This is a genomic window from Cognataquiflexum aquatile, assembly GCF_003316845.1.
GTDB lineage: Bacteria > Bacteroidota > Bacteroidia > Cytophagales > Cyclobacteriaceae > Cognataquiflexum > Cognataquiflexum aquatile.
On the sequence record NZ_QMIK01000007.1, the window covers coordinates 172,854 to 256,097 of the forward strand.

The following is an 83,244-nucleotide window of genomic DNA, read 5'->3' on the forward strand; positions in this document are numbered from 1 at the left end:
TTTATGGAAGCCTATCTGATCTTTGATATTGGGAAAACCAACAAAAAAGCGATCCTCTACAACCCGGACTTTGTAATTCTCGAAGAGTCGAGCATGCACGTGGCAGAGATCCAAGACGATGATGGTTTTCCCTGCGATGACTTGATGAAGGTCAGCAATTGGGTTTTGGAGGTGACAGAAAATTTCCTTAAGAATCCAAAATACCAGGTCATAGGAATCAACTTTTCGGCTTATGGCGCCAGTTTGGTACATGTCGATAAAGAAGGAAAGGTCTGTACGCCTTTCTACAATTACCTGAAACCTGTACCTGAATCCATTTGGGAAAAGTTCTTGGCGGAAGAAGAAAATCTCCTCCAAAAAACCGCAAGTCCGGCTTTGAGGATGCTCAACAGCGGATTCCAGCTTTATTGGCTGAAGCATGAAAAACCGGAACTTTTCAAAAATATCCGTTCCAGCTTCCACCTTCCCCAGTACTTTTCTTTTCTATTGACCGGAGAAAAATGGAATGACTATACCGGAGTAGGTTGTCACACCTGTTTTTGGGATTTTGAGAAAAAGGATTTTGCCCATTGGGTGAAAAAATCCCGGATTGAAAAAATCCTGCCCCCATTTCCTACCGAAACCGGAGTTGACAAAAATCTCTTTGGCCAAAATGTGAAAATAGGTTTTGGGATGCATGACAGTTCTGCTGCTTTGCTTCCTTACATCCGTTTGATGGACCGGCCTTTTATCCTGATTTCAACAGGAACCTGGAGCATTTCCCTGAATCCATTTGATCAGCAAACATTGAGTTCCGAGGAATTGGAAAGCGACTGTCTGAGTTTCTTGCAGCCTGATGGAAGGAAAGTAAAAGGATCGCGGATTTTCCTTGGAAAGGAATACGAAATGCAAATCAACAGGATTGCCTCCCATTTTGGGGATCCTGTCGAAAGCCTTCAAAAACTGGAGTTCTCCCAAAAACGGATCATTTCCCTTTTCGCAGCAAACAAAAAAGACGTGTTCAGTCCTATCAGCTTCCAAGGTTCCGGACCAAAAATCAAATGGGAAGGACGTGAAAATCCTTTGGATGAATTTACAAATGCCGAAGAAGCCTGCCTGCAACTGATGCTCGATCTGGCCAAATGGCAGCAATGCAGCACGGATTTGGTGTTAGGCAAAAGCGAAGTCACGGATATCATCCTCACGGGAGGATTTACCAAGAACAAAACCTTTTTGGCTTTCCTTCAACTCCTTTATCCAAACAAAAAAATATACCTCAGTAACCAGCCAAGGGCATCTGCATTGGGGGCTTTACTCGCATTGGACCTAAGCAAATTGAAACAGGACATTCTACGGATCAAGGAATTTGAAACCGGCTTTTAGCTCCATTCTTCCTACCTTTGACATAATTTCCAAGATAGTACAGGACACATTAACAGCTCCAAACAATCAATTTTAACCTATCAAAATTGAAACAAAAATGGGAAACAACAGCAAGAAATTTGAGCACGTCAGCTACCTCTGGGATGATGCCAAAGCAGACCAACTGAAGCATGATGAAGTGGCCATGCTCATCTACAGGTCCAATATTTTGGGCGCTGACCTGAGAATCACCAACTATGGCGGCGGAAATACAAGTTGCAAAACCATTGAAAAAGACCCGCTGACCGGCAATGACGTCCCTGTGATGTGGGTGAAAGGTTCCGGCGGAGATATCGGAACTTTGACCAAAGGCGGCTTGGCTGGCCTGTACCTTGACAGACTGCATTCCCTGAAAAAAATATACCGTGGCCTGGAATTCGAAGATGAAATGGTGGAGCTTTTCAACCACTGCATCTACGACCTGAATTCCAAAGCGCCTTCAATTGATACGCCTCTGCATTCCTTTTTGCCCTACACCCATATTGACCATTTGCATCCGGATGCACTGATCGCTATCGCGGCCGCAAAGGATGGTGAGAAAATCATTCAGGACTTATTTGGCGGAAGCATTGCTTGGGTTCCCTGGCAAAGACCGGGGTTTGACCTCGGCCTGAAACTCGAAGAAGCCATTACAAAAAACCCAAACCTCCGGGGAATTGTCCTCGGTCAGCATGGACTTTTTACCTGGGGTGAAACAAGCTACGAATCCTATATCAACAGCCTTGAAGTGATAGAAACCTGCAGCCAATACCTCCACGCAAATTATGGAAAGGGCAGGCCTGTTTTTGGTGGCACCAAGACTACAACTTCCTTGGACGAAACCCAAAGACGGGATCAGGCTGCGAAACTTGCTCCTACACTCCGTGGTCTCTGTTCTTCGGAAGGCTTGATGGTCGGACATTTTACCGATGCCCCTGCTGTGATGGAATTCATCAACAGCGAAGATGTCGAACCACTTGCGGCGATGGGTACAAGTTGCCCGGATCATTTTCTCCGTACCAAAATCTGCCCTTTGGTTTTGAATTTGGCACCGGAGGAAGACCTGACTGACAAAAGCCTGGTTGAAAAACTGAACAGCCAATTTGAAGGATATCGGGCCAATTATGCCAAATACTACCAAGACCACAAGCATCCAAACAGTCCTGCCATTCGGGATGCCAATCCTGTAGTCATCATATGGCCGGGAATCGGGATGTTTACTTTTGCTAAAAACAAGCATACAGCACGGGTTGCAGCGGAGTTTTATATCAATGCCATCAACGTCATGAAAGGCGCCGAGGCGATATCGACTTATGTGTCGCTGCCTTTGCAGGAAGCTTTCAATATTGAGTATTGGTTGCTCGAGGAAGCCAAACTCCAAAGGATGCCTGCCGAAAAACCACTGTCAAGAAAAGTGGCTTTGGTCACCGGAAGTGCAGGAGGTATCGGAAAAGCCATCGCCGAAAAATATGCAAAAGAAGGTGCCTGTGTCGTTTTGACTGACATTGACAGCACCAAACTCGCTGCTTCTGTGGCTGAGTTTGAGAAAAAATTTACCAAAGACAATGTCATCGGGGTGTACCTTGATGTGACCAAACCTGAAACTTTGAAAGCATGTATCCGGGAAATCTGCCTCAACTATGGCGGTTTGGATATTGTGGTCAACAATGCCGGCATCAGCATCAGCCGTTCATTGGAAGAGCATTCCCTGGAAGAGTGGGACAGGTTGTATGACATCTTGGTCAAAGGCCAATTCATCGTCTCCCAAATGGCCTTTGATGTGCTGAAAAAACAAAACAAAGGCGGAGATATCATCAACATTGTCAGCAAAAACGGGTTGGTAGCGGGTCCAAAAAACGCCGGTTATGGTTCTGCCAAAGCCGCCCAACTCCACCTCACCAGATTGATGGCAGCCGAATTGGGTGATTACAAAATCCGCGTCAACTCCATCAATCCCGATGCCGTGATCGAAAATTCGTCGATTTGGCAGAGCGGATGGGCAGAAGACAGGTCCAAAGCTTACGGGGTTCCTTTAGAGGATTTACCAAAATTCTACGCAAGCAGGACACTTTTGAAGGAAGAAGTGAGGACAGAGGATATTGCCATGGCGGCCTTTGTCTTTGTGAGTGGCATGCTCAACAAAACCACAGGAAATATGCTGAATGTGGATGGCGGATTCGCAGCTTCTTTCCCACGATAAAAGGGGTATAGTGAAGTGCTGCTTTGCGAGTAATGATTATTTTCTTTTTCAAATGGGACGGAAGACAGAAGACGGAAGACAGAAAAACCGGACAAGAAAATGTTAAAGCAAGATTTAAGCATTGTATCTGGCACAAAATTATTAATCTCGAAAACTTCAGGAATAGACGGCGGAATCCTTTCAGCGCACAAGGCCTGTGCCGGCCTCCCGTAAGTACGGGATCGTCCTCCCCGCCTCGAACAAATGAATTTCAGTTTAAGGTAGGGATTCGGTATTTACGGTACTTCCGTCTTCGGTCTTCCGTCTTCCGTCCCGTCTGAATTAGGATAATGAGCCATTTGCAAAGAGGCTGAAATGAATTCACATTTACTCCAAAATAACCCAAAAACGACGATGTTCGACAAAATGGACAAAATCAACAACGGGTCCAAAACCCCGAAGTACCAGCAGGTAGTCAACCTGATCTTGGAAGATATCGAAAGCGGCAGGCTGAAGATCGGAGAGCGGATCTCTTCGATCAACGAGATGAGCTTTGATTTCTTGCTTTCGAGGGATACTGTAGAAAAAGCATACAACGAACTCAAAGACCGTGGCATCATCACTTCGGTCAAAGGGAAAGGCTTTTATGTGAGTTCGACCAATACTTCCAACAAACTCAAAGTCCTGCTCCTATTCAACAAGCTCAGTTCCTATAAGAAAATCATCTACTATTCGGTCTTGGAAACCCTTGGGGATAAAGCCACCGTGGACATCCATGTCCATCATTACAACAAGTCGATGGTGCAGGAACTGCTCGAAAGGAATATGGGAAAATACCATTACTATGTGCTTGCTCCACATTTTTATGATGAAGATTCCCACCTGATGGACTCTTATGACATTGCACGGCAGTTTCCCGAAAACAAACTGCTGATTATGGACCGGGCTGTCAAAGGCCACGAAAATGAATTTCCCGGTGTGTATCAGGATTTTGAAAAGGATATTTTCCACGCCTTGGAAGATGGGATCGAGCACCTGAAAAAATACCAAAAACTCAAACTCGTCTATCCGCGGGGACTAATGTATCCACCTGAAATTGTGGATGGGTTTAAGAAATTCTGCTTCTACTACAATTTTGACAATGTAATCTTGGACGGTATCGACGCCGAACCACTGTACGAAGGCGATGTCTATATCACATTGGCGGAGACGGACCTGGTGAATGTCGTCAAGAAATGCCGGGAACAAGGTTTGGAATTGGGAAAAGCAGTGGGGTTGATTTCTTATAATGACACGCCGCTAAAAGAGATTTTGGCGGATGGCATCACGACGATCTCCACGGATTTTGAGCATATGGGAAAAAGGATTGCAGAACTGATTTTGGGAAAAACCACCGAAAAAGTCTCCAAAAATCCATTTAAGATGACAGTGAGGAAGACGTTGTGAAGTTGAAATCAGATTTTTAAAACATCTGAACTTAAAAAGTCAGATGCTTTAACAAATAATTATTTGATTCAACCACCTTATAAATCCCATACCGGATAAAGTCCTCTTCCACATCAGGATTGATCAATTGGATCAAAAGTCTGTTGCCAGGTAAAGCCATGGTTACTTTTCCATTTGTTGGAAGTGGAATATCAGCGCTTATTTGCTTTGTCCCATCAAACAAAATGAGTCTGTGGTACGCAGGATCTTGAAAATGATGATAAGTAGGATCGTCCGCTTTCTTACTTTCATAAGTACCATATTCTATTCCCCGGATATAATCGAGAACAATCATTCCACCATCAAGCAGGAATAATTTGCTGTTTTTAGGACTTAAACTGGTTCTTCCATAACCTTGGAAATCACTCTCTGTAATCAGACTCTTGTTGAGCATATTGAACTCACCATGGTTAATCTTTATTCTTGACTCCAACTTCCGGGAAGTCAAATCATAAATAGTGATTTCATTGTCCAAATTCGTTGTCAAAAAAAGCTTCTTTTTCTTTGGGTCAATTTTGTAAATAATTGAATGAAGATTATTTATTGTCGATTTATCGAATTTCTTATTCATGGACCTATGGCGGGGGACATTTTGTACAACTCCTCTTTCTCTACCTCATAAATTTCAATCAAATCAGAACTGTTTTCCCTATCAGGCCTGGTAGAATTTGTACCTGAGGGAGTGGTGATAAATGACAAACTTGATTGGGATTGATTTTGGTAGAAATAGGGAAAAAATTCCATTCTCCCATAAATATGCATTTTTGTACCCGACAGATAGCGGATCTTGTTTTTGACATTTAACTTTTGGTCATATAGAAAAAGCTGATAAGGAGTCTGAAGCCAAATGTCACCTTCTTCTGTAAAAGCCATGGCATTAAATGCAGCCGAGGATTGATTAGGTCCTTCTCCTACCAAAACTTTATTGATGATAAAATCTCCTTGTTCGTCTATCAGGACTATCCTCGTCCCTTTAGAATCGGAAATGTACCCCAGGTAAAGCTTGCTTTCAGGATGATAATCCACGATTACAACCGGTAGCAAGGAGTTGATTTTAAACTCTTCCACTTTCTCTAATTGGTATTGGGAAAATGAATCTGTTGGCAAAAAGAGCATTGATAAAGAAAAAACAAATGCCAGCGATAGTTTTTGGGTTATTGTTGCCATGGTCTTGGGAAAATAAATGGTTGAAAAGTGTTTGGATAAGTTGTATAACGATCTAAAATAAGTTTAGGTTATTTTTTCTGAGAAAGATTTCGGACAGACATTTCAACTATTTTTGGGGTTGCCATCGAAATTTTAGGCCTAATATTTAGATTGTAATCGAAAAATTAGGCGTATTTTTTCGATTAGGGGAAAAGGAAATCCCACTTTCAAACCATTCTTATATCTAAAAACCCTACACTACAGGATATTTTATTAATCAGACTTTTTGAGATTGAGAATTCAAAATTTAAACTCAGTTTCCATGTTTGTTTTTGGTGATATTGGTGGATACTTGTGGTTATTTTTGGATATTGGTGAGGTTCAAATTTCCCTCATGGCTAAATCTCCAATTTGCTTGAGTATATCAGGTTAGTATCCATCAATATCTATCCCGATAGCTATCGGGATCAATAAATATCTTTCCTAAGTATCGAATTGAAAAAATGCCCGAGAATAAAAAACATATAGGCCTCTTCATCCCCTGCTACGTTGATCAGTTTTATCCCAATGTGGCGATTGCGACTTTGGAATTGCTGGAGAAATTGGGTTGCAAGGTGACATACCCTATGGGTCAGACCTGTTGCGGGCAGCCCATGGCCAATGCGGGGTATGAACGGGATACAATTGCCACGACCAAGCATTTTATCAGGATTTTCAAAGACTTTGATTACGTCGTGGCCCCATCAGGTAGCTGTATCCTGCACGTCAAAGAACATGCGCCTGCCATCTCAGGAATGGAAAAAGAACAATCCGAACTTCATGACAAGACTTTTGAACTGACGGAGTTTTTGACTGATATATTGAAAATTGGGAACATCAAAGGAAGCTTTCCCCACAGAGTCGGCTTCCATGCCTCCTGTCATGGGCAACGGGGTTTGAGGCTTTCGTCCTCAAGTGAATTACACCAAACTCCTTTCAACAAAGCGAAGCAATTGATGTCCAATCTGGAAGGATTGGAATGGGTGGAATTGGAAAGGAAAGATGAATGCTGTGGTTTTGGAGGCACATTTGCGGTAAGCGAAGAAGCCCTTTCCATCCAAATGGGCAAAGACAGGTTGGCCGACCACCAAGCACAACATGTTGAAATCCTGACCGGAGGCGACATGTCCTGTATCATGCATTTGCAGGGAATCGCCAAACGAAACGGAAATCCGATCCAGTTTAAGCATATCGCCGAAATCCTAAACGAAGCCTTCTCATGAGCCATCCCATACAGGCAGCGGAATTTTTGCAGGATCAGGCCAAGTCCAAATGGCATGATGAAACCCTGTGGTTTGTCCGGGACAAGCGGGATAAAATCAGCAAATCCGTCCCCGAATGGGAAAACCTCCGGGACCTTGCCTCCCTGATCAAAGACAATGTATTGGCCAATTTGGGCAGTTATCTGGAGGAATTTGAAAAAAATGCAAAAGCCAACAACATCCATGTCCATTGGGCAAAAGATGCAGAAGAACATAACCGGATTGTCCTTGGAATCCTGCAGGAAAAACGCTGCAAAGCCATCGTCAAAAGCAAATCCATCCTGACAGAAGAATGCCACCTGAATCCCTATCTGGAAAAAAACGGCATCGAAGTCGTGGATACGGACCTTGGTGAGCGCATCGTACAGTTCCTTAATCAGGCCCCAAGTCATATAGTATTGCCGGCAATCCATTTGAAGAAAAGGGATATTTCTGAGATTTTTCACGAAAAACTCCATACCGAAAAAGGAAACGAAGATCCGGATTACCTCACCCACGCGGCAAGAATAAATTTGAGAGAAAAATTCCTTTCTTCAAAAGTGGCGATTACAGGGGTGAACTTTGGGGTAGCCGAGACAGGAGAGTTTGTTGTCTGCACCAATGAAGGCAATGCCGACATGGGTGTCCACCTTGCCGATGTGCACATCGCCTGTATGGGAATAGAAAAAATCATCCCGAAGCGGGCACATTTGGGGGTATTTCTCCGTCTGCTCGCAAGATCGGCGACAGGACAAAGCGTCACCAATTACACTTCCCATTTCAGAAGTCCATCTCCGGGAAAAGAAATCCATATCGTTTTGGTCGACAATGGCCGGACTGCCCAATTGGCAAGGCCAAAATTCAAAAATTCACTCAAATGCATCCGCTGTGGGGCCTGTATGAATACGTGCCCGATTTATCGAAGGAGTGGGGGTTTCAGCTATGAAAGCACTGTTCCCGGCCCGATTGGGTCTATCCTTTCCCCCGGTATCGATTTACAAAAACACAGTTCACTGCCTTTTGCCTCCACCCTTTGCGGCAGCTGCACCGACATCTGTCCGGTGAAGATCAACATCCACGAGCAACTCTATGAGTGGCGTCAAGAAATCACCAAAGCACAGCCTGACAGGGCTAAAAGCCTGGCGATGAAGATTGCCAATGGGGTTTTTGCGGTTCCTTTTGCCTATAATCTCAGCGGGAATTTGATGCGTGGCGCTTTGAAAATCCTGCCCGACAGCATTACCTATTCAGGTCTGAATACTTGGGGAAAGCAACGGGACTTGCCTGAGTTGCCAAAAGAATCATTCAAAGACTGGTATAAAAAGAACCGAAAATGAGCAGCAGGGATCTGATATTGTCCAAAATCAAGGCTGGTCCTTTGGAAGCAAAGAACCTTCCCACTATCCCTGAATTCGAATTTGAGGGAGATTTGAAAGCGAGGTTTATAGCTTCCATCCAAGCCAACAAAGGCGAAGTCATCTCAAAAGAGGAGTTTTTAAAATTGTTGGCTTCAGGGGTTTTCGAAAAAGTCTATTCCCATATTGAAGATTTTTCTTCCTTCACCAATATCAAAATCACTGAAGATGCCCATCAACTCAATGACCTGAATCTTGCCATTATACGGGGACAATTTGGGGTGGCAGAAAACGGTGCTATATGGTTGGAAGATCAGGATATGGGTTTGCGAGCGCTTCCTTTCATCACAGAGCATTTGGTGATTGTGTTGGATTCTGCCCATTTGGTGGCCAACATGCATCAGGCTTATGACAGGATCGGCTTGCAGGAATCAGGATTTGGACTGTTTATCGCCGGACCTTCAAAGACTGCCGACATCGAGCAATCACTCGTCATCGGCGCACATGGAGCAAAGAGTCTGAGGGTGGTAGTAATATAGAAACGAGAAATGAGACTAGTGCCATAAATGTACCGGAGATAAAACTTAAAAATAGAATTAACGTAAAGGAAAAAGCAGTTATAGATTTTTAGCGCTTTAATTCTACATTTCATTCATGTCTTAATTACAGAAAAGATGAAAAAGTTATCCTTCCTAATTTTATCGATTTTCTTTGCATCATTTTCTTGCCAAGAAAAAGCCGAAGAACCCACATTTGAGGTTTGCGGTGTAAAAGACCCTGTTAAAGAATTGGCCTGGCTGGCTGAAAGAATAGCATCTTCTGGACAATCTGAATTGAATAAATATTTTTACATTACGGTAGCCGAATACAATGAAGAAACTATTTTTCTAATGAAAAACTGTTGTCCCTTTTGCAATTCAGTTGTGACAGCATATAATTGCGAAGGTTCTTTTTTGGGTGTAGTAGGTCCGGAATCTGAAATTGATGGCAGTCAATTATCAAATGAAAGAGTTATCTGGAAGCCTGTTAATTCTTCTTGCTCGATTTGATTTTATACTTTTATTTCAGAATCACTATAAAGCAAAGAGTCTGAGGGTGGTATTGGTTTGAGATTGGAGTCTTAATTTTTTTGATTTAAGAATTGAAAACTGTTTTTCGATGATTAGCAAACAGAATACCTAATACCAAAACAAAGACATCATACCATAGACTGGTTATTAAATATCCATTAAAAAAAATGTTTCCAAATAATTTTACCAAAAAAAATAACAATTAGCATCATAAAAAATAATTTACCGTTCATGTAATTATAAAGCCTATCATAATTATATATATATATATAGTATTGTTATTTTTAGTTAATTCAATCATGTTTAACTTTAATTTCACAACTATGAAAAAAAATCAGTTTAAAAGAATTCTTTTTTTATCTCTTGTAATTGGGCTTACTTTTGGATTGCCATTTATTTCAAATGCAGCAGATTGCCTTAAAGCTAATTCCATTGGTTGCTTTGACCGAACTGGCATGTTTCATCCAAAGGATATCAAGGGTTTGCCTCCTTGCTGTCCAGTAGCCTAACACAATGCCACATACTTTGCATCAGAATATTCTGGTGCAAAGTTTTTTGTTTTAATTAAAAAAATAGCAATATGTTAAATAAACAAACCTTTATCCTGTTTTTCTTAATTTTGTTTTCTTGTTCTAGCAAAGAAGAAAAAACTCCAGTATTTGACTTGATTGGAGAAAAGAAAATTTATCCTGAATTAATCAACCCTGATAAAGTAAGATTAAAATTAAATCATTTGATTGTATTGGAGAGTCCTTCGATGGAAAACTCTACTCCACCTATTCATTTGATTGACCTCAATGAACAAAAATTTTTATATTCTATAGGAAAAATCGGATTTGGTCCCGGTGAAATTTCTGATGCATCTTCAGTTGAATTTGATAAATCTGACTCTATATTTTTTGTTTATAGTTCTATAGATAAAAAAATAAGTCGATTTTCTTTCAAAAAAATAGAATTGGCTTCAGACCAAATGAAACAAAAAAACGATTTCTTTAAGGCATATTCAGTTTTGAGATTTACCGACTCCACATTTGTTGGTATACTTGTAGATTCTCCTTCTAGAATGGTAGAATTCAATATAAATGGAGATTCTATAGCCTCTTATGGCGTACTTGAAAATTTCTCTGAACGAAAAGATTTGGATAATTATAACTTAGCTCAAATCAATATGGGTTGGTTCGGAACCAATATCACTAAATCACATTTTGCAATTGCAAGTTTATTTTCAAATAAAATTGAAATTTTTTCCCGAAAAACCGGAAACTTTGAGTCAATTTATTTGGACCCTAAAGAACATACAAAATTTGATTTGGTAGCTGAACCCACAGGTCAATCAGTTTACTGGGATCTTACAAGTCCATATTTCTTTAGAGACATTGTTTTAACTGAAAATACAATTTTTGCCCTTTTTGGAGGATTTAGTGAAACTCAAATTCAATCCAACTCTGAGATTGCTAAAACTGTATACATTTTTTCATTGGAAGGAAAATTAAAAGCTAAATTAAACTTAAGCAACTCCATAAAAAGTCTTGCAGTAACAGAGGACATGACCAAACTCTATGGAATAACTACCGATTCTGAACCAGGTATTATGGAGTTTAAAATTCCAAAATTCTGAATTTCTTAAATGCCCTGAATTGATTTTCCTAAATAGTGAATTTTAATTTATTTAAAGAAATATCTCTAAGTCTTTGGTCTTTTGTGGGAAGATTTAGGTTTTAATTTTCAAACCTTCTTTTCTTGCTTTTCAAATCCTTCTTTAGAACCTATAGTGCAAAGAGACTAGAAAGGGTATTGGTTTGAGATTGGAGTTTTTTTTTTAAATTAGAGTTATTATAAATGCAGGAACATGAGAGAGATCACTTTAAAAATCCCGGAAGAAAAGTTTGAGTTCTATATGGAGCTTTTTGAACAATTGGGTTTGGAAGCTGAGATGGAATATGACATTCCAGAGGAACACAAAGAGATCGTAAGGGAGCGGATTAGGAATTCCAAGCCGGAAAACTTAATCCCTTGGAAGAAAGCAAAAAAAATGCTTGATCACATCGCTGATTCCGATGGGATTTGAAGTTGTAATTGAACCTGCTGCTCTGCAGGACATTCAAGAAGCTGTCAATTATTACGATTTACAAGCACCAGGCTTAGGATATAAATTTGAGGAAGAACTGGATCATTGTTTTGAAGTTCTTGAAAACACCCAATTTTTTCAGATCCGATATGATGAGACCCGATGTTTACCCCTCAAAAGATTCCCTTACATGATTCATTACTCGGTCGATGAAAAGAACCAAACGGTTATCGTCAGGGCAGTTTTCAATACTTCCCGAAACCCAAAAATATGGAAATCTCGAGAATGAAAACAGAACAACGCTCATTTGCCTTCAAGATGTCTATCCGTCCCGGCATGGAAGAAGAATACAAGCGGAGACATGATGAAATATGGCCCGAACTGAAAAAACTACTCGAGGATTCGGGAATTTCTGAATATTTCATTTTTTTGGACAGAGAAACATCCACCCTATTTGCCTTTCAAAAAATAACCGGTAAGGGCAATTCCCAAGAACTCGGTAACCATCATTTGGTACAAAAATGGTGGAAATACATGGCCGATATTTCTGTTTCCAATCCTGACAATTCCCCGATTAGTGTTCCTTTGGAGGAAGTGTTCAGATTGTGATTTCTTTTCATTGAGAATCTCTCAGTTTGATATATCCCTCCAAAGCGCTCACATAATGGTCAAATGCTACTCTCCCGTTTTCGGTTATTTTGCATGTGGTCAGTGGAAAATTATCCCTGTAGGATTTACTTATCTCAATATAGCCTGCATCCTTGAGTTTGGTAAGCTGAACACTCAGGTTGCCGGCAGTTGAATTGGTTTTTTCTTTAATAAAATTAAACTCCGCCTCTTCCACAGCCATCAGCAATGACACAATCGCCAACCTCAATTGACTATGGAGAAGGGGATCCAAATCTTTGAACATAAATTATTTTTTTAAACTCCCCATCAAATGGGCAGGCAATATATAACTCACAACAATAGCGACCATTAAGAGCAACAACTGATATTGAAAAGGTTGAAAAAAAGCCATTACCCCACAGATCATGCTTGCCAAGGCTCCCCAAACGAGGTATTTATATTGCAAAGTAACTCCAGTGGTATAACCGGCTAATCCATACAACAACATAAAAAATGGATACGTGGAATCCCATCCGATTCTAAAAGAACCGATCAACAAGGCAATAATGGCGAAAAACATTCCTGTCCAAATCCCTGCCATTACCCTGCCTGTAAATGTTGGTCCGGTGGATGCTGTCTTTCTTTTGTTTATAAAAACAAAATGCGCACCGGAAACCAACGGCATTGCCAGCCAAACCAAAGAAGGATTTTGAAATCCAATCACAAATTCCAATAAATAATGAATCAGTGCGCATCCAAGTACCGAATACCCCCAAAGGAGATATATAAACCTGTCCGAATAGATTTTGTATTTGGTGGATTCGATCATCGTCCGGATCAACTGAATACTTTCAGCCTCATCCCACTTTTCGGTATTTTCCATTTTCGATATATTATTTTTTATCTAAAAGCATGTTGAAACTCGGATACCACGTTTTCCCATTGGGAGAAAATTCCCCTTTCTCTGACCATTGACCTTTTTCATTTAAAGTAACAAAATACCGAACTTTTCCCTGCGGAACATCAAAACCCCATTCCCAATTTTTGTCATCGTGCACGGTTACATAGGCTTTGGTCTTTTGTCCTGAAGCCAGCCAACTCAGCATTTCATATTCCTGTTTGGCTTCATCAAAAGTAATGATCGCAAAGGCATTGAATTCAAGTTTGTCTTCATTATATCCCTTTCCTTCGACAGAAAGTATTTTCCCTCCCAATTTCAACTCTACATTTTCATGTTGATTCAATTGCATGGTCTGACCCGGTCCGGTGGTTACACTAGCTTTTCCCTCCCATTTTCCTTCTATGAAGGAAAGTTTCTTTATGGCCTCTTGAGAGGAAATCTGTCCATATACTGACATTGAAGCCATAACCATTATGGTAATAAAAACTCCTATTTTCATAGCGTAAGTGTTTATTTGAATTTCAAATATAAAGTAATTTATATTATAAACCAAAATTGATTCAAATTTCTGCAAAAAACTTTTCCAAGCCCTCCATTTTAATTCCTAAATTGTAAACAAAACCCACCATACCATGAAAAATTTCCCAAAATACTTCTTCATTTTCTGGTCGATTGTATTCCTGCTTTTTGCCTATTGGCAAGTCAACGACCCCGATCCTCAAATATGGGTATCCGTCTATATACTTGCAGCTATATTTAGCGGACTTGCCATAATGGGAAAACATCCATTAATTCCTTTGGGAATAATTATTGTAGCCTGCATCGTCGGAGCGGTTTATTTCTATCCGACTTCGGTATCCGAGTGGGTCAATTATGAACTGGAAAACAAGGACCTGACCATGAAAACCCTGAAATCCGAAGAAGCTAGAGAAACATTTGGCTTGCTTATCATTGCAGCAATCCTTTCCGTATCAGCCTATTTTGGCTGGAAAAACAAAATCTAAAATTACAGTCCAATTAAATTATAATTCCTTATGAAAAAGTTTTCAATTATTATTTTGGTCCTTTGCGGCCTGATTCCCAATCTGATCCATGCTCAGGATACCCGGTATTTTGAAATGAGGACTTACACTGCCCATGAAGGGAAAAGACCTGATCTGATCAAAAGATTTCAAGATCATACCCTAAAGTTGTTTGAAAAGAACGGAATTGAAAACATTGCCTATTTCATTCCGACGGACGAAACCAACAATACCCTAACCTTCATTCTTGCCTATCCCAACAAAGAATCAAGGGATGTATTGTGGAATAAATTTGCCAACAGTCCCGAGTGGCAAGCCGCTGCCAAGGCCTCAGAAGCAAATGGTCCTTTGGTAGCGAAAGTTGAACAGGTATTTATGGAAAATGCTCCTGACCTGACACCGGAAATTATCCGCGATGATTACGAAGGAGAAAGGGTTTTTGAATTGAGGACGTATACCATGATGCCGGGAAAAGTGGATGCAATCCATGCGAGATTTAGGGATTATACCCGTGAACTGTTCCAAAAACACGGCATGATCAATGTCATGTATTGGTACACTGTCGAAAAAGATCCTGCTGTACAGACCAAATTGGTTTATCTTTTGGCTCATAAAAATGAAAAAGCAGGCAAAGCATCTTTTGAGAAATTCGGAAAAGATCCTTCTTGGATTGTAGTCCGTGATGCTTCAGAGCAAAACGGAAAAATAGTCGAAAAGATAACCTCGGTATACCTTAAGCCTCTTCCTTTCTCTCCTTTGAAGTAAAAAAGTTGTATTCGGTAAATTAATTTTACGCAAAGCACCTCTCTATACAACCTTAATCCCGATTCAAAAAGATATTGATGGATACTTGTTAATTTTTATAGCTATTGCTTTTGAGGGTATTGGATTAGTTCGAAAGAGCAGCATCATTTGCAACCCGAAAATAAATAAAAATGCCCCAAGAAAATCGATTGATCTTCTTGGGGCATTTCTTTTGGCTATAAATCAAGTGTACTTTTTAATTCTCTTTTGGTTTGACCCTTACTTTGCTTTGAATTCGGCTGAAACCAAGATCGCCATAGGTTCTCCTGCCACTGCCGGTCTGGTTACAAAATAAACATCATGCTTTTTGCCATCCGTGATTGGTTCAATGGCGATGTTTGCCATTCCTCCTGCACGTCCTCCCGGACCACCTGGATAAGTCATCAACTTGGTTTCGCCGATTTTCTTACCTGAAGGTGAATCCAATCTGACTTCAATGACAAAACCTTCTTTACTAGGTTCCTGACCACCTCCCAATACTTGGATAGAGGCTACATCAGTCAGGTCAATCCCCTGTAAGGCAAAAGATGCTTCCTTGTCAGGGATCATCATCAATATCATTCCGCCAAAATTCATGGTAGAGAAATCAACCAGATTTGTAGCCTGATCCATTCCCATTTTTGGATTTCGGAGGGTCACTGCACTGTTTCCTGTCAAAGGTTTGACACCTTCTGCACCCTTATCTGTAAAGCTTCCCGAAAGGACAAACACACCGTTATCACTCAGGGTTTTTCCTACTGTAGGGTCAACGGAACCTGTAGCCGGTAAAGATGGCGTTTCAACAGCATCTCTGCGGCCAAGGGAAAGAATATAGGCAACCACTTTTTTGGCGTCATCATTCTTTAATGTTGGATTTGCAGGCATCACTGTTTCACCCCAAACTCCGCCTCCGCCTTTTTGAATTTTGTTGACAAGGTAAGCCGTGGCAGCTTCAGGGTTTCTTCTGTATTTTCTTGCCACATCAACATAAGCAGGGCCAATTGAAGCTTCATCTTCTTTGTGACAAGTCTTGCAAGTCAGGGAGCTGATGATACTTTTTCCAGTCATGGCATCCGTCATGATCAGGTGACCTTTGGCCGCCTCTGCCTGGTCCAATCCTGAGATATAATCTGCTGATAAATATAATGTGGAAAGATCCTTGCCTGCTTCTGCATCATCAGGATCGGATACCGTTACGGTATACGCCACTTTTTTGCCAGGGAAATAGAAAGTCTGGTTACCATTTATTTCAATGTTAACTATCGGAGCGATATTTCCTGCATAAACAGATGCAATGGTACTTTTTGCACTCAACTTGGCAGGATCACTTACAGTTGCCTGCACATCATAATCCCCAACAGCATTGAAAGTATGTGTCAGTTTTGGCTCGGAAGTAGTTACTGTCTCACCGTTTCCAAGATCCCATACAAAACTCATAGGGTCATTTTCAGGGTCAGTGGCCTCTACTGTAAATGTTGCAGTAAAAGGAATTGAACCGGATTTTTTATCGACTGAAATGGACTGGACAACAGGAGTTCTGTTTCCGGCATTGAAATCGATTCTCGAAAGTCCTGAATCCGCATTTTTGGTAAACCAACCATTTCCATATTCCAACACATAGAATTTGCCATCAGGACCGACTTCCAAATCGATCAGGGCATTGAATTTGGTTTTGGACATAAAGGGCTCCATTTTGTCAAAGTCGCCGTTTGGCAACATAGTCACCACCTTGATCCAACCCCTCACCCAATCGTACATAAAGAACTTCCCGTCGTAGTAGGAAGGATATCTTGTCTCGGCAGGATACATGTCTGAGTAATAGACAGGACCTGCCATGGCATTTCTACCGCCTGTGCCCACCTGTGGAAACTCAGGAGAAACTCCATAAGGATACCAAATGAAAGCAGGCGACATCGGCGCTACCACTTTCACCCCGGTATTGTTTTTGGAGTTATTGGCCGGCTTCTCTGGATCAAAAGGCGCTCCGGGAGTTCCGGTAGCATAGTCGAATTCAAGGTAAGGGTAATTGTTGCCCACAAAATACGGCCAACCAAAATTGCCTGCTTTTCTTGCCTGATTGACTTCGTCATAGCCTCTTGGTCCTCTTGTGGCCAAGCTGTCATTTGCAGCATCAGGGCCTACTTCTCCCCAATAGAGGAATCCTGTTTTTTGATCGACGGAAATTCTATAAGGGTTTCTGTTTCCCTGAACATAGATTTCAGGTCTTGTGCCTTCTGTTCCTTTTGGATATAAATTGCCTTCCGGAATCTCGTAGCTGCCATCTTCATTTACCTTGATCCTCAAAATCTTTCCTCTCAAGTCATTGGCATTTCCCGAGCTTCTCCTAGCATCATATTGCTCAAAACCATCTCTGTTGTCCAAAGGTGCAAAGCCTCTGTTGACAAATTTGCTGTCTTTTTGGTCAAAAGGCGTGGAGTTGTCACCTGTCGAAAGGTAAAGCAAGCCATCCTTGTCAAAAGCAATGGAACCACCGGTATGGCAGCATATATTTCTTTGGGAATACAATTCCAAAATGATTTTTTCAGAAGCCAAATCCAGCTTGTCATTTTCAAATTTGAACCTAGAAAGTCTGTTGACTTCCTTGTCGGTAGGGCTGTAAAACATGAAAATGTAATTGTTTGTAGCAAAATTGGGATCCTTCTGAATGCCCATCAAACCTTCCTCGGCATTTACTCCCGGAGTGCTTGTTTTCCAATACACATCCAGCTTGGCAATCTCTCGTACTGTGGAATCACCGTTTTTGTACAGCATGACCTCACCTCTTCTTTGTGCTATCAAGATGTCAAGATTGGGCAAAATGGTCATTTCGGTAGGTTCGGTAAATTCACCGACTACAAGGTTGATCTTTTCAAACCTGTTTTCCTCAGGCACCCTTTGTGTCTTTGCTTTGGAATAATCCAACTCTTTGTTTTCTCCGATAGCATATTTGATTCCTTCAAGAACATGTTTTAGGAAAAGTTCTTCAGTATAAGATTCTTTGGTGTGGCCCCCTGCGGTGTAGAATGCCCTTCCACCATCAAATTCATGGTACCAAGCCATCGGATGGAATCCCATCGGTTTGGTCTGCAAGTAGCTAGACTCATCGATGTCCATCAAAACATTGACGTCAGGATTCATTTTTTTGAAATGATACCATTCGTCCCTTCTGTTCCAAATCTCCGGTAAAAAACGGGTGGTAGAATGATTCCTATCCGTAACATTCAATTTACCATCCTGAACATTTGGATGTGGGTCACCTATGCCGGGATGATAAGAAAAATTAGCGCCGGCAAGTCTACTATACCATCCCCACTCATATTCTGTATCCGCTGCTGCGTGGATTCCTACATATCCTCCACCTGCTTGGATATATCTCTCGAAATCTGCCTCCTGATAATGGTTGAGCACGTCACCCGTTGTACTTAACCAAATGACAGCTGAATATTGTTTCAGGTTCTCCTCTGTAAACATTTCCGCATTGGTCGTGGTGTCCACGTCAAATTCGTTTTCTGCACCAAGCTTTTGGATAGCAGCTACCCCATCCACGATGGATTCATGATAAAATCCGGCTGTTTTACTAAATACAAGGACTTTTGGTTTTCCGCTTCTTTTATTGCAGGACGAAAAAACCACCAAGACCATCACTAGAAGAAATAAACTTCTTTTCAAGGAATTAAGGGTTAACATAGGTTATTGTTTTTTGGAAATATTTGGAAATATAAGGAGATTCTCAATGAGCTTGCAAATGAATCATTTAAGTGGGCATTTGGCCGTAAGATTGGTTGAATTCATTGAACCAAAAGCAAATATTAATTAATTAAATTGAGGTGCAAAAATTTCATTATGTATTTTTTACATTTTGAAATACATTTGGATATAAATACGCTGACAATGAAACAAATAACCAAAAAAACCATCCCCATGTTTGCGATAGCAGCCATGTTGATGTCCTGCGAAAAAAATGTGGTGGAAGAAACCCAATTAGATGGAAATATCACCATCCTCACCCAATCAAAAGGTGCAAAACTCGGTTATTCAAAATCTTCGGGTGTCAATATTCTTGATGAAAAAGGGTTGAAATTCAAGGACCTTAACAAGAACGGAGAACTTGACAAATACGAAGACTGGAGGCTTTCCTTTGAGGATAGGGCAACTGACTTGGCCACCAAATTGTCAGTCGAACAGATTGCAGGACTGATGCTTTACAGTTCTCACCAAGCCATCCCTGCTGCACCAGTGGGATTTGGTGCAGGTACATACGAAGGAAAAGCACTTTCTGAGAGCGGCATGCCTTCTTCCTCGCTTTCAGACCAGCAAAAGAAGTTTTTGACTGAAGACAATCTCAGGCATGTACTGATCACAAGGGTAGAAAGCCCTGAAGTAGCTGCCCAATGGAACAACAATGCCCAAGCTTATGTCGAAGGTTTGGGTTTCGGAATTCCGACCAATAACAGTTCAGACCCAAGACACAGCCCAATCGCGAGTACGGAATACAATGCCGGCGCAGGAGGCAATATTTCCATGTGGCCTGAGGCCCTTGGATTGGCAGCGACTTTTGATCCGGCTTTGGTGCAAAGGTTTGGAGAAGTTGCTTCCATAGAATACCGGGCTTTGGGATTGACGACAGCACTTTCTCCGCAGATAGACCTCGGTACCGAACCAAGGTGGAACAGATTGAAAGGGACTTTCGGAGAGGATTCAAGACTATCCGCGGACATGGCACGGGGATATGTAGACGGATTTCAGTCTTCTGCACCTGAATATGAAATCTCCGGAGGTTGGGGCTTTCAAAGTGTCAATGCCATGGTCAAACACTGGCCAAGCGGCGGACCTGAAGAAGGAGGAAGAGATGGACATTTTGCTTACGGAAAGTTTGCGGTGTATCCCGGAAACAACTTCGAAGAACATTTGGTACCCTTCACAGAAGGCGCATTTAAACTGAGCGGAAAAACCAAATCCGCTTCAGCAGTCATGCCCTATTATACCATTTCTTATGGGCAGGACAGTAAAAACGGAGAAAATGTAGCCAATGCCTACAGCGATTACCTCATTACTGATTTGTTGAGAGGAAAATATGGGTATGAAGGCGTCGTCTGTACCGATTGGGGAGTGACAGGCAATGAAAGAGACAATGTGGAAGTCTTCGCAGGAAAACCATGGGGAATGGAAACTGCCAGCATTGCCGAAAGACATTACTGGGTAATCATGGCGGGTGCCGATCAGTTTGGCGGCAACAATGACATCAAACCTGTCTTGGAAGCCTACCAGTTAGGCGTTAAAGAACATGGTGAAGAATGGATGAGGGCAAGATTTGAAAAGTCAGCGGTGAGGTTGTTGAGGAATATTTTCCAGACAGGCTTATTTGAAAACCCTTACCTCGAAATCGCCCATACCAAGGAAACTGTCGGTAATCCGGCATTTATGGAAGAAGGATTTCAGGCGCAAGTCAAGTCCGTGGTCATGTTGAAAAATAAAGAAAACGTCCTTCCTATCGCCAAAAACAGCAAAGTCTATATCCCTAAAAAATTTATTCCTTCCACTACCAATTGGTGGGGAATCAAATCGGAAGAAAAATGGGTAGATGCAGTGAACCTTGAAATCGCCAAAAAATACTTTCAGGTTACCGAAAATCCCGAAGAAGCAGATTTTTCCTTGGTCTTTGTCAGCAATCCCGAATCAGGAACAGGATATGACCCTGCTGACAGAATAAACGGAGGCAATGGTTATGTCCCCATCAGTCTTCAATACGGCACTTACACGGCTGCTACTGCCCGAGAACAAAGCATTGCGGCAGGAGATCCAGTACTTGCGCCTCAGGTCACCAACAGGTCATATAAAAACAAAACCATCACAGCCTCCAATCTGAAAGACCTTCAAAACGTCATGGATACCAAAAAAGCCATGAACGGAAAACCTGTAATAACCATCATTTCGGCCTCTAACCCGATGGTTTTTTCAGAATTTGAAAAAGAGGTTCAGGGAATCGTGTTGCACTTCAATGTTCAGGATCAGGCAATTTTGGATATTTTATCCGGTGCTGCAGAACCAAGCGGATTATTGCCGGTACAGATGCCTGCCAATATGGAGACCGTCGAGAGCCAATTTGAAGATGTGGCGCATGATATGGATTGCCATGTGGATGAGGCAGGCAATACATACAATTTTGCTTTTGGATTAAACTGGAAAGGGGTAATCAAAGACTCCCGTACGGAAAAGTATCAGAAAAAATAAATCTCCAAACCACAGAAATCAAGAACCACAATCAAAAGTCTCATAGTCTTCCTTGAAAACTGACTTTAATCTACCCTCTCCGTCACGGTAGGTTATGGTCCCTGTTCTTGTATTCTGCCTGATGTCCTGACTCATTTCGATGGTTGTTCCATCTTTTAGAAGTACGGTACAGGTTCCTGAGATTTCTTCGATATCGGATATACAACTTCCCAATCCCAGGATAAGGATGGATGCAAAAAAGATTTTTTTCATGGGTGAAGATTTAACAATAAAGGCCAAAATTACAATTTTGTATCAAAACGCAAGGAGGATTAGATTATTCTTTCTCGAATGATTTTTGTGGGTAAAGGTCTGAAAGAAAAAAGGCCGACAATTGTCGGCCTTTTTTCGTAATCTTTTCACTTACTTTCTATTAGCTTTTATCAAGGCATCAAAGCTGCCACACCCGGCAATACTTTGCCTTCCATGTGTTCTAGCAAAGCACCTCCTCCCGTAGACACGTAAGAAACTTTATCTCCAAAACCGAATTTGTTGACAGCTGCGGCCGAATCACCGCCACCGATAAGGGAAAATGCCCCTGCTTCGGTAGCATCAGCGATAGCTTGTGCAACAGATACTGTTCCATGAAGGAAGCTGCTCATTTCAAAAACACCCATCGGGCCATTCCAAAGAATGGTTTTGGAAGATTTGATGACATCTCCGAATAATTTTCTTGTCTCTGGTCCGATATCCAATCCCATCCAATTGTCAGGAATTTCTCCTGCTTTGGCCAAACCCTGTTCGGCATCATTGGCAAAAGCCTTAGAAGTAACCGTATCCAATGGAAGAATGATTTTCACCCCTTTTTGCTCTGCCTTTTTCATCAACTCCAACACATAGTCCAACTTGTCAGGCTCGCAGAGAGAATCTCCGATTTTTCCACCTTTGGCCTTGGAAAAAGTATAGGACATTCCGCCGCCGATGATTAAGTTGTCGACTTTGTCCAATAACCTCTCGATAATCAAAATTTTGTCAGAAATCTTCGCTCCACCCATGATGGCAGTATAAGGTCTCTCTGGGTTTTCAAGGACTTTGTCAGAATTATCAAGCTCTGAAATCATCAGGTAACCGGCAGCTTTGGTATTGAAAAATTTGGCAATCACAGCCGTGGAAGCATGTGCACGGTGGGCGGTGCCAAAGGCATCATTCACATACACATCACCCAATTTTGAAAGCTTTTCTGCAAAAGCTTCATCTCCTTTTTCTTCTTCTTTGTAAAACCTGAGATTTTCAAGCAAAAGCACTTCCCCCGGTTTCAAGCCTGCAGCCAGGTTTTTGGCTTCCTCTCCGATACAATCCGGCGCAAATTTCACAGATTGCCCCAATAATTTTTGGAGATTGTTGATGACATGTTTTAGAGAATATTTCTCCACAGGACCATCTTTTGGCCTTCCAAGATGCGACATCAGGATCACTGAACCGCCGTCCTTTAATATTTTCTCGATCGTGGGAATGGCCGCACTGATCCGGGTATCGTCTGTTACATTTTGGTGCTCATCCAAAGGGACATTAAAATCTACCCTGACAAGGGCTTTTTTACCCTTAAAATCAAGATTGTCCACACTTTTGATTCTGTTGTTCATGTTTATTGTTGTTTAAAAGGTTTTGAAGATTAAAGAAAGTTAGAAGTGGGAAGTAGGAAGTTAGAAGTAAGAAGTGGGAAGTAATTTTGGTTTTTTGACCTTTCATCGAATGAAGAAAATAATTCTGACACTGAAAACTGATCTCTGCCAACTTACCACTTCTAACTGTAAAACTTACCACTGAATTCTGATCCCTGCCTACTGAATACTGTAAACTGACCACTGAAAACTGCCCACTGAAACCTGCCTACTGAACAGCCGCTCTCCGCAGTCTGTCATTGATCGCCCTACCCAATCCTTCCTCAGGCAAAAGCTCTGATAAAATTACGGAAACATCCATGGTATCCAAAGCCCGCATGGCTGCAAATAGATTTTTTGCTGCCTCATTCAAATCCTTTGTTTGGCTCAATTGGATTTGTTTGGATTGATCTAGGGATGGAAATTTTTGATAGAAAGATAAAATCGCGAATGGAATTCCTTTTTTGGAATATTCCAAAACAAGATCTTCTAATTTACCAAGAATAAATGGTTTTGTTGGGGAATAATGGCTCTTGAGCATACCCGGTGACTTTGGATTGGAGGTCGAATGCGTCATTACTTTCACTTCGCCAACCACTTCACGGATGGCATTCAGGTCCAATCCTCCCAAACGGTAGACGGTCACTTCCCCTTCCTCCAATCCCACGATGGTACTTTCCAGTCCGACTTCACAGTCTCCTCCGTCAAGGATATAGGCTATTTTGTCTCCCAATTGGTCATTGACATGGCTTGCTTTGGTAGGACTGATGTAGCCAAAGGGATTGGCACTCGGCGCTGCCAAAGGAAAATCCAATTCTGACAATAGCTCGTTGGTCAGTGGATGACTCGGCACCCTTACTGCCACGGTATCCAACCCGCTTGTAACCAAGTCAGGTACAATTTCCCTTTTTTTCAGAAGCAAAGTCAGTGGCCCCGGCCAAAATTTCGATGCCAACAGATCCAAAGGGAAAGGGATTTCTTTGACAAAATCATGGACCCGTTCCGTGGCGGAAGTATGCAAGATCAAAGGATCAAAATCCGGTCGGTTTTTGGTTGCAAAAATCATGGCCACAGCGTCAGGATTGAGGGCATTGCCGGCCAATCCATATACCGTTTCGGTTGGGATTCCGACCAAATGCCCTTGCTCGAGCAGGGTTTTTGCTTTTGATATGTCCTTACCGATTGTGGCCATTATTACTTACAAAAATCGTCTATCCAGGTTTTTGCCTCCGCATATCCTAAACTCAAGGCAAGCTTGAGATTGGCGCAACCGTCTTCTTTCTGACCGAAAGCACTCATCTGCGTCACACCCAAAAGGTAATAGGCCGCTCCGTTTTGCTTGTCAAGGTTGACGGTATTGATCAGTGAGTTGATGGCTGAGACAGGGTCATTGTTGCCCAATTGGGCTTTGGCTTTATTGAATTGTGCCAAGGCATTTTTCGGATCCGCCTGAAGCGCCACATCAAAATCGAAGATGGCATCTTCATATTGTTCCAAAGCCAATAAGGCAAGCCCTCTGTTGTAGTAAATGTCGTTTTGTTTTGGATCGAGTCCATTGGCAGTATTGTAATCCAACAGGGCTTCTTTGTAGGATTTTTTCTCCAAATAGGCATTGCCCCTGTTGAAGTACGGTTTGTAAGAAGTGGAATCCACATCAATTGAAGCAGAAAAAGAGGCTATGGCTTCATCAAATTTACTTTGTTGGAAAAGGGCAACACCTTTTGCATTCAGTGCGGTGGTATTTGTAGGATTTTTTTCGATGGTCCGGTCAAAGAACTCAATGGCTTTGTCATATTGCTCGGTTTCCATCATTTTGATTCCCTCATCAAAGAGCTCTTGCTCGGAAGGACTACAGGACCAAAACGAGATGATGGCCATCAGCCAAAGGAGATTTTTTTTCACGGTAGTTTAATTTTGGGCAAAGATAAAGAATTATGCCTCTTTGGAAGATTCTCCCAACAATTTTACAGCATAGTCTTTGGGTACCGGTACCGGCCGCATGGTCTCCATGTCCACAAACACCATGGTGGTGGAAGCTTGGGCAAAGATTTTATCCCCGCCGTCTTTTGATTTCCCCATCAATACCTGCTCCAGAACAAATGAAGTATTCCCGATTCCGGTACATTTTACATAGACCTCGGTCCTGTCTTCGGCATGGATGGGAGTCCGATAGTCAATATTAATATTGGCAACTACAGTACCTACTTTAAAAATATCCCATTCGCAGACCCTGAATAAAAATTCTGCCCGGGCATGCTCAAAATAATTGAAATAGATCCCGTTGTTGACGTGCATATAGCCATCGATATCCGAAAAACGGACCTGAATCGGGACTGAAAAAGAAAAAGAGGACAGTACATCCTCCGGTTTATATTTGTTCATGGCGTTGATTCTTTGATGGTTCACATCAAAATTTCTGATTTGGAGGTTTTTTCCAACATCCTCAAAATTGACGGATTGGGACCGACCATATCTTCGACTGCATCAAACTGTATCCAGGCAAGATCTTTACTTTCTTCCGAAATCTGCAAAGGCTCGTTCATTTCAGCCTCAAACAAAAACCGCACATCATAATGGAAATGCTCAGGAACATCGCCTCTCTGCGGAATCGTGTGCCTGTCGATGTCAAAAATCCTTGAATCCACAATCCTCAAAGAAGTCAACCCGCTTTCTTCCTGTGCTTCGGCCATGGCCACCTCGAGAAGGTTTTCATGCCCATCCGCATGGCCTCCGAGTTGGAGCCATTTGTTAAGTTTCCGGTGCAAAGTCAACAGCGTATGTGTCCTTCTCTTATTGACAATCCAAGCTGATCCGGTAAAATGTCCCTCCAGTCTTTCCCTGACAAATGCATTGTCATCAAAAGTCAGTTCGATGAAATCACCCACAAAAGAGGATTCATCTTCAAAGGGTGTTCTATAATTTTCAAGGTTTTCTCTAAGTGATTTTCGGTCCATACTAAGGGTAGGTTTGAAATAAATCGTCGATAAACTGGTCAAAGGGCTTAGCGTTTTGATACAAGTGGTCTGAATAGACCGTGACCAAAACTTTGAGGAAGCTGGGTTTATCGTTGATATTGACCTTTTCGATGCTCACATTGCCAAACATCTGGTCAATCTTTTGGGAAAAATCAGTGCTACTCAGGGGTGGCTTGAAATACTGTTTTTCAGTAGTCCTGACATTTTCCTGAATTTCCTCCATTTTTCTGTCCAGACTTACACGATGATATCCCAAATCTAACATTCGTCTGCCAAAAGCAAAGAAAAGATGGGAAAAAGTTTTTTCGTCCAACGGGGTTTCAAAAGAAACTGCAAATCCATTGGCATATGGAGAATTGAGGATATGCACCTCAGGGGAACCCGTGATTCCTGACTTTTTGAAATGGTAATTTTTATTGATGATCTTCAGCGTCGCCATCCCCTCCTCTGATTCCATCCAATGTGCAACCATGTCCTTTTCCCCTTCGGATTGGGAAAAATTCTCTTTCACGTTCATGGGAGCTGATTTTTTAGGAAATAATTTTCCCAAAATATCATCAATAAATGAGGCCATCAGTGTTTGATTTTATAGGTGCCGTTTGGTTCTGTCATGATCAATCCTTCCTCCTCGAGTTCTCTCAAAATCCTGACTGTAAAAGGATCGTTTTTCAGGCCGGGGATTTCATGGATTTGATGAAGAGAAAACAAGGTTCCTCCACTTAAAGTTTGAATAATCTTTTTCCTGACTCTTTCCGCATCGGTGTCATGGTGCTTCCGGTTTTCCAGACAGACATCGCAAATTCCGCAAAAGTCATCTCCCTCTTCCCCAAAATAAGAGGATATCTGATTTGCCCGGCAGAGGAAAACGTTCTTGATATAGCCTACCATCGATTTAGCTTTGGAAATGGCGTTTTGCCTCCTTTCTTCAATTCTTTTGGCATTCAAGGGAAGTTTTCCGGCATCAAACCTCGCTGTCAGAAAAGTGATTTGGGGTTTGTCTTTTCTGGGATGGTAAGCCAAAATCCCCACCTGATCCAGGTATTCGAGTTGTTTGATCAGGTCGGACTCTTCCATCTTGGCGTTTTTTGCCACTTTGGATTCTTGGATTTTGAGGTATTCGACAAAAAGTTCCCCGCCATAGGTCCGCATCAAGACTTTGATCAACGGGTCCAATTTGGCATTGGCGATCTGAAATTCGTATAGTTTGCTTTGGTCAACCAAAAAATGAATAGTCGAAGGTGAATAAAATCCTTCATTCAGCTCCAAAAATCCTTCCTCCTGCAGTACTTTGAGGGCATTGTATGTTGTCAGCAAATCAAGCCCATATGTCGACGTAAAGGAAGACATGTCAAAATCATAACTGACCATAAACCCGCTTCCCACCGCAATCCGGTATTGATTTGCCAGACTTTGGTATACTTTCTTCAAGAAATCAATCGGAGGATATGCCATTGCGGCACGCTCTTCCAAGACCATCATGTCCTGCTCATTGGTGAGCAAAACCCCATAAGCTTTGTGTTCGTCCCGCCCTGCACGGCCAGCTTCCTGATAGTAGTTTTCCAGGTTTTCGGGCAGGTCCATATGGATGACTGACCTGACATCCGGCTTGTCGATACCCATCCCAAAAGCATTGGTGGCGACAATGACCCGGATTTGGTTTTTCTTCCATTCATTTTGCCGCTTGTCTCTCGTCTCATTGTCTAGGCCGGCATGGTAAAAACTTGCCGAAATCCCCATCTGATTGAGCACATTGGCGATATCCTTGGTGCCTTTCCGGTTTCTGACATAGATAATGGCCGAGCCGGGGATTTTATTCAGAATCTCAATGGCTTTTTCCAGTTTGTTTTCTACTAATCTGACCGAATAGCTGAGGTTTTTGCGGGAAAAAGAACGGACAAAGACCGATGGTTTTTTGAGCTCCAACTTCTCGATGATGTCTGCCTTTACTTTCAAAGTAGCGGAAGCAGTCAGGGCAAGACATGGAACATTCGGGTGAAATTCCCGGATCAGCGCAATCTCCAAATAAGGCGGTCTGAAATCATATCCCCATTGTGAGATGCAATGCGCTTCATCAACAGCGATCAGATTGACTTTCATTTTTTTGAAGCGCTCAATAAAAATCTCGGTTTTGAGCCGCTCCGGGGAAACGTAAAGGAACTTGTAATTGCCGTAAATGCAGTTGTCCAATACGGTATCGATCTCTCTTTTTCCCATCCCTGAATAAATCGCTGCAGCCAAAACCCCCTTTTTCCGAAGGTTGTCCACCTGATCTTTCATCAATGCAATCAGCGGGCTCACCACCACGCAGATTCCGTCCATCGTCAGGGCCGGAACCTGGAAACAAATGGATTTTCCCCCACCGGTGGGCAAAAGTGCAAGTGTATCCTTTCCTTCCAAAACAGAAAGCACGATCTCCAACTGAACAGGACGGAAGTCACTGTATCCAAAAACCGTACTGAGAATATGGAAAGCCTTTTCTCTCAATTTACCATTTGATTTGCTCTTTGTTCAAAAATGCGGTGACGCCTTTTTTGCAATCATCTGTTCCTCTAGCCTTGGCATTCATAGAAGCTGCATATTCCAAAGCCTCTTCCAAAGTCCTTTCCTGCACCCTTCCAATCATTTCTTTGGTAAGCGACATGGCTTCACCCGAGTTTTGTTCAATCAGTTTTTGTGCAAAACCATAGACCTTTTCTTCCAATTCAGCGGCTTCGACCACCCTGTTGATCAGTCCCATGGATTGGGCATAGGTAGCAGAAATCAAGTCTCCTTCCAGCAGCAGCTGCTTGGCTTTGCCTTCACCGAGTTTCCGAAGGAGAAAAACCATGACAATAGCGGGAATAAATCCGATTTTGACTTCTGTATAACCAAATTTTGCTTCGGAAACAGCAAATGAAAAATCACAGATACTTGCCAAGCCACATCCTCCAGCCAAGGCATGTCCCTGAATCTGCGCAATGATGACCTTGGGAAAAGTATAAATTTTGTGAAAAAGGTCTTTAAGGCCACGGCTGTCAATCAGGTTTTCTTCGAAAGAATTAAACTGAAGAGCATGTAGTGCCGCAAGGTCTGCACCTGAACAAAAGACTTTTCCTTCGGCTTTGATAACAATTACCTTGACAGCATCATCCCTTTCAAAATCCGTCAGTGCAGCATCAAGATAAGAAATCATTTCGCCGTTTAAAGCATTTCTTTTCTCGGGTCTGTTGAGGATAATGTAACCTATCCTGTCTTTGATAAGGGAAATTATAGGCTTGTCCATAGAGGTTGGAAATTGGTAAATAGAAATAAAATCGAGTATTGAAAGATAGCCGACTCCCTTTGCTCTTCCAAGATTACGCTTAGTTTATTATAATTTTATATGAATGACCGCCTATTGGTATAGAATCTGTTTTGGGCAATGTTTCCCATTTTATTTCATTCCACCTATAAACTGTAAAATCATTGATGTCATCGGGCAAGCGAATAGAATTCTTTTGAAAAATTAGATTTTGATTTAGCCCGGCAAGGGGGATTTCTAGTCCATTTTGGGTTTCAAAGGCAACCATTGGAAATCTGGATTTGGCGGAAGATGCAATTCTATTTGGGTTAACTTTATAGCTTATGTCTTGCTCTAAAGCTTGGTCAAACCAAAAAAGGGATTCTTTAATTTGATAATCAATAGCAAATCCCTTTCCGGCAGCATAAATGATGATTTCTTTTTTCTCCATTGGAAAAAAATTAATAACAGCCCGGAAAATCCCAATTATGCCTAAAAGAACCATTAAGGAATAGACTAATATTCTTCCAGGATATAGCCAAAGCAAAATGAACATTGCCAAAATCAACCAATAAACCCAAATGAAAACTTCTGAAAAAAAAATATCTGAAATCCTCGATCCGGGCAGTTCCTGAAACCAAAAAATCAGCGAATTGACCAAAACAATTAATTTTTCGGTAATCCAGCCCAACGCCAAAGAGACATAGGGAACTTTGACCAAAACCATAAAAGGAACCCCAAAAGCCATCATCAAAAAAGCGCCCGGAATAGCTACGACATTGGCAATCGCGAAGTATGTCGGAAAGACATGAAAGTAGTAAGCCGATATCGGAAAAGTGGCTAATTGGGCTGCAAAACTCACCGCCGTAATCTGCCATATATAATCCGCTATACGGTTTTTCGGACTCCAAAGGGGGACGATCAATGGTTGGATCACCAAAATCCCTATAAGTGCCAAGTATGACAACTGAAAACCCGCAGCATAGATTAAGAAGGGGTCATACACCAACAAAATCACTGCAGACAAGGCAATGGCATTGAAAATAGAAGGGTTGCGGGATTTCATCTGTGCCAGAGCCATCAATGAAAACATCGTCGCAGCCCGCATGACTGAAGGCGACATTCCCGTCAAAAGCGCATATCCCCAAATCAATAAAATAATTATGCTGAGATAAATGATCCTTTTTTTGACTTTGAGCCGATAGGGTTTTATAAACAAAAAGAAAAATCCATACACAATCCCGACATGCAATCCAGAAACAGCCAAAATATGCATGGCCCCCGTGGTGACGTAGGCATCAGAAATCGAAGTGTCCATATCTTTCTTTTGTCCCAACAAAATCGCTTTTGCAACCTGATTCGCTTCCCTATCATGGATCAGACTGTCCATGCCATCAAGTATCACTGATCTGATACCGATAAAGAAAGTCTCAACCGGATTTTCGTTTAGTTCACCCAATTTCTCAAACTTATCTCCTATAAAATGCTGGTGGGAAATCTGTTGGTTTTGCATGAATTTCTGGTAATCAAATTCAAATGGATTGGTTGGTCCCTGGATTTTTTGGGGACTGCCCGAAATCAGTAACAAATCTCCGGAAGAAAGTCCCTGAGCTGAGCGGTGGTAAATCAAAACTTCTCCCTGTTTTTCTTCCCAAACTTTCCCGTCAAATACCTTTTTGACATTGATCCTGTTTGCTTTCGAATTAGGCTTTGGTTCGTCATTGCTGATTACTGTTCCGAGATATGCCTTGATATCTTTGTTGGAATTCAAAAGGTGATTTGGGTCATTTAGGATGTCTCTGTGGTATGTGAAAAAATACCCCGCCACGAATAATTGGGCATAAGCCAAAAACGGAAGGATGATTATGAATTTATACCTTCCATGATGGTCATTGACAAAAACTATAAAAAGGTAAATCAAACCGCAAGCCCCACCAATCCCAATTAAAGCCCAAATCCCTATTTGGTTTACAGGATAAAAAACTATCCCGAGGATAAAGAAAAGAGCATATCGCAAAAATGGAAACTCCGAAAAATGCATGGGAAAATTGTTTCTCGGAATTTAAAAACAAAAAAAGAAAAAGGAGTCATTTCTGACTCCTTTGCCCCTAATTTAAACGTTTAATATTTTTTAGAAACGGTAACCGACGTTAAAACCGGCATTTACTTCTACTGCAGAAAAACGGTTTTGCACTTCTTGTGAAAACTGTCTGTTCAAAGAACCGAAGGGACCAAAAGCAAAATTGTTGAAATTCCACCTGTAACCCGCAATTAAGCCGATTGCGCCACTGTTCATATTGGTCACTGCCGTTGCATTATCGATGATTTCTTTAAAATCTCCAAAACGATATTTCAAAAAAGGTGAAATGTACATTTTCCCATTATCATCCCCTGCAAAATAGAAGTTATAAGAAACCAAAACCGAAGTTGTTTCAAAATCTCTTCCATCTTTTTGCCCACTGTACCCGAACCTGTCATTCAAATGCAATTCAATTCCAAGGGATTGGTCATGTTTCAAAAAGGCCTCATAACCGATTTCAACTGTGCCCATCAAAATGGTGTTTAGAAAATTGAGTCTGATTTCTCCTTTTGGATCTTCCAAAGATTGGGCAAAAGAATTGGCCTGAAAAAAGGCAAAACAAATAATAACAAACATTAATTTTTTCATATCAATAGCGTCGGTTTATGGTACAATTTATTCTTTCAAATATCAAAGGTATAATTCCATTTTAAAATGTTTGATATTACACTCCTCAAACATGTCGCCAACTTTCTGAAATCCAAATTTCGCATATAGCGGCATGGCGTCCAATTGGGCATGTAAGTATAGTTTTTTGCCTTTTGAATCCGGGTGAAGTTTGATATCCTGTACCACTGCATCGACCAGAGCAAAGCCCACTCCTTTTCCGCGCATAGGTTTCAATACTGCAAAGCGCTCAAGTTTCACGCCTTTGTCAGTGAATCTCCATCTTGCAGTTCCGGCAGGTTCTCCTTTTGATTTTGCCAAAAAATGAATGGAAGTATCCTCAAACTCGTCATATTCCTCAGCAGGATCCACTTCCTGCTCGATGACAAAAACTTCTTCTCGGATGCCAAAAACTGTTTTAAGCTGCTCCTTCGTCACTACTTTTTCTACGGAGATTTGCTTCTCTTCTTTCGTCTCTTTGGGATTCATCTTTTTCGTATGCTTCAATGATCGATTTGACTAATTTATGGCGGATAACATCCTTTCCACTCAGGCTTACAACGCCGATTCCTTTGACATCTTTGAGGATATGTAATACTTCAGTGAGTCCGGATTTCTTTTTGGTGGGAAGGTCGACCTGTGTCTGGTCACCTGTAATGATAACCTTGGAATTGGGCCCCATCCGGGTCAGGAACATTTTGATCTGCTCACTTGTCGTATTCTGCGCCTCATCCAACAGGACAAAAGCATCATGCAGCGTCCTTCCTCTCATGTAGGCAAGGGGAGCGATTTCAATGACTCTTGTTTCCTGGTAATATTTGAGCTTCTCCGCCGGAACCATGTCGGCCAAAGCATCATAAATCGGTCTTAAATAGGGATCCAGTTTTTCCTGTAAGTCTCCAGGAAGGAATCCCAGATTTTCACCTGCCTCCACAGCCGGGCGGGTGATGATGATTCTTTTGACTTCTCTGTTTTTCAATGCCCTGACTGCCAGCGCAACGGCGATGTAGGTCTTACCTGTACCGGCAGGACCCAATGCAAACACAAGGTCGTTTTTAGAAGCTGACTCTACAAGTTTGCGTTGGTTGGGAGATTTGGGCTTGACGACAAGCCCCTTGTTACCGTAGAGAATGACGTCATTCTTTTCATTTTCTTCGAAAGGCTGACCTTCCAAAGCAATATATTCTTTTACATTGTCCGGGGTCACATGACCAAACCTATGAAAATGCTGCAGAAGCATATTGATCAAATCATTGATTCGGAGAATCTCCGGGGCACGTCCCTGAATACGGATTTCATTGCCTCGGGATACTATTTTGCTTTGGGGAAAAGCATCAGCAATGCGGCGGATGTTCTCGTTTTCTGAGCCTAAAAAGTCCAGTAGCGGGATGTTTTCCAGAGTGATTATTTTTTCTACCAATCTAATTTCCTTGAATTGTGAAGTCTATAGAGGGTGTAAGCATAAAATTCCTAATTTTGTTCACACCTGTACAAAAGTACAAAATTTTAACAGACTTGCTTCCATGGCATTGATAACATTCACCTCAGATTTTGGAGACGCCGACTACTATGTGCCGGCTGTAAAGGCCAAGATGTTATCCATCAACCCACAATTGAATATTGTCGACATCACGCACAAAGTCGACATATACGACATTGCACATGCTGCTTTTGTCCTGAAAGCAATCTATAGAGATTTTCCAAAAGGCACTGTTCACCTGGTGGCCATGAACAGCACAAGCGCCAGCACAGAGGGTTATATAGGGATCAAGTTGGAAGAACATATTTTCCTGGGACCAAACAACGGAGTCCTCAGCCTGCTATCCGATTATGATCCGGGGATTTGTGTTCTTTTCTCCGAAGTGCATATCAAAGAAAGTACATTCCCTGTCAAAGATATCCTTGCACCCATCGCTGCCAAAGTGGCCTCCGGTGCTGCGATCCATGATTTTGGCGGTCCGCTGATGCAGATCAAAAAAATGATCCCAAGGCAATTCAAAGCCACCAAAAAACAGATAATAGGCCACGTCATCCGTATCGATAACTATGGCAACCTGATTACCAATATTCCAAAAGAGGTTTTTGACAAACTCAATCCCGGTAAATACAACGTGGAATTTGGTAGGGAAAGAATCAACAGGCTGAACAAAACCTATGACAATGTAGACGCAGGTGATTGCTTTGCTTTCTTCAACAGCATCGAACTCCTGGAAATCGGCATCAACCATGGACATGGGGCGGATTTGTTGGGATTGAGACATGACAGTCCTGTTTTTATCAATTTTGAAGCGGAATAAGATGCTGGTCCGAGTGGTAAGGATGACCTTTAGGGAGGAAGCTGTCAAAGCTTTTTTGGAAAATTTTGAAGCCAACAAACAAAAAATCAGAAATTTTCCGGGCTGTAGCCATCTGGAACTGTGGCAAGACGAGAACAACAAAAATATTTTCATGACCTACAGTCATTGGCAAAGTGAAGAGTCCCTGAATCAATACCGTGATTCCGAGCTGTTTAAAACTGTGTGGTCGTTTACCAAAACCCTTTTTGCAGAAAAACCTGTTGCTTTCAGTTCCAAAAAAATCCAAGAACTGCCCTGAAAGGTGTTGCAGGAAAAAAAATCTTTACTCATATTTGCATCCCGTTCAGCAAGGGACGGGTAATGATTGAAATGCCCAGATGGCGGAATTGGTAGACGCGTTGGTCTCAAACACCAATGAGGTTACACTCGTGCCGGTTCGACTCCGGCTCTGGGTACAGAGAAGCTCGCAGAAATGCGGGCTTTTTTTGTTTCGTTGTTTTTTGGGAGTTGATATGTTTTCGGGAATTCAATTCAAACCTGCGATTTTATTTTGAGTAGAAAACGAATCTCTTTTTATTTTACAGTACAGGTACCATTACTGAAACGGCAAAATCTCCCACTATTTCTGCTCAAATTATTTCTATCTATTTCGCAAAGCATATTTCTATCTTATTTCCCTGATTCTCCCCCCAAACTCTTCCAATCCCTCGTCCCCGAAATCCAAGTGGGTAACAAACCTGATTTGGTCTTTGCCAAAGCGGACAGCTTTGATGCCTACAGCATCCAATTTTTGAAGGATTTCGGCCGGAGTGATGCCCTTCAATCTTGCGATGACGATATTGGTGACGACGGGAAAAACTTCCGATACCAAAGGATGTTGCTCCAGGACCTCTCCTAATTTCTTTGCCCTGTCATGGTCGTCGGTCAATCTTTTGATTTGGTGATCGAGGGCATAGATTCCCGCAGCCGCTAAAAAACCCGCCTGCCTCATTCCGCCACCAAAAGATTTTCTGACTTTTCTGGCACGCTTGATGTCTTCTTTTGATCCTAGAAGGACAGAACCCACCGGACAACCCAATCCTTTGCTCAGGCAAACAGAAATGGTATCGAACATCGCTCCCCAAGCTTTGGGACTTTCCCCGGTGACTACCAAAGCATTGAAAATCCTTGCCCCATCAAGGTGAAGCTTCAAACCATGCCGATCACAAATGGCCCGGATGGCTTTGACTTCATCTATTGTATAAATACTGCCGCCGCCTTTGTTCATGGTGTTTTCGAGAGAAACCAAGATAGTCTCGGGAGCATGGACATCATCAGGATTGATGGCATCAGCGATGTCAGAAGGACTGATTTTTCCATATTCCCCGTCCAAAAGTTTTACCGAAGCATGGGAATTGGACATGATGCCTCCTCCTTCATAGAGGTAGATATGGGAATATTTGTGGCAGATCAGCTCGGTCTGTGGCCGTGTATGGAGACGGATTGCAATCTGATTGGTCATGGTACCGGAAGGGCAAAAAAGTCCCGCTTCCATGCCAAACATGTCAGCCAACTTCTGCTCCAAGGCATTGACAGTCGGATCTTCACCAAATACATCATCGCCAACTTGTGCTGACCACATGGCTTCCAACATGCCTTGGGTAGGCTTGGTGAGGGTATCTGAACGTAAGTCTATAATCATTTTAAAAGAATTAAAGTGGAGATATGCTTCGTGAAATAAATGGGAATATGCCTGCAGCGAAATATTAAAAGAAATATGCTACGCGAAATAAGGTGGAAATACGCCTTCGGCGAAATAGTCTTACACGATCAATCCATATTTCTATTGTATTTCAATAATATTACAACTTCATCAATCCTCGTTTTTGTCTTTTTTGAACCAAAAATCCAGACTGCTTTTCCGTTTTTCAAATATATTTTCCATATCCTGTAACTCCAGTTCAAGGGCTTGATTTGAGATAAAAATCTCTAACAAAGATATGCCCAAAGAAATCAGCAATGTCAGCATACTGGCAATAAACACATAATCAGCAGCCGGTTGGATTTCCATAAATATGAGGTACATACATATCACACAGAGGAAAAAACTCAATACCCCGCATAACTGCATGTATTTGATCATGCTGAGACGGCGCTTGAGATTATGAATCTGTTCAATGATAATTTCCTGATCGGGGTTTTCCAGAAATTTTTTATGAAGTCCCCTAATCAAACTCGCAACGGCCAAAAACCTGTTGGTAAAAGCGAGCATCATCAGGGTAATCGCCGAAAAAAGAAGGGCAGGTGTGGATATTTGGAGTTCCATGGTTGGTTCAATTTAAATAAGATTTGGGATAAAAAACAAAAACCCGGAAAGACTTCCGGGCTTCGTTTATTCTTATAAAAGCAATCTGAATTAAAGGTGGATTACTTCACCGTAAGCTTGTGCAGCGGCTTCCATGATGGCTTCTGACATCGTTGGATGCGGGTGGACCGTCTTGATCAAGTCCATGCCTGTTGTCTCCAATTTGCGGATGGCGACAATTTCAGCAATCATTTCAGTCACATTGGCTCCGATCATGTGAGCGCCAAGAAGCTCTCCGTATTTGGCATCAAACACCAATTTCACAAACCCGTCCTTGGCGCCTGCAGCAGAAGCTTTGCCTGATGCGGAGAAAGGGAACTTGCCGACTTTCACTTCATAGCCTGCTTCTTTTGCTTTGGCCTCGGTATATCCTACAGAAGCAATCTCAGGAATACAATAAGTACATCCGGGGATATTGTTATAATCAAGCGGTTCAGGATGGTGGTTGGCGATTTTTTCTACGCAGATGATTCCCTCGGCTGAAGCAACGTGTGCCAAAGCAGGTCCTGTGGTCACATCACCGATGGCATAGTAACCGGGCATATTGGTTTTGTAGAATTCGTCAACTTTGATTTTTCCTCTTTCCACCAAAATCCCAACATCCTCCAATCCGATATTTTCGACATTGGACACTACTCCGACAGCGGACAGTACCACGTCGCATTCGATGACTGTTTCTGCTCCTTTTTTATCCTTGACAGTCACTTTGCATCCATTGCCTTTGGTGTCAACCGCAGTCACCTCCGTGGAGGTCATGATTTTGATGCCGTTTTTCTTATATATTTTTTCCAATGCTTTGGATACTTCCTCATCTTCATTGGGTACGATCCTGTCCAAAAACTCCACGATCGTCACCTCAGTGCCGATAGAACTGTAGACGTAAGCAAACTCGACGCCTATCGCACCTGAACCGACAACAACCATTTTAGCAGGTTTCTTTTCCAAGACCATTGCCTTGCGGTAACCGATGATTTTATCGTTGTCAATCTTCACTGCGGGAAGTTCTCTTGCACGGCCGCCTGTCGCTATGATGATATGGTCTGCGGCATAGACGGTTTTTTTACCTTCGCTGTCTGCGACTTCGATTTTTTTGCCGGGCTGTACTTTGCCCCAACCTAAAATCTGGTCTATTTTATTCTTCTTAAGCAAAAACTGAACTCCTTTGGACATTCCGGCTGCTACATCACGGCTTCTTTTTACCATGCTTGGGAAATCCACTTCAGCACCTTTAACCTTGATGCCATAATCTTCAGAATGGCTGATGTATTCGAAAACCTGCGCACTTTTGATCAGAGCTTTGGTAGGAATACAACCCCAGTTCAGACATATACCACCTAACTCGGCGGCTTCCACTATGGCAGTTTTCAGACCCAACTGAGAAGCGCGGATCGCCGCTACATACCCACCCGGACCGGAACCCAAAACAATCACATCATATTTTGTTGAAGACATATTCTTACTGGTTAATATTAAAATAAGCTTCGCAAAAATAGGGCTTTTAGGCTGAGAAAAAAATCAAACAAAGACATCATTTGCATCACGCAGAGCCGCAGAGAAAAATAAAAGGAGGTTAAATATGAGTGTAAACCACATTCAAATAGTCGACTAAGTTGGACCAAGGACGCTGAACTTTGCAAAATAATAAGCTAATTTTTGGATGTCGGGAAAAGCAAAGGCAATATGAAAGAAAATGAGATATCAAGAGAAGTTGTAGATGCTTGTTATAAAATCCACAGCCAATTGGGTCCGGGGCTTTATGAAAGCGTCTATGAGAATATTCTCTTCTATGAATTGGTCAAAAAAGGTCTGAAAGTCCAAAAAGAAATACCCATTGATGTGATATGGGATGGATTGGTTTTTGAGCAGGGTTTTAGGGCGGATTTAATCGTAGAAGAAAAAGTTTTGGTAGAGTTAAAATCTGTGGAGGAAATCTCAAAAAAGCATTATAAACAAGTTTTGACCTACTTGAAATTGACAAATCTGAAACTTGGCTTATTGATCAATTTCAATGAAAACTTGATCAAAGATGGAATCCGAAGAATAGTCAACGGATTGGAAGATCAATAATTGGAATTTGAAATTAACCAAACCTAAACTTTTGTAAAAATTCCCCTTTTTTGAAAATACCTCCTTTTTCCCCTTTTGCGTCTTCGCGTCTCTGCGTGAGTAATAATCCTATAATAAAAATTCCTTATTTTTGGGTTTTTAACAGAAACCAACCAAAGAAAATAACATGGGATTATTAAGCGGAAAAACAGCTCTGATCACCGGGGCATCCAAAGGAATCGGTAAAGCAATAGCTGTAAGAATCGCCCAAGAAGGTGCCAATGTGGCCTTCACTTACCTTTCAAGTGTAGATAAAGGACAGGCACTTGAGGCAGAATTGACAGCCTTTGGGATCAAAGCAAAAGGGTACCGTTCGGATGCCTCTGACTTCAAAGCTGCCGAGGAACTTGTCAACGGCGTGGTGGCTGAATTCGGCACTTTAGACATTTTGGTCAACAATGCCGGTATCACACGCGACAATCTCCTGATGAGAATGACCGAGGAAGCTTGGGATGAAGTCATCGGAGTTAACCTCAAATCCTGCTTTAATACCGTCAAAGCGGCAACGCGTCCAATGATGAAAGCCAAGTCAGGTTCCATCATCAATATCACCTCCGTCGTCGGCATCAAAGGCAATGCTGGTCAGGCCAATTATGCGGCCTCCAAATCCGGGATTATCGGCTTTACCAAATCTGTAGCTTTGGAATTGGGTTCAAGAAATATCAGGGCAAATGCCGTGGCACCAGGATTTATCGAAACGGAAATGACAGCGGTATTGGATGAGAAAACTGTCCAAGGCTGGAGAGACGGTATTCCGATGAAGCGGGGCGGCCAACCGGAAGAAGTTGCCAATGCCTGCGTCTTCCTAGCTTCGGATATGAGTTCGTATATCTCAGGACAAGTCATCCAAGTAGATGGTGCGATGCTTACCTGAGAAGCGAGAGGAGAGAAAGTAGAAAATTTAGAATTTAGACCCTGAGCGGAATATCCCGGTCAGGGTTTTTTGATTTTGCTGAGATCCAATCTATAAAACTCGTATTGGTCTTCATTGGGTTGTTCGGGTTTATTGATAAATAATCTCCCTCCGGTTAAAAACCAGTTTTCCAGATCCAATTCACCTTCAAAGTCAAAGAAATATTCTCCAAGGGGTTCCCAATCTCCAGAGTAAAAAGACAATACATAGTGTTTGGTTCTTTCAAATTTGGTTTCCCCTTCCCCTGATTCATGGGTTTTAGATGCTCTTACCAATAAATCATTATAGGGATCGTAAAGCAGGAAAATATGGGATGAGGCCTCTTTTGGGGCCGCAAAAACCGTAAATCCTTCACCCCAAGGAGTTTCCTTTCCGGGGATGTAGGTAAAGTTAACCTTTGTTTCTGGGATGAATTCTTCTTCAAGGCTTAAATTATTCAGCTTGTAGACAACATCAGAATATGGCCAGGAAAAATAGTAATAACCTCTTTTTGAATCTAAAGCACCGATCAGATTTGTAGCAAACGCGTCACCTTTAAAAGATTCATATCCTGATGGTATTTTAAAATCAGAATGTCTTATCTCACCGGTTTTGAGATTGATTTGGGTAAACCAGTTTTTGAATTCAACAGGAAAATCTGCTTTCCATAGCCTTGAACTGTTGTCGAAGGTTGTTTTTGAGGGATTTTGGTTTACCTGGAGCCAGTTTTCACTTGACATGAGCATAACGCTTCCATTCATGAAGTTATCAAAATCAATTATGTCCTCCTTTAAAATTGAGTCAATTCCAATCTCCTTGGTTTTATGGCCCAAAGTATCATAAAAACCCAACCTCCCAGTTCTCCCAAATAATAAAATAGTGTTCATATCACACACCAAAATCCTCCCTCCCATTCCACCTTTAATAGATTGGGGGCCTTCATAGGGGATTTTTATTTGATGTGTTTTTTTTGAAGTCAGGATATCATAAAATTTAATTACCATTCCACTATTGTCTGAAAGTCCCGAAGTCAAAATTACCACATCATCTTTGTCGGGAATGGTTTTCAAATATTGGATGTTAGGGGTTTGAATATCTTTATAGAAAATCCAATCCTCTATAGCCAATTCCTCAAGCTTCCCTGAATATATTTCATCAGAAGCCCTTTCTCCACAGGAAAACAGGGCTATGAAACCGACAAAAACTAGAATTTGGGAAAAGGGACTTTTGAACATAATCCAAAAATAACAGATTAGTCGAAAAAATTTCATTCTTTTTGCAACTTTTTAAATCAAAGAAAGTATATTGCATTGATATCATTTTAATATCATAACAATATGGAAAAAATAACTAAACCTATTTCCGGCTACTTGATGGTTTTGGTGGTCATCGCACTGATTCCGGCCACAGCATTTTCATTTATCAATGAATGGCATCTTTTGGGGGCAATCCTCGGGTTTGCCTTTATCATGATCACGGCAGGGTTTTTTACACTCCAGCCTAACATGGCGATGGTACTTGTCTTATTCGGTGCTTATAAAGGCACGGTGAAGGACACCGGTTTCTTTTGGGTAAACCCATTTATGACCAAAAAGAGAATCTCTCTCCGTGTCAAAAACTTTGAGAACAAACCGCTGAAAGTGAATGACAAAATCGGTAACCCCGTCATGGTAGGCACGATCGTCGTCTGGCAGGTGGAGAATACCTTCAAGGCCTCCTTTGAAGTAGAAGATTATGAAAATTTCGTCCACTTACAGACAGATGCTGCGGTCAGAAAAATGGCGGGACTTTATCCTTACGATGATTTTGAGCACCAACATGCAGAAATCACACTCCGGTCAGGGGTAGAGGAAGTCAACCATTCCCTTGAAGCCGAAATATCGGACAGGCTGCAATCCGCCGGGATCAAAGTCATCGAGGCAAGGATTTCTCACCTCGCTTATGCTTCCGAAATCGCCTCCGCCATGCTACAGAGACAACAGGCCACAGCCATAGTCGCTGCAAGAAGAATGATCGTGGACGGCGCAGTGGGCATGGTCGAAATGGCATTGGAAGACCTCAAAATCAAAGGCATCATCGATTTTGAAGAATCCAAAAAAGCAGCCATGGTCAGCAACCTGATGGTGGTCCTCTGCTCGGACAGAAGTGCTAGTCCGGTTCTGAATGTTGGGACTTTGAACCAATAAAAAATGGTACTCAATGAAAGCCAAAGCTTAAAGGATACCTTTATCATCTATGTAATCCTAATGCTGGAGGTTCCTACAATTATCCTGTTTGTAGTCCTTTGGTGGACAGGCAAATTCGGAGAAGACGGCTACATTCCTGTGCTTTTCTTTATAGGTTTCCTTTCTTTGACAACTCTCTTTATTCTCAATATGTCACTTAATATCAGAATTGACGAAAACGGCCTCCAATACAAGAGTTTCCCATTTGTAAACAAATGGAAATTCCTCCCAAAAGAGGCGATCGATTCTGGCAATGTCAGAAAACTGGATGGCATGTTGGAATTTGGAGGCCTTGGTACCAAACTTTCCAAAAGCACAAAGGCTTATATCTTTTCCACTGAACATGTGATTGAACTGGAATCAGGCGGAAAGAAATACGTGTTCAGTACCAGGAAACCAATTTTGGCAAAGACCGTGATTGAACAATGGAATATTCCTTCTATCAAATAAACCTTTCTTACCATGACCAACTTAATTTTCAAAGAAACCCAGAGATTCACTCAATTGTGGATTTGGATGCTATTGGTTTTTGTGGCTGGAATCGTTTTTTTTAGTGCTTTTAGTCTTGAAGAAATAAAATATTCAGATATCCTGATCCCCATGGGAATCATTGGTCTTGTCTTTACATTATTTCTTGCCCTGACTCTCAAGACAACGATAGATTCCTATTCCTTGTCTTTTAGCTATTTCCCATTTATATGGAAAAGGAAATACAACTTCAAGGAGATAGAATCCATGGAACTGAAAGAATACAACTCTCTATGGGAATATGGAGGTTGGGGTATCAGGTACAATTTTGATTCCTGGGCTTACAATACCGGAGGGAGGTTTGGTATCAAGGTGGAAACAAAGGACAAAAAATTTCTACTTGGCACACACAAACCTGAGGAGGCCAAAAAAGCCATTGCCATGTTTAAAGTTTACAAATCCAAAAACCATGGCAGCTAAAAAACCATTCGCCTTAAGAATAGATGAAAATCTCATGAAGGCTGTCGAGAAGTGGGCGGAAGATGAGTTCCGCAGCGCCAATGGACAGCTGGAATGGATCATCTATGAGGCGCTCAAGAAGTCAGGAAGGCTTCCATCACAGATAAAAAAAGACCCGGAATCTGAATAGGTTCCGGGTCTTTTTTTAATCCTCCTCCGCATCAGGATTATATAGCAGCTGCTTGTATTCAAAATCATACAATGTCAACTGTCGCATTTCATAAAAGGCTGTCCAATAATCCCTCAAAGACTGGATATAGGCTCTTCGATTTTGGTCTTTTTCCTGCTGCGCAATATTCAGGTCGGTGATGGTCACATTTCCGTTTTGATACCTTCTCAAAGAAATCTCATAGCGTTTGTCCGCTACCTGATCGGAAAGTTTGGTGATTTCGAGACGGTCATGCATCATGTCAAAGTTTTTGACTTTGGTAAAAATCTCCTGCTCAAAATTGATGATGTCCTGCTCGACGGTATATTCCACCAATTGCTTGTTGGCCTCTGCCTGCCCCATTCTCGCTTTATTTCTTCCCCAATCCAAAATAGGGATAGAGAATCCAAGGTTGAGCAATACCTGCCTGTTTGGATCGATATAGATATCACCCCACGTCAATCCCGCATTGTTAAGACCATAACTTGCATTCATCAGGACATTGAATCTTTCGCCTCTTGCTTCTGCCAAGCCGGCCTGTGCTTCCAGTTTTCTTCTGTCAAACCCCATGGCATCGGCCCTGTTGAGAAAAGCAAATTCGATGGCTTCCTCCACATCGATGGTCAGGTCGGGTACGATTTGCGGAGGAATCAAGCTTATTTCCTCGGCATCATTGAGCCCAATATAAGATTTGAGCCGAAGGCTGTTGGCCTCCAAGTCAAGGTTAGCCTGTGCCAAATCCTGTCTTGCCTGTAACACTTGCAGCTCTACCTGAAGCAATTTGTCTTCGTATGTGGTTCCGATATTATACCTTCCCTGCTCTATTTTGAGGATTTCCTGCGTATTGACAAGGTTTTTGGTGGCGATCTCCAGATTGACTTGGGAAATCAGAAAATCAAAAAACAGCTCTGTCACCGTCATACCGATCTGTTCCATTTCTTCCACGTACCCACGCTTGCTTTCTTCGTAGATCAGCGGTTCGATTTTTCTGTCCCATTTCAAAGGATTATAAGCGAAAAACGGCTGGGACAAACGCACATTGACCGGAATTCCACTCCATTGGGTCTGAGGACTTCCTGCGGGAGCGAGGAAGTTGTCAAACTTGGTCGTGGATGAATTGACCGAAATATTCCCACCTGTTGCGGCTATCTCCTGCTCGATACCCAATTCGAGATCCATAAAGTTTTGCCTTACTTCCCTGAACTCGATGGTTCCATCAGGTTGGGTGACATTGTTGAATGCCTGTGAAAATCCGGGAATCGTTCCACTCAGTCTCAGCTGAGGATTGTAATTGGATTGGTAAAAGCGGTAATTCCAATACCTGTTTTCTTTACGGGTTTGTGCCCGGAGAGATGCAGGAGATCTCGCCTTTGCCCTCGCTACCATGTCCTCGAGGGTGAAAGTTATTTTTTCTTGAGAAAAAGATTGGAAGGGTAAAACAACCAACCAAACAAATAAAATACTCCAATAATACTGTTTACTCATACCTTAAAGAAGTTATAGGGTCCTGCATTGCTGCTTTTCTTGCCGGAGCGATTCCAAAAACCAAACCGACGGTCGCTGCGACGCCAAAAGAAAGCAATATCGAAGGAAGGGTAATGATGGTCGGAAAATCCCCAAAGGTAGATACCAGATGGGCCAATAAAATACCCAATATTACCCCTATAATCCCTCCTGTGATACTGATCATGACGGCTTCAAACAGAAACTGATTGACAATATCGGATTTTTTTGCACCTAACGAAAGCCTTAATCCTATTTCTTTAATCCTCTCCATGACTGAGGCCAACATAATGTTCATTATTCCTATACCTCCCACCAAAAGTGATATCCCTGCAATTGCCCCAAGAACAATATTAAAGATGTTTTGGGTACGCTGCTGTTGCTTGAGCAAGAGCTCAGGAATCGTAATCTCAAAGTCCACCACGGTCATATGTCTCCTTTCCAACAACTTGGAAATCACCTCGGCTGTGGGATTGAGTGATTCGCTTTCTTCCACCTGCACCACTATTTTGTCTATCTGATGATAATTTGGGTCCGGGTTGGCCGTCACCTGCTCCCCAACCGAAACTGCCGCTCCTGTCACCAAATCCCTGTTTTTGAACCTGATCAGCATCGTTTGGATAGGAACATAGACATCCATGTTGAAATCACGAATACCCAACTTGGAAATACTCTGCTCGGACACCAACCTCTCTTCCATCACGCCGATGACTTCGAGCCATTGGTTTCCGCTTTTGATCATCTTTCCGATTGGGTTTTCCTTTGAAAAAAATTTGGTCTGAACCGACCTTCCAATGATACAGACAGGCGCACCGAGGAGAAGATTGGATTCCGTAAACATTTTTCCTTCCCGAAGTTTGAAATCCAAGACTTCAAAATAGGCAGGGGTGACTCCAACCAACTTGGCTGAGCGCCTGATTCCGCTTTTGACGAGGTTGGTTTCCAATACGATTTCAGGACTGATGTTTTTGATTCCTGGAATGGTCTTCATGATGGATTCGACGTCGGAAAGTTTCAGTCCGGGTGAAAACTTCCCTTTTTCCTCTTCCAAGTCTGATTCTTCTGCCAGATTTTCTTCGACTTGATTGACCACAGGAGCTATGACAATATTGTTGACACCGACCAGCCTGATTTGCTCGAGAATTTCCTGTTGGGCGCCGTTGCCGATGGCAAGCATCGCAATCACCGCCGCAACTCCAAAAATAATCCCCAAAGCCGTCAGCAGGGACCTTAATTTATTGGCAAGGACGGCTTCTAACGCAATGTGGAAATTGGCCTTTAATCTTTCATTTCGGTCGAAAAGGATATTCATAAATGTATCTTAATTATTGACAGGCCTGACTTGATATCCGGTTTTCATCGAAGAATCCGGTGCGGAAATTGGCTCCTCGACTTTAAGGTTCCTTTTCCCATTCAATTCTGCCAATAAACTGATACTTGTATTTTGGGACCATTCGGGAGTGGAAAGGAACACATCCTGCCCTTCTTCCAATCCCATTTCGACGATTACATCATTGGAATTGGCAAGGCCGAGTTTTACTTCCTGCTTTTTACCGTTTTTGAGGTAGACATAATTGATACTGTCGCTTTCGACATTGATGGCTTCCAAAGGCACATAGACCACATCACTTTTTTCCTCTATCAAGATAGAATTGCTTGTTGTCATCGCGGGCCGTAGCAGGTCGTCACTTTCATTGACCCTGACCAAAACTTCGAAAACCTTGGCATCAGAATTTGGCCTTTGTTGTCCCACATTGGCGACCTGTATGACCTTCCCTGTCAATTTTTTGTCGGGAAAAGCATCCAAACCGATTAACACAGATTGGCCGACTTTGACTTTTCTGATATCGACTTCATTGATGTAAGTGATGCTTTGCATCGTGCTGAGGTCAGGAAGTGTGGCTACTACAGGATCCCAAGAACTGATCTGAGAACCTTCTTTGACTTTTCCTCCCCTACCTTGGTAATAAATCACCATCCCGTTTTGGGGAGCGGTGACGGTGAATTTCTCCAAAGCAGCCTGCATTTGGGAAACTTCAAGCTGAGACTCTCTCAATCTGGCGGAGACCTCCACCATACGGGCTTTTTCCTGAAGGGTCTTAATCCTATACCTTTCTTTCGCTTGTTGTAGGTCTCTGATGGCTTTTTGGTAGTTGTATTCATTTTGCTTGATAATGGCCGGCGGTTCATATTGAGACTGGTCCAAAACCAGTTTTTTGGCGCCTACTTCATATTCGAGGTTGATCAGATTGTCCCTTTCCAACCTCAGCACCAAGGAGGTATCCAACTGTGTCTGCTCGAAGGTGGCCATGGTCTGCTCGAGGTCCAAGCGGCGGTCCTCCATTCTTCCAAAAAGTTCTGTCTTGTCAAGGGATGCGATAAAGTCTCCTTTTTTCACCACCGTGCCTTCATCCACCATAGTTTCGATAGTGAAGTTTCCTATCCTGTATCTCCTTGCCTCGATGGGACCAAGGATTTCTACGGAATTCAGCGCCTGCAATTCTCCCGAGGAGGTGATTTCTACTTTAAATTGACCCTTTTTTACGTCAGTCAATATTTCGAAGTTCCCCTCTTTGCCGGAGGAAAAAAAAAGCAGGTATATGACAATCAGAGCGGCAAATACCCCGATGCCTGTGTATATATACTTTCTTTGCATGGTCGCAGTTATTTTGGTCTAATCAAAGTTAGCCAAAAATGAGTCAAAATCAGCCCAATAAGCAGGTTATAAAACCATTAAAGTAATTTCTAATTATCGTGCCCGACTGGAAACTGAAAACCGAAAAATTGAAATGGATTTGATAAATTGCGCGCTCATTGGGGTTTTTACCTCCCCAAAAACCGACCAAACCCTGATATGAAGTCATTGATCAGTTTTATTATCCGATACATTCCAAGGAAATATTTACAGCTAGTTTCCCATTTTTTCCTGCGGATTATGGCGGTCTTTTATCAAGGAAATCAGGTTACCTGCAATGTATGTGACCATTCTTTTCGGAAGTTTTTGCCTTATGGAAGAAAAGGACGGGACAATGCACTTTGCCCAAACTGCCTTGCTTTGGAAAGGCATAGGCTGATGTGGCTTTTTTTGCAGCAGGAGACCAACTTCTTTACAGATAAACTCAAAGTCCTTCATATCGCTCCTGAGCTTTGCTTTATTGACCGGATGGAGGCCATGAAAAACCTGGATTACATCACCGCAGATATTGAGTCTCCTTTGGCCAAAGTCAAAATGGATGTCCATCAGATCCCTTTTGAGGCCAATACTTTTGATGTCGTATTCTGTAACCACGTCATGGAACATGTCGACGACGATATCCTGGCATGCAGCGAGATCAACCGCGTGCTCAAACCTACCGGTTGGGGAATCATCCAATCCCCTGTCTATGACATTCCCGAGACCATCGAGGACAAAACCATCACCGATGCCGCCGAGCGTGAAAGGCTCTTCGGCCAAAGGGACCACGTCCGCAAATATGGGCATGACTACGCCATGCGCCTCAGCCTATCAGAACTCGATGTCCAAGAAAACCTCTTTGTCAAAACCCTCGATCCTGCAATTGTCTTGAAACATGCCTTGCCGAAGAATGAGGTTATTTTTTATTGTAGAAAAGGGAGTAAAGGGTGAAGGGTGAGGGAGGAAGGATGAAAAAAAATGATTGGTGAGGGATTATGGCCTGGTTTTGAATAATAAAGCTAGCCTTCCCACTTAAAAAATGAATGCAGGAATTGAATCCAAAGATCCTTGATATAAAACGGTTAGCCCAAAATGATACGATTTTATACGATTAGATTCGCTTATGATACGAAAAATGTTATTTCTTGTCCATTCGGAAATACGCCAAGCACCTCAGCCAATCAGGACTCGACGTCCAAGAAAACGAATTTGAAAAATTGTCAATTGGAAATTGTTGAGGGCTAACGTCTCAGTGATATGGAACGGACGCAGCGATAGCAAGTCTGATCTCATATCACATGTTATCATCTGGCCTTCTTGCTTAAAGTTATCAAATATATACCTACGCCAACTCCAAAAACAGCAAAAGTCATAAGACCATAAAAATTTCCCTTTGTATGGAATTTACTTCGAACTTGATTTACCTTTTCTTTAGGCATAAATTCTATTCCATTTTTAACCAGACCTAAAATATCTATTTGATGGTAGTTTAAATGCTTGTCAGTAAATGTTAATTCCTCGGATTCTATAATTTTTTTGCTGTAAGTGTCTTTCCAAAGAGTAATAGATATAGGATCACCCTCATTTACGCTGCTAAGGAATTGATCTGCATTAAGTGCTTCTAATTCTGGCCTATTCAATTTGAATTTGAAATTCGGGTATTCCACTAAATAAATTTCTATTGATTTACTATTTTTTCTACCTGATTTTATTGATGGTTTGTTTTGCAACATTCCTGAAACTTGGGTTGTATTTTCTGAATCAACAATTATGTTTCCATGCTTATCTTGTTTAATGAAAATCAACGAGAATACAATCCAAAAGACTATAAATCCGATTCCAAAACGTCTTAAATGTCTATTCTCCCATCTCGCTTTCTCACTATTATTTTCTATTAATCCGTTAGTTAATTGATCCTTGAGCTTGTAATAAGTTTCCAATCTAAGATTGGAGGAGGTGATTCGAGCTTTTCCGGTTTTGAAATACAAATCCAAATCTTCCCATTGTAAGTATTTATTTTCCTTTCTAATTGCTGTGTATGAATTCAATTCGGATATCGGATACTCTTTTTTTATGGCACCAAAAAATGATTCTTGTTTTAGGTTGCTATTATCTACGGTAATTACCTCATTTTTAAGAAGGTAGTATAAAACTGATATGGTAACTGAAGCTGAAAATAGAAAAAATGACAAATCAACTAATTGAACATATCTATGATTGAACATAGGTTTTAAAAAGTAAAACCCCAATATCGAGAACCCAATAACTCCTAGGCTAAGGATAATAGTACTCGATAATTTGAATTTGGCTTTAATCTTCATTCATTATTTTGGCTTGATGATAACGATTCTCTCCACGTCACAGTGGCGTCTATCACTCTAAATTGGAATGCTTCACGCCGCTGTTACGTCTATTTTTCAATTACCTAAACATAAAACTAATACCCTAAAAATCCAACCAGTCTTCCTGACTATTTGAGTATAAAAAGTTGATTGAATTTTAGCCCCCAAAAACCTTCTTCACCCATTCAGTCACCAATCCTGCGCCATAGCTGCTCAGCTGCCCAAAAGCGGTAAAAACAGAAAGCAATCCTACCCAAGGTGATTTGTTTATGAAAGTAGAATGAACGAAGACAGCTAAAATCCATAGCCCATAAACCAAGAACCCTGCTGTCAAGAAAAACGAGAAGGCGGGAATCCAATAACCAATAACCATCAACCCAATAACCATTACCCATCCAACCAAAAAAACCGCCGGCATCAGATGCACCAACTTCACCGCATCCCGATGGTAACGGCTGACATTGATCCGGTTTTGGCCAAAGGAAAAGCTCTGCCTAAAAAAGCTCTGCCAGGTATTTTTTCTTTTGTGGTATACAAAAGCTTCCTCCACCAATTCCAGCCTGAAACCTGACTTTTTGAGCCGAATACTCAGCTCGATATCCTCTCCTCTGTTTGGGTCGACAAAACCTTTGGTCGCCTCAAATGCCTTTTTGGATAGGCCCATATTGAATCCACGGGCTTGGTACTTGGATGGATCTTTTAATTTTCCCCGGATTCCTCCTGTAGTCAAAAGGGAGGTCATGCTGTAGTTGATGGCTTTTTGGAAGTTGGAAAAACCCTCCTCCGCAGCATCCGGGCCACCATGGGCATCGAGCTTTCGGGTTTTGATGGCTTTATCCAAAACCTCAAAATATTGAGAAGGAATGATGCAATCGGAATCAAAAAGCACAAAATAATCGCCTTTTGCAAGGTTCATCCCGAAGTTCCTGGCAAAGCCTTGGGCAATATTTTCAATCCAAAAATAAAGTACTTGGAGTTCTTCTCTGAAGGATTCTGCGACAAGCTTGCAGGGATTATCAGATCCATCATCCACGATAATCACCTCAAAGTCTGTGAAGGTCTGTGTAGTCAGACTTTGAAGTAATTCCCTGATTTCATCGGGGCGGTTATACACCGGTATGATTACCGAAAAAACCATCAATCCTTGAAATTCAGTTCGGAGTCAATGTTGTAATCGGATTTTCGGCTGCTGTGGGAGGTCATCATCTCGGCAAGGAATCCTGTTAGAAACAACTGAACACCCACAATCAAAGCCACCAATGCCAAAAAGAATAAGGGTTGATCGGTGATTTCCCTGACGGCTGTTCCCCGGTAAAGTCCATAGATCTTTTGAAAAATCAGCCAACCTGTGATGAAGAAACCCGCCAAAAAGGAGACCGAACCCAAAGTACCAAAAAAATGCATGGGGCGCTTTTTGTACCTGTTGACAAAGGAAACGGAAATCAAGTCGAGGAAGCCGTTCAGGAATCTTTCCCAACCAAATTTGGTATAGCCGTATTTTCTTGGCCGGTGTTCGACGACTTTTTCACCGATTTTGGAAAAGCCTGCCCATTTTCCGATCAAGGGAATATAGCGGTGCATTTCTCCGTAGAGGTGGATATTTTTGACGACTTTCTTGTCGTAGGCCTTCAGACCGCAGTTGAAATCATGCAGTTTGATCCCCGAAATCACGCGGGTCACCCAATTAAAAAATCTTGACGGTATCGTCTTGCTGATGGGGTCATGCCTTTTCTTTTTCCACCCCGATACGATCTCAAAACCGTCTTTGACGATCATGTCGTACAGTTCCGGAATCTCATCGGGACTGTCCTGCAAGTCAGCATCCAAAGTAATGACCACTTCTCCCTCAGCCCTGCTGAAGCCCATGTCTAAAGCCGCAGATTTGCCGTAATTCCTACCGAAACTGATGCCTTTTACAAAGGGATTGAGGTTGGCGAGTTTTTGGATTTCCTTCCATGAACCATCATTGCTGCCATCATTGATAAATATGATTTCATAAGAAAAGCTGTGCCCTTCCATGACCCGGCAGATCCAGTTATGTAATTCGGCAAGGGACTCCTGTTCATTGTAAACAGGTATGACGACGGAGATTTGAGTCATTTTGGTTTTTCGAAAATCAATTTGGTAAAGGAAACCAGACCATAAAGTTGGGTATTCCTTAATATAATCCCTGAAGCCATTGGAACTAAATTCCAACGGCTTCAGAGGTATGTATCAATAGTCCAGAGACTTGTCTCTTTTCTTCAATATTGCTCCAAGGATCAAAGCTAAAATCGCATAGGCAATCAACAGAAAACCAAATGCTTTAATTTGTCCGGTAATTGTGTAGCCATTTTCAAGGCCTGATCGGATTTCGTCTAACTGCTCAGAAGTCATGGCATCTGCAGCACCAAACCTCTCCAACATGGCCATTTGGGTTTCCATCTGACTTTCTATCAACACGCCCGGAAGTGCCGGATCAACAACATTATAAAGCAACAGACTGCCAAGCATACTGATTATCCCGGAAACGACCATGGCTGCGAATGCAAAATTAAAAGCAGTTCCGAAGGTCATAAATCCACCGATAGAGGCTCTATATTGACCGCCAAAGTAGATGATCAGTCCAAAATACAATACCAAAATCCCGATGCCTACATACCACGCCACCAACAAGGTGGGATCGATAAAGTAAAGGATGTAGGTAATTACAACTGAAATGATACCCAATATCAAACCTGAATTGAGTCCTGCTTTAAATGGTGATTCTTGATTTTCCATAGAGTTAAAATTTTGTTCTCCTTAAAATTATAGAAATAATGATTGTAAAGAATAATCCGGGAAGGATTTTCCATATAAAATCATTCAAAGCAATGTCCAACGCGGTCATTGCCTTTATTTTTTCATAGGTAAAGTCAAATGATTCCTGTCCCAACTGCCCTACGATCAGGTCTTTGTTGGTGTCCATGACAGCGACTTTTGCAGCTTTGATTTCCTGGAAAAATTCCGGACTCAAAGACAAGACAAGCCAAATTCCCAAACCCGCCACGACCGCAATCATGGTATAAATCAGAAATCCTATGGTCATCCCATGGGCAAATGAAAGTTCACCGCCATTGATGTCATTTCTAAAATACCGGATTCCCAAAAACACAAAAATGGGAATCAGCACATAGCCAAACAGCATGCTGAGGTTGGTGGCATCGAAGCCGATCCACTTAAACAATAAAAATGCGAGGACACAAAATACGCCCCCTATCAATCCAAACAGGTAAGTTGATCCGAGATACCGCTTCATCTAGATTATGACAAAACGGCCTTTGTTGATGACAAATTTTACTTTCCCCTTCAAGGTGGTATTGAACCAAGGCATATTGGCAGAAAGTGATTTATTTGATTTTTGGTCAAAAACCCAGTTTTCCTCAGGGTCAAAAATGGTCAAGTTTTCCATTTTGGAAGTATCCAAGCCAAGAACTTTGGAAGGTCCTTCGGTGACTTTGGCGATCAATAGAGGCCAAGTGAGTTCGCTCGCCAACTTCGCCATTCCCGGCAGAAAAGTCTGCAGACCTGACATTCCAAATGCTGCCAAATCAAATTCCATAAACTTGGAATCAAAATCCTGCGGCTGATGGTTGGAAACAATGGCGTCAAGGGTACCGTCTTTCAGTCCTTCTATCAGGGCATCCCTGTCCTCTTTTCCTCTAAAGGGAGGCATAACTTTCAGGTTGGTATCGAAAGTGACCATGTCCTCATCCGAGAACAGCAATTGGTAAAGGGAAACATCCGCGGTGACTTTCAGACCTTCTTTTTTGGCTTGTCGGATTTTGTCCACAGATCCTTTGCTGCTGATGGTCTGCATGTGAAGCCTTCCTCCGGCATATTTGAGGATTTCAAGGTTGCGGTGTACGGCTATTTCTTCAGACAAGTTTGGAATTCCTTTCATCCCCAATCTTGTCGAAGTAATGCCTTCGTGCATCTGACCAAAAAGGGCTAGGTATGGATCATAGGTCTGGTCAAAAAGTAGCCCATCAAACTTCTGTAGGTATTGTAAAATCTTCAGTAACCGATCAGGATTGGAAATGGGATGGGTTCCGTCTCCGAACACAAAGGCTCCTTCATGGTGTAAATCAAGAATATCCGTAAAATCTTCTCCTTTGCAATCTTTGGTGGCAGCTGCCTGAATGACCAAATCTGACAACCAATGCTTTGCTTTAGATTGGACAAACTGGATCTCGTTTTTTGTTTGGATAGCCGGCTTTGTATTGGGCATCAGGACGGCTTTGGTAAAACCACTTGCGGCCAACAAATCCCCCAAGCTCTCCAAAGACTCGTGGTATTCTTCTCCTGGTTCGCCGGACATACACCTCAAATCAGTCCATCCTTTGGAAGCAAAGAAAGCCGAACAGTCGATGGATTCTTTGATTTTCATTCCGGAATCGCCTTTGTCTTCGAGGATTTCAGAACCGGTAAAAATGAAATTTTTTGGGGGATGGATCCTGTGTGAATCAATTAACCTGAGCGATTGGAGCAGTACGGCCATAAAGGTTATTATTTGTGCAAAACTGCAATAATATTCCAAAAAATGAAAGGAAAATCAGGTTGAGGATGAGGTGTCTTTTCAAAAAGGCAAGATAGTGGGCCCTCTTGGAATGGCAAAAACCCTGACTTTTCCGAATAAATCAAACAGATAAGATCGGTTATCTCTGAGTCGTCCCACTGAACGCAGTGAAGTGTCCCAAGTAAAGGAGATTCTTCACCTTCGCAGGCTGCGGTTCAGAATGACGGAGGACCAAACGTCATTCCCCTTTCTAAATATTTGCAAAATGAAGTCAATCCTTCTTATTCCCCAATAACTCCAACAACCTTTCATTATCAGAATGTGGGAAGAACTGGTCAAACTCGAGGTAATATCCGCCGGGATCAAAACCTACAAATCCTTTGTATTTTCCTTCAGGACCTACTTCAAGGCTATCCTGTCTCAAAGGAAAGGAATTGCTTTTCTTGATATAATCAAACCAACCTGACACATCCCCAAGCAAAAAAGACACATTCACGGCTTTGCTCTCAGAAAAGGTATGCATGCCACGACGTTCGTCCACGAGTCCTAAATAGCCTGTCTCAGATACTTGATATACTTTGGCCCAACCCTGATCGACGATCAACCGCAGTCCCATGATTTCCTCATAAAACTTCTCCGCTTGAAGCATATCTTTGTAATAGGTCCAAGTCACCGCTCCATAAAAACCCAATCCCGCTGCCACACCTTCCGAAACGGTCGGTAAGGCAGGGTATTTTCTCATTTGGGGAATCAGCAATTCGTTCTCTTCGTGTTGCTTGAACATTTCGAATTCCAGCAGGTAACCTTCCGGATCGATGGCCACAAAACCGTCATGGGCATTGTTTTCTTTGGGTTTGTATGTGTATTTGATGGGGACATTTTTTCCCTGCAGGTAGGCGTACCATTCAGGGAGTTGGTCAGTCAGCAAAGCAATGGCAACAGTCTTTGGTTCGGAAGCTTTATGCATCCCTTTTGATTCATCCACCAAAGTCAGGAAGGCATCATGGGAGATGCGGACTGTGGCCGCAAAACCATAATCTGACACAATTTCCATCCCCAATGTCTGATGATAAAAGTCCTTGGCAGTAGCCAAATCTTTGTAATACAGAAAAACATTGGTTCCCTGAATATCAAAATCAGGCAAAGACTTGAACTCAGTATTTTTGGCCAATAGTGTATTGATATGCTGATTGGGATATCCCAACAATCTCCCAAATCGGCGTGCTTCATCAACACTGTTTTTACCTTCAGCAATGGTTTTTTTCAAATCAAGGTAGGCTTCCAAAGCATTTGGCTTGTGAAAAACCAAGACTTCTTTTCCGTCAGCTACGGACTCAGGAAACAGCATGGTTTTGATCAGCTCAGTTTCTCTGAATACTTCCACGCCATATTTTTCAGCAATCTCCGACGCTTCCGCCCAAATGGCATCGATCTCAGCTGATTCCATCGGTTCGCTCAGGGCAATAGGCTTGACGTCCGCAGCGACCATTTCGGCCATGGCCGCCATACTGCCGAGGTGCTTCTGATGGCTGTTCACTTTTTGTTCCTGACAGGAAGAAAAAATGAAAATGATCAATAAAAATAAGGCTGAGGATTTCATATCTGAGAGTTTTGATTTGGGGTTTGGCTTGGGATAAACTTAAGCAGGCAAATATTATGATCAAAAAATCACAAAAAAATAATCACAGTCCAATATCAAGGGAATGCGATTTACTGCAAAATTTAATTAGAAATACCATTGACAAGCGCATGCATATCTACAAGACTAAAGATCCGCTCTTTGCTTGTTTCGCTAAAATCCAGAAGATCGGGCAAAGGAAGATTGCCGTTGTTACCGATAGTCGGCCATTTGGGAGGAGATGACAGCCAATTTCCTTGTTCATCTTTCATATGTCCCCTGTCAGAAATAAAGGAGTGGATAAAATCTTCAGATGCGATTGATTTGAAACCGGGAAGATCTTTGTCCTCTTGAATATGTTCAGTATGAAAAGTAGCTTCCAAGTAATTTTTTAGAGAAGACGGAAACTCTAGGGTGGAATCAAAATCATAAATCAACTGCAATTCGGGTTTGGTGGCGAGCAAAATCACATGGTAATCCCACCATACCAATTCATCACCATTGGGGGATTTTTGAAACCGGAAAGAGCAATTTCTGTTGCTGTTGGAGATGATAAGCACCTTCTTGGTGAAGCCCTCGAGTTCGGGATTTTGGCATAAATGCCAGATGTTTTCCTCACAAAAATTTTCTGAGTACTTTAATTCTTTGATTTTCATTTGCTGCCACAAAAGTAGCACACTTCTGCGGGCTTAAGTCAGTTATCCTGATTATGTTTTCATTATGCCTCTTCTCAAGTTATCTCAAATCCAGCCCGATCAGATTCTCGGAGAGTACAAGGTCTTCCTTGGTCCGCTCTTTGCAGATTTCTATCAACTGAAAAATATCCGAATCCAGGTAATCTGTCTTTTTGATCTGAATGTCGTTTTCATCTTTGAAGGAAAACCGCAACCCGCCCGAGGTACCGTGGTCAATTTTGGTCAATCCTGAGATGTTGCGGTGGGAATTGATGACTCCCCGAAATTTCAATTGGTAACCATCCAATACCAAGGTAATGGGATTGAGGTTTTTGACCAAAAGGAATAAAAAACACTCATACAGCACGATCAACCAAAAGAGGACCAAAGACCATTTTGGTATGGGAACTCCAATAAAAAACAATATTGTACCGCCGACTGCAAGAGTCAATGTCCATTTTTTGAAACTCTTTTTTTGCCTTCTCAAAAATAATTCCCCTCCAACACCCCTAGTTACCAATTTGTAATGTTCTCTTCCATAAAAAACAAACATCAAAATCAGGCAAAAAGACACAAGCCAATGATGGTGGCGGACACCAGACAGCAAAATCACGATGATGCTAAGGATCAAAAATGCTGTAACAATGATTTGTCTTTTTCTCATAACTCAAAATGTGCTGTGGTTTACAAATGAAAAAATCTTGGTCTTAAAGAAATTGTCATCCTTCAAATTAACTGAATCTAGGTAATATTTAAAATCTTATTTGAATGAAAATGCCGAAAAAGCAAAAAGAAGGAACACCTTGACATGTCCCTTCTTTCATTAATGGATTATGTTGCTTTATTTATTCCCACTCAATCGTAGCCGGCGGCTTGGAAGAAATGTCATAGACTACGCGGTTGACGCCTTTGACACGGTTGATAATTTCATTGGACATTTTCCCGAGAAACTCATAAGGCAAATGGATCCAATCTGCTGTCATGCCGTCCACAGAGCCTACAGCTCTCAGCGCCACGACCTTTTCATAGGTACGTTCATCTCCCATCACTCCTACAGATTGGATCGGGAGCAGGATCGCTCCGGCCTGCCAAACCTGATTGTACAATCCTGAATCTTTAAGTCCTTGGATAAAAATATAATCCACTTCCTGAAGGGTCTTGACTTTCTCCGCTGTAATATCACCCAAAATCCTGATGGCAAGTCCGGGTCCCGGAAAAGGATGTCTGCCTATGATGGTTTCAGGAATATCCAAAGCCCTGCCTACTTCCCGCACCTCATCTTTGAACAGAGTGTTTAATGGTTCCACTACCGAAAGCTTCATAAAGTCTGGCAAGCCACCCACATTGTGGTGGGATTTGATGGTGGCAGAGGGTCCTTTGACGGATACTGATTCGATCACATCAGGATAGATGGTACCTTGTCCAAGCCATTTGACACCCTCAATCTTGTGGGCTTCGTCATCAAAAACCTCAATAAATGCACGTCCAATTGCTTTTCTCTTGGCTTCAGGATCACTCAATCCCGCCAAGGCATCATAAAATCTTTGCTTGGCATCAACACCGATTACATTCAACCCAAGGGTTTTATAGGATTCCAGAACTTCTTCATATTCATTTTTACGGAGCAGTCCATTGTCCACAAAAACACAGTACAGGTTTTTGCCAATAGCACGATGGATCAATGTGGCAGCCACTGAGGAATCTACCCCACCGGAAAGGCCCATGACAACATTGTCGGATCCGATTTTGGCTTTCAGTTGAGCGATAGTCGTGTCAATAAAAGTATCAGAAGTCCAATCCTGCGCACATCCACAAATGTTGACCACAAAATTCCTGAGCAGATTTTTTCCCTCCAAGGAATGTGTTACCTCAGGATGGAATTGGATGCCGTAGGTTTCTTCCCCCTGAACTTTGAATGCAGCTACTTTCACAGAAGCGGTACTTGCGATGACATCAAATCCACTTGGAAGCGATTTGATGGTGTCACCGTGGGACATCCATACCTGCGAACCGTGGGTCATTTCCTTGAGAAGGCCATAATGAAGGTCAATGTCATCGAGATTGGCGCGGCCATATTCCCGTATTTCTGAAGGAAGGACTTCTCCTCCATATTTGTTTGCAAGGAGCTGGGCGCCGTAGCAAACTCCCAAAAGCGGCAGTTTACCGCGAAGTCTATCAAGGTCTAAATCAGGGGATCCGGCATCTCTGACTGAGCATGGGCTGCCGGAAAGGATTACTCCTTTGATGTCGGGGGTGATTTCAGGAATTTTATTGAAGGGGTGGATTTCGCAATATACATTGAGTTCCCTCACCCTGCGGGCGATGAGTTGTGTGTATTGGGAACCAAAGTCTAGGATGAGGATTTGTTCTGCCATGCGCAAAGGTACACAGGGGAGGGATATTGGAAAAAGGAAAGGGAAATATTTTCAGAAGATTATTTTGTAATTGAAAATTGAAAGATTGGAAAATAGTAGAGCTAATGGTTATTGGGTTATTTGGATATCCTGCTTCTCCAGAAGCAGGAAGAAGGATGATCTCATTAGGCAGATTAACCCTAATCTCCATCATTTCTAATCGAAAATGCTTTACCCGGATTTTGGATCAACATCAAATCCAACTCGGATTGGGTAAATCCCTTTTCCTTAAGCATAGGAATCAACTCATCGAACAAAGCCGTGAAGCCTTTAAAATCACCCCCATCAGGTTCGCCTGGGCTGTACCATCCCGCATCATGCGAAAGTAGCACATGGTCCAAAAGCCCATTTTCTTTACAATATACAATCCTCTCCAAATGGCCGGGAATATCCCAAGCGATGCCATCTAAGCTGATCCAAACTCCCTCTTCAGCGGCTTTCTTATAATTCTCAAAGTCTTTCTCTGCCTGTGCATGTACCCATACAAAATGGGAAAGGTCAATCTTTTCTTCTTTCAATACATCGATTTCGGCATTGGCTGTTTCCCAAGTTCCGGTATGGGATACGATAAAAAGCCCTGTTTCCCTGTGGGTAATGGCTGCTGCCCTGACCAGTTTTTTATCCATCTCTAAAAGCGGAGCACCGCTATTGACTGAGATTTTGATAAATCCCGGTTTAACGCCAGTGTCTTCTATTCCTTCCTGAAATTCTTTAACCCATCTTTTCGCTAATTGCTCAGCAGATTCGGTAAAGGCATGTGCCGGTAGGTATTTGCCTTCCACAGCACCATAGTAGCCGGTATTGGTAATAAACTGAATGCCTGTAGCTTCCGTAAGCTTTTGGAGTAAAACAGGATCTTTACCCAAATAAGATGGCGTACATTCAACCAAGGTTTTGACACCTCTTTCTTTTATTTCCTCCAAAAAAGGCAAAACCTTTTGCACCACGGAATCCTTGTCCCAACGGTGGTATCCCGTAGAATCTGCTCCGATAAAGTCCACCAAAATATGCTCATGAATCAAAGTAAGACCCATTTCGGAAGGTGAAATTTCTCCGTTGACGGTATAGATTTTACCCTCATCGGATCCCTGGGGGGAACATCCAAAAACGGAAACAAATAGGAAAAGCGGGATTAAAGCTCTCATGGATTTGAATTTTTTCCATAAGTTAAAAAAGATAGGCTAAGAATCCTCCAAATTGCTGTTTTCCCCTTCAAACAAAGTCTTCAATTCTACCGCGTGGATTTTCTCCACTTCTTCTAAATACCTTCCAAAAACCGCAGTGCTGCCATGGGTAAGGTAAACTTTCTCAGCCTCAGTGGCTTTGATCGCAGTGATCAATCCCTCCCAATCTGCATGGTCAGAAAGTACAAAGCCGATATCAGCTGCCCTCCGCCTTCGCGCCCCTCTGATATTCATCCAACCCGAGCAGATTCCTGTTTGGTAGGGAGAAAATTGCTTCATCCATGGAGAACCCATAGCCGAGGGCGGGGCAATAACCATGACTCCTTTGAACCTACTTTTGGGAATTTCGGCAGTGACTTTTGGGATGTCTGTGACTTTGACGCCGTTGGCGATCAGTGCCTGATTGGTATTCCAAATGGCCCCATGGGCAAAAACTTCACCAATTGACAAGTCAAGATGGTTGATGATTCTTTGGGCCTTTCCCAAAGAATATGCAAAAAGCACTGAATTCCTCCCATCAGCAGAATTTTGCCTCCACCAAGCATTGATATCGCTGAAGATTTCTTTTTGGGACTGCCACTTATAGATTGGCATGCCGAAGGTACATTCCGACACAAACTCATGACACCTGACCGGCTCAAAAACCTGGGAAAGACCATCATCTTCAGTCTTATAATCCCCGGAAATGACAACGGTTTTTCCTTTGTATTCCAGCCTGACTTGGGAAGAGCCTGGGATATGACCTGAAGGATGAAGAGACAGCATCACCCCATTGATGTCCAATGTTTCTCCATATTCGATGGTTTCCAAAGAAATCTCCTGACCGAGACGGAGTTTCATCACTTCACTGGAATGATGATGCGAAAGATAATGCTTCATTCCCCATCGGGCATGGTCAGAGTGGGCATGGGTGATGACTGCCTTGTCAACAGGTATCCAAGGATCAATAAAAATATCCGCTTGAGGACAATACAATCCTGATGGTGTCAATTCAAGCAGATTCATCCTTTTGTTTTTTTTAACTTAACCCCAAAAAATTTATCCTTTTGATTTCATCCCTCATCCTTATCCTAAATCTCCTCAAGTTCTTTTCCCGGCTTTGGATAACTCAATCTTGCGATTTTTTTTCCTACATGGTACTCATCCAAACCTGTAACCGTAACGGTCCCCAATACATTCAAATCCAGTGAACCGTCAGATCTCAGACCTTTTTCCTCCACCCAAACATGCTCAATAGCACCTATGAGAAGTTCTGTACCGTTGAATTGGAGTGTTTGGGTTTCTACCAACTTGCACCCTACTTTCACCGGACTTTTGGCTACAAATGGGGCAAAAAAATCTTCTAGGTATTCTTCTTTCAATCCTGTGGCTTCGAATTCTGAACCTGAATACCTTGCCGCCGATTGGTGGGCTTCCCGGTAGAAATCTTCTGTTACATGATTGAGGGTAAAATACCCTGTTTCAAGGATATTTTCGAGGGTATGCCTTTCGACTGAATGAGGTCTGAACAAAATCCCCACCAAAGGAGGGCTGGCTCCGATATGAAAAACCTGGGAAAAAGGAGAAAGATTGGTGACTCCATTCTGGCTTTTAGTACCAATGAGATTCAGGCTTTTGTACCCTGAGAGGCAATTGATAAAATCCCTTCTAAAAGACGATTCAGCCTCCAAAATGGAAGCCTTATCGAAATGCTTCATCATATCAAGATGGCTTCTTCTATTGAATTACAATATTTGATATCCAAAAGGTGGATAATATTATCCGGGTTATTTTTCATGATTTGGTCTTTGGCGATCATGACCATTTTTTCAAACCATTTTTCTTCCGGAAGGATTTTGCGGTGCTGGTCTACGCCGAGCTCAAGCATTTTATTTTTCCAGTGAAGGAAGTACCATTCCATACTAGGCTGGTGAAAAGCACGGAGAGATCTTTTATCAAAAATGAATTTTCTGAACTTTCCTTTTTCTATGATTCTGGTGATATGGATAAAGGTGGTTTTGAAATCATCAATGGGAATATAGTCTGTCAATAACTCACAGATGATCATTCCCTTTTCTTGATTGGCGTATACCTTGGCGTACTTTTCTTCAAAAATAAGCCCGAAGTTGTTGAGATCGATGGTATTGGCAGTGATATTCATGATGGTGTCAGGGATTATTTTTAGTGAAACGACCGGTTTTTCATGTTTTTACCATTTGTAACTTCTTCCTTGAAGCTACCAAGATTTTCTTCAAGACGGATGGCATATTCCAAAGTTGTCTTGATCAGTTCTTGCTGGGAATGAATCTGCTCTTTCAATCTGGAAAGCTCTCTGTTCATATCCCCCAATTTGCCTTCATACTCTTTCTTTAGCCTTTCCTTTTCCAGTCTGGCCTTTTCCAGTTCTTCCTTGAAAATCAAAAATGATTCTGGTGGAGTCCTCATAATATTTAATACTTTTTTAATCAGGGAGAATACCCAACTCTAATACAATAATCTTTTATAATTGTTTGAAATCTTTGAAATTACATTCCTTTGACCGAAGACATCCCTCCGTCAAGGTGCAAAACCTGACCGGTCATCCAAGCCGCGTCTTGGGAAAGTAAAAAAACCGCAGCACCGGCAATATCCTCGGGCTGACCATACCTGCCCAAAGGATGTCTTTTGTTTGAAGCTTCTTTCTTATCATCATTGCCCAATAGCGCCGATGCCAAAGGTGTGTCTGTCAGGGAGGGGGCCACCACATTTACCCTGATTTTATTGGTTGCCCATTCTGCTGCCAGAGATTTTGCCAAACCTTCGACTGCACCTTTGGCACTGGAAATGGAGGAATGGAATCCAAGGCCTACCTGCACTGCAACAGTACTGAAAAGGACTACAGAAGCTGATTCTGATTTTTTTAAGCCTTTCACACAAGCTTGCAATACTTTCACAGCACCCAAAACATTGACTTCATAATCTCTTTGAAAATCTTCAATAGAAAATCGGTGGAAAGGCTTCAGACTGATAGTGCCCGGACAATAGACAAGTCCATCAATCACTTCCGGAAGTCCGGCAATTGAATCAAATTTTTGGGTGACATCGAGGTGTGACTCCCCTTCTCCTGACCTGTGGTAAGGAAAAACATTCGCTCCCAAAACATTTAATTTTTCAATAATTGACCTGCCGATACCCGAGTTACCGCCTATGATGACAATGTTCTTATGGTTCATAATTCGTTTTATTATAAAATCGATTCGGAAAAAAATTGTTTTAAAACTTCAGGATATAAAAAAAACCGGGATGGATATCCCGGTTTGATTTGGTTCAGTTTCCAATTTAAATTATTTCATACTGATATATTTCATGAATTCATTTCTTGAATGTTCATCTTTCTCAAATTTTCCACTGTAAAACGAGGTCACTGTGGCGCTGTTCACATCCTGAATTCCTCTACTGGAAACACACATGTGATGAGCATCTATGATGATGGCTACGTCGTCTGTTCCGAGCATTTCTTTCAACTCATTGCCGATCTGCATCGTCAACCTTTCCTGCACCTGAGGTCTTTTGGCAAAGTACTGTACTATTCTGTTGATCTTGGAAAGTCCGATTACAGTACCGTTTGAGATATAGGCAACGTGTGCCTTTCCGATAATCGGGACGAAATGGTGCTCACAGTTGGAATGGAAGGTAATGTCCTTCTCCACCAACATTTCATTGTACTTGTATTTGTTTTCAAAAAGCTTTACAACCGGCTTGTTTTTGGGATCAAGACCACTGAAAATTTCTTTGATATACATTTTGGCCACTCTTTTTGGGGTTCCTTTAAGACTGTCATCAGTCAGGTCAAGTCCCAAAACATGCATAATTTCTCTGAAATGCTTTTCAATAAGCTCCATTTTGAGCTCATCATCCATCTCGAAAGCATCTTCTCTCAGTGGAGTATCGTGGGAAGTCCCGATATGTTCATCCCCCATTTCGTCATAAGATTGAGAAAAATTAATTCCCATCGTATTCAACAAAGTTTCTTTCTGTTTCATATAGCCGAATCGTTAAGTCGTATTTTGTGTCGATTTTTTTCCTTAAAATATTCCAAATAACCACAGCGATATTTTCCGCTGATGGGTTGAGATTTTTGAATTCATCTGTATCCAAGTTTAAATTTTTATGATCAAATTTATCCAGTACCTGTAATTTGATTAAATCACTTAATATTTTCATGTCATACACATAACCTGTTCCGGGATCGATAGGTCCCAAAAGCTTTACGATCAACTCGTAATTGTGACCGTGAAAATTGGGGTTGTTGCACTTTCCAAAAACACGCTCGTTTTCTTCTGTTGACCAATCAGGGTTGTGTAACCTGTGTGCTGCGTTGAAATGCTCTTTTCTATATACTGCTACTTTCATTATTTATCAAACAGGAGTTTATTAATTTTTGTTTAAAGAATTCAAACAAAAATTAAACAAAAATTTCAAACGATTGATTATCAGACAGGAATATCTGTAATTTTTACGAATATTTTCCCATGAATAATAAATCATGCTTTCTAACATTTATAGGGATGAAAACAGTTCCATAAATCAATTGCTGTTTTAGTTAAAATTAAGGATTAAAAAATATATCAGATAAATGGAATTTTATGGCACTTGGTTTGCGTTTATGGCGTTAGATATTTTCATTTGTAATTCCCATACTATCAAACAAATACAATGCGGAAACTCACCCTCGTTCTCATTCTATTGCTAGGCAGCTCCATTTCCACTTATTTCTTTGTCAACAGTTCACCCTCCTCTATCCTCAAAGAACTTTCTTTCGAAAATAGTTTTATTGAGCTTGTCAGTTCAAATTCTGCCAATTTGGAATTCAAAATCCCAGAACGTGAAATTTTGTCATACGGCATCAAAGGATATTTGAAGATGCAGGAAGAAGGCAAGATAACAGATGGAAAGCCACTCACGGTAATTGATTTTTCTTTGCCTTCCTCCGAAAAAAGAATGTGGATCATCGATATGAAAGATGGTCTAATCCTCCACTACGGCCATGTTTCGCACGGAAGAAATTCAGGTGACCTGATGGCAAAGCAGTTTTCAAATGTGAGTTCTTCCTACATGAGCAGTCTCGGTTTCTTCTTAACCGGAGAAACATACCAAGGCAAGCATGGATATTCTTTGAGGCTTGACGGTCTCGAAAAAGGGTTCAATGACAAAGCGAGAGAACGTGCCATTGTCATTCACGGTGCTGATTATGCTCATGAAAACTTTATCAGACAAACCGGTAGATTAGGCAGAAGCTTGGGTTGTCCGGCTCTTCCCAATGAAATCGCCGATGAGGTGATCGATATGATCAAGGAACGATCACTCTTATTTATTTACGGCAAAGACAAAGAATATTTGGACAAATCGGCTTTCTTAAATACCTGATTTTTTGATCCGATTTTCTTTGAGGGCGGTATAAATTTCTCCATCCCTATCATAAATATCATTCCTGAAATAAATGTTTCCTCTGGAATCTGACCAATACGTCAGGTAAATGATGGCGACTGGAATCTTCCTGTTGAGATTGACTGTCTGTTCTTTTGTCTGATGCATGGCAGAATTGATTTTTTCATCCGTCCATGCAGGATCATGTGACAACAAGATTTTCGCAAAATCAAATGGCCTTTGAATCCGGATACAGCCATGGCTCAATGCCCTATCCTCCCTTTCAAACAAACTTCTGGAAGGGGTATCATGGATATAGACGCTGTTTTTGTTTGGAAACATAAACTTTACAAGACCGAGTGAATTGTTTTCACCAGGCTCTTGTCGGACTGTGTATGGAAATGATTTGGCACTGACCCTATTCCAGTCAATAGAAGCAGGATCAATGGTCCCCCCTGATGAATTCAACAGCTTCATGTTGTTTCTAGATAGGTACCGGGGATCTTTTTTGATCTTGGGGACGATCTCATTTCGGGTTATGGAGGTAGGAACTGTCCAAGTCGGGCTAAAAACGATGTAAGACATCAGGGCACTGAACTGTGGTGTAGAATGGTAGCTTTTGCCTACAATCACTTTTGAAGTCAGTACTGTGTCCAATTTTTGAATAAAATCAAGTTGAAAATTTGCTGTGTTGACCAAAATCAATTCAATATCCTTGATTGTATCGGGAAGCCACCGCAATCGCTCAAGATTGACTGAAGCCGTGGCAATCATGTCATTTGGTTTTTGGTTGAGTGCCTGAATTGTTCCTTGCCCGATAACTCCGTCAGGTTCCATGCCAAATCGCTTTTGGATCATTTTAATTCCATCCATCATCAGGCTGTCATAAACCTTATCGTCTACCGGCTGATATGGCTTTAAAAAGCCCCAAAAATAAAGTCTTTCCCTGATTTCAGCCAATTGATTATGGCCATCACCCGGTTTGAGAGATTTGTCTATTTTCAGATTTTTCCAAGTAGCAATAGGCTCCTTTTCGAATCGTTTTTGTTCTTCAAATAGCTGCCTTAGCCCATCCCTCATTTTCTTATAAATGCTAAAGGCAGGGTAATAACCCTCAATACTTGATCTAAGGCTTCCGGATTGGATAGCAGCCCCAAGCTGACGGTCAATCATCAGCTCAGGTACATTCCGTCGGATACTCCATGTGGTTTTTAAGCTCTCGGGGTCCACTTTTCCTAAAAAAAGATGGGAAGATAACATAATGTAGGCATCCGTCAGCAACACCTCGACCGCAGCGAGTTCCATGGATTTCAATTGCTCACCTGATTTTTTTGCAGCCTCAAAGCGGTCAAAATAAGCATTGATGGCCTGAAAATGATAATCATCAGGATTAAGTCCATCAAACTTTGACTGCGCAATTTCATAGCGCATTTCATAGGCAATTTCAGGAAGGATATGGTTTTTGACCCAGGCCGGTTCAAAATTCCTTTCTCCATAAAACTTGTGGATCACGACCGAACTGAAAAGCTCATTTTCACCGATCTTTGGTCTTTCATCCGGACTGTTGCTTTCTAGGTATTGCCTGATAAAAGAATCAATTCCGTTTTCGACCGGGGCTTGCTGCGCAAAAAGAGAGACATGCAAAATGCATGTAAAAAAACCCAATAAAAACCTTCTCATTTGTTTTTGATTTATCGTTTAGGGAAAATTAAGCTTCTATTTGACTGAAAAATCCTGATACTTCTGACCAAGTTCCCAAGTCTCTTTCAACATGGTCAGGAAATCTTTCATCCTGTTCAAAGGGATGAGGTTTGGTCCGTCGCTGAGTGCTTTGGCCGGCTCAGGATGCGTCTCTATAAAAAAACCATCAACTCCTGCCGCAGCCGCTGCCCTCGCCAAAAACGGGGCAAATTCCCTCTGTCCGCCACTTGTGCCTCCCATTCCTCCAGGCTGCTGAACGCTATGTGTAATGTCAAAAACCACAGGAGCAAATTGCCTCATTATCGGCAGTGCCCTCATATCTACCACAAGATTATGGTAACCAAGAGTAAATCCGCGCTCTGTAAGACATACATTCTCATTGCCTGTTGACCGCACCTTGGTGACAGCATATTGCATGTCCTCAGGCGCCATAAACTGGCCTCTCTTGATTTTTACCGCTTTGCCAGTCTGACCGGCTGCAAGCAATAAATCTGTCTGTCTGCAAAGAAATGCAGGAATTTGAAGCACATCCACCACTTCTGCCACTTCTGCAGCCTGATAACTTTCATGAATGTCTGTGACCAAAGGAACGTTAAGTGCTTTTCCGACTCTCTGAAGAACTTCCAATGACTTGTCCATTCCGATACTACGGAATGAAGATGAAGATGTCCTGTTTGCCTTATCAAAGGAAGCTTTGAAAACGTAGGAAAAACCGAGTTTGTCGGCATATTCTTTTACAGAACTTCCTATCTCCATACAGATATCGAAGCTTTCGACAGCGCATGGACCTGCAAACAAAACAGGTTTGCCGGTTCCCAAGACGATGTCTTCGGTAATCCTCATTGGTTGGGTAAATTTCTCCATATTATGGTTTGAGATATTTGTCTATGATGTCGGACAACTGTCCTTTTGATTGTAAAATTAAGTCGGACACTTCCCGGAAAACGCCTTGGCCGCCATTGAGGCTGGATACAAAATCAACATGGGCACTTATATAGGGCAATGCGTCTGCGGGGCACGCCGAGAATCCAACCTTCCTAATCAGAGGCAGGTCAATCAGGTCGTCTCCGATGTAGGCCACCTCTTCGACCATAAGGTCCAATACTTCTAAGATCTCTTCCAATTTTTGCGCTTTGTCACGCACACCATGGTAATGGAAGTCAAAGTTAAGTTCCTCGCACCTGTTTTCTACCACTTTGGAATTCCTTCCGGTAATAGCACCGACGAGGATTCCACTTTTACGGAGATGCGAGACGATAAACCCATCCTTGACATTGAAGCGTTTGTATTCCACGCCGTTGTCATCATAAATGATCCCTCCATCTGTCAAAACGCCATCCACATCAGTGATGAGCAATTTTATTTTTTCTGCTTTACGGGTGATTTCTTCCGTAATTCCTGAAAGGTATTTCTGCATTTTATTTCTTTTTCTTCCACTGAATGGAGTAAAGGTCAAGTCTTCTTTGGTCAAGGTTTCTCACGCTTCCTGCTTTCCTTTGCTTGGTCAATAGATCCAGGTCAACATCTGCTACAATGGTTGTTTCGGCATTTTCAGAAGCTTGCGCAACCGTAGCATCGTGGGGAAAAGAGAAATCCGAAGGTGAATAAATCGCCGCTTGGGAATATTGAATATCCATATTTTCCACCCTTGGCAGGTTTCCGACAGATCCCGTAATCGCTACATAACATTCATTTTCGACTGCTCTTGCTTTGGCGCAGGTATTTACCCTGAGGTAGGCATTTTTTGTATCTGTCCAAAACGGGACAAACAAAATGTCCATTTCCTGTTCGGCCAAAATCCTTCCCAACTCAGGAAACTCCACATCATAACAGATCAAAATCCCTATTTTCCCGGCATCTGTATCAAATACTTTGATCCCATTTCCACCCTGTAAACCCCAGTAGGCTTGTTCGTCAGGTGTGATGTGTAGCTTATATTGCTTGTCGGTTGTGCCGTCTCTCCTGCAGAGGTAACTCACATTTCTGAGTTTCTTGCCGTCATACTCAGGCATGCTTCCCGCGATGATGTTCACATTGTAGGAAAGGGCCAAGTCCCTCATTCTGCTGATGATTTCGTCAGTATAGTCAGCTACATTACGGATCGCCTCAGAGGCGTCCATATCATTAAATTCGGCCAATAAGGGCGCATTGAAAAATTCGGGAAACAGGCAAAAATCTGACTTGTAGCCGGAGATGGTATCCACAAAGAATTCAACTTGCTGCATCAGGTCATCGACGTTGTTGAAGCGACGCATTTTCCATTGGACCAATCCTAGGCGTACAATTGATTTTTTGTTTCCTATCAGTTTTTCATCCTTCTCATAATAAATATTGATCCATTCCAAAAGCGTGGCATAGGCTCTTGAATCGGTATCTTCGGGAAGGTATTTGGTGATTACTTTTCGGACGTGAAATTCATTGGCCAACTGAAAGGAAAGTACGGGATCAAAGATTTCTTTGCTTTTGACCAAGTCAATATATTTCCTTGGTGTCATCTGATCGGCATATTTGGAGTATCCGGGGATTCTTCCTCCCGCAATGATAGATCTCAGGTTCAGGTTTTCGCAAAGCTCTTTTCTCGCATCATAAAGCCTCCTCCCCAATCGCATCCCACGGTATTCCTGATGGACAAACACGTCAGTTCCATATAGGGTATCCCCGTCATTGTCATGTGTGTCAAACTTACCAAAACCGGTAATTTGGTCGTAGGTATGGTTGTCACCGAATTTGGTATAATCCACTACAAGACTCAGGGCTGCCGCCACTACTTTGCCATTGTCTTCGATACAGATCTGACCTTCAGGAAATGCTCGGATCTGGTTTTTCAATTCTTGTCTTGACCATGCACCTCCTTGGTCCTTGTAGATGGTAACCATGATTTCACGGATATCATCATAATCAGAAAGTTTGATATTCCGGAGTTTGAGTCGGTGCTCTAATTCTTCCTTTTGCTTACTCATGGTTCAAAATTAACCAAAATAAAGCCAATCTTTAAAAAAATATGCATTCGATGCTGATTAAAATCAACAAATGAGAGTAGTTTAGTTTTCCATTCCAAAATCAATTTATTGGGGTTGAAAATATTTTTTTGAGAAACAACCTACAATATTGAAAAAAAGCATTTTTGTCAAGATAAAAAAATACTGTAAATCAGGCAGATATCTTGGTAGACTCTGCTGAAAAAACATTGAATTATTAATTCTTTTTGTATTTATTTACACCTGCGAAGTGTGTGTTTGTCCCGCACCCAGACCCCAATTAGTTCCCTTTTCAATAGTATGAAAAAAATATTCTTTACACTTTTTGTCACCCTGATATCCTTTGCTGCGCATTCACAAAGCTTCTATAGGTACAGGTTTGATGCGCCTTGGTCGGTGGCTGTGTCGGCAGGACCCACCCAATATTTTGGAGAGTTATATTCTCTTTGGAAATACAGCGAGGGTATTCAGCCGGATTGGAATGCTAATTTTGCTGTAAGGCGAACCCTTGGTACATTCATCAGGGCAAGGGCTGAATTTACCTATTACCAGATTTCCGGATCGGACATTCCTGCAGATCCAAGGAGTTACCGGAATCCAAGGAATCTAAGTTTCAGGGCTAGAAACTGGGAAGCAAGTTTGGTGGGGGAATTCCACCTTAAGCCTGTCAATGTATACAACATCACCAGAAGCTTTATCAATTTTTACACCTTTGCGGGTGTTGGTGTATCAAGCAATGATCCAACAGCGGAATTAAACGGCACTTGGGTAGATCTCCGTCCTCTTCAGTTGGAAAATAACCCCTACGACAAATACATTTTTGTTCTTCCTACGGGAATAGGCATGAAATATAAATTGAATGTCTGGACAGATCTGACAGTGGAGATGAATTACAGATGGACCTTTACGGATTATTTGGATGACATCAGTGCATATAACATCAAGGATTTTTACCAAGACCTCATTACTGATTATGGGGTGAACGGTGACGGACCGAGGCCCGACAGACTTCGCTTAGCGGTTAGGAATCCTGATTTTTATAAAGAAAATGGTGAACCCGACGTCCAAAAAATCATTGATAACGGTGGTAGAATCCGAAGAGGTTCAGGATTGGATGAGCGCTTTGATGGTTTCTTGACGTTGAATGTGGGCTTGGAGATTTACCTTGCACCTGATATATGGGACAACTGGATTTTCAGAAACAGGGTCAATGAAAAGAGCTTCAGGTTCTGGTAATGAAAAGATTTGAGATTTTTTTAAATGGTTATCCACTTCTTTGCCCATAAACCAATATTCTAATACAAACAGGACCGAAGACCGATGTATCGGCCATTCAGTCTCCTGCCAAGATGTGTATTGAATTATCATTTTATTGGCATCATGGAGTATTTCCATAATTTTTTAAGGGATAATAGTAATCTTTTTAAATCTGGACCTCGAGATTAAGTTCATCTTCAAGTTTGGGTGTTTGCTTTGAGCGATTTCATTTTGATTTATCGATCAAAGCAAATAAGGGAATGTCAGCCTATTCCCGTGATTTTTCCTATTTTTGCAAGCAATTCTCAAAAAGCAACGCAATTATTCCATAATGGCTGATTACAATTTTCAGGAAATAGAAAAAAAGTGGCAAACCTACTGGGAGCAAAACCAGATTTTCAATGCCCAAGTTGATCCGACAAAACCGAAGTTTTATTCCTTGGATATGTTCCCCTATCCTTCCGGGGCGGGCTTGCATGTCGGTCATCCACTTGGATACATCGCCTCTGATATCATTACGAGATTCAAGAGATTACAGGGATACAATGTCCTTCATCCGATGGGATATGATTCATTTGGTCTTCCTGCGGAGCAATATGCCATTCAAACCGGACAACATCCCGCCATTACCACCGAGCAAAATATCCGCCGTTATACAGAACAGCTGAAAAATATCGGTTTTGCATTTGATTGGGACAAAGAAGTCAGGACTTCTGACCCGAGCTATTACAAGTGGACGCAGTGGATTTTTATGCAGCTGTTCAACAGCTATTATGATAAGGTTGATAACAAAGCCCTGAACATTGCTTCATTGGTAGAAAAGTTTTCTGTGGAAGGAAACGCCAATGTCCATGCGGTTTGCGATGAAGATACACCCGAGTTTTCTGCTTCTGATTGGAACAATTTCAATGAAAAAGAACAACAGGAAATCCTGTTAAAATACCGCTTGACTTTTCTCGCGGAGACCTCCGTCAACTGGTGCGCAGCCTTGGGTACAGTCCTTTCCAATGACGAAGTCAAAGACGGTTTCTCCGAAAGAGGAGGCCATCCTGTCGAGCGCAAAAAAATGATGCAGTGGAGCATGCGGATTACAGCCTATGCAGACAGATTGCTTCAAGGATTGGAAACAGTAGAATGGTCCGAACCCATCAAGGAAATGCAGCGAAACTGGATTGGAAAATCCATCGGTGCAGAGATGGTTTTTCAGGTCAAAGGACAGGATAAACTGATCAAAGTATTTACTACGAGGATAGACACCATCTATGGTGTAACATATTTGGCATTGGCTCCTGAGCATGATTATGTCGGCGAACTGATCACCGAGGACCAAAGGAATACCGCCGAAGCCTACATCGAGACTGCAAAAAACCGCTCCGAAAGAGACAGGATGTCAGATGTCAAAACCATCTCCGGGGCATTTACCGGATCTTATGCCATCAATCCTTTCAACGGAGAAGAAATCCAAATCTGGGTTGCCGATTATGTTTTGGCAGGATATGGCACCGGGGCAGTCATGGCTGTGCCTTCCCATGATGAGCGGGATTACAACTTTGCAAAACACTTTGGATTAGAGATCAGGCAAGTAATTGCCGGAAGTATGGAAAACGGTTCATTTCCCGGAAAAGGTGGAACCATCATCAACTCAGGATTCATCTCCAATATGGAAATGAAGGAGGCGATGAACAAGGCCATCGAATTCCTGGAAGAAAAGAAAATCGGAAACGGCAAAATCCAATATAGGATGCGTGATGCCATCTTTACGCGTCAGCGCTATTGGGGTGAACCACTACCTGTTTATTTCAAAGATGGTCTGCCTTACCTGATGGATGAAAAAGACCTGCCTTTGGTTTTGCCTGAGGTGGATAAATATTTGCCTACTGAAGATGGCGAACCACCACTTGGCAGGGCAAAAGACTGGACATACAAAACTGCTGAGGGAGAATTTCCATTGGAAATGAGCACTATGCCAGGATGGGCGGGTTCAAGCTGGTATTTTTTCAGGTATATGGACCCGGGAAATACCGGGGAATTTGTATCCAAAGAAAAAGAACAGTATTGGGGTTCGGTGGATTTGTATATCGGTGGTGCAGAACACGCAACAGGCCACCTGTTATATTCTAGATTTTGGACCAAATTCCTATACGATATCGGTGCAGTAAGCATCGAAGAGCCATTCCAAAAGATGATCAATCAGGGAATGATTCAGGGAAGATCCAACTTTGTGTATAGGGTAAAAGGAACAAACACCTTTGTAAGCCATGGTTTCAAAGATCAATATGATACTTCTGCCATGCATGTCGATGTAAATATTGTAAACAATGACCAACTGAACATTGAGAAATTCAAAGCATGGAGGCCTGACCTGAAGGACGCTGAATTTGTATTGGAAGACGGGAAATATATCTGCGGTGCAGAGGTGGAGAAAATGTCCAAGTCCAAATACAACGTGGTCAATCCTGACGACATCATCGAAAGATATGGTGCTGACACCTTGAGATTGTATGAAATGTTCCTTGGACCTTTGGAGCAATTCAAACCCTGGAATACCAATGGCATTGACGGCGTATCCAAATTCCTGAAAAAGCTTTGGAGGTTGTACCACGATACCAACGGGGAATTCAGCGTTTCCGAAGAAAAGGCCGGCAAAGAAGAACTCAAAACCCTTCACAAAACCATCAAAAAGACACAGGAGGATCTGGAGAATTATTCCTTCAATACTTCAGTGGCGTCATTTATGATTTGTGTAAATGAACTCTCTGCCTTGAAATGCAATAAAAGAGAAATCCTTGAGCCTTTGGCAGTAATAGTTTCTCCTTATGCGCCGCATATTGCAGAGGAACTTTGGACACTGTTGGGCCATTCCGAATCGATCATATTTGCTTCTTTCCCTGAATTCAAAGAAGAATTCTTGGTGGAAAACAGCCACGAATATCCTGTTTCCATCAATGGAAAAATGCGGGCAAAGCTCATGCTTCCACTTTCTTTGACCAAAGAAGAAATCGAAGAGGCGGCTTTGAAAGACGAAACAGTGCTGAAATGGACCGAAGGCAACGCCCCTAAAAAAGTGATTGTCGTGCCGGGTAAAATTGTGAATATTGTGATTTGAGAAAATTGAAAAATTGGAAGATTGGAAAGTTTCAAAGAAATCGAAGAAAATAACCAAGATAACCACATACCGGATTTCCAATATCTAAAAACCAAATAACTCAATAACCATTAACTATTTCCCCATGAACCGGTTCTTCGTCTCATTTGCTGCCATCGCTTCCTCCGGAATATTCGCTTATTCCTATTGGAGGGAATGGATAGGTTACAAGATGCTTGGCGAAGATTTGGTACTGCAACCGGTAGAAAAAGCGGAAGTTCCTTATTTCCATGCTTCGGAGGAAATGTATCTCAAAGTCCTGTTTGTATTTGGAATGGTTTTCGGCTTGATATTCATTGCTTCCATTCTGTTGACATACAAGCAAAAATGGGGATGGGTTTTTGGATGTTTCGTCCTCAGCATGCTCAGCATATTGGCCGTCATGATCAATGGCGCCATCAAGTAAGTTAAAATTGAAATTAAATCCTTTATCATGGAAATAGTAAAAAACGCAGTGGTAGGGCTGACCTACGAACTTAAAGTCAGCAAAGAAGAAGACGAAATAGAGTCAGTTCCATTCAGTGTGGAAGTCAGAGACAATGAAGATCCTTTTTACTTCATCTTTGGGTTTAGTGGATTACCGGAAAAATTTGAAGAACTGTTGGCCGGAAAAAGCCAAGGTGAAAGTTTCAACTTTACCATCTCTGCCCAAGATGCTTACGGTGAACCTGATGATGAAATGATCATGGCATTGCCCAAAGACCAGTTTTCAGCCGCGGCAGGATTCGAGCCGGAGATGTTGGAAGAAGGAAATTTTCTTCCCCTTGTGGATGAAAACGGCTATCCCATGCAGGCAAAAGTATTGAAGGATCTTGGGTCAGAAATTTTATTGGACTTCAACCATCCTTTGGTAGGTTTTGACCTCCATTTTGATGGGGAAGTATTTGAGGTGAGGGAAGCAACTCCTGAAGAACTTGACCACGGTCATGTCCACGGAGACCACGGACATCAGCATTGAGTTATGTTAAAAATGGATCATTACCAAAGTTTAAAACTTTGGTAATGATTATTTTCTTAATCAATCTGTTGATTATTATTCAGGATAATTTAAGAAAAATCACTTATTTTAAACTCAAAACTGTTCTTCTATGAAATCGTACCAATTCACTGCACAAATTGAAAAAGACAAAGAATCCGACCTTTATATAGGGATAGTTCCAAATCTCCCGGGAGCCCATACTCAGGCAAAAACTCTCGATGAACTGCAGGTCAATCTAAAAGAAGTTATTGAATTGTGTTTGGAAGAAATGAGTACCGAGGAAATTGAAAGCCTTCCAGAATTTATAGGTGTTCAGCATTTTTCAGTTTCTGTATGAGTAAACTTCCCATAATTGATTCTTTGACCTTCGAGAAACTCCTTATTTCATTGGGATTTCAAATTGTAAGACAAAAAGGAAGTCACGTTTTCTACCGCCATCCTGATGGAAGATATACTACGATACCACATCATAAGGGAGTTGACGTTTCAAGACCACTAATTCGTAGCATCCTAAAGCAAATTAATCTTAGCCCTGAAGATTTTATAAAAATATTAAAAGACAAGAAATTATAGGCTAAAACGCAATCTCTTTTCCTTCCTCCCATTTCAAAAATACTTTTTCTCCTACTGCAAAAACCCTTTTTTTATCCTCAATTTTCCAGACTGTTCCATTAGTCAGTTTTACCATCAACTGGTTATAATGCACCAGATATTGCCTCTCTATAATTCTGGCAGGAATACCGCTTGTCTTGAATAATTGAACATCTGAAGGCCGGATATAGGTTTTTTCTTTATTGGGAAGGGGATTCAAATGACTGAAAAGCTTTGCTGCGTAGAGGTTTTTTGGTTTGGAAAAAATCTCCTCAGGGTGGCCTTTTTGGATTAGTTTTCCCTTTTGTATGATCACCAAATCATTGGTCATCTGCAAAGCATCATCCAAGTCATGGGTTACAAAAAGTACCGTGACTCCAAGATTTTGAAACATGATCTTCAGTTCCATGATCAATTCCCGCCGCTGTATGGTATCCAAACTTGAAAACGGTTCATCCAACAACAACACCTGCGGCTCCACACTCAAAGCCCTTCCAATTGCTACTTTCTGCTGCTGTCCTCCTGAAAGATGCCTTGGTAATTTGTCTCTGAACGCCTTCAAACCCAACATTTCCAACAGCATTTCCAGCCTGCTTTCCTTGTATTTTTTATCAAAAAGCAACAAAGGTCTCAAGATATTCTCCTCAACATTAGATTTGGGATAGAGGTGATAGTCCTGGTAGACCAATTGGATTTCGTCTATTCCGGGTACTAGCTGCTCTTTTGGATTTTGAACTCTGACTTCGTTAAGAAATACTTCACCTTCATTCCGGCTTTCCAGACCGGCAATGATTCTCAGCAAGGTACTTTTACCTGAACCGCTTTCTCCAACCAAGGAAATGATTTGGCCTTTTGAGATTTCTAAAGAAAAATTTTTGATTACAGGCAGCCCTTCCTGAAAGCTTTTTTGGATGGAATCGATCTTGAGGTAGCTCATGGCATTTGGATACTTTCTCTGGTTTTCTTTGGCAAGCTATTCAAAATCAAATCATAGGAATGATCCACCAATTCCAAAATCAGCTTATCCGAAACTGACCCATCAAACATTACCGTATTCCAATGCTTCTTGTTCATATGGTATCCGGGCACAATTCCACGGTATTTTTCCCGGAGTTCAGCAGCTCTTTCAGGATCACATTTGAGGTTGACACTTTCAAAAAGCTCAATGTCAATGATGGCAAAAATCTTTCCGCCTACCTTGAAGCAAAGGGTGTTTTCATCGAAAGGCGTATCCTCGGAAACTCCGGATTTGGACAGGCAATATTCCCTAAAAAAGGTAATGGTCATGGGAAGTAGGGGGGTAGTGGTTGATCGGTTATTGGTTATTTGGTTAAAGGTAAAAAGTAATGAGGAAGAAGTAAAAGGAAAAAATGGCAGATTGGTTTAAGTGCAGCGTTTAAAAATATAAACGATGATGGCGGCCAAAAACATCAGGATAGAAATCTTATTGATGCCATGCATCATCCTAAGGTTAAAATTGGATGGTTTGTTTGGATCAGGTTTCTGAAAAACCCGGATAAAATAATGGCCTACTTCTCCAACTTTAAAAAATTCCTTTAATCTGCTGTTTGACATATTTATGGTTTTTAGAAATTGGTTATTGAGTTAATGGCGTGAATCCAATCGTATTGATGCAACTATTTTTAAATAAGTCAACAGACCACAGTCGACTGTCCACTACGTGAAATTGATTTTTCAAAACATATCTCAAAATCTCAATGGATTACGGACTGAACACTGAGACTGAACACTGTTTTCTGACCACTGAATCAAACCTCCGGTTCGATCCACATTCCGTCTTTTCGGATGATTTCGATCAGTTCGTCCACAGCCCTTTCGGAAGGAACAGATTTTTTTACTACCTCTTTCCCTTTGTATAAGGTGATTTTACCTTTTCCCGAACCGACATATCCAAAGTCAGCATCTGCCATTTCACCAGGCCCGTTGACTATACATCCCATGATACCGATTTTGACTCCTTTAAGGTGGTCTGTTCTTTTGCGGATCATGGCTGTCGTTTCCTGAAGGTCGAATAAAGTTCTTCCACAGGAAGGACAGGAAATATATTCCGTCTTGGACATCCTGGTTCTTGCAGCTTGTAGCACACCAAAGCCAACAGAATTATGCAATTTGATCTGTGCCAAAATCTGCTCTCTTTCACGGCCTTCATAAGCTCCGATTCCCAACATGATACCCTCTCCCAATCCATCGACCAACAATCCTCCTACATCCGTAGCTGCATAAAGCATGGTTTTGTCTGAGTCCTGTACGGGATAATTTACCATTACAACCACCGGAGCCAAGCAATGGTTTTCCATCAGGGAAATAAAAGCCCGACGGAGAGCAGCCATTTTATGTGCATTGTCACTCTGCAAAATCACGACGACGTCTTTTCTTCCTTCCAAAAACGGAAGAGCTTCATATACTTCTAAGTCTGAAAGCATCAGAAAATTCAATCCATAATGGAAGTTTGTCGCTATCTTAAATTCAGGCAATGTAAAAGCAGGAAACTTATTGACCTGATCTTCTGAATGTAGCCAATGGTTGAAATATTGGATCTCCTTCATACCGTTAGGCAGCATGAAAGGAATCGGATGGTCACCTGAAAACACGTAATCGGCACCCTGGTCGTTCATTTTCCATTTGTCCAACTCAGGCAAATAGAAGTGGCCGATGTTCTTCATTTCCTTTTCAGTGATGTTGGCTACTGCAGAAATATCTGCAATCACCCTAGGAACATTGCTGCCGCCAAAATTAAAAACCTCAATCGTATCTCTTTTATTGTGCTCAAAAGGTGTGATGGGAAAATGATGAAGCTCCTCAATCGGTGTATGACCTTTCCTCTCGACGTATCGGTCCACCAAAGACTTTGCAACGGGTGCTTCAAACTCCGGATCTTCTGTCAATGAAACGCGCACGGTATCTCCTAATCCATCTTCCAACAAAGTTCCAATCCCTACAGCAGACTTGATTCTTCCGTCTTCCCCATCTCCCGCCTCGGTCACTCCCAAATGCAGGGGATATGGCTTAAATCCACCTTCATCCAACTTCTGCACCAATAACCTGTAAGCCTGCACCATGACTTGGGTATTGGAAGATTTCATCGAAATGACAATGTCATGGTAATTCTCATCTTCACAAATCCTCAAAAACTCCAAAGCAGATTCTACCATTCCGAGAGGAGTGTCGCCATAACGGCTCATAATCCTGTCGGAAAGCGAACCGTGGTTGGTTCCTATGCGCATGGCGGTTCCGTATTCTTTACAGATTTTGACCAAAGGAAGAAATCTTTCCCTGATGCGGTCCAATTCTTCTTGATAGCTTTCGTCAGTATATTCTATGACCTCAAATTTCTTTTTATCGGCATAGTTTCCCGGATTGATCCGCACTTTTTCCACGATTTTTGCAGCGATTTCGGCTGCATTGGGGGTAAAATGAATATCAGCGACCAAGGGCGTATTGTAACCCCTTTTCTTAAGTTCGTTTTTGATGTTTTGGAGATTTTCAGCCTCCTTTATGCTAGGTGCAGTGATTCTGATAAGTTGACACCCACTTTCGATCATACGGATGCTTTGCTCCACCGAGCCTAGGGTATCCATGGTATCGACAGTTGTCATGGACTGCACTACAATGGGATTGTCTCCCCCGATGACCACATCACCTACTTTGACAGGGATGGTTTTCCTTCTAGAATATTCCGTCAGGCTATTACAATATTTGATTTTTTCCAACACTGATTTGGGTTCCATACCGGTCATAAGTCTCCTAATTGGGGTCTGATCACTATTTCTTCAACAACAGAATAGGGCGAAAGGTTATAAGCCGCCCATACTGATTCGGCAACATCGGCTGATTTCATAAACCGCTCTTCAGGAATATCCACTCCTTCCCAACTTGCGGTATAGGTAGCGCCAGGCAAAACCGAGGTTACTTTGATGTTATAATTTTTTAATTCTTCTCTTAGGCATTTTGTAAAACCCAACAGTGCCCATTTGGAAATCGCATAGCTCCCGCCGTTGGCATAAGCGGTCAAGCCTGCTATAGAACCGATCGAAAAGATATGTCCTGATTTCCTGGCCATCATTTCTGAAGTAAATGCCTTAGTCAGGTAATAGGCAGAGAAAAGATTGGTCTGCATCATCAGTTCAAAATTACCATCCGGTTCAGAATGAATAGAACCTGGATAAAAAACACCGGTGTTATTAATGATGACATCCGGGAATGTTATCTTTTTTACAAATTCGGAAAATGCATGTACTTCTTCCTTTTTGGAAAGGTCTGCAGAAAAAATATGGATATTCTGATTGGGAAATTGGGATTCAAAATCACCCTTCAAATTCTCCAAATCTATTAAATGACGTGAACAGGTAAAAACATCAAAACCTTCTGCCCCAAACTTCTCAATGATAGCGCGGCCGATTCCTTTTGTTCCTCCCGTAACCAATATACTTTTTGACATTCTGATTTTTTTAATGAAGAAATTTTGATGGTAATTATTCTTATGGAATAAAATACAGAACCTGGTTTAACAGACAACCATTCATTAATTCCAGAATTGACCTATCGGGTTTACTTAGTATTTCAATAGTTAGTATGACAACTATCTATCGGAAACAAAGTTACATTTTTTTAAAAACTTTGCGAACTTAAACGTTTATTCCCGGGTGCTATAGGTTTTTTGTTCTTAATTTTAGCCATATGGAAACTCAGATTACAGACAGGTTGGAGTTGGCGGCACACTTTGTGAATAGCACCAATAGCCCGATTTTTTTGACAGGAAAAGCTGGAACAGGCAAAACCACATTCCTCAGAAAGCTTGCTGACCTTACCCACAAGCGTTTTGTGATCCTGGCGCCTACCGGAATTGCTGCATTACATGCCAAAGGAGTCACCATACATTCCCAGTTTTTACTTCCTTTTGGGACATTTCTCCCTACCCGTGAACCTGAGGGGAACTTCAGCAGCAATGGCAATTTCTTCACCCAATTTACTTTAGGTAGAAGACATCCTTTGAATATGGCGAGAAAAAAGGTCCTGAAAGCTGTGGATCTGATCATCATCGATGAGGTCAGTATGCTGAGGGCGGATATTCTCGATGCGATTGATTACCGGATGCGCAGTGTAAAAAGAAATTTTGAAGAGCCTTTTGGCGGGGTTCAGGTCCTGATGATCGGGGATTTGTTTCAATTGCCCCCTATTGTGAAGGACTACGAATGGCAGGTCCTCAACAAATTTTACAAAAGCATGCATTTTTTTGAATCCCAAGCGATTCGCCAATCAGGAATGGTTTATTTGGAATTGGACAAAATCTTCCGACAAAAGGACGAGAAATTCATCACGATTCTGAATCATCTCCGCGACAACGAAGCCACCGCAGCAGATATCTCTTTTTTGAACACCTTTTATAAAACAGAGGAGGAAATCAAAAACTTACGAGACACTATTATCATCACCACACACAATTATAAAGCTGAAGAACACAACCAAAAGGAATTGGCAGCACTCAAAACCAAATCCCATACTTTTGAGGCGGTGATTGATAAGGATTTCCCGGAAAGCCTTTATCCCATCCCTAAGGTTCTGGAGCTAAAAGAAGGTGCCCAGATCATGTTTATCAAAAATGATACGAGTGGTTTTTCAGAATATTTTAATGGGAAAATGGCAACTGTAAAAACCATCGACGGAGACGAAATAATGGTCCGTTTGGCAGACAGTTCGATAGAATATAAGCTTCGAAAAGAAGTTTGGGAAAACAAAAAGTACATCATCAATGAGGAAACCAAGGAGCTAGAAGAGGATGTGATCGGGACTTTTGAGCAGTATCCTATCAAACTTGCTTGGGCTGTGACTGTACATAAAAGCCAGGGGTTGACCTTTGACCGGGCCATCATTGATGTAGGACAGGCTTTTACTCCTGGCCAAGTGTATGTGGCATTGAGTAGGTTGCGCGGTTTGGATGGGCTTACCTTGCGTACCCGCATCCAATCTCATGTCATCAACAGTGACCGGGATGTGGTCAATTTCACCCAGACTACACAAGACCAGGAACCTTTGGAAAGGCTACTGAGCCTTCACCAAAGGAGGTACATGGCGAGGCTTTTGGAAAGTACGTTTGATTTTGGAGAGATCATCAATTCACTCCAAACTTTTTCAAAAGATTTTGGAGGCACTATGGAATTTGAAGATGCAGAAATGCAAAAAGCAATTCCTCTGATTTATGAGGGTTTTCTTCAAGAAGGTGAAAATACCTACAAATTTCAGCGGCAATTGTTACAGATTCTCCAATCAAACGAGGAAGAAAAGCTACTTGAACGATTGGAAAAAGGAAGCCAATATTATTCCAAATTACTTGAGTCAAGCCTCAAAAATATATTGATCCATGCAGGGGAGGTTGAAAGGTTTACCAGGAGTAAAAGTTATCTGGAAGGGATTTCAGAAGTAGAATTAATGGTTTTTAAGAAACTGACCGAGGTCAAGAAAGTGACTTTTTTAGTACCTGCCATTTTCAATGGGGAGGAAATCGGCAAAATGGACAAAGTTTCACAAGAACTCATCGACCTTCGGCTTGCACTGGCCCAGGAAGCAAGACAGGCAGCAAAGGAAAATCCCAAATTTGCAGCGAACAAAACAGGTAGGAAAAAGAAGGAAAAAGGGGAGGCGAAACTCAAAAGAGAAAAAGGGGAAACGTACGAAATTACCTATGAGCTGAGTCAAAGCGGAAAATCAATTTCAGAAATTGCTTCAGAGCGAGGATTGGCGGAATCAACTATTCGTGGACATTTAGCCAAGGGTATTGCAGAGGGAAAAGTCTCAATCCATTCGCATTTATCTCAAAAGGAGATCGAGGAAATCGGGGACCTTATCCAATCCAAAAATGGGGATATTGTACTTGTTCGCCAAGAATTTCCCGCCAAGTTCGATTATGGTACTTTAAAAATGGTTGCCAATTACTTAGCTGGCTTGGAAGAAAACACTTGACACTTTTTTCAATATCTTCTATCTCTGTTTAACCAGACTTTGTTATCCTTGTGGGTCCTAAAACCAAAAAGACCCTCAGGTATGAACTAAGGGTCTGAATAATGTGGCGGCGGCCTACTCTCCCGGGTGTAACCCCAGTACCATCGGCGCTGCAGGGCTTAACTTCTCTGTTCGGGATGGGAAGAGGTGGGACCCCTGCGCTGGGCCGCCTAAATC

The 83,244-nt window shown here is 41.9% G+C and carries 85 protein-coding genes, 1 tRNA gene and 1 rRNA gene; 33 read left to right on the forward strand and 54 right to left on the reverse strand.

Going from position 1 to position 83,244, the window contains the following annotated elements; translation table 11 throughout:
- Positions 1 to 3 precede the first annotated feature (3 nt).
- The 3 genes from DQW11_RS19090 (at position 4) to DQW11_RS19100 (ending at position 5,005) form a co-directional block, all read left to right on the forward strand.
- Entirely contained in the window at positions 4 to 1,362 is a 1,359-nt protein-coding gene (locus DQW11_RS19090; protein ID WP_113925708.1) for an FGGY-family carbohydrate kinase, read from the forward strand.
- Between the two features lie 97 nt (positions 1,363 to 1,459).
- Positions 1,460 to 3,580, forward strand: a complete 2,121-nt coding sequence (locus DQW11_RS19095; RefSeq protein WP_113925709.1) for a bifunctional rhamnulose-1-phosphate aldolase/short-chain dehydrogenase — start codon at positions 1,460 to 1,462, stop codon at positions 3,578 to 3,580.
- Positions 3,581 to 3,934: 354 nt separating this feature from the next.
- Positions 3,935 to 5,005: a GntR family transcriptional regulator gene (locus tag DQW11_RS19100; RefSeq protein WP_198669930.1), complete on the forward strand. Its 1,071-nt coding sequence runs from the start codon at positions 3,935 to 3,937 to the stop codon at positions 5,003 to 5,005.
- A gap of 31 nt (positions 5,006 to 5,036) precedes the next feature.
- Here the strand turns inward: DQW11_RS19100 and DQW11_RS19105 are convergent, their stop codons facing one another.
- Together DQW11_RS19105 and DQW11_RS19110 are read right to left on the reverse strand one after the other, a co-directional pair.
- Positions 5,037 to 5,531 (reverse strand): hypothetical protein, encoded by a 495-nt coding sequence (locus DQW11_RS19105; protein ID WP_157966153.1) that lies wholly within the window; start codon positions 5,529 to 5,531, stop codon positions 5,037 to 5,039.
- A gap of 80 nt (positions 5,532 to 5,611) precedes the next feature.
- Positions 5,612 to 6,211, reverse strand: coding sequence for a hypothetical protein (locus tag DQW11_RS19110; RefSeq protein WP_113925712.1), 600 nt, complete (start codon positions 6,209 to 6,211; stop codon positions 5,612 to 5,614).
- Positions 6,212 to 6,693: 482 nt separating this feature from the next.
- Between DQW11_RS19110 and DQW11_RS19115 the strand changes: the two genes are divergently transcribed.
- From DQW11_RS19115 to rhaM, 9 genes are all read left to right on the forward strand, one after another.
- Positions 6,694 to 7,452 carry a (Fe-S)-binding protein gene (locus DQW11_RS19115; protein WP_113925713.1) on the forward strand — a complete coding sequence of 253 codons (759 nt, stop codon included), beginning with the start codon at positions 6,694 to 6,696 and terminating at the stop codon, positions 7,450 to 7,452.
- A complete protein-coding gene (locus DQW11_RS19120; protein ID WP_113925714.1) occupies positions 7,449 to 8,807 on the forward strand; it encodes a lactate utilization protein B in 1,359 nt (452 codons plus the stop codon). Before DQW11_RS19115 ends, DQW11_RS19120 begins: the two co-directional genes overlap by 4 nt.
- Positions 8,804 to 9,364, forward strand: a complete 561-nt coding sequence (locus DQW11_RS19125; RefSeq protein ID WP_113925715.1) for a LutC/YkgG family protein — start codon at positions 8,804 to 8,806, stop codon at positions 9,362 to 9,364. Before DQW11_RS19120 ends, DQW11_RS19125 begins: the two co-directional genes overlap by 4 nt.
- Positions 9,365 to 9,499: 135 nt before the next feature.
- Positions 9,500 to 9,874: a hypothetical protein gene (locus tag DQW11_RS19130; RefSeq protein WP_113925716.1), complete on the forward strand. Its 375-nt coding sequence runs from the start codon at positions 9,500 to 9,502 to the stop codon at positions 9,872 to 9,874.
- Between the two features lie 344 nt (positions 9,875 to 10,218).
- Positions 10,219 to 10,404, forward strand: coding sequence for a hypothetical protein (locus DQW11_RS19135; protein ID WP_113925717.1), 186 nt, complete (start codon positions 10,219 to 10,221; stop codon positions 10,402 to 10,404).
- Positions 10,405 to 10,475: 71 nt separating this feature from the next.
- Positions 10,476 to 11,513, forward strand: coding sequence for a BF3164 family lipoprotein (locus tag DQW11_RS19140; protein WP_113925718.1), 1,038 nt, complete (start codon positions 10,476 to 10,478; stop codon positions 11,511 to 11,513).
- A gap of 231 nt (positions 11,514 to 11,744) precedes the next feature.
- The gene (locus DQW11_RS19145) at positions 11,745 to 11,963 is read left to right on the forward strand and encodes a hypothetical protein (protein WP_113925719.1); all 219 of its coding nucleotides are present in this window, start codon (positions 11,745 to 11,747) and stop codon (positions 11,961 to 11,963) included.
- Positions 11,932 to 12,252, forward strand: coding sequence for a type II toxin-antitoxin system RelE/ParE family toxin (locus DQW11_RS19150; protein ID WP_157966154.1), 321 nt, complete (start codon positions 11,932 to 11,934; stop codon positions 12,250 to 12,252). The genes DQW11_RS19145 and DQW11_RS19150 overlap by 32 nt, the downstream gene beginning before the upstream one ends.
- Entirely contained in the window at positions 12,234 to 12,572 is a 339-nt protein-coding gene (gene rhaM / locus DQW11_RS19155) for an L-rhamnose mutarotase (protein ID WP_232826801.1), read from the forward strand. The genes DQW11_RS19150 and rhaM overlap by 19 nt, the downstream gene beginning before the upstream one ends.
- 7 nt (positions 12,573 to 12,579) lie before the next feature.
- Here the strand turns inward: rhaM and DQW11_RS19160 are convergent, their stop codons facing one another.
- The 3 genes from DQW11_RS19160 to DQW11_RS19170 are packed head-to-tail and all read right to left on the reverse strand — an operon-like array spanning position 12,580 to position 13,972.
- Positions 12,580 to 12,876, reverse strand: a complete 297-nt coding sequence (locus DQW11_RS19160) for a winged helix-turn-helix domain-containing protein (RefSeq protein WP_113925721.1) — start codon at positions 12,874 to 12,876, stop codon at positions 12,580 to 12,582.
- Positions 12,877 to 12,879: 3 nt separating this feature from the next.
- On the reverse strand, positions 12,880 to 13,455 hold the full coding sequence (locus tag DQW11_RS19165; RefSeq protein WP_113925722.1) for a hypothetical protein: 576 nt from the start codon (positions 13,453 to 13,455) through the stop codon (positions 12,880 to 12,882).
- A 10-nt stretch (positions 13,456 to 13,465) separates the two neighbouring features.
- A complete protein-coding gene (locus tag DQW11_RS19170) occupies positions 13,466 to 13,972 on the reverse strand; it encodes a DUF1579 family protein (RefSeq protein ID WP_113925723.1) in 507 nt (168 codons plus the stop codon).
- Positions 13,973 to 14,105: 133 nt separating this feature from the next.
- On the opposite strand from DQW11_RS19170, the gene DQW11_RS19175 reads away from it, so the two are divergent.
- Complete coding sequence (locus DQW11_RS19175; protein WP_113925724.1) at positions 14,106 to 14,477, forward strand: transmembrane 220 family protein; 372 nt, start codon at positions 14,106 to 14,108, stop codon at positions 14,475 to 14,477.
- 30 nt (positions 14,478 to 14,507) lie between these two features.
- On the forward strand, positions 14,508 to 15,260 hold the full coding sequence (locus tag DQW11_RS19180; RefSeq protein ID WP_113925725.1) for an NIPSNAP family protein: 753 nt from the start codon (positions 14,508 to 14,510) through the stop codon (positions 15,258 to 15,260).
- A gap of 258 nt (positions 15,261 to 15,518) precedes the next feature.
- On the opposite strand, the gene DQW11_RS19185 is transcribed toward DQW11_RS19180, so the two are convergent.
- The gene (locus DQW11_RS19185; protein WP_317047900.1) at positions 15,519 to 18,947 is read right to left on the reverse strand and encodes a ThuA domain-containing protein; all 3,429 of its coding nucleotides are present in this window, start codon (positions 18,945 to 18,947) and stop codon (positions 15,519 to 15,521) included.
- Between the two features lie 222 nt (positions 18,948 to 19,169).
- On the opposite strand from DQW11_RS19185, the gene DQW11_RS19190 reads away from it, so the two are divergent.
- Positions 19,170 to 21,509 (forward strand): glycoside hydrolase family 3 protein, encoded by a 2,340-nt coding sequence (locus tag DQW11_RS19190; protein ID WP_113925727.1) that lies wholly within the window; start codon positions 19,170 to 19,172, stop codon positions 21,507 to 21,509.
- 18 nt (positions 21,510 to 21,527) lie between these two features.
- On the opposite strand, the gene DQW11_RS19195 is transcribed toward DQW11_RS19190, so the two are convergent.
- The 13 genes from DQW11_RS19195 to DQW11_RS19255 all read right to left on the reverse strand — a co-directional run bounded on the left by DQW11_RS19195 (position 21,528) and on the right by DQW11_RS19255 (position 33,489).
- Positions 21,528 to 21,761, reverse strand: coding sequence for a hypothetical protein (locus DQW11_RS19195; RefSeq protein ID WP_113925728.1), 234 nt, complete (start codon positions 21,759 to 21,761; stop codon positions 21,528 to 21,530).
- 170 nt (positions 21,762 to 21,931) lie between these two features.
- Complete coding sequence (locus DQW11_RS19200) at positions 21,932 to 23,131, reverse strand: phosphoglycerate kinase (protein WP_113925729.1); 1,200 nt, start codon at positions 23,129 to 23,131, stop codon at positions 21,932 to 21,934.
- A gap of 247 nt (positions 23,132 to 23,378) precedes the next feature.
- Positions 23,379 to 24,341 carry an L-threonylcarbamoyladenylate synthase gene (locus DQW11_RS19205; protein WP_113925730.1) on the reverse strand — a complete coding sequence of 321 codons (963 nt, stop codon included), beginning with the start codon at positions 24,339 to 24,341 and terminating at the stop codon, positions 23,379 to 23,381.
- Positions 24,342 to 24,343: 2 nt separating this feature from the next.
- Positions 24,344 to 25,027, reverse strand: a complete 684-nt coding sequence (locus tag DQW11_RS19210; RefSeq protein WP_113925805.1) for a tetratricopeptide repeat protein — start codon at positions 25,025 to 25,027, stop codon at positions 24,344 to 24,346.
- Between the two features lie 54 nt (positions 25,028 to 25,081).
- Positions 25,082 to 25,531: an acyl-CoA thioesterase gene (locus tag DQW11_RS19215; RefSeq protein ID WP_113925731.1), complete on the reverse strand. Its 450-nt coding sequence runs from the start codon at positions 25,529 to 25,531 to the stop codon at positions 25,082 to 25,084.
- Positions 25,532 to 25,551: 20 nt separating this feature from the next.
- Positions 25,552 to 26,103 carry an NUDIX hydrolase gene (locus DQW11_RS19220; protein WP_113925732.1) on the reverse strand — a complete coding sequence of 184 codons (552 nt, stop codon included), beginning with the start codon at positions 26,101 to 26,103 and terminating at the stop codon, positions 25,552 to 25,554.
- 1 nt (position 26,104) lies between these two features.
- A complete protein-coding gene (locus DQW11_RS19225) occupies positions 26,105 to 26,698 on the reverse strand; it encodes a hypothetical protein (protein WP_113925733.1) in 594 nt (197 codons plus the stop codon).
- Positions 26,698 to 28,608, reverse strand: coding sequence for a RecQ family ATP-dependent DNA helicase (locus DQW11_RS19230; protein ID WP_113925734.1), 1,911 nt, complete (start codon positions 28,606 to 28,608; stop codon positions 26,698 to 26,700). The genes DQW11_RS19225 and DQW11_RS19230 overlap by 1 nt, the downstream gene beginning before the upstream one ends.
- A 1-nt stretch (position 28,609) precedes the next feature.
- The gene (locus tag DQW11_RS19235; RefSeq protein WP_113925735.1) at positions 28,610 to 29,386 is read right to left on the reverse strand and encodes an enoyl-CoA hydratase/isomerase family protein; all 777 of its coding nucleotides are present in this window, start codon (positions 29,384 to 29,386) and stop codon (positions 28,610 to 28,612) included.
- A gap of 79 nt (positions 29,387 to 29,465) precedes the next feature.
- Positions 29,466 to 31,424 (reverse strand): ComEC/Rec2 family competence protein, encoded by a 1,959-nt coding sequence (locus tag DQW11_RS19240; RefSeq protein ID WP_113925736.1) that lies wholly within the window; start codon positions 31,422 to 31,424, stop codon positions 29,466 to 29,468.
- 90 nt (positions 31,425 to 31,514) lie between these two features.
- Positions 31,515 to 32,051 carry a DUF3575 domain-containing protein gene (locus tag DQW11_RS19245; protein ID WP_113925737.1) on the reverse strand — a complete coding sequence of 179 codons (537 nt, stop codon included), beginning with the start codon at positions 32,049 to 32,051 and terminating at the stop codon, positions 31,515 to 31,517.
- 42 nt (positions 32,052 to 32,093) lie between these two features.
- Positions 32,094 to 32,558, reverse strand: a complete 465-nt coding sequence (locus DQW11_RS19250; protein WP_113925738.1) for a GNAT family N-acetyltransferase — start codon at positions 32,556 to 32,558, stop codon at positions 32,094 to 32,096.
- Positions 32,488 to 33,489, reverse strand: coding sequence for a PhoH family protein (locus tag DQW11_RS19255; RefSeq protein WP_113925739.1), 1,002 nt, complete (start codon positions 33,487 to 33,489; stop codon positions 32,488 to 32,490). The genes DQW11_RS19250 and DQW11_RS19255 overlap by 71 nt, the downstream gene beginning before the upstream one ends.
- A gap of 103 nt (positions 33,490 to 33,592) precedes the next feature.
- Between DQW11_RS19255 and DQW11_RS19260 the strand changes: the two genes are divergently transcribed.
- The 3 genes from DQW11_RS19260 (at position 33,593) to DQW11_RS19270 (ending at position 34,821) form a co-directional block, all read left to right on the forward strand.
- Positions 33,593 to 34,366 carry an SAM hydrolase/SAM-dependent halogenase family protein gene (locus DQW11_RS19260; protein ID WP_113925806.1) on the forward strand — a complete coding sequence of 258 codons (774 nt, stop codon included), beginning with the start codon at positions 33,593 to 33,595 and terminating at the stop codon, positions 34,364 to 34,366.
- A gap of 1 nt (position 34,367) precedes the next feature.
- On the forward strand, positions 34,368 to 34,664 hold the full coding sequence (locus DQW11_RS19265; RefSeq protein ID WP_113925740.1) for a putative quinol monooxygenase: 297 nt from the start codon (positions 34,368 to 34,370) through the stop codon (positions 34,662 to 34,664).
- A gap of 73 nt (positions 34,665 to 34,737) precedes the next feature.
- Positions 34,738 to 34,821 (forward strand) — tRNA-Leu (locus tag DQW11_RS19270).
- A 209-nt stretch (positions 34,822 to 35,030) separates the two neighbouring features.
- Here DQW11_RS19270 and DQW11_RS19275 read toward each other — a convergent pair.
- The 3 genes from DQW11_RS19275 to lpdA all read right to left on the reverse strand — a co-directional run bounded on the left by DQW11_RS19275 (position 35,031) and on the right by lpdA (position 38,162).
- Complete coding sequence (locus DQW11_RS19275; protein ID WP_113925741.1) at positions 35,031 to 36,047, reverse strand: threonine aldolase family protein; 1,017 nt, start codon at positions 36,045 to 36,047, stop codon at positions 35,031 to 35,033.
- 171 nt (positions 36,048 to 36,218) lie between these two features.
- Positions 36,219 to 36,671: a DUF2721 domain-containing protein gene (locus tag DQW11_RS19280; RefSeq protein ID WP_113925742.1), complete on the reverse strand. Its 453-nt coding sequence runs from the start codon at positions 36,669 to 36,671 to the stop codon at positions 36,219 to 36,221.
- A gap of 90 nt (positions 36,672 to 36,761) precedes the next feature.
- Positions 36,762 to 38,162 carry a dihydrolipoyl dehydrogenase gene (gene lpdA / locus DQW11_RS19285; RefSeq protein WP_113925743.1) on the reverse strand — a complete coding sequence of 467 codons (1,401 nt, stop codon included), beginning with the start codon at positions 38,160 to 38,162 and terminating at the stop codon, positions 36,762 to 36,764.
- 228 nt (positions 38,163 to 38,390) lie between these two features.
- Between lpdA and DQW11_RS19290 the strand changes: the two genes are divergently transcribed.
- Positions 38,391 to 38,777: a GxxExxY protein gene (locus tag DQW11_RS19290; protein ID WP_113925807.1), complete on the forward strand. Its 387-nt coding sequence runs from the start codon at positions 38,391 to 38,393 to the stop codon at positions 38,775 to 38,777.
- A 166-nt stretch (positions 38,778 to 38,943) separates the two neighbouring features.
- Entirely contained in the window at positions 38,944 to 39,690 is a 747-nt protein-coding gene (fabG, locus tag DQW11_RS19295) for a 3-oxoacyl-[acyl-carrier-protein] reductase (RefSeq protein ID WP_113925744.1), read from the forward strand.
- A gap of 59 nt (positions 39,691 to 39,749) precedes the next feature.
- Here fabG and DQW11_RS19300 read toward each other — a convergent pair whose 3' ends face one another.
- Positions 39,750 to 40,943, reverse strand: coding sequence for a DUF4221 family protein (locus DQW11_RS19300; RefSeq protein WP_157966155.1), 1,194 nt, complete (start codon positions 40,941 to 40,943; stop codon positions 39,750 to 39,752).
- Positions 40,944 to 41,045: 102 nt separating this feature from the next.
- Between DQW11_RS19300 and DQW11_RS19305 the strand changes: the two genes are divergently transcribed.
- Genes DQW11_RS19305 through DQW11_RS19320 form a run of 4 tightly spaced genes read left to right on the forward strand, consistent with a single transcriptional unit; the run spans position 41,046 to position 43,050 of the window.
- The gene (locus DQW11_RS19305) at positions 41,046 to 41,894 is read left to right on the forward strand and encodes an SPFH domain-containing protein (RefSeq protein WP_113925746.1); all 849 of its coding nucleotides are present in this window, start codon (positions 41,046 to 41,048) and stop codon (positions 41,892 to 41,894) included.
- A 3-nt stretch (positions 41,895 to 41,897) separates the two neighbouring features.
- Positions 41,898 to 42,383 carry a hypothetical protein gene (locus DQW11_RS19310; RefSeq protein WP_113925747.1) on the forward strand — a complete coding sequence of 162 codons (486 nt, stop codon included), beginning with the start codon at positions 41,898 to 41,900 and terminating at the stop codon, positions 42,381 to 42,383.
- A gap of 12 nt (positions 42,384 to 42,395) precedes the next feature.
- Positions 42,396 to 42,881 carry a hypothetical protein gene (locus tag DQW11_RS19315; protein WP_113925748.1) on the forward strand — a complete coding sequence of 162 codons (486 nt, stop codon included), beginning with the start codon at positions 42,396 to 42,398 and terminating at the stop codon, positions 42,879 to 42,881.
- Entirely contained in the window at positions 42,871 to 43,050 is a 180-nt protein-coding gene (locus DQW11_RS19320; protein WP_113925749.1) for an Arc family DNA-binding protein, read from the forward strand. The genes DQW11_RS19315 and DQW11_RS19320 overlap by 11 nt, the downstream gene beginning before the upstream one ends.
- A gap of 15 nt (positions 43,051 to 43,065) precedes the next feature.
- On the opposite strand, the gene DQW11_RS19325 is transcribed toward DQW11_RS19320, so the two are convergent.
- Genes DQW11_RS19325 through DQW11_RS19335 form a run of 3 tightly spaced genes read right to left on the reverse strand, consistent with a single transcriptional unit; the run spans position 43,066 to position 47,227 of the window.
- Positions 43,066 to 44,553, reverse strand: a complete 1,488-nt coding sequence (locus DQW11_RS19325; RefSeq protein ID WP_113925750.1) for a TolC family protein — start codon at positions 44,551 to 44,553, stop codon at positions 43,066 to 43,068.
- Positions 44,546 to 45,883: an ABC transporter permease gene (locus tag DQW11_RS19330; protein WP_113925751.1), complete on the reverse strand. Its 1,338-nt coding sequence runs from the start codon at positions 45,881 to 45,883 to the stop codon at positions 44,546 to 44,548. Before DQW11_RS19330 ends, DQW11_RS19325 begins: the two co-directional genes overlap by 8 nt.
- A gap of 9 nt (positions 45,884 to 45,892) precedes the next feature.
- Positions 45,893 to 47,227 (reverse strand): efflux RND transporter periplasmic adaptor subunit, encoded by a 1,335-nt coding sequence (locus DQW11_RS19335; protein ID WP_113925752.1) that lies wholly within the window; start codon positions 47,225 to 47,227, stop codon positions 45,893 to 45,895.
- A gap of 198 nt (positions 47,228 to 47,425) precedes the next feature.
- On the opposite strand from DQW11_RS19335, the gene DQW11_RS19340 reads away from it, so the two are divergent.
- A complete protein-coding gene (locus DQW11_RS19340) occupies positions 47,426 to 48,196 on the forward strand; it encodes a class I SAM-dependent methyltransferase (RefSeq protein ID WP_113925753.1) in 771 nt (256 codons plus the stop codon).
- Between the two features lie 353 nt (positions 48,197 to 48,549).
- On the opposite strand, the gene DQW11_RS19345 is transcribed toward DQW11_RS19340, so the two are convergent.
- The 18 genes from DQW11_RS19345 to DQW11_RS19430 all read right to left on the reverse strand — a co-directional run bounded on the left by DQW11_RS19345 (position 48,550) and on the right by DQW11_RS19430 (position 64,385).
- On the reverse strand, positions 48,550 to 49,566 hold the full coding sequence (locus DQW11_RS19345) for a hypothetical protein (protein ID WP_157966156.1): 1,017 nt from the start codon (positions 49,564 to 49,566) through the stop codon (positions 48,550 to 48,552).
- 178 nt (positions 49,567 to 49,744) lie between these two features.
- Positions 49,745 to 50,725 carry a glycosyltransferase gene (locus tag DQW11_RS19350; RefSeq protein ID WP_113925755.1) on the reverse strand — a complete coding sequence of 327 codons (981 nt, stop codon included), beginning with the start codon at positions 50,723 to 50,725 and terminating at the stop codon, positions 49,745 to 49,747.
- The gene (locus DQW11_RS19355; protein ID WP_113925756.1) at positions 50,725 to 51,687 is read right to left on the reverse strand and encodes a glycosyltransferase family 2 protein; all 963 of its coding nucleotides are present in this window, start codon (positions 51,685 to 51,687) and stop codon (positions 50,725 to 50,727) included. The genes DQW11_RS19350 and DQW11_RS19355 overlap by 1 nt, the downstream gene beginning before the upstream one ends.
- Before the next feature lie 114 nt (positions 51,688 to 51,801).
- The gene (locus DQW11_RS19360) at positions 51,802 to 52,347 is read right to left on the reverse strand and encodes a DUF4199 domain-containing protein (RefSeq protein WP_113925757.1); all 546 of its coding nucleotides are present in this window, start codon (positions 52,345 to 52,347) and stop codon (positions 51,802 to 51,804) included.
- A gap of 4 nt (positions 52,348 to 52,351) precedes the next feature.
- The gene (locus DQW11_RS19365) at positions 52,352 to 52,864 is read right to left on the reverse strand and encodes a DUF4199 domain-containing protein (RefSeq protein ID WP_113925758.1); all 513 of its coding nucleotides are present in this window, start codon (positions 52,862 to 52,864) and stop codon (positions 52,352 to 52,354) included.
- Positions 52,865 to 54,106, reverse strand: a complete 1,242-nt coding sequence (locus DQW11_RS19370) for a dihydroorotase (RefSeq protein WP_113925759.1) — start codon at positions 54,104 to 54,106, stop codon at positions 52,865 to 52,867.
- Between the two features lie 289 nt (positions 54,107 to 54,395).
- A complete protein-coding gene (locus DQW11_RS19375) occupies positions 54,396 to 55,724 on the reverse strand; it encodes a VOC family protein (RefSeq protein WP_198669931.1) in 1,329 nt (442 codons plus the stop codon).
- Between the two features lie 122 nt (positions 55,725 to 55,846).
- A complete protein-coding gene (locus tag DQW11_RS19380; protein ID WP_113925760.1) occupies positions 55,847 to 56,398 on the reverse strand; it encodes a protein N-terminal glutamine amidohydrolase in 552 nt (183 codons plus the stop codon).
- Positions 56,399 to 56,477: 79 nt separating this feature from the next.
- Positions 56,478 to 57,080 (reverse strand): hypothetical protein, encoded by a 603-nt coding sequence (locus DQW11_RS19385; protein WP_113925761.1) that lies wholly within the window; start codon positions 57,078 to 57,080, stop codon positions 56,478 to 56,480.
- A 181-nt stretch (positions 57,081 to 57,261) separates the two neighbouring features.
- On the reverse strand, positions 57,262 to 58,791 hold the full coding sequence (gene guaA / locus DQW11_RS19390; protein WP_113925762.1) for a glutamine-hydrolyzing GMP synthase: 1,530 nt from the start codon (positions 58,789 to 58,791) through the stop codon (positions 57,262 to 57,264).
- A 179-nt stretch (positions 58,792 to 58,970) separates the two neighbouring features.
- The gene (locus DQW11_RS19395) at positions 58,971 to 59,975 is read right to left on the reverse strand and encodes a phosphotriesterase family protein (protein WP_113925763.1); all 1,005 of its coding nucleotides are present in this window, start codon (positions 59,973 to 59,975) and stop codon (positions 58,971 to 58,973) included.
- A 36-nt stretch (positions 59,976 to 60,011) separates the two neighbouring features.
- Positions 60,012 to 61,019, reverse strand: a complete 1,008-nt coding sequence (locus tag DQW11_RS19400) for a ligase-associated DNA damage response exonuclease (protein WP_113925764.1) — start codon at positions 61,017 to 61,019, stop codon at positions 60,012 to 60,014.
- Positions 61,020 to 61,084: 65 nt separating this feature from the next.
- Positions 61,085 to 61,714: a flavin reductase family protein gene (locus DQW11_RS19405; protein WP_113925765.1), complete on the reverse strand. Its 630-nt coding sequence runs from the start codon at positions 61,712 to 61,714 to the stop codon at positions 61,085 to 61,087.
- On the reverse strand, positions 61,711 to 62,154 hold the full coding sequence (locus DQW11_RS19410; protein ID WP_113925766.1) for a hypothetical protein: 444 nt from the start codon (positions 62,152 to 62,154) through the stop codon (positions 61,711 to 61,713). The genes DQW11_RS19405 and DQW11_RS19410 overlap by 4 nt, the downstream gene beginning before the upstream one ends.
- Before the next feature lie 20 nt (positions 62,155 to 62,174).
- Complete coding sequence (locus tag DQW11_RS19415) at positions 62,175 to 62,438, reverse strand: hypothetical protein (RefSeq protein WP_113925767.1); 264 nt, start codon at positions 62,436 to 62,438, stop codon at positions 62,175 to 62,177.
- A gap of 80 nt (positions 62,439 to 62,518) precedes the next feature.
- Entirely contained in the window at positions 62,519 to 63,205 is a 687-nt protein-coding gene (locus tag DQW11_RS19420) for an SDR family NAD(P)-dependent oxidoreductase (protein ID WP_113925768.1), read from the reverse strand.
- A 111-nt stretch (positions 63,206 to 63,316) separates the two neighbouring features.
- On the reverse strand, positions 63,317 to 64,015 hold the full coding sequence (folE, locus tag DQW11_RS19425; RefSeq protein ID WP_113925769.1) for a GTP cyclohydrolase I FolE: 699 nt from the start codon (positions 64,013 to 64,015) through the stop codon (positions 63,317 to 63,319).
- On the reverse strand, positions 63,975 to 64,385 hold the full coding sequence (locus DQW11_RS19430) for a 6-pyruvoyl trahydropterin synthase family protein (protein WP_113925770.1): 411 nt from the start codon (positions 64,383 to 64,385) through the stop codon (positions 63,975 to 63,977). The genes folE and DQW11_RS19430 overlap by 41 nt, the downstream gene beginning before the upstream one ends.
- A 303-nt stretch (positions 64,386 to 64,688) precedes the next feature.
- On the opposite strand from DQW11_RS19430, the gene DQW11_RS19435 reads away from it, so the two are divergent.
- Positions 64,689 to 65,399, forward strand: coding sequence for a murein L,D-transpeptidase catalytic domain family protein (locus DQW11_RS19435; RefSeq protein WP_113925771.1), 711 nt, complete (start codon positions 64,689 to 64,691; stop codon positions 65,397 to 65,399).
- Here DQW11_RS19435 and DQW11_RS19440 read toward each other — a convergent pair.
- The 4 genes from DQW11_RS19440 to DQW11_RS19455 are packed head-to-tail and all read right to left on the reverse strand — an operon-like array spanning position 65,388 to position 70,060.
- The gene (locus DQW11_RS19440) at positions 65,388 to 67,079 is read right to left on the reverse strand and encodes a L,D-transpeptidase family protein (RefSeq protein ID WP_113925772.1); all 1,692 of its coding nucleotides are present in this window, start codon (positions 67,077 to 67,079) and stop codon (positions 65,388 to 65,390) included. The two genes, DQW11_RS19435 and DQW11_RS19440, sit on opposite strands and share 12 nt — an antisense overlap.
- A gap of 36 nt (positions 67,080 to 67,115) precedes the next feature.
- Positions 67,116 to 67,964 carry a 3-deoxy-8-phosphooctulonate synthase gene (gene kdsA, locus DQW11_RS19445; RefSeq protein WP_113925773.1) on the reverse strand — a complete coding sequence of 283 codons (849 nt, stop codon included), beginning with the start codon at positions 67,962 to 67,964 and terminating at the stop codon, positions 67,116 to 67,118.
- Between the two features lies 1 nt (position 67,965).
- Positions 67,966 to 68,517, reverse strand: a complete 552-nt coding sequence (locus tag DQW11_RS19450) for a KdsC family phosphatase (RefSeq protein WP_113925774.1) — start codon at positions 68,515 to 68,517, stop codon at positions 67,966 to 67,968.
- A gap of 1 nt (position 68,518) precedes the next feature.
- A complete protein-coding gene (locus tag DQW11_RS19455) occupies positions 68,519 to 70,060 on the reverse strand; it encodes a bifunctional GNAT family N-acetyltransferase/carbon-nitrogen hydrolase family protein (RefSeq protein WP_113925775.1) in 1,542 nt (513 codons plus the stop codon).
- A gap of 318 nt (positions 70,061 to 70,378) precedes the next feature.
- Here DQW11_RS19455 and DQW11_RS19460 point away from each other — a divergent pair, with 318 nt between their 5' ends.
- The 6 genes from DQW11_RS19460 to DQW11_RS22670 all read left to right on the forward strand — a co-directional run bounded on the left by DQW11_RS19460 (position 70,379) and on the right by DQW11_RS22670 (position 76,032).
- Entirely contained in the window at positions 70,379 to 71,314 is a 936-nt protein-coding gene (locus DQW11_RS19460; protein WP_113925776.1) for a DUF6089 family protein, read from the forward strand.
- A 352-nt stretch (positions 71,315 to 71,666) separates the two neighbouring features.
- A complete protein-coding gene (gene leuS / locus DQW11_RS19465; RefSeq protein ID WP_113925777.1) occupies positions 71,667 to 74,441 on the forward strand; it encodes a leucine--tRNA ligase in 2,775 nt (924 codons plus the stop codon).
- A 124-nt stretch (positions 74,442 to 74,565) separates the two neighbouring features.
- Positions 74,566 to 74,886: a hypothetical protein gene (locus tag DQW11_RS19470; protein ID WP_113925778.1), complete on the forward strand. Its 321-nt coding sequence runs from the start codon at positions 74,566 to 74,568 to the stop codon at positions 74,884 to 74,886.
- 27 nt (positions 74,887 to 74,913) lie between these two features.
- On the forward strand, positions 74,914 to 75,438 hold the full coding sequence (locus DQW11_RS19475; RefSeq protein WP_113925779.1) for an FKBP-type peptidyl-prolyl cis-trans isomerase: 525 nt from the start codon (positions 74,914 to 74,916) through the stop codon (positions 75,436 to 75,438).
- Between the two features lie 130 nt (positions 75,439 to 75,568).
- Entirely contained in the window at positions 75,569 to 75,796 is a 228-nt protein-coding gene (locus DQW11_RS19480) for a type II toxin-antitoxin system HicB family antitoxin (RefSeq protein WP_113925780.1), read from the forward strand.
- Complete coding sequence (locus DQW11_RS22670) at positions 75,793 to 76,032, forward strand: type II toxin-antitoxin system HicA family toxin (RefSeq protein ID WP_113925781.1); 240 nt, start codon at positions 75,793 to 75,795, stop codon at positions 76,030 to 76,032. The genes DQW11_RS19480 and DQW11_RS22670 overlap by 4 nt, the downstream gene beginning before the upstream one ends.
- A gap of 1 nt (position 76,033) precedes the next feature.
- On the opposite strand, the gene DQW11_RS19490 is transcribed toward DQW11_RS22670, so the two are convergent.
- From DQW11_RS19490 to DQW11_RS19510, 5 genes are all read right to left on the reverse strand, one after another.
- Positions 76,034 to 76,987, reverse strand: coding sequence for an ABC transporter ATP-binding protein (locus DQW11_RS19490; RefSeq protein ID WP_113925782.1), 954 nt, complete (start codon positions 76,985 to 76,987; stop codon positions 76,034 to 76,036).
- Positions 76,984 to 77,337 carry an MmcQ/YjbR family DNA-binding protein gene (locus DQW11_RS19495; protein ID WP_113925783.1) on the reverse strand — a complete coding sequence of 118 codons (354 nt, stop codon included), beginning with the start codon at positions 77,335 to 77,337 and terminating at the stop codon, positions 76,984 to 76,986. The genes DQW11_RS19490 and DQW11_RS19495 overlap by 4 nt, the downstream gene beginning before the upstream one ends.
- A 96-nt stretch (positions 77,338 to 77,433) precedes the next feature.
- Positions 77,434 to 77,625, reverse strand: a complete 192-nt coding sequence (locus DQW11_RS19500; protein ID WP_113925784.1) for a DUF6728 family protein — start codon at positions 77,623 to 77,625, stop codon at positions 77,434 to 77,436.
- Positions 77,626 to 77,819: 194 nt separating this feature from the next.
- Positions 77,820 to 79,799 carry a (E)-4-hydroxy-3-methylbut-2-enyl-diphosphate synthase gene (gene ispG, locus DQW11_RS19505; RefSeq protein WP_113925809.1) on the reverse strand — a complete coding sequence of 660 codons (1,980 nt, stop codon included), beginning with the start codon at positions 79,797 to 79,799 and terminating at the stop codon, positions 77,820 to 77,822.
- 5 nt (positions 79,800 to 79,804) lie between these two features.
- Entirely contained in the window at positions 79,805 to 80,509 is a 705-nt protein-coding gene (locus DQW11_RS19510) for an SDR family oxidoreductase (protein WP_113925785.1), read from the reverse strand.
- Between the two features lie 239 nt (positions 80,510 to 80,748).
- Here DQW11_RS19510 and DQW11_RS19515 point away from each other — a divergent pair, with 239 nt between their 5' ends.
- Entirely contained in the window at positions 80,749 to 83,028 is a 2,280-nt protein-coding gene (locus DQW11_RS19515) for a helix-turn-helix domain-containing protein (protein WP_113925786.1), read from the forward strand.
- A gap of 101 nt (positions 83,029 to 83,129) precedes the next feature.
- Here the strand turns inward: DQW11_RS19515 and rrf are convergent.
- A 5S ribosomal RNA gene (gene rrf, locus DQW11_RS19520) occupies positions 83,130 to 83,241 on the reverse strand.
- Positions 83,242 to 83,244: the final 3 nt, after the last annotated feature.

Bases quoted from the DNA above. Each gene is read 5' to 3' on its own strand.
- DQW11_RS19090 (WP_113925708.1), top strand. From the start codon at position 4: ATGGAAGCCTATCTGATCTTTGATATTGGGAAAACCAACAAAAAAGCG.
- DQW11_RS19095 (WP_113925709.1), top strand. From the start codon at position 1,460: ATGGGAAACAACAGCAAGAAATTTGAGCACGTCAGCTACCTCTGGGAT.
- DQW11_RS19100 (WP_198669930.1), top strand. From the start codon at position 3,935: ATGAATTCACATTTACTCCAAAATAACCCAAAAACGACGATGTTCGAC.
- DQW11_RS19110 (WP_113925712.1), bottom strand. From the start codon at position 6,211: ATGGCAACAATAACCCAAAAACTATCGCTGGCATTTGTTTTTTCTTTA.
- DQW11_RS19115 (WP_113925713.1), top strand. From the start codon at position 6,694: ATGCCCGAGAATAAAAAACATATAGGCCTCTTCATCCCCTGCTACGTT.
- DQW11_RS19120 (WP_113925714.1), top strand. From the start codon at position 7,449: ATGAGCCATCCCATACAGGCAGCGGAATTTTTGCAGGATCAGGCCAAG.
- DQW11_RS19125 (WP_113925715.1), top strand. From the start codon at position 8,804: ATGAGCAGCAGGGATCTGATATTGTCCAAAATCAAGGCTGGTCCTTTG.
- DQW11_RS19130 (WP_113925716.1), top strand. From the start codon at position 9,500: ATGAAAAAGTTATCCTTCCTAATTTTATCGATTTTCTTTGCATCATTT.
- DQW11_RS19135 (WP_113925717.1), top strand. From the start codon at position 10,219: ATGAAAAAAAATCAGTTTAAAAGAATTCTTTTTTTATCTCTTGTAATT.
- DQW11_RS19140 (WP_113925718.1), top strand. From the start codon at position 10,476: ATGTTAAATAAACAAACCTTTATCCTGTTTTTCTTAATTTTGTTTTCT.
- DQW11_RS19145 (WP_113925719.1), top strand. From the start codon at position 11,745: ATGAGAGAGATCACTTTAAAAATCCCGGAAGAAAAGTTTGAGTTCTAT.
- rhaM (WP_232826801.1), top strand. From the start codon at position 12,234: ATGGAAATCTCGAGAATGAAAACAGAACAACGCTCATTTGCCTTCAAG.
- DQW11_RS19160 (WP_113925721.1), bottom strand. From the start codon at position 12,876: ATGTTCAAAGATTTGGATCCCCTTCTCCATAGTCAATTGAGGTTGGCG.
- DQW11_RS19165 (WP_113925722.1), bottom strand. From the start codon at position 13,455: ATGGAAAATACCGAAAAGTGGGATGAGGCTGAAAGTATTCAGTTGATC.
- DQW11_RS19170 (WP_113925723.1), bottom strand. From the start codon at position 13,972: ATGAAAATAGGAGTTTTTATTACCATAATGGTTATGGCTTCAATGTCA.
- DQW11_RS19175 (WP_113925724.1), top strand. From the start codon at position 14,106: ATGAAAAATTTCCCAAAATACTTCTTCATTTTCTGGTCGATTGTATTC.
- DQW11_RS19180 (WP_113925725.1), top strand. From the start codon at position 14,508: ATGAAAAAGTTTTCAATTATTATTTTGGTCCTTTGCGGCCTGATTCCC.
- DQW11_RS19190 (WP_113925727.1), top strand. From the start codon at position 19,170: ATGAAACAAATAACCAAAAAAACCATCCCCATGTTTGCGATAGCAGCC.
- DQW11_RS19195 (WP_113925728.1), bottom strand. From the start codon at position 21,761: ATGAAAAAAATCTTTTTTGCATCCATCCTTATCCTGGGATTGGGAAGT.
- DQW11_RS19200 (WP_113925729.1), bottom strand. From the start codon at position 23,131: ATGAACAACAGAATCAAAAGTGTGGACAATCTTGATTTTAAGGGTAAA.
- DQW11_RS19205 (WP_113925730.1), bottom strand. From the start codon at position 24,341: ATGGCCACAATCGGTAAGGACATATCAAAAGCAAAAACCCTGCTCGAG.
- DQW11_RS19210 (WP_113925805.1), bottom strand. From the start codon at position 25,027: ATGGCCATCATCTCGTTTTGGTCCTGTAGTCCTTCCGAGCAAGAGCTC.
- DQW11_RS19215 (WP_113925731.1), bottom strand. From the start codon at position 25,531: ATGAACAAATATAAACCGGAGGATGTACTGTCCTCTTTTTCTTTTTCA.
- DQW11_RS19220 (WP_113925732.1), bottom strand. From the start codon at position 26,103: ATGGACCGAAAATCACTTAGAGAAAACCTTGAAAATTATAGAACACCC.
- DQW11_RS19225 (WP_113925733.1), bottom strand. From the start codon at position 26,698: ATGGCCTCATTTATTGATGATATTTTGGGAAAATTATTTCCTAAAAAA.
- DQW11_RS19235 (WP_113925735.1), bottom strand. From the start codon at position 29,386: ATGGACAAGCCTATAATTTCCCTTATCAAAGACAGGATAGGTTACATT.
- DQW11_RS19240 (WP_113925736.1), bottom strand. From the start codon at position 31,424: ATGCATTTTTCGGAGTTTCCATTTTTGCGATATGCTCTTTTCTTTATC.
- DQW11_RS19245 (WP_113925737.1), bottom strand. From the start codon at position 32,051: ATGAAAAAATTAATGTTTGTTATTATTTGTTTTGCCTTTTTTCAGGCC.
- DQW11_RS19250 (WP_113925738.1), bottom strand. From the start codon at position 32,558: ATGAATCCCAAAGAGACGAAAGAAGAGAAGCAAATCTCCGTAGAAAAA.
- DQW11_RS19260 (WP_113925806.1), top strand. From the start codon at position 33,593: ATGGCATTGATAACATTCACCTCAGATTTTGGAGACGCCGACTACTAT.
- DQW11_RS19265 (WP_113925740.1), top strand. From the start codon at position 34,368: ATGCTGGTCCGAGTGGTAAGGATGACCTTTAGGGAGGAAGCTGTCAAA.
- DQW11_RS19275 (WP_113925741.1), bottom strand. From the start codon at position 36,047: ATGATTATAGACTTACGTTCAGATACCCTCACCAAGCCTACCCAAGGC.
- DQW11_RS19280 (WP_113925742.1), bottom strand. From the start codon at position 36,671: ATGGAACTCCAAATATCCACACCTGCCCTTCTTTTTTCGGCGATTACC.
- lpdA (WP_113925743.1), bottom strand. From the start codon at position 38,162: ATGTCTTCAACAAAATATGATGTGATTGTTTTGGGTTCCGGTCCGGGT.
- DQW11_RS19290 (WP_113925807.1), top strand. From the start codon at position 38,391: ATGAAAGAAAATGAGATATCAAGAGAAGTTGTAGATGCTTGTTATAAA.
- fabG (WP_113925744.1), top strand. From the start codon at position 38,944: ATGGGATTATTAAGCGGAAAAACAGCTCTGATCACCGGGGCATCCAAA.
- DQW11_RS19300 (WP_157966155.1), bottom strand. From the start codon at position 40,943: ATGTTCAAAAGTCCCTTTTCCCAAATTCTAGTTTTTGTCGGTTTCATA.
- DQW11_RS19305 (WP_113925746.1), top strand. From the start codon at position 41,046: ATGGAAAAAATAACTAAACCTATTTCCGGCTACTTGATGGTTTTGGTG.
- DQW11_RS19310 (WP_113925747.1), top strand. From the start codon at position 41,898: ATGGTACTCAATGAAAGCCAAAGCTTAAAGGATACCTTTATCATCTAT.
- DQW11_RS19315 (WP_113925748.1), top strand. From the start codon at position 42,396: ATGACCAACTTAATTTTCAAAGAAACCCAGAGATTCACTCAATTGTGG.
- DQW11_RS19320 (WP_113925749.1), top strand. From the start codon at position 42,871: ATGGCAGCTAAAAAACCATTCGCCTTAAGAATAGATGAAAATCTCATG.
- DQW11_RS19325 (WP_113925750.1), bottom strand. From the start codon at position 44,553: ATGAGTAAACAGTATTATTGGAGTATTTTATTTGTTTGGTTGGTTGTT.
- DQW11_RS19330 (WP_113925751.1), bottom strand. From the start codon at position 45,883: ATGAATATCCTTTTCGACCGAAATGAAAGATTAAAGGCCAATTTCCAC.
- DQW11_RS19335 (WP_113925752.1), bottom strand. From the start codon at position 47,227: ATGCAAAGAAAGTATATATACACAGGCATCGGGGTATTTGCCGCTCTG.
- DQW11_RS19340 (WP_113925753.1), top strand. From the start codon at position 47,426: ATGAAGTCATTGATCAGTTTTATTATCCGATACATTCCAAGGAAATAT.
- DQW11_RS19345 (WP_157966156.1), bottom strand. From the start codon at position 49,566: ATGAAGATTAAAGCCAAATTCAAATTATCGAGTACTATTATCCTTAGC.
- DQW11_RS19350 (WP_113925755.1), bottom strand. From the start codon at position 50,725: ATGGTTTTTTCGGTAATCATACCGGTGTATAACCGCCCCGATGAAATC.
- DQW11_RS19355 (WP_113925756.1), bottom strand. From the start codon at position 51,687: ATGACTCAAATCTCCGTCGTCATACCTGTTTACAATGAACAGGAGTCC.
- DQW11_RS19360 (WP_113925757.1), bottom strand. From the start codon at position 52,347: ATGGAAAATCAAGAATCACCATTTAAAGCAGGACTCAATTCAGGTTTG.
- DQW11_RS19365 (WP_113925758.1), bottom strand. From the start codon at position 52,864: ATGAAGCGGTATCTCGGATCAACTTACCTGTTTGGATTGATAGGGGGC.
- DQW11_RS19370 (WP_113925759.1), bottom strand. From the start codon at position 54,106: ATGGCCGTACTGCTCCAATCGCTCAGGTTAATTGATTCACACAGGATC.
- DQW11_RS19375 (WP_198669931.1), bottom strand. From the start codon at position 55,724: ATGAAATCCTCAGCCTTATTTTTATTGATCATTTTCATTTTTTCTTCC.
- DQW11_RS19380 (WP_113925760.1), bottom strand. From the start codon at position 56,398: ATGAAAATCAAAGAATTAAAGTACTCAGAAAATTTTTGTGAGGAAAAC.
- DQW11_RS19385 (WP_113925761.1), bottom strand. From the start codon at position 57,080: ATGAGAAAAAGACAAATCATTGTTACAGCATTTTTGATCCTTAGCATC.
- guaA (WP_113925762.1), bottom strand. From the start codon at position 58,791: ATGGCAGAACAAATCCTCATCCTAGACTTTGGTTCCCAATACACACAA.
- DQW11_RS19395 (WP_113925763.1), bottom strand. From the start codon at position 59,975: ATGAGAGCTTTAATCCCGCTTTTCCTATTTGTTTCCGTTTTTGGATGT.
- DQW11_RS19400 (WP_113925764.1), bottom strand. From the start codon at position 61,019: ATGAATCTGCTTGAATTGACACCATCAGGATTGTATTGTCCTCAAGCG.
- DQW11_RS19405 (WP_113925765.1), bottom strand. From the start codon at position 61,714: ATGATGAAGCATTTCGATAAGGCTTCCATTTTGGAGGCTGAATCGTCT.
- DQW11_RS19410 (WP_113925766.1), bottom strand. From the start codon at position 62,154: ATGAATATCACTGCCAATACCATCGATCTCAACAACTTCGGGCTTATT.
- DQW11_RS19415 (WP_113925767.1), bottom strand. From the start codon at position 62,438: ATGAGGACTCCACCAGAATCATTTTTGATTTTCAAGGAAGAACTGGAA.
- DQW11_RS19420 (WP_113925768.1), bottom strand. From the start codon at position 63,205: ATGAACCATAAGAACATTGTCATCATAGGCGGTAACTCGGGTATCGGC.
- folE (WP_113925769.1), bottom strand. From the start codon at position 64,015: ATGAAACAGAAAGAAACTTTGTTGAATACGATGGGAATTAATTTTTCT.
- DQW11_RS19430 (WP_113925770.1), bottom strand. From the start codon at position 64,385: ATGAAAGTAGCAGTATATAGAAAAGAGCATTTCAACGCAGCACACAGG.
- DQW11_RS19435 (WP_113925771.1), top strand. From the start codon at position 64,689: ATGCGGAAACTCACCCTCGTTCTCATTCTATTGCTAGGCAGCTCCATT.
- DQW11_RS19440 (WP_113925772.1), bottom strand. From the start codon at position 67,079: ATGAGAAGGTTTTTATTGGGTTTTTTTACATGCATTTTGCATGTCTCT.
- kdsA (WP_113925773.1), bottom strand. From the start codon at position 67,964: ATGGAGAAATTTACCCAACCAATGAGGATTACCGAAGACATCGTCTTG.
- DQW11_RS19450 (WP_113925774.1), bottom strand. From the start codon at position 68,517: ATGCAGAAATACCTTTCAGGAATTACGGAAGAAATCACCCGTAAAGCA.
- DQW11_RS19455 (WP_113925775.1), bottom strand. From the start codon at position 70,060: ATGAGTAAGCAAAAGGAAGAATTAGAGCACCGACTCAAACTCCGGAAT.
- DQW11_RS19460 (WP_113925776.1), top strand. From the start codon at position 70,379: ATGAAAAAAATATTCTTTACACTTTTTGTCACCCTGATATCCTTTGCT.
- leuS (WP_113925777.1), top strand. From the start codon at position 71,667: ATGGCTGATTACAATTTTCAGGAAATAGAAAAAAAGTGGCAAACCTAC.
- DQW11_RS19470 (WP_113925778.1), top strand. From the start codon at position 74,566: ATGAACCGGTTCTTCGTCTCATTTGCTGCCATCGCTTCCTCCGGAATA.
- DQW11_RS19475 (WP_113925779.1), top strand. From the start codon at position 74,914: ATGGAAATAGTAAAAAACGCAGTGGTAGGGCTGACCTACGAACTTAAA.
- DQW11_RS19480 (WP_113925780.1), top strand. From the start codon at position 75,569: ATGAAATCGTACCAATTCACTGCACAAATTGAAAAAGACAAAGAATCC.
- DQW11_RS22670 (WP_113925781.1), top strand. From the start codon at position 75,793: ATGAGTAAACTTCCCATAATTGATTCTTTGACCTTCGAGAAACTCCTT.
- DQW11_RS19490 (WP_113925782.1), bottom strand. From the start codon at position 76,987: ATGAGCTACCTCAAGATCGATTCCATCCAAAAAAGCTTTCAGGAAGGG.
- DQW11_RS19495 (WP_113925783.1), bottom strand. From the start codon at position 77,337: ATGACCATTACCTTTTTTAGGGAATATTGCCTGTCCAAATCCGGAGTT.
- DQW11_RS19500 (WP_113925784.1), bottom strand. From the start codon at position 77,625: ATGTCAAACAGCAGATTAAAGGAATTTTTTAAAGTTGGAGAAGTAGGC.
- ispG (WP_113925809.1), bottom strand. From the start codon at position 79,799: ATGGAACCCAAATCAGTGTTGGAAAAAATCAAATATTGTAATAGCCTG.
- DQW11_RS19510 (WP_113925785.1), bottom strand. From the start codon at position 80,509: ATGTCAAAAAGTATATTGGTTACGGGAGGAACAAAAGGAATCGGCCGC.
- DQW11_RS19515 (WP_113925786.1), top strand. From the start codon at position 80,749: ATGGAAACTCAGATTACAGACAGGTTGGAGTTGGCGGCACACTTTGTG.